The sequence below is a fragment of the Agathobaculum hominis genome, assembly GCF_014288055.1.
GTDB lineage: Bacteria > Bacillota > Clostridia > Oscillospirales > Butyricicoccaceae > Agathobaculum > Agathobaculum hominis.
Genome location: NZ_JACOPK010000001.1, coordinates 57,422 through 170,690, shown reverse-complemented (window position 1 = coordinate 170,690; position 113,269 = coordinate 57,422). Strand labels below are relative to the sequence as shown.

General features: G+C 60.6%; 107 protein-coding genes, 3 tRNA genes, 2 riboswitches and 1 other annotated feature (2 of these 113 cut by a window edge). Of the genes, 23 read left to right on the top strand and 87 right to left on the bottom strand.

The annotated features are described in order from the left end of the window. The 19 genes from H8S02_RS00810 to H8S02_RS00720 all read right to left on the bottom strand — a co-directional run. Nucleotides 1-292, bottom strand: partial view of an amidohydrolase gene (locus tag H8S02_RS00810; RefSeq protein WP_186968799.1) — the start only. The gene continues 881 nt to the left of window position 1, outside the view; the window shows 292 of its 1,173 coding nt (coding positions 1-292); the start codon lies at nt 290-292; its stop codon lies beyond the left edge, outside the window. 236 nt (nt 293-528) lie between these two features. Then, nucleotides 529-996, bottom strand: coding sequence for a S1 RNA-binding domain-containing protein (locus H8S02_RS00805; protein ID WP_118685360.1), 468 nt, complete (start codon nt 994-996; stop codon nt 529-531). Between the two features lie 63 nt (nt 997-1,059). Continuing rightward, nucleotides 1,060-1,344, bottom strand: a complete 285-nt coding sequence (locus H8S02_RS00800; RefSeq protein WP_118685361.1) for an FtsB family cell division protein — start codon at nt 1,342-1,344, stop codon at nt 1,060-1,062. Between the two features lie 4 nt (nt 1,345-1,348). Then, nucleotides 1,349-1,831, bottom strand: a complete 483-nt coding sequence (gene yabQ, locus H8S02_RS00795; RefSeq protein WP_186968798.1) for a spore cortex biosynthesis protein YabQ — start codon at nt 1,829-1,831, stop codon at nt 1,349-1,351. Further along, entirely contained in the window at nt 1,828-2,106 is a 279-nt protein-coding gene (yabP, locus tag H8S02_RS00790) for a sporulation protein YabP (RefSeq protein ID WP_118685363.1), read from the bottom strand. The genes yabQ and yabP overlap by 4 nt, the downstream gene beginning before the upstream one ends. A gap of 80 nt (nt 2,107-2,186) precedes the next feature. Then, nucleotides 2,187-2,429 carry an RNA-binding S4 domain-containing protein gene (locus H8S02_RS00785; protein WP_118685364.1) on the bottom strand — a complete coding sequence of 81 codons (243 nt, stop codon included), beginning with the start codon at nt 2,427-2,429 and terminating at the stop codon, nt 2,187-2,189. Then, nucleotides 2,426-2,704, bottom strand: a complete 279-nt coding sequence (locus H8S02_RS00780; RefSeq protein WP_186968797.1) for an HU family DNA-binding protein — start codon at nt 2,702-2,704, stop codon at nt 2,426-2,428. Before H8S02_RS00780 ends, H8S02_RS00785 begins: the two co-directional genes overlap by 4 nt. 20 nt (nt 2,705-2,724) lie before the next feature. After that, nucleotides 2,725-3,525 (bottom strand): nucleoside triphosphate pyrophosphohydrolase, encoded by an 801-nt coding sequence (gene mazG / locus H8S02_RS00775; RefSeq protein ID WP_118723247.1) that lies wholly within the window; start codon nt 3,523-3,525, stop codon nt 2,725-2,727. A 12-nt stretch (nt 3,526-3,537) separates the two neighbouring features. After that, nucleotides 3,538-5,160: a putative polysaccharide biosynthesis protein gene (locus H8S02_RS00770; RefSeq protein ID WP_279287257.1), complete on the bottom strand. Its 1,623-nt coding sequence runs from the start codon at nt 5,158-5,160 to the stop codon at nt 3,538-3,540. Nucleotides 5,161-5,228: 68 nt separating this feature from the next. Further along, nucleotides 5,229-5,621 carry a zinc ribbon domain-containing protein gene (locus H8S02_RS00765; RefSeq protein ID WP_118723249.1) on the bottom strand — a complete coding sequence of 131 codons (393 nt, stop codon included), beginning with the start codon at nt 5,619-5,621 and terminating at the stop codon, nt 5,229-5,231. Nucleotides 5,622-5,726: 105 nt separating this feature from the next. Then, entirely contained in the window at nt 5,727-6,650 is a 924-nt protein-coding gene (locus H8S02_RS00760; RefSeq protein WP_118723250.1) for a uridine kinase family protein, read from the bottom strand. A gap of 26 nt (nt 6,651-6,676) precedes the next feature. Further along, complete coding sequence (hemZ, locus tag H8S02_RS00755; RefSeq protein ID WP_186968795.1) at nt 6,677-8,140, bottom strand: coproporphyrinogen dehydrogenase HemZ; 1,464 nt, start codon at nt 8,138-8,140, stop codon at nt 6,677-6,679. Beyond that, entirely contained in the window at nt 8,137-8,769 is a 633-nt protein-coding gene (locus H8S02_RS00750; protein ID WP_186968794.1) for an MBL fold metallo-hydrolase, read from the bottom strand. Before H8S02_RS00750 ends, hemZ begins: the two co-directional genes overlap by 4 nt. Nucleotides 8,770-8,787: 18 nt before the next feature. Then, the gene (dtd, locus tag H8S02_RS00745; RefSeq protein WP_118685372.1) at nt 8,788-9,240 is read right to left on the bottom strand and encodes a D-aminoacyl-tRNA deacylase; all 453 of its coding nucleotides are present in this window, start codon (nt 9,238-9,240) and stop codon (nt 8,788-8,790) included. Between the two features lie 86 nt (nt 9,241-9,326). Then, entirely contained in the window at nt 9,327-11,510 is a 2,184-nt protein-coding gene (locus H8S02_RS00740) for a RelA/SpoT family protein (RefSeq protein ID WP_186968793.1), read from the bottom strand. Nucleotides 11,511-11,529: 19 nt separating this feature from the next. Next, a complete protein-coding gene (recJ, locus tag H8S02_RS00735) occupies nt 11,530-13,605 on the bottom strand; it encodes a single-stranded-DNA-specific exonuclease RecJ (protein ID WP_186968792.1) in 2,076 nt (691 codons plus the stop codon). 360 nt (nt 13,606-13,965) lie between these two features. Next, nucleotides 13,966-16,815 (bottom strand): excinuclease ABC subunit UvrA, encoded by a 2,850-nt coding sequence (gene uvrA, locus H8S02_RS00730; protein ID WP_186968791.1) that lies wholly within the window; start codon nt 16,813-16,815, stop codon nt 13,966-13,968. 21 nt (nt 16,816-16,836) lie between these two features. Then, nucleotides 16,837-18,792, bottom strand: coding sequence for an excinuclease ABC subunit UvrB (uvrB, locus tag H8S02_RS00725; protein WP_186968790.1), 1,956 nt, complete (start codon nt 18,790-18,792; stop codon nt 16,837-16,839). A gap of 24 nt (nt 18,793-18,816) precedes the next feature. Beyond that, complete coding sequence (locus tag H8S02_RS00720; protein ID WP_118723257.1) at nt 18,817-19,419, bottom strand: GNAT family N-acetyltransferase; 603 nt, start codon at nt 19,417-19,419, stop codon at nt 18,817-18,819. A gap of 334 nt (nt 19,420-19,753) precedes the next feature. Between H8S02_RS00720 and H8S02_RS00715 the strand changes: the two genes are divergently transcribed. From H8S02_RS00715 to H8S02_RS00700, 4 genes are all read left to right on the top strand, one after another. Beyond that, nucleotides 19,754-20,287 (top strand): DUF4364 family protein, encoded by a 534-nt coding sequence (locus H8S02_RS00715; protein WP_158577045.1) that lies wholly within the window; start codon nt 19,754-19,756, stop codon nt 20,285-20,287. Nucleotides 20,288-20,304: 17 nt separating this feature from the next. Beyond that, the gene (locus H8S02_RS00710) at nt 20,305-20,682 is read left to right on the top strand and encodes a CidA/LrgA family protein (RefSeq protein WP_186968789.1); all 378 of its coding nucleotides are present in this window, start codon (nt 20,305-20,307) and stop codon (nt 20,680-20,682) included. Continuing rightward, on the top strand, nt 20,675-21,364 hold the full coding sequence (locus H8S02_RS00705; RefSeq protein ID WP_186968788.1) for an LrgB family protein: 690 nt from the start codon (nt 20,675-20,677) through the stop codon (nt 21,362-21,364). Before H8S02_RS00710 ends, H8S02_RS00705 begins: the two co-directional genes overlap by 8 nt. A 568-nt stretch (nt 21,365-21,932) precedes the next feature. Next, complete coding sequence (locus H8S02_RS00700) at nt 21,933-22,829, top strand: 4Fe-4S dicluster domain-containing protein (RefSeq protein WP_186968787.1); 897 nt, start codon at nt 21,933-21,935, stop codon at nt 22,827-22,829. Nucleotides 22,830-23,093: 264 nt separating this feature from the next. Here H8S02_RS00700 and thiC read toward each other — a convergent pair whose 3' ends face one another. The 3 genes from thiC to H8S02_RS00685 form a co-directional block, all read right to left on the bottom strand. Then, entirely contained in the window at nt 23,094-24,416 is a 1,323-nt protein-coding gene (gene thiC, locus H8S02_RS00695) for a phosphomethylpyrimidine synthase ThiC (protein ID WP_186968786.1), read from the bottom strand. Between the two features lie 345 nt (nt 24,417-24,761). Next, nucleotides 24,762-25,952 carry a 2-iminoacetate synthase ThiH gene (gene thiH, locus H8S02_RS00690; protein WP_186968785.1) on the bottom strand — a complete coding sequence of 397 codons (1,191 nt, stop codon included), beginning with the start codon at nt 25,950-25,952 and terminating at the stop codon, nt 24,762-24,764. Nucleotides 25,953-26,164: 212 nt separating this feature from the next. After that, a complete protein-coding gene (locus tag H8S02_RS00685; protein WP_118723265.1) occupies nt 26,165-26,929 on the bottom strand; it encodes a thiazole synthase in 765 nt (254 codons plus the stop codon). Between the two features lie 241 nt (nt 26,930-27,170). Between H8S02_RS00685 and mscL the strand changes: the two genes are divergently transcribed. Continuing rightward, nucleotides 27,171-27,590, top strand: coding sequence for a large conductance mechanosensitive channel protein MscL (gene mscL, locus H8S02_RS00680; protein ID WP_186968784.1), 420 nt, complete (start codon nt 27,171-27,173; stop codon nt 27,588-27,590). A 38-nt stretch (nt 27,591-27,628) separates the two neighbouring features. Here mscL and thiF read toward each other — a convergent pair whose 3' ends face one another. From thiF to yajC, 11 genes are all read right to left on the bottom strand, one after another. Next, entirely contained in the window at nt 27,629-28,264 is a 636-nt protein-coding gene (gene thiF / locus H8S02_RS00675; RefSeq protein WP_186968783.1) for a sulfur carrier protein ThiS adenylyltransferase ThiF, read from the bottom strand. Between the two features lie 52 nt (nt 28,265-28,316). Then, complete coding sequence (thiS, locus tag H8S02_RS00670; RefSeq protein ID WP_207722035.1) at nt 28,317-28,511, bottom strand: sulfur carrier protein ThiS; 195 nt, start codon at nt 28,509-28,511, stop codon at nt 28,317-28,319. Between the two features lie 89 nt (nt 28,512-28,600). Beyond that, a riboswitch (TPP riboswitch) is annotated at nt 28,601-28,703 on the bottom strand. Between the two features lie 41 nt (nt 28,704-28,744). Further along, complete coding sequence (gene pdxR / locus H8S02_RS00665; protein WP_186968782.1) at nt 28,745-30,154, bottom strand: MocR-like pyridoxine biosynthesis transcription factor PdxR; 1,410 nt, start codon at nt 30,152-30,154, stop codon at nt 28,745-28,747. A 91-nt stretch (nt 30,155-30,245) separates the two neighbouring features. After that, nucleotides 30,246-31,196: an AEC family transporter gene (locus tag H8S02_RS00660; RefSeq protein ID WP_186968781.1), complete on the bottom strand. Its 951-nt coding sequence runs from the start codon at nt 31,194-31,196 to the stop codon at nt 30,246-30,248. Further along, the gene (locus tag H8S02_RS00655) at nt 31,189-31,653 is read right to left on the bottom strand and encodes a MarR family winged helix-turn-helix transcriptional regulator (protein WP_158577047.1); all 465 of its coding nucleotides are present in this window, start codon (nt 31,651-31,653) and stop codon (nt 31,189-31,191) included. Before H8S02_RS00655 ends, H8S02_RS00660 begins: the two co-directional genes overlap by 8 nt. Nucleotides 31,654-32,076: 423 nt before the next feature. Further along, nucleotides 32,077-32,607: a hypothetical protein gene (locus tag H8S02_RS00650; protein ID WP_186968780.1), complete on the bottom strand. Its 531-nt coding sequence runs from the start codon at nt 32,605-32,607 to the stop codon at nt 32,077-32,079. Between the two features lie 67 nt (nt 32,608-32,674). After that, nucleotides 32,675-33,166 carry an NAD(P)-binding domain-containing protein gene (locus tag H8S02_RS00645; RefSeq protein ID WP_186968779.1) on the bottom strand — a complete coding sequence of 164 codons (492 nt, stop codon included), beginning with the start codon at nt 33,164-33,166 and terminating at the stop codon, nt 32,675-32,677. A 99-nt stretch (nt 33,167-33,265) separates the two neighbouring features. Continuing rightward, entirely contained in the window at nt 33,266-34,645 is a 1,380-nt protein-coding gene (scfB, locus tag H8S02_RS00640) for a thioether cross-link-forming SCIFF peptide maturase (protein WP_186968778.1), read from the bottom strand. Nucleotides 34,646-34,717: 72 nt separating this feature from the next. Then, entirely contained in the window at nt 34,718-34,861 is a 144-nt protein-coding gene (gene scfA / locus H8S02_RS00635) for a six-cysteine ranthipeptide SCIFF (protein ID WP_078096990.1), read from the bottom strand. A 13-nt stretch (nt 34,862-34,874) separates the two neighbouring features. Then, entirely contained in the window at nt 34,875-35,288 is a 414-nt protein-coding gene (locus H8S02_RS00630) for a TIGR04086 family membrane protein (protein WP_186968777.1), read from the bottom strand. Between the two features lie 75 nt (nt 35,289-35,363). Beyond that, complete coding sequence (yajC, locus tag H8S02_RS00625) at nt 35,364-35,717, bottom strand: preprotein translocase subunit YajC (RefSeq protein WP_243023691.1); 354 nt, start codon at nt 35,715-35,717, stop codon at nt 35,364-35,366. A 167-nt stretch (nt 35,718-35,884) separates the two neighbouring features. Between yajC and selD the strand changes: the two genes are divergently transcribed. Next, on the top strand, nt 35,885-36,922 hold the full coding sequence (gene selD / locus H8S02_RS00620) for a selenide, water dikinase SelD (protein ID WP_186968776.1): 1,038 nt from the start codon (nt 35,885-35,887) through the stop codon (nt 36,920-36,922). A gap of 607 nt (nt 36,923-37,529) precedes the next feature. On the opposite strand, the gene H8S02_RS00615 is transcribed toward selD, so the two are convergent. The 8 genes from H8S02_RS00615 to yqeB all read right to left on the bottom strand — a co-directional run bounded on the left by H8S02_RS00615 (nt 37,530) and on the right by yqeB (nt 43,870). Next, nucleotides 37,530-38,006: a MogA/MoaB family molybdenum cofactor biosynthesis protein gene (locus tag H8S02_RS00615; RefSeq protein WP_186968775.1), complete on the bottom strand. Its 477-nt coding sequence runs from the start codon at nt 38,004-38,006 to the stop codon at nt 37,530-37,532. 5 nt (nt 38,007-38,011) lie between these two features. Beyond that, nucleotides 38,012-39,031 (bottom strand): molybdopterin-binding protein, encoded by a 1,020-nt coding sequence (locus tag H8S02_RS00610; protein WP_186968774.1) that lies wholly within the window; start codon nt 39,029-39,031, stop codon nt 38,012-38,014. Then, nucleotides 39,028-39,462: an MOSC domain-containing protein gene (locus H8S02_RS00605; RefSeq protein WP_186968773.1), complete on the bottom strand. Its 435-nt coding sequence runs from the start codon at nt 39,460-39,462 to the stop codon at nt 39,028-39,030. The genes H8S02_RS00610 and H8S02_RS00605 overlap by 4 nt, the downstream gene beginning before the upstream one ends. A gap of 19 nt (nt 39,463-39,481) precedes the next feature. Next, nucleotides 39,482-40,429, bottom strand: a complete 948-nt coding sequence (gene moaA / locus H8S02_RS00600; RefSeq protein ID WP_186968772.1) for a GTP 3',8-cyclase MoaA — start codon at nt 40,427-40,429, stop codon at nt 39,482-39,484. A gap of 7 nt (nt 40,430-40,436) precedes the next feature. Continuing rightward, complete coding sequence (locus H8S02_RS00595) at nt 40,437-41,468, bottom strand: sulfate/molybdate ABC transporter ATP-binding protein (protein WP_186968771.1); 1,032 nt, start codon at nt 41,466-41,468, stop codon at nt 40,437-40,439. Next, the gene (gene modB, locus H8S02_RS00590; RefSeq protein ID WP_186968770.1) at nt 41,465-42,133 is read right to left on the bottom strand and encodes a molybdate ABC transporter permease subunit; all 669 of its coding nucleotides are present in this window, start codon (nt 42,131-42,133) and stop codon (nt 41,465-41,467) included. Before modB ends, H8S02_RS00595 begins: the two co-directional genes overlap by 4 nt. Nucleotides 42,134-42,199: 66 nt before the next feature. Next, nucleotides 42,200-43,036, bottom strand: coding sequence for a molybdate ABC transporter substrate-binding protein (gene modA, locus H8S02_RS00585; protein WP_186968769.1), 837 nt, complete (start codon nt 43,034-43,036; stop codon nt 42,200-42,202). 42 nt (nt 43,037-43,078) lie between these two features. Continuing rightward, on the bottom strand, nt 43,079-43,870 hold the full coding sequence (gene yqeB / locus H8S02_RS00580; protein ID WP_186968768.1) for a selenium-dependent molybdenum cofactor biosynthesis protein YqeB: 792 nt from the start codon (nt 43,868-43,870) through the stop codon (nt 43,079-43,081). A 140-nt stretch (nt 43,871-44,010) separates the two neighbouring features. On the opposite strand from yqeB, the gene yqeC reads away from it, so the two are divergent. Further along, nucleotides 44,011-44,640 carry a selenium cofactor biosynthesis protein YqeC gene (gene yqeC, locus H8S02_RS00575; protein ID WP_186968767.1) on the top strand — a complete coding sequence of 210 codons (630 nt, stop codon included), beginning with the start codon at nt 44,011-44,013 and terminating at the stop codon, nt 44,638-44,640. A 142-nt stretch (nt 44,641-44,782) separates the two neighbouring features. Here the strand turns inward: yqeC and cysK are convergent, their stop codons facing one another. The 19 genes from cysK to H8S02_RS00480 all read right to left on the bottom strand — a co-directional run bounded on the left by cysK (nt 44,783) and on the right by H8S02_RS00480 (nt 62,921). After that, complete coding sequence (cysK, locus tag H8S02_RS00570; protein ID WP_118685404.1) at nt 44,783-45,715, bottom strand: cysteine synthase A; 933 nt, start codon at nt 45,713-45,715, stop codon at nt 44,783-44,785. Nucleotides 45,716-46,001: 286 nt separating this feature from the next. Next, complete coding sequence (gatB, locus tag H8S02_RS00565) at nt 46,002-47,426, bottom strand: Asp-tRNA(Asn)/Glu-tRNA(Gln) amidotransferase subunit GatB (RefSeq protein ID WP_186968766.1); 1,425 nt, start codon at nt 47,424-47,426, stop codon at nt 46,002-46,004. Nucleotides 47,427-47,441: 15 nt separating this feature from the next. Next, a complete protein-coding gene (gene gatA / locus H8S02_RS00560) occupies nt 47,442-48,911 on the bottom strand; it encodes an Asp-tRNA(Asn)/Glu-tRNA(Gln) amidotransferase subunit GatA (RefSeq protein ID WP_118723321.1) in 1,470 nt (489 codons plus the stop codon). A 16-nt stretch (nt 48,912-48,927) separates the two neighbouring features. Further along, the gene (gene gatC, locus H8S02_RS00555) at nt 48,928-49,215 is read right to left on the bottom strand and encodes an Asp-tRNA(Asn)/Glu-tRNA(Gln) amidotransferase subunit GatC (protein WP_118685407.1); all 288 of its coding nucleotides are present in this window, start codon (nt 49,213-49,215) and stop codon (nt 48,928-48,930) included. 49 nt (nt 49,216-49,264) lie between these two features. Continuing rightward, a complete protein-coding gene (gene ligA / locus H8S02_RS00550) occupies nt 49,265-51,268 on the bottom strand; it encodes an NAD-dependent DNA ligase LigA (RefSeq protein ID WP_186968765.1) in 2,004 nt (667 codons plus the stop codon). A gap of 96 nt (nt 51,269-51,364) precedes the next feature. Beyond that, nucleotides 51,365-52,036 (bottom strand): sporulation protein YunB, encoded by a 672-nt coding sequence (locus H8S02_RS00545; protein ID WP_186968764.1) that lies wholly within the window; start codon nt 52,034-52,036, stop codon nt 51,365-51,367. Nucleotides 52,037-52,162: 126 nt separating this feature from the next. After that, complete coding sequence (locus H8S02_RS00540; RefSeq protein WP_186968763.1) at nt 52,163-54,094, bottom strand: bifunctional 4-hydroxy-3-methylbut-2-enyl diphosphate reductase/30S ribosomal protein S1; 1,932 nt, start codon at nt 54,092-54,094, stop codon at nt 52,163-52,165. Then, nucleotides 54,091-54,678 carry a lysophospholipid acyltransferase family protein gene (locus tag H8S02_RS00535; protein WP_118723324.1) on the bottom strand — a complete coding sequence of 196 codons (588 nt, stop codon included), beginning with the start codon at nt 54,676-54,678 and terminating at the stop codon, nt 54,091-54,093. Before H8S02_RS00535 ends, H8S02_RS00540 begins: the two co-directional genes overlap by 4 nt. Next, the gene (cmk, locus tag H8S02_RS00530) at nt 54,675-55,355 is read right to left on the bottom strand and encodes a (d)CMP kinase (protein WP_186968762.1); all 681 of its coding nucleotides are present in this window, start codon (nt 55,353-55,355) and stop codon (nt 54,675-54,677) included. Before cmk ends, H8S02_RS00535 begins: the two co-directional genes overlap by 4 nt. After that, entirely contained in the window at nt 55,352-56,587 is a 1,236-nt protein-coding gene (locus H8S02_RS00525) for a BaiN/RdsA family NAD(P)/FAD-dependent oxidoreductase (protein WP_186968761.1), read from the bottom strand. The genes cmk and H8S02_RS00525 overlap by 4 nt, the downstream gene beginning before the upstream one ends. After that, nucleotides 56,584-57,453, bottom strand: coding sequence for a MurR/RpiR family transcriptional regulator (locus H8S02_RS00520; RefSeq protein ID WP_186968760.1), 870 nt, complete (start codon nt 57,451-57,453; stop codon nt 56,584-56,586). Before H8S02_RS00520 ends, H8S02_RS00525 begins: the two co-directional genes overlap by 4 nt. A gap of 96 nt (nt 57,454-57,549) precedes the next feature. Beyond that, complete coding sequence (locus H8S02_RS00515; RefSeq protein ID WP_186968759.1) at nt 57,550-58,275, bottom strand: pseudouridine synthase; 726 nt, start codon at nt 58,273-58,275, stop codon at nt 57,550-57,552. Between the two features lie 30 nt (nt 58,276-58,305). Then, nucleotides 58,306-59,385, bottom strand: coding sequence for a D-alanyl-D-alanine carboxypeptidase family protein (locus H8S02_RS00510; RefSeq protein WP_186968758.1), 1,080 nt, complete (start codon nt 59,383-59,385; stop codon nt 58,306-58,308). A 68-nt stretch (nt 59,386-59,453) separates the two neighbouring features. Next, nucleotides 59,454-59,894: a GerW family sporulation protein gene (gene ytfJ / locus H8S02_RS00505; protein ID WP_118685417.1), complete on the bottom strand. Its 441-nt coding sequence runs from the start codon at nt 59,892-59,894 to the stop codon at nt 59,454-59,456. A gap of 6 nt (nt 59,895-59,900) precedes the next feature. Continuing rightward, nucleotides 59,901-60,296: an MmcQ/YjbR family DNA-binding protein gene (locus H8S02_RS00500; RefSeq protein WP_186968757.1), complete on the bottom strand. Its 396-nt coding sequence runs from the start codon at nt 60,294-60,296 to the stop codon at nt 59,901-59,903. Between the two features lie 11 nt (nt 60,297-60,307). After that, a complete protein-coding gene (locus H8S02_RS00495; RefSeq protein WP_186968756.1) occupies nt 60,308-60,928 on the bottom strand; it encodes a DUF2953 domain-containing protein in 621 nt (206 codons plus the stop codon). 3 nt (nt 60,929-60,931) lie between these two features. Then, nucleotides 60,932-61,516: an SMC-Scp complex subunit ScpB gene (gene scpB / locus H8S02_RS00490; RefSeq protein ID WP_253095420.1), complete on the bottom strand. Its 585-nt coding sequence runs from the start codon at nt 61,514-61,516 to the stop codon at nt 60,932-60,934. Then, nucleotides 61,491-62,234 carry a segregation and condensation protein A gene (locus H8S02_RS00485; protein WP_207722034.1) on the bottom strand — a complete coding sequence of 248 codons (744 nt, stop codon included), beginning with the start codon at nt 62,232-62,234 and terminating at the stop codon, nt 61,491-61,493. Before H8S02_RS00485 ends, scpB begins: the two co-directional genes overlap by 26 nt. A gap of 12 nt (nt 62,235-62,246) precedes the next feature. Next, nucleotides 62,247-62,921, bottom strand: a complete 675-nt coding sequence (locus H8S02_RS00480) for a site-2 protease family protein (protein ID WP_186968753.1) — start codon at nt 62,919-62,921, stop codon at nt 62,247-62,249. Between the two features lie 344 nt (nt 62,922-63,265). Between H8S02_RS00480 and H8S02_RS00475 the strand changes: the two genes are divergently transcribed. The 3 genes from H8S02_RS00475 to H8S02_RS00465 all read left to right on the top strand — a co-directional run bounded on the left by H8S02_RS00475 (nt 63,266) and on the right by H8S02_RS00465 (nt 64,215). Continuing rightward, entirely contained in the window at nt 63,266-63,952 is a 687-nt protein-coding gene (locus H8S02_RS00475; protein WP_186968752.1) for a helix-turn-helix domain-containing protein, read from the top strand. A gap of 81 nt (nt 63,953-64,033) precedes the next feature. Further along, a tRNA-Thr gene (locus H8S02_RS00470) sits at nt 64,034-64,109 on the top strand. Nucleotides 64,110-64,130: 21 nt separating this feature from the next. Then, nucleotides 64,131-64,215 (top strand) — tRNA-Tyr (locus tag H8S02_RS00465). A 411-nt stretch (nt 64,216-64,626) separates the two neighbouring features. Here the strand turns inward: H8S02_RS00465 and H8S02_RS00460 are convergent. From H8S02_RS00460 to H8S02_RS00435, 6 genes are all read right to left on the bottom strand, one after another. Beyond that, the gene (locus H8S02_RS00460) at nt 64,627-65,937 is read right to left on the bottom strand and encodes an MATE family efflux transporter (protein WP_407926383.1); all 1,311 of its coding nucleotides are present in this window, start codon (nt 65,935-65,937) and stop codon (nt 64,627-64,629) included. Between the two features lie 73 nt (nt 65,938-66,010). Next, nucleotides 66,011-66,496, bottom strand: coding sequence for a DNA-deoxyinosine glycosylase (locus tag H8S02_RS00455; protein WP_186968751.1), 486 nt, complete (start codon nt 66,494-66,496; stop codon nt 66,011-66,013). 4 nt (nt 66,497-66,500) lie between these two features. Further along, on the bottom strand, nt 66,501-67,535 hold the full coding sequence (gene mutY / locus H8S02_RS00450) for an A/G-specific adenine glycosylase (RefSeq protein ID WP_186968970.1): 1,035 nt from the start codon (nt 67,533-67,535) through the stop codon (nt 66,501-66,503). Nucleotides 67,536-67,540: 5 nt separating this feature from the next. Next, on the bottom strand, nt 67,541-67,963 hold the full coding sequence (locus tag H8S02_RS00445) for a PaaI family thioesterase (RefSeq protein ID WP_186968750.1): 423 nt from the start codon (nt 67,961-67,963) through the stop codon (nt 67,541-67,543). A gap of 26 nt (nt 67,964-67,989) precedes the next feature. Next, nucleotides 67,990-68,787, bottom strand: coding sequence for a Cof-type HAD-IIB family hydrolase (locus tag H8S02_RS00440; RefSeq protein ID WP_186968749.1), 798 nt, complete (start codon nt 68,785-68,787; stop codon nt 67,990-67,992). After that, complete coding sequence (locus H8S02_RS00435; protein ID WP_330601912.1) at nt 68,784-69,497, bottom strand: YoaK family protein; 714 nt, start codon at nt 69,495-69,497, stop codon at nt 68,784-68,786. The genes H8S02_RS00440 and H8S02_RS00435 overlap by 4 nt, the downstream gene beginning before the upstream one ends. A gap of 168 nt (nt 69,498-69,665) precedes the next feature. Beyond that, nucleotides 69,666-69,768, top strand: a riboswitch (THF riboswitch). Between the two features lie 68 nt (nt 69,769-69,836). Between H8S02_RS00435 and H8S02_RS00430 the strand changes: the two genes are divergently transcribed. The 3 genes from H8S02_RS00430 (at nt 69,837) to H8S02_RS00420 (ending at nt 72,486) form a co-directional block, all read left to right on the top strand. Next, on the top strand, nt 69,837-70,430 hold the full coding sequence (locus H8S02_RS00430; RefSeq protein ID WP_186968748.1) for a folate family ECF transporter S component: 594 nt from the start codon (nt 69,837-69,839) through the stop codon (nt 70,428-70,430). Nucleotides 70,431-70,555: 125 nt separating this feature from the next. After that, nucleotides 70,556-70,855 carry a hypothetical protein gene (locus tag H8S02_RS00425; RefSeq protein WP_186968747.1) on the top strand — a complete coding sequence of 100 codons (300 nt, stop codon included), beginning with the start codon at nt 70,556-70,558 and terminating at the stop codon, nt 70,853-70,855. A gap of 8 nt (nt 70,856-70,863) precedes the next feature. Further along, complete coding sequence (locus tag H8S02_RS00420) at nt 70,864-72,486, top strand: mannitol dehydrogenase family protein (protein WP_186968746.1); 1,623 nt, start codon at nt 70,864-70,866, stop codon at nt 72,484-72,486. A 1,142-nt stretch (nt 72,487-73,628) separates the two neighbouring features. On the opposite strand, the gene H8S02_RS00415 is transcribed toward H8S02_RS00420, so the two are convergent. From H8S02_RS00415 to H8S02_RS00405, 3 genes are read right to left on the bottom strand one after another with little or no spacing between them, the layout of a single operon-like run. Continuing rightward, nucleotides 73,629-75,908, bottom strand: a complete 2,280-nt coding sequence (locus tag H8S02_RS00415) for a xanthine dehydrogenase family protein molybdopterin-binding subunit (RefSeq protein WP_186968745.1) — start codon at nt 75,906-75,908, stop codon at nt 73,629-73,631. Continuing rightward, on the bottom strand, nt 75,905-76,378 hold the full coding sequence (locus H8S02_RS00410) for a (2Fe-2S)-binding protein (protein WP_186968744.1): 474 nt from the start codon (nt 76,376-76,378) through the stop codon (nt 75,905-75,907). The genes H8S02_RS00415 and H8S02_RS00410 overlap by 4 nt, the downstream gene beginning before the upstream one ends. 12 nt (nt 76,379-76,390) lie before the next feature. Beyond that, the gene (locus H8S02_RS00405) at nt 76,391-77,161 is read right to left on the bottom strand and encodes an FAD binding domain-containing protein (protein WP_186968743.1); all 771 of its coding nucleotides are present in this window, start codon (nt 77,159-77,161) and stop codon (nt 76,391-76,393) included. Between the two features lie 135 nt (nt 77,162-77,296). Between H8S02_RS00405 and H8S02_RS00400 the strand changes: the two genes are divergently transcribed. Together H8S02_RS00400 and H8S02_RS00395 are read left to right on the top strand one after the other, a co-directional pair. Further along, nucleotides 77,297-77,638 (top strand): winged helix-turn-helix domain-containing protein, encoded by a 342-nt coding sequence (locus H8S02_RS00400; RefSeq protein WP_186968742.1) that lies wholly within the window; start codon nt 77,297-77,299, stop codon nt 77,636-77,638. Next, nucleotides 77,628-78,275, top strand: a complete 648-nt coding sequence (locus H8S02_RS00395) for a nucleotidyltransferase family protein (protein ID WP_243166344.1) — start codon at nt 77,628-77,630, stop codon at nt 78,273-78,275. Before H8S02_RS00400 ends, H8S02_RS00395 begins: the two co-directional genes overlap by 11 nt. A 738-nt stretch (nt 78,276-79,013) precedes the next feature. Here H8S02_RS00395 and H8S02_RS00390 read toward each other — a convergent pair. From H8S02_RS00390 to H8S02_RS00305, 18 genes are all read right to left on the bottom strand, one after another. Then, entirely contained in the window at nt 79,014-80,405 is a 1,392-nt protein-coding gene (locus H8S02_RS00390; RefSeq protein ID WP_186968741.1) for a uracil-xanthine permease family protein, read from the bottom strand. 288 nt (nt 80,406-80,693) lie between these two features. Next, nucleotides 80,694-80,779, bottom strand: a tRNA-Leu gene (locus tag H8S02_RS00385). A 57-nt stretch (nt 80,780-80,836) separates the two neighbouring features. Further along, a complete protein-coding gene (locus tag H8S02_RS00380; RefSeq protein ID WP_186968740.1) occupies nt 80,837-82,207 on the bottom strand; it encodes a sodium-dependent transporter in 1,371 nt (456 codons plus the stop codon). A gap of 22 nt (nt 82,208-82,229) precedes the next feature. Then, a complete protein-coding gene (gene tadA / locus H8S02_RS00375; protein ID WP_186968967.1) occupies nt 82,230-82,772 on the bottom strand; it encodes a tRNA adenosine(34) deaminase TadA in 543 nt (180 codons plus the stop codon). An 11-nt stretch (nt 82,773-82,783) separates the two neighbouring features. Next, entirely contained in the window at nt 82,784-83,845 is a 1,062-nt protein-coding gene (gene mreB, locus H8S02_RS00370) for a rod shape-determining protein (protein ID WP_118685438.1), read from the bottom strand. 110 nt (nt 83,846-83,955) lie between these two features. After that, on the bottom strand, nt 83,956-86,211 hold the full coding sequence (gene recD2, locus H8S02_RS00365; RefSeq protein WP_186968739.1) for an SF1B family DNA helicase RecD2: 2,256 nt from the start codon (nt 86,209-86,211) through the stop codon (nt 83,956-83,958). Nucleotides 86,212-86,236: 25 nt separating this feature from the next. Beyond that, the gene (locus tag H8S02_RS00360; protein ID WP_186968738.1) at nt 86,237-86,536 is read right to left on the bottom strand and encodes a hypothetical protein; all 300 of its coding nucleotides are present in this window, start codon (nt 86,534-86,536) and stop codon (nt 86,237-86,239) included. A gap of 185 nt (nt 86,537-86,721) precedes the next feature. After that, on the bottom strand, nt 86,722-86,979 hold the full coding sequence (locus tag H8S02_RS00355; RefSeq protein WP_186968737.1) for a hypothetical protein: 258 nt from the start codon (nt 86,977-86,979) through the stop codon (nt 86,722-86,724). A gap of 123 nt (nt 86,980-87,102) precedes the next feature. Beyond that, nucleotides 87,103-88,305 carry an elongation factor Tu gene (tuf, locus tag H8S02_RS00350; protein ID WP_118685444.1) on the bottom strand — a complete coding sequence of 401 codons (1,203 nt, stop codon included), beginning with the start codon at nt 88,303-88,305 and terminating at the stop codon, nt 87,103-87,105. Between the two features lie 92 nt (nt 88,306-88,397). Beyond that, the gene (gene fusA, locus H8S02_RS00345) at nt 88,398-90,503 is read right to left on the bottom strand and encodes an elongation factor G (protein ID WP_186968736.1); all 2,106 of its coding nucleotides are present in this window, start codon (nt 90,501-90,503) and stop codon (nt 88,398-88,400) included. A 39-nt stretch (nt 90,504-90,542) separates the two neighbouring features. Beyond that, nucleotides 90,543-91,013, bottom strand: a complete 471-nt coding sequence (gene rpsG, locus H8S02_RS00340; RefSeq protein ID WP_186968735.1) for a 30S ribosomal protein S7 — start codon at nt 91,011-91,013, stop codon at nt 90,543-90,545. 336 nt (nt 91,014-91,349) lie between these two features. Continuing rightward, complete coding sequence (gene rpsL / locus H8S02_RS00335) at nt 91,350-91,769, bottom strand: 30S ribosomal protein S12 (RefSeq protein WP_118685447.1); 420 nt, start codon at nt 91,767-91,769, stop codon at nt 91,350-91,352. Between the two features lie 60 nt (nt 91,770-91,829). Beyond that, nucleotides 91,830-92,075 (bottom strand): ribosomal L7Ae/L30e/S12e/Gadd45 family protein, encoded by a 246-nt coding sequence (locus H8S02_RS00330; protein ID WP_118685448.1) that lies wholly within the window; start codon nt 92,073-92,075, stop codon nt 91,830-91,832. Between the two features lie 273 nt (nt 92,076-92,348). Continuing rightward, on the bottom strand, nt 92,349-95,882 hold the full coding sequence (gene rpoC / locus H8S02_RS00325) for a DNA-directed RNA polymerase subunit beta' (protein WP_186968734.1): 3,534 nt from the start codon (nt 95,880-95,882) through the stop codon (nt 92,349-92,351). Nucleotides 95,883-95,936: 54 nt separating this feature from the next. After that, nucleotides 95,937-99,665 (bottom strand): DNA-directed RNA polymerase subunit beta, encoded by a 3,729-nt coding sequence (gene rpoB / locus H8S02_RS00320; RefSeq protein ID WP_186968733.1) that lies wholly within the window; start codon nt 99,663-99,665, stop codon nt 95,937-95,939. A gap of 921 nt (nt 99,666-100,586) precedes the next feature. Then, on the bottom strand, nt 100,587-101,309 hold the full coding sequence (locus tag H8S02_RS00315; RefSeq protein ID WP_186968732.1) for an amino acid ABC transporter ATP-binding protein: 723 nt from the start codon (nt 101,307-101,309) through the stop codon (nt 100,587-100,589). Further along, nucleotides 101,296-102,078: an amino acid ABC transporter permease gene (locus tag H8S02_RS00310; RefSeq protein WP_330601911.1), complete on the bottom strand. Its 783-nt coding sequence runs from the start codon at nt 102,076-102,078 to the stop codon at nt 101,296-101,298. The genes H8S02_RS00315 and H8S02_RS00310 overlap by 14 nt, the downstream gene beginning before the upstream one ends. Before the next feature lie 89 nt (nt 102,079-102,167). Beyond that, the gene (locus H8S02_RS00305; protein WP_186968731.1) at nt 102,168-102,974 is read right to left on the bottom strand and encodes a basic amino acid ABC transporter substrate-binding protein; all 807 of its coding nucleotides are present in this window, start codon (nt 102,972-102,974) and stop codon (nt 102,168-102,170) included. 882 nt (nt 102,975-103,856) lie between these two features. Here H8S02_RS00305 and H8S02_RS00300 point away from each other — a divergent pair. From H8S02_RS00300 to H8S02_RS00265, 8 genes are all read left to right on the top strand, one after another. Beyond that, nucleotides 103,857-104,708 (top strand): sulfide/dihydroorotate dehydrogenase-like FAD/NAD-binding protein, encoded by an 852-nt coding sequence (locus tag H8S02_RS00300; RefSeq protein WP_186968730.1) that lies wholly within the window; start codon nt 103,857-103,859, stop codon nt 104,706-104,708. 2 nt (nt 104,709-104,710) lie between these two features. After that, nucleotides 104,711-106,105: an NADPH-dependent glutamate synthase gene (gltA, locus tag H8S02_RS00295; RefSeq protein ID WP_186968729.1), complete on the top strand. Its 1,395-nt coding sequence runs from the start codon at nt 104,711-104,713 to the stop codon at nt 106,103-106,105. Nucleotides 106,106-106,863: 758 nt separating this feature from the next. After that, nucleotides 106,864-107,117, top strand: a binding site (T-box leader). Nucleotides 107,118-107,203: 86 nt separating this feature from the next. Beyond that, nucleotides 107,204-108,220, top strand: a complete 1,017-nt coding sequence (aroF, locus tag H8S02_RS00290; RefSeq protein ID WP_186968728.1) for a 3-deoxy-7-phosphoheptulonate synthase — start codon at nt 107,204-107,206, stop codon at nt 108,218-108,220. Between the two features lie 74 nt (nt 108,221-108,294). Next, entirely contained in the window at nt 108,295-109,338 is a 1,044-nt protein-coding gene (gene aroB, locus H8S02_RS00285; protein ID WP_186968727.1) for a 3-dehydroquinate synthase, read from the top strand. A gap of 12 nt (nt 109,339-109,350) precedes the next feature. Continuing rightward, on the top strand, nt 109,351-110,442 hold the full coding sequence (gene aroC, locus H8S02_RS00280; RefSeq protein ID WP_186968726.1) for a chorismate synthase: 1,092 nt from the start codon (nt 109,351-109,353) through the stop codon (nt 110,440-110,442). Further along, a complete protein-coding gene (gene pheA / locus H8S02_RS00275) occupies nt 110,435-111,559 on the top strand; it encodes a prephenate dehydratase (RefSeq protein WP_186968725.1) in 1,125 nt (374 codons plus the stop codon). The genes aroC and pheA overlap by 8 nt, the downstream gene beginning before the upstream one ends. A gap of 66 nt (nt 111,560-111,625) precedes the next feature. Beyond that, complete coding sequence (gene aroA, locus H8S02_RS00270) at nt 111,626-112,897, top strand: 3-phosphoshikimate 1-carboxyvinyltransferase (RefSeq protein ID WP_186968724.1); 1,272 nt, start codon at nt 111,626-111,628, stop codon at nt 112,895-112,897. Nucleotides 112,898-112,902: 5 nt separating this feature from the next. Then, nucleotides 112,903-113,269 carry the 5' end (the start) of a shikimate kinase gene (locus H8S02_RS00265; RefSeq protein ID WP_186968723.1) on the top strand. The gene runs 1,019 nt beyond the window's last position, so only the first 367 of its 1,386 coding nucleotides appear in the window; it begins with the start codon at nt 112,903-112,905; its stop codon lies off the right edge, out of view.

Below are 113,269 nucleotides of genomic sequence, written 5' to 3'. Positions count from 1 at the left end.
GGTTGACCGCGTCGATAGCGCGCATCTGCGGCGTGACGGGGTCGGTGTCCTCGTTGCCGTCCGCGCCCTCGAAGCCCAGACCGTCCTCATACAGACCGAGGTGGGAATGGATGTCGATGAGGCCGGGCGTCAGCACGCCGCCCTCGCCGTCGAGCACCTCGCTGCACGCCAGGGGCTCGCCCTCGCCGAGCGCGTCGATTTTTCCGTTTTTCAGCAGAATCCAGCCGAAGAACCGGCTGTTTTCGTCGTCCATTGTCAGAATGGTTACATTTTTGATCAGAATTTCTTTCATGAAAACCTCAGAATCGCTGTTGACAGATATGGTATTATATGGTATATTTATCATGGCAGCAGGGAAAGCTGCCATGCACCGTTCATATCTTTATCCCCACACTTCGGCGCCCCTTTTGGACAAGGGGCGCATTTTTTTGCGCCGGGACGGCTGTGGGTGCTCCGCGTCCGCTCATAAAAACAAAACCGAGGCAGTTCGTCCCCGGTTTTGAACCGGCCGCAAGCCGGTTTTACTGCTTATCTGCGGCGGCGCGAACCGTTCTTGCGGTCGGTCGCGTGACGCACGTCCGCCTGACGGCTTTCGCTGTCCGTCATGAACGCCTTGAGCTTATCCTCAAAGGTCATGGTAGAAGGATCCTTCGGCGCCTGCTGTGCACGGCCGCGCGGCGCGCCCTCGCGGCGCTGCTGGAAACGCGGCTGACGCGGCGCGAAACCGCGGTCCGAACGCTCATGCTGCTGACGCGGCTCCTGCGGCTGCGCCTTCTTGATGGAGAGGTTGATGCGGCCCTGCTGGTCAATGTTGATGATCTTGACCTTGACCTGCTGTCCCTCCTGCAGAAAATCCTTGATGTCGTTGACGAAGCTCGACGCCACCTCAGAGATGTGCACCATGCCCGACTTGTTCTCCGGCAGGGCTACAAATGCACCAAACTTGGTGATGCCGGTTACCTTGCCTTCTACGATCGCTCCCACTGTCAAATCCATATACGCTGTTTTTGCCTCCGTTTATTTTTAAGGGTAGCGCAGCTTTTTCGGCGCTGCCTTCACCTACCTGCTGGACGTGTCCACGAAAACACGCTCGCCCGGTTCCGCATAATTCAGTTTCGTGCGCGCAAGCTCGGAAATATCCTCGTCGGTCAGACCGTTCTGCAGCTGCTCGCGCAGGCTGTCATTGGCTTCCTCATAGGTCTGCACCTGAATGTTGAGGTCATCGAGCTCCTGCCGCTTCGCTTTGATCTGGGCCTTGAGGGTAAAGACCGTGCCAAGCGCATAGACAGCAAGCGCCAGCATGATCACCCGGATCAGAACCAGCCTTCCGTCACGTCTTGCCATTGTCTCACCTCTCCTGCCGCTGAACTGATTTGCTTTTTATTTTATACCTTTTTCGCGAAAAATGGAAGGGGGTTTTGCAAACTTTTTTGCGAATTTCGCGGATTTTTTCAGCGCTCGCCCACTGAAAGCACCACTGAATGCCCCTTCCGGCCCGGTGTGCGGCCGCACGCAGCGCAGCCGCTGCGCCGAGAAAGAGCGGCAGAGCCGCCGCGCTCAGGCAGCCCTGCCACAGCGCTCCCCCGGCGCACGCCCCGAGCAGCACGAACAGGCGCCACTGTCCGGCGGCGTTTACGATCGCGAACCGGAACGCGGCCGCGAGCATCAGCACGCAGAACAGCGCGTCGCATGCCGTCTCTCCCGCCCTTCCCGGGCAGAGCACGCGCCGCGCCGCGCGGAACACATCATAGCAGAGCCCTGCCCCCGCGCCGAACAGCACGCACTGCGCCAGCAGGATCAGCTGCTCGCGGTTGATATCCGCCGTCATCATGCGCCGAACAGGCGGCGCAGCACACCGCCGCGCGGCGGGACGGAGTCGTCATATTCGAGCAGCGAGATCTCGCCGCGCACGACCGTTTCCCCTGCATCCAGCTGTAATTTTTCCACGTGCAGCCCCTGTCCGCGCACGATCAGCATGCCCTTCCCCGTCTCGAGCAGCACCTGCTCCTCGTCAAAGCTCTGTACATCGCTGACTCCCGTCACGCGCAGCTTTTCGCGTTCCTCCAGCAGAATGCTGTGCATCTGCGCGCCGTCGTTCTCTGCCATCGAACCGACCCCTTTCCGCAAAGCAAAAACTCTCTTTACACAGCAGTTATATGCGTGAAAGAGAGTTTTCAGAACCGGTTTTACAGGATTTCGCGGTACATTCCGGCGGCATCCGCCTTGAGTGCGTGCTCCGCGATCTCGAGCACCTCGACCTTCATCGTGCGCTGACCGAAGGCGATCTCGATGATGTCACCCGTCTTGACCTGATAGGATGCCTTGGCGGATTTGCCGTTTACCGTGATGCGCGCCGCATCGCAGGCGTCGTTTGCCACCGTGCGTCGCTTGATGAGGCGCGAAACCTTGAGGTATTTGTCCAGTCTCATTTTGCGTTCACCTTGTCCTTGAGTGTGCGGCCTGCCTTGAACACCGGCAGCGTCGCCTGTTCGATCTCGATCACCTCGCCCGTGCGCGGATTGCGTCCGCTGCGCGTCGCGCGCACCTTGGTCTCGAACGAGCCGAAGCCGCTCAGCACGAGCCTGTCGCCCTGCATCATCAGGTCTCCGATCGCCGCAAACGCCGCGTCGATGACCTTTTCCGTGTCCTTTTTGGACATATCGGTCCGCTCTGCCACGAGCGAGACAAATTCATTTTTCTTCATCTTTATCTCCCGGATCTATGTTATTCTCTGTGTTCCTTCTTTTTCGCCTCGTCCCAGAGCGCGTCCATTTCCTCGAGCGTAAGCTCGGAAAGCTGTCTGCCCTGCGCCTTCGCCTGCTGCTCCATGTCCGCAAAGCGGCGCACGAACTTGTTGCAGGTCTTTTCCGCCGCACGCTCGGAATCCACCTTGACAAAGCGCGAGACGTTCGTCACCGCGAAGATGAGGTCGCCGATCTCCTCCTCGACATCGCCGTCGCCGCCAATCGCCGCGCGGACCTCGGCAAGCTCCTCCTCGACCTTGTCGAGCGCGCCGGAAACATCCGGCCAGTCAAAGCCGACCTTCGCGGCCTTTTTCTGGAGCTTCTGCGCACGGATGAGGCTCGGCAGGCTCTTGGATACGCTTTCGAGCGTCGAGGTGTCGGTCTCCTGCTTTTTTTCCTTTCGCTTGAGGTCGTCCCAGTTGGAAAGGATCTCGTCGGTCGAGCCGACCGTCACATCTCCGAAGATATGCGGATGACGGAAGATCAGCTTTTTGCAGATGCCGTCCGCCACATCATCCATGTCGAACACGCCCTTTTCCTTCTCCATCTGCGCATGGAACACGACCTGAAGCAGCACGTCGCCAAGCTCCTCCTTGAGGTGCTCGGTGTCCTCGTCGTCGATCGCCTCGCAGACCTCATAGGTCTCCTCGATGAAGTTCTGGCGGATGGAATGATGATCCTGCGCCCGATCCCACATGCAGCCGTCCGGCGCGCGCAGGATCTCCATGATGCGCAGCAGGTCGGCTACGCTGTACTTGTCTTTCTGTTCAAAATCAACCATTTTCGTGTTTCCTCACTTCAAATGTAAAATATCTGCAATTTTTGCGCCGTGCGGCAGCAACAGCACATCCGCCCGCTCGATGGCGCGGAGCGCGAGCAGCAGCACGCCGTAAACGAGCGCCGCCGCCGCGATGATCGCAAGAGTCGCGAGCTTGTCGAGTGCGCTGCCCGGAGCCAGACTCGCAAGGCGCACGAGCGTCTTTCCGATGACGACCACCGCGCCCATGCCGGCCGTCGCCGCCAGAGGACGCACGAGCGTCCGGCCGACCGGCGGCAGACCGTGCGACAGCCGCGCGATATGGAACAGGTTGAGCAGAGCGATCAGCCAGTAGCACAGCGCCGTGCTGATGGGCGCGCCCGCGATGGAAAAGCGCGGGTCTCCGATCATGAAATAGTCTCCGCACAGCTTGACCGCCGCGCCGAGACACATGGAGACGAGCGGCAGGTCGATACGGCTGTACGCCTGAAGCACCGCATTCGTCACCGCGACGAGCGCGACCGCCGGGACCGCAAAGCCGAGTATGCTCATCAGCTGACCGCCGAGCACCGTGCCCGAGGACAGAAAGATGCGCAGGATCGAGCCGCCGAGCAGGAAAAAGCCCGCCCCGGCCGGGAGCGTCAGCATGAGCGTCATGCGCAGCGTGGTCGAGAGCGTCCGATTCGCCCCGGTCTCATTGCCCGCCGCGCGGGCGCTCGCGATGGTCGGCAGGACGCTGACCGCGAGCGCGGTGATGAGCGTCTGCGGCAGATTGAAGAAGTTGATGACGCCGGTGTAGATGCCGTAGGTCTGCATCGCCTCGTCCGCCGCCATATGCACCGCCGGGCTTTGCAGGCGGCTCGAAATGAGCGCGACATCGATCAGGTCGGTAATGCTCATGACCGAGGACGAGATCGTGATCGGGATAGACAGGCTGAGCAGCGTTTTCGCAAGCGTCAGCGTCGGCCGAACGGCCGGGTCGAGCGCGCGCACCCTTGTCTCGCCGCGCGAGAGCGCCGCCTGCACGAGCATGTACGCCGCCGAGACGACCTCTCCGATAGTGACGCCGAGCACGGTCAGCGCCGCGACGACCGGATCGTCAAAGCCGCGCCCGACCGCCCAGCAGGCAAGTCCGAGGCCGATGAACAGCTTGCCGGCCGCCTCGATGACCTGCGAGACCGCCGTCGGCACCATGTTGGAGCGGCCCTGATAGTAGCCGCGGAACACCGAGAGGATCGCGACCATCAGCACGCTCGGCGCGATCGCCATGACCGCAAGGCGCGAGTCCTCGCTCTTGATCCATGCGGCGAACGTCCCTGCGCCGAAGAACAGCGCCAGCGAGCACAGCGCACCCACCGGCACGAAGATCCCGGCCGCCACGCGCACGATGCGGCGCACCTCGTGCTCCCGTCCCCGTGCGGTCGCCTCCGCCACCATTTTGGACAGCGCCGCCGGCAGACCGACGGTCGAGACCACGAGCATGGCGGTATAGATGCGGTACGCCGCCGAGAACATGCCGAACGCCGGGCTTTTTTCGCCGCCGATCAGATTTTGCAGCGGTATCTGGAAAAAAGCGCCGATGACCTTGACGACGAGACTTGCCGCCATCATGATAAAGGCGCCCTGCAGGAAACTCTGCCCCTTTGATTTTTTATGCAACGATGCACTCCCTTTCAAGCAAAGCAGGCGTGCGGACAGTGTTTCATATCCGCACGCCGTTCAGACGATTATAGCTCCGTGCCGCAGCCGGGACAGAAGGAGTCCTCGCGGCTGCAGGTTCTGCCGCAATTCGGGCAGATGCTGACCGAACGCATGGAAGCGAGCTGGTCGCGCAGCTCGGCAAGCTGCTCCTTCTTCGCGTCCACTTCCTCGAGCTTCGCGTCCATGTCCTCGCTCGTCACCTCATCGCCGCGGTGCAGCTCGTAGACCATGCGGCCGATGTCGCGGAACAGCACGTCGCACTCGGTATTGAGATCGAAAATGCGCAGATTGAGGCGCGTCGCCGCCGCCATCTCGCTCGCCTTCTTGCCCGCCGCGTCTGCTGCGCGGCCGACCGAACGGCCCGTCCGGGACGCCGTATCCTTCACTTTATCCAGAAAAGACTGTAACTTCGTGTCCATTCCTGTCACTCCTTCTGACGAGACTTCCGGCAGAGGTCTCCCCTGCCTGTTTCAAGCCGATTATATCCTATCTTCCGAAAAATTGCAATGTTTCCGCCTGTCTTTTTACCCGATAAATTCATGCAGCACACTGTCCTCGGGTATGCGCCCCTGCCATTCGATGGGCGTGATCGTGCCGAGGATATCGTCTATCGGCGCAAGTCCTGCGTGCTCGAGCGCGTCTCTGTGCTCGCGGAGCACGGACGTCAGACGCGGCATCAGGATATTGACCTCATACGGCAAAAAAGTATCGATCGTGAGGTTGGCCTGCCCGCGGTAGGGCGAGATATACAGCCGCTCGCCCCGGCGGACCGAGTTCCACTGCCGCAGCGTCGCCTCGACCGGCGAGGAGCGGAACAGGCTGTCGCGCATCGCGCGGCGCAGAAAGCGCAGCATGTACGGCTCCAGGCGCGGCCCCTTCGGCGGAACGAGCGCACTCGCGACCGAGAGATAGATGCTCGTCGCGCGGTTTGCAAGGTCTCCCATGATGACCGGGTTGAACGAGTGGATGCCCTCGATCATGATGACCTCATCCCGTCCGAGCCTGACCGTGCGGTCATGCGGGATAGAGGTGCGCGTTTCGAAGTCAAAGCGCGGCACCGAGACCTCTTCCCCGGCGACGAGCCGCGCAAGGTCGTCCGACAGCCGTGCAAGATCCATGCACTCCGGACTTTCGAGATCGGGTACCCCGTTCTCGTCATCCATCGGCTGCTCATAGTCGGCCGCCGTGCGGTAATAGTCATCCATCGAGAGCATGTTCGCGTGCACGCCGGCCAGCTCGACGATGCGTGCGATCCGGTCGTTCGTCGTGGTCTTGCCCGAGGACGAAGGGCCGTTGATGAGCACGATCGGACAGTGCTCGCGGTTGCGCACGATCTCGTCCGCCGCCATGTGTATCTGGCGGTGATAGTGCTCCTCGCAGTCGCGAATGAAGCCTGCCGCATCGGTTCTGGCGCGGCGGTTGATATATTTGACCGTGTATTCAGACATAACACGCCCTCCTTACACTGAAATCGTTATTTTTTCGAAAACAGCAGCTTTTTCTTGCCGTTTGCGAGCCGGTCGGCTGCGCGGATATATTCGAGCGGGTACTTTGGGTTGTTCGCGCGCTCGATCCAGCCGGTATCGCGGTCGACGCGCTTGGAAACGCCGCCTGCGCCGAGCGACAGGATGGTCTGCAGCTCCTCCATCATGGTCACATTGTAAAAGCATTCGGTGCCCGGTCTGCACCAACCGACGTTCTCGTAGCCGCCTGCCATGAATTTCTGGCGGTAGAGATAGTACGGGCCGTAGCCTGCCTGCGGCAGCGCATGATAGGCGTAGTCCAGCATGCGCGAGACCGTCTCGTGCTGTGCGGCGGCCGCCGCCTTGTCGGTGAGGTCCGCGCCGCGCTTGATGGCGAGGGTGTGGACCGTGATATTCTCCGGGGCGAGCCCGATGAGCGTGTCGATGGTATGCGCAAAGGTCTCGGGCGTGTCGCCGGTCAGTCCTGCGATGACGTCCATGTTGATCTCGCGGAAGCCGGCCTGCCGCGCCTCGTCGAAGGCGCGCAGCACATCGGCCGCCGCGTGCTTTCTGCCGATCGCCGCGAGCACGCTGTCCTCCATGGACTGCGGATTGATGCTGACGCGGCCGACGCCGGCGTTTTTCAGCACGCGCAGCTTTTCCGGCGTGATGGTGTCCGGGCGGCCGGCCTCGACCGTATATTCGCGCAGCGCCGACAGGTCGAAGCTGTCCGCGAGCGCAGCGGTCAGCCGTTCGAGCTGCTCCGCGGACAGCGTCGTCGGCGTACCGCCGCCGATGTAGATGCTCTGCACGCGCTTTCCGGCCTGCCGGACGAGCGCCGCCGTCTCGCGTATCTCACCGCACAGCGTTTCGAGATAAGGCTCGATAAGCGCGCCCGACTGCGCGGTCGTCGAGGAAACGAACGAACAGTAGTAGCAGCGCGACGGGCAGAACGGGATGCCGACATAGAGCGAAATATCGTCCGGGCCGATCTCCTGATCCAGCTCCATCGCGGTCGCGGCCGCGCGGATGGTGAGCGCGGTGCGCTCGGGCGAAACATGGAAGCTGCTGCGCAGGATCTCCGCCGCCTCGCCGCGTGTCTTTCCCCGCTCGACCAGACCGCGCGCGAGCTTTGCCGGGCGCACGCCGGTGAGGCTGCCCCAGACCGGCGGCTCCTCGAGAAACGGTACGACCGCGTCATAGATGGACGTCTTAACGGCTGTGCTGACGGCACGCTTGCGCGAAAGCTCATCCAGTCCCTCCGTCAGGACAGGAATGCTCCCTGCATGCGTCTCGCCGCCGATCGTCACGCGGGCGGCCGCGCACAGACAGCCGTCCTGCTCGGTGAGCGCGGATATGCAGATGTCGCCGTCCTGCTCGGTCTCGACGCGCGTCAGCGTCTCCGTCGGCAGCAGGTGCAGCAGCATCTCCTCCGCTGCGTGCTTCATCTCATGTCCTTCCAGTATGTATTTCATCGGCCTCTCGCCTGCAGCATATAAGGATTTGCCGCGCGCTCCTCGTCAAGGGTGGAGATCCCCTCGTGACCGGGCAGAACCTTGTAGTCTCCCTCGAGCTCGGAAAGGCGCTTCAGCGAGCGCAGCATGGCGGAAAAGTCGCCGCCCTCGAGATCGCAGCGGCCGCATTCATGACGGAACAGTGTGTCGCCGGTAAACAGGCAGTCGCCGATCTTAATGACCGACGAGCCGGGCGTGTGGCCGGGCGTGCTCATGTAGGTCGCAGTCAGGCCGCCGAAGGTGACGGCCGTGCCCTCCCCGGCCAGGATATCCGGCGTGTCCTGCACATAGCTGCGCGCGAGCGAGCGGAACTGCCCCATATTGTCGCGGCTGAGCAGCCAGGTGTCCGCCTCGGGGCAGACGAACTGCGCCCCGGTCGCCTCGAGCACATCGTGCACCGCGAGAATATGGTCAAAGTGCGCGTGCGTCAGCAGAACGTACCTGACCGTGAGCTTTTCCTCCGCGACTGCGTGCAGAATGGACTTCGCGTTGTCGCCCGGGTCGATGACCGCGGCCTCGCGCGTCGCTTCGTCATATACGATATAGCAATTCGTGCCGACAACGCCGACAGTGAGCTGCATTACTTTCATAGTGATGTGTTTCCTTTCTTATCTTCTCATGTCCTTCGTGTCCATCCAGAGCGTGACCGGGCCGTCGTTGAGCAGCTCGACCTTCATGTCCGCGCCGAACTCGCCGGTCTCGACCGGCAGACCGCTCTCGCGGCAGCGTGCGATGAACGCTTCATAGAGCGGAATGGCGGTCTCGGGACGCGCCGCGCCCGTAAAACTCGGGCGGTTGCCCTTGCGGCAGTCGCCGTAAAGCGTGAACTGCGAGACGATGAGCAGTCCGCCGCCCACATCCGCGAGCGAGCGGTTCATCTTGTCGTTCTCGTCCGTGAACACGCGCATCTTGACCGTCTTGTCGGCCAGATAGACCGCGTCGTCCTCGGTGTCGCCATCCGTGATGCCGAGCAGCACCAGAAAGCCCTGCCCGATTTTTCCGTGTACCACGCCGTCGATCGTGACCGAGGCATGGGAAACGCGCTGTACCAACGCTCTCATAAAGTATATTCTCCCGTCCTGTTTTATAATCAGTAAAATACCAAAACGCCACAGCCGCTTCGCCATGACGTTTCAGCATCGTAAAATCAGTTTGTGTCGACCGTTCTCGTCACGTCCACCACGCCCTTGACCGAGCGCAGGCGGCTGATGATGTTGTTGAGCTGGTGCACGCTCGTGACGTCCACCAGAACATTGATCACGCCGTAGCCGCCCTCCAGATCGCGCGCGGACATATCGCGCACGTTGATCTTGCCGGTCGCGAACACGAGCATGGCGTCGCTGAGAACGCCGATGCGGTTGCGCGTGGATATCTGAAGGCCGGTCGAAAAGCGGTTGCGGCTGTCGCTGCCCTCCGCGACGTCCTCATCCCACCAGGCGCGCACCCAGCGATCCGGGTCCTCCTTCATGTGGACGTTGACGCAGTCGCGGCGATGGATGGACACGCCGTAGCCGCGCGTGACGAAGCCGACGATCTCGTCGCCCGGGATCGGCGTGCAGCAGCGCGCGAACTTGACCAGACAGCTGTCGATGCCCTCGACGACCACGCCGTCCGAGGACTTGCCCGAACGCACCGGCTGCTGATCCTGCGGATGGGCCGCCCGTTCCGCCTGCTCGCGCTGACGGCGCAGCTTGCCGACATCGTCCTTGACCTTGTTGAGGATCTTCGTGACCGTGATGCCGCCGTAGCCGATGGCGGCGTACATCTCGTCCAGACTCGAGAACGAGAACTTGTTGAATACGTTGCGGCGGACTTCCTCGTTTTCGTAGAAGCCGTTGTACAGCAGGTTTGCGCGCAGCTCGCGGTCGAGCTCCTCTCTGCCGTTGACGATATTCTCCTCGCGGCATTCCTTCTTGAACCACTGCTTGATCTTGTTGCGCGCCTCGGTAGTCTTGACGATCTTCACCCAGTCGCGGCTCGGACCGTGCGCCTCCTTGGAGGTCAGGATCTCGACAATATCGCCGTTTTTCAGCTGGCTGTCGATCGGCGCGATGCGGCCGTTGACCTTGCAGCCGGTCATGCGGTTGCCGACGGCGGAGTGAATGGCGTAGGCCAGGTCGATCGGCGTCGCGCCGGCCGGCATGTTGACCACGTCGCCCTTCGGGGTGAATACGAATACCTCGTCCGCGAACAGGTCGACCTTGATGTTCTTGATGAAGTCCTCGGCCTCGGTGTCCTGCTGCGCCTCAAGCAGCTGACGGATCCATGCGAACGTCTCCTCGCCCGCCTTCTTATCCAGACCTTGCTTGTACTTCCAGTGCGCCGCAACGCCGTATTCCGCCATCTTGTGCATCTCGGCCGTGCGGATTTGGATCTCGAACGGGATGCCGGCGCGGCCGATGACGGTCGTGTGGAGCGACTGGTAGCCGTTCGGCTTCGGGGTGGAGATATAGTCCTTGAAGCGGCCCGGGATGGGCTTGTAGAGGTCGTGCACATAGCCGAGCACGTTATAGCAGTCCGCCACGGTATCCACGATGACGCGCACCGCGCAGATGTCGTAGATCTCGTTGATGGTCTTGTGCTGCGCGTACATCTTGCGGTAAATGGAGTAGATGTGCTTGACGCGCGCGGAAATGGTGTTGTTGATGTGCGCCTCCCTGAGTTTTTCGGAGATGCGCTGCTGAATGCCCTTGAGGAACTCCTCATGCTGCTCGCTCTGCGCCTTGAGGCCCTCGACGATCTCGTTGTAGCCGATGGGGTCGAGGATTTTGAGCGAAAGATCCTCAAGCTCCCACTTGATGCGGCTCATGCCGAGGCGGTGCGCGATCGGCGCGTAGATCTCCATGGTCTCGAGCGCCTTGTCGCGCTGCTTGCGCTCGGGCAGGAACTGGAATGTGCGCGCGTTATGCAGGCGGTCGGCGAGCTTGATGAGGATGACGCGGATATCCTTCGCCATCGCGAGGAACATCTTGCGCAGATCCTCGAACTGCTCCTGCTCCTTGGAGTAGCGCAGCATGCCCAGGCGCGTAACGCCGTCGACGAGCTCCGCGACCGGCGTGCCGAACTTGTTCTCGATCTCCTTGTAGCCGAATTCGGTGTCCTCGATGCAGTCATGCAGGAGTGCGGCGCAGATGGAATCGGTATCGAGACCCATCTCGACCACGATCTCCGCGACCGCGACCGGATGGATGATATACGGCTCGCCGTTGCGGCGCTTCTGCCCCTCATGGGCGGCGGCGGCGCACTCGTAGGCGGCGCGGATCTTCTTGATATTGGCCTGCGGGTTCTGTTTGCTCACCCGCTCGAGCAGGAATTCCAGTTTGTTTTGCATAGTTTGTTCCCCCATTCGCTCACCCCGCCATGCTTTGCAGTGTCCGCAGCACGACGGAGCCGGAAATATCCGCCTTACCCTCGTAAGGCTTGAGGCAGACGTTTATCATGCCCTCTTTGAAATGGTAGCTGATGAGGCCGGACTCGGAAAAGACGTCGAGCGAGACGAGGAGCTTGCCGATATTGATCTCGCGTCTGCTCTCCCAGGAAACGCGGCGCGAGAGCGCCCCGTCGGGCACGGAGAGCCGTCCGTCCTCCGCGCGGCAGACGATATGCCGCCAGACGGCGACAAGATCCTTGCGCTCGGGGAGCAGCCGCCGCGCCTCGAGCGCGGTCAGCGGACCGTCCTGCATCAGAATGTTGTAAAGATTGAGGATCAGCTGGTCGGCGCGGTGCTCACACTCGCTCAGCTGCACGTCGCAGATGACAAGCTGCACGCTGCGGCGGTTATGGTATTCGTTGATCTCGAGATGGAACGCCGCGTCCACCGTACTGCCCGGGACAAAGCCCAGTCCGCCGGCGCCCGTTCCGAACCAGATGGCGTTAAACCGCGTCCCGTCCTTGGAGAGAGACAGGCGCACATGGCGGTCGCTCGAAAGCGGCGTGATGTCCTCGACGATCAGGTCCTTCATGCAGAACACAGGCTCTGCGTTCTGCATTCCATACGGCTCGAGCATGGAAAGGCCCTCGATATTCTCGATGGTCAGCCATTCCTTCTCGACCATGCAGTCGATATGCAGCTGCGGAATGAGCTGCTGCCGGGTGACATGGGTCTCGGCATAGGCCTTGAGGCGCGCCTTGAGCGCGTCGATATTGCTCTCGTCGATCGTAAGGCCGGCTGCGAGCGCGTGGCCGCCGTAGCGGTCGAGCAGGTCGGAGCAGCTCGTCAAAGCGTCAAACAGGTTGAAGCTGCCGATCGAGCGGCCCGAGCCCTTGCCGATGCCGTCGCTGTCGATCGAGATGAGCACCACCGGACAGCCGTAGCGGTCGCACAGGCGCGAGCAGACGATGCCGATCACGCCCTGATGCCAGCCCTTTCCGGCGAGCACGATCATCTTGTCCCCGGCCGGATCGTATTCGCCCCGCAGCTGCGTGAGCGCCTGGTTCAGAATCTCGTTCTCCGTCGTCTGCCGCAGCTTGTTCTGCTCACACAGCTCGACGGCGAGCCGGATCGCGCGGTCCATGTCCTGCGTCAGAAACAGCTCGGCGGCGAGGTCCGCCTTGCCCATGCGCCCGGCGGCGTTGATGCGCGGCGCGAGCACGAAGCTGATGGTCGAGGCGGTCAGATGGCGCTCCGCCATGCCGGCCTCCGCGAGCAGGCGCTGCAGGCCGATGTTGCGCGTCCTTTCCATTCTTTGCAGGCCTTCCGCAACAAGAATGCGGTTTTCGCCCACGATGGGCATGACGTCCGCGACCGTGCCGAGCGCGACAAGGTCGGCGTAGCGGTCGAGCATCGCGTCCGTGTCTCCGTCGAGCGCGCAGATCAGCTTGAATGCCACACCCACGCCCGCGAGGCTGTCGAACGGGTAGGTGTCCCCGGCCTGCTTGCAGTCGATGACCGCTTCGGCCTCGGGCAGCTCGTCGTGGCACTCGTGATGGTCGGTGATGACGACCTTCATGCCGAGCTCGCGCGCGAGCGCGATCTCCTCGTTTGCGGTGATGCCCGAGTCCACGGTTATCATCAGGCGCGTGCCGCGTCGGTACAGCTCCTCCATCGCCTGCCGCGTCAGGCCGTAGCCCTCGCTCAGACGGTTCGGGATATAATATTCGCAGACTGCGCCCGCCGTGCGCAGGTAATCGACCAGCGTGCAGGTCGCGGTGATGCCATCGACGTCGTAGTCTCCGTAGACCACGATGCGCTCGCCGCGCTCGATCGCGCCGCGAATGACACCGACCGCCCGGTCCATGTCGTGCATGGCGAACGGGTCGTGCAGACCGCTGCGCGCACAGCTGAGAAACGCCCGTGCTGCGGCTGCGTTTTCGATGCCGCGGGCAGAAAGAACCGCCGCCGTGAGCGGCGCACAGTGCATTTCCTGCGCGAGGCGACGCACTCCGCCGGCATCCGGCTCAGCGATCATCCATCGTTTCGCTTTCATAGCTCTCCCTCTTTTGGTTTTTTTATTACAACTATTATACCAAAACGCCGGGATAATCTCAACATTTTTATGCACATAGTCGAAAACGGGTGATTTCTTCCGAAACCACCCGTGAGACTGTCGAAAAACTATCGTTTTTCCGACAATCTGTGTTTTGACTTCGCAAAACACGGACGTCCGAAAGTTCCCATACAGAAACTTTCTCCCTCTTAAAGTATGAAAACCGAGGTACACGCCCCCGGTTTTCATGCGTTTGCGCAGCAAACGCTTTTGAATGCGCGCTGCCGCGCGACTGCTGTTTTGGCGTGAAAACAGACTGACGGGTGATTTCTTCCGAAACCACCCGTAATTTTGTACATTTTATTCACTTTTCGCCTGCATTGCGGCCTTTGTTTTCGCGAGAACAGGGCCGAGATAGCGGCCGGTATACGATTTTTCGCACTGTGCGACCTCCTCGGGCGTGCCGCTCGCGACCAGTCTGCCGCCGCCGTCGCCGCCCTCAGGACCGAGGTCGAGGATATAATCCGCGACCTTGATGACGTCGAGGTTGTGCTCGATGACGACGACCGTGTTCCCCGCGTCCACGAGCTTTTGCAGCACATCCACAAGCCTGTGCACATCCGCGACGTGCAGACCGGTCGTCGGCTCGTCGAGGATATAGATGGTCCTGCCGGTCGAGCGCTTGGACAGCTCGGTCGCGAGCTTAGCGCGCTGCGCTTCGCCGCCCGAGAGCGTCGTGGAGGACTGACCGAGCTTGACGTAACCGAGGCCGACCTCGCGCATGGTCTCCAGCCGCCGCGCGATCTTCGGCACGTTCGCGAAGAACTCGCACGCCTCATCCACCGTCATATCCAGCACTTCATAGATATTTTTGCCCTTGTAGCGCACTTCGAGCGTCTCCTTGTTGTAGCGGCGGCCCTTGCAGACGTCGCAGGGGACATAGACGTCCGGCAGGAAGTGCATTTCGATCTTGAGCAGGCCGTCTCCCGAGCAGGCCTCGCAGCGGCCGCCCTTGACGTTGAAGGAAAAGCGGCTCGGGCCGTAGCCGCGCGCCTTCGCATCTGCCGTTTTGGCGAACAGATCGCGGATGTCGTTGAACACGCCCGTGTAGGTCGCCGGATTGGAGCGCGGCGTGCGGCCGATGGGCGACTGATCGATGTCGATGACCTTGTCGAGGTTTTCCAGTCCCTCGATGCCGTCGAACGCACCCGGGCGCGTTTTTGCGCCGTTCAGCTCGGCGGCGAGCTTCTTGTAGAGGATCTCGCCCACGAACGAGGACTTGCCTGAGCCGGAAACGCCGGTCACGCAGGTCAGCGTGCCGAGCGGAATGGTAAAGTCGGTGTGCTTGAGGTTGTTGACCGCGCAGCCCTTTACTTTGAGCTTTTTGCCGCTGCCCTTGCGGCGCACCTCGGGCACGGGGATGAATTTTCGGCCGGAGAGATACTGACCGGTGATGGAATCGCTCTTCAGCAGCTCGTCCACCGTGCCCTGAAATACGACCTCGCCGCCGTTGCGGCCCGCGCCCGGGCCAATGTCCACGATATGATCGGCCGCGAACATGGTGTCCTCGTCGTGCTCGACCACGATCAGCGTATTGCCGAGGTCGCGCAGACGCTTAAGGGTCGCGAGCAGCTTGTCGTTGTCGCGCTGATGCAGGCCGATGGACGGCTCGTCGAGGATATACAGCACGCCCACGAGCGACGAGCCGATCTGCGTGGCGAGGCGGATGCGCTGGCTCTCGCCGCCCGACAGCGTGCCGGACGAGCGCGAGAGCGTCAGATATTCCAGACCGACCGACCGAAGGAAGCCGAGGCGGTCCATGATCTCCTTGATGACGCGGTCGCCGATCTTGTGCTGCATCTCACTCAGCCGGAGCGTGTGCAGAAACTCCATCGCCTTGACGACCGATTTTTCCGCGAATTCCGCGATGTTGAGTCCGCCGAGCGTGACCGCGAGCACCTCGGGGCGCAGGCGGCGGCCATGGCAGGCCGGACACGGGCTTTCGCTCATGACCTCCTCGATCTCGCCGCGCGACCAGTCGCTGTTCGTCTCGCGGTAGCGGCGCTCGAGATTGGGGATGATGCCCTCGAACGGCTGACGCATCACGCCGCCCGAAATGCGGCTGACCGACAGCTCGAGCACCTCGTCTCCCGTGCCGTAGAGCAGCTCGTCGAGCGCCTGTCCGGACAGTTCCTCAATGGGCGTTTCGAGCGAAAAGCCGTGCTTTCTGCCGAGCGCAGTGTAGTACATATAGGAAATGCTGCCCGGCTCGGCGTTCGTCCAGCCGGTCGCGCGGATCGCGCCCTGCTTGATGGACAGTCTGCGGTTGGGGATGACGCGGTCGGGGTCCACGACCTTCTGAATGCCGAGGCCGGTGCAGACCGGGCACGCGCCGTAGGGATTGTTGAACGAGAACATGCGCGGCGTCAGCTCCTCAATGGAAATGCCGCAGTCATCGCAGGCGTAGTTCTGCGAAAAGCGCAGCTCATCGCCGCCGATGACATCCGCGATGAGCAGACCGCCCGACAGCGCGCACGCGGTCTCGACCGAGTCGGTGATGCGGCCGCGCGCGTCCGGACGGATGACAACGCGGTCGACGACGATCTCGATGCTGTGCTTTTTCGTCTTGGCGAGCTTGAATTCTTCGGAAAGGTCATGTACCTCGCCGTCCACGCGCACGCGGACATAGCCCTGCCTGCGGGCATCCTCGAATACCCTGCTGTGCTCGCCCTTCTTGCCGCGGATGACCGGCGCGAGCAGCTGCACGCGCGTCTTTTCCGGCAGCGCCATCAGCCGGTCGATGATCTGGTCGATGGTCTGCTGATGGATCTCTTTTCCGCATTTCGGGCAGTGCGGCGTGCCGATGCGCGCCCAGAGCAGACGCATATAGTCGTAGATCTCCGTGACCGTGCCGACGGTCGAGCGCGGGTTCTGCGAGGTGGTCTTCTGGTCGATGGAGATGGCCGGGGACAGGCCGTCGATATAGTCCACATCCGGCTTGTCCATCTGGCCGAGGAACTGCCGCGCATAGCTCGACAGCGACTCGACATAGCGGCGCTGACCCTCGGCGTAGATCGTATCGAACGCCAGAGACGACTTGCCCGAGCCGGACAGGCCGGTGAACACCACAAGCTCGTCGCGCGGAATTTCAATATCGATGTTTTTCAGATTGTGCTCACGGGCACCTTTTATTTTGATGATGTCTTTCATTCGTGTTTTCTGTACCTCGTTTTATTTTTCCTCCAGCGCCTTGATCTGGTCACGCAGCTGGGCGGCGATCTCGAATTCGAGCATCTTCGCCGCCTCCTTCATCTGACGGGTCAGACGGGCGATCTCCTGCTGCTTCTCGCCCTTCGTGCGCAGCTTTTTCTTGCTGCTCGTCGGCACGTTGGAGGTGATCTCGATCACGTCCTGCACCTTTTTGCGCACAGACCTGGGGGTAATGCCGTGTGCCTTATTAAACGCATCCTGCAATGCGCGGCGGCGCTCGGTCTCGTCCATCGCGCGCTTCATCGAGGGCGTGATGCTGTCGGCATACAGCACGACCATGCCGTGCTCGTTTCGCGCGGCGCGGCCGATGGTCTGGATGAGCGAGGTCTCCGAGCGCAGGAAGCCCTCCTTGTCCGCATCGAGGATGGCGACGAGCGACACCTCGGGGATATCCAGACCCTCGCGCAGCAGGTTGATGCCGACGAGAACGTCATACACGCCGAGGCGCAGGTCGCGCACGAGCTCCTGCCGCTCGATGGTCTTGACGTCGTGGTGCATATAGCGCACCTTGATGCCGGCGGTCTCCAGATAATCGGTCAGATCCTCCGCCATTTTCTTGGTGAGCGTCGTGACGAGCACCCGCTCGCCTCTGGCCGTTCTCGCGTTGATCTCTCCGATGAGGTCGTCGATCTGGCCGTCTACCGGTCGCACAACGACCTCCGGATCGAGCAGACCGGTCGGACGGATGACCTGCTCAACGACCTGACCCGAGCGCGAGAGCTCGTATTCGCCCGGCGTCGCGGAGACATAAACGATCTGGTTCAGCCGCTCGTTGAACTCATCGAAGTTCAGCGGACGGTTGTCATAGGCGCTCGGCAGGCGGAAGCCGTTTTCGACCAGACTTTCCTTGCGCGCGCGGTCGCCGTGATACATCGCGCGGACCTGCGGCAGGGTAACATGGCTCTCGTCCACGATCAGCAGAAAATCCTTCGGGAAGTAGTCGATGAGCGTGTAGGGCGAGGAGCCCGGCGCACGGCGCGACAGCACGCGCGAATAGTTCTCGATGCCCGAGCAGAAGCCGATCTCCTGAAGCATCTCGATGTCGTACCGGGTACGCTGCGCGATGCGCTGCGCCTCGATCAGCTTTCCGTTTTCCTCGAAGTATCTGACGCGCTGCTCCAGCTCCTCTTCAAGATCCTTGATGGCCTCCTCGAGCTTTTCCTTCGGCGTGACATAGTGGCTCGCCGGAAAAACTGCAATGTGACTGAGCTCACCGAGCGGAACGCCGGTCAGCGGATTGATGCGGCTGATGCGGTCGACCTCGTCGCCGAAGAACTCGACGCGCACCACATCCTCATCCGAGTATACCGGCCAGATCTCGACCGTGTCGCCGCGCACGCGGAAGCGGTTGCGCTCGAAAGCGATGTCGTTGCGCTCATACTGGATGTCGATCAGACGGCGGATGAGCGTGTCGCGGCTGAGCTCCATGCCCGGACGCAGCGAAATGACCATGCTCTTGTAGTCGATCGGGTCGCCGAGCGAATAGATGCACGACACCGAGGACACGATGATAACGTCGCGGCGCTCAGCGAGCGCGGAGGTCGCGGAATGGCGCAGGCGGTCGATCTCGTCGTTGATGGCGGAGTCCTTCTCGATATAGGTATCGGTCGAGGCGATGTACGCCTCCGGCTGATAGTAGTCATAGTAGGAGACGAAATACTCGACGGCGTTGTCCGGGAAGAACTCGCGCAGCTCGGTGCACAGCTGCGCGGCGAGCGTTTTATTGTGCGCGAGCACGAGCGTCGGGCGCTGTGTCTGCTCGATGATGTTGGCCATGGTGAAGGTCTTGCCCGAGCCGGTAACGCCCTTGAGCGTCTGCTCCTCCAGACCGTTGCGGATGCCTTCGACGAGCTTCGCGACCGCCTGCGGCTGATCGCCCGCCATCCTGTACGGGCTTACGATGTGAAATTCCGGCATTTGCCTGACCTCCCTCTGTTTCTCTTATACGTCGTGGATGCGCTGCATCGCCTGGCGGAGCGCACGGCTCACGAGCGGACTGTCCGAGATCTCCGGGAACGGCACGGTCGGCTCGGGCGCGCCGTCGTGCGGACGCAGACTCCTGCCCATCCAGAGCACGTCGCGCCACTGGCCGAACTTGTACATGCTCTCCTGATAGGCGCCCGAAATGACAAAGCCCATCGACTTGTGGAACTTCATCGAGCGCTCGTTGGGCGAGGTGATGCCGACATAGATATTATAGTAACCCTGCATCGCGAGCACCTCGAACAGCGCGGCGTAGATCGCGCCGGCGATGCCGTGGCGGTGCCAGTCCTGCGCGACATAGATCGAGGTCTCCACCGACCACTGGTATGCCGCGCGGGTGCGGTGCGGAGAAGCGTAGCCGTAGCCTGCGACCTCGCCGTCGATAATGCACACGAGCCACGGCAGCTTTTCGGTGAACGTGCGGATGCGGCGCGTAAACTCCTCGAGCGTCGGCGCATCGTATTCGCTCGACACGGTCGTCTGGATAACGTAGGGCGCGTAGATGGCGAGCATTTCGGCGGCGTCGTCTACGGTCGCGGGACGCAGAATGATTTCAGACATATGTTTTCCCTCTTTTCGCTTTTCTCCGTGCAGACGGATGGTTCCGTCGGTCTCTTATTCTTTTATTATATCCCCTGCGCCGCCGCTCTTCAACTGATTTCTGCGCATCCCCTGCCAAAAACCGCACATTTGTTCGTGTCATTTTTGTGCGCTTTTGCCCGTCGAAAACCGTACAAACTGTGCCTCGCCTCGTTGCAATTTTCCCCCTCGGGTAGTATACTTATAGTCACTAAGCAAATTTCCGGCAAGTGTATTTTTCCGCGCCGCGCGCCCTGTTTTCCTGTGTCGGCGCAGCACGCGGATGAGTGCAGGACCAAAGGAGGTATCCCGTATTATGATCCGTTACGGCTTTATCCATACCAAGGAGGACATCAAGTTTCTTGTGCTGTTCGCAATGGATCTTCTCCCCTTCCCCGTTACGTTCGAGACGGTGGTCGATCTGATTACATGGTGTGACGACGGCTTCGGCTATTTCGAGCTGAGCGAAGCGTTTTACGAGATGATCCCCACCGGCCACATCGACGAGAGCATCGAAAACGGCGCAAAGCTCTATGCCATCACCGACAAGGGCCGCGAGGCGACGCGCATCTTCGAGAAGCAGCTGCCCTATCCGGTGCGCGAGGCGGCGCAGCGTTCGGCGCTCCGCGTCGTGCGCCAGATCCGCCGCGACGCCGCGATCCATACTTCGGTCACCGAGCACGGCGAGCACGATCTCACCGTCCGCATGGAAATGGAGCAGGTGTTTGCCATCGAAATGGCGGTCGTCAGCCACGAACAGGCGACCATGCTCGAGCGCACCTTCAAAGCCAACGCCGAAGCGATCTACCAGAAGCTGCTCGGCGTTATGACGCAGGAATATCCCGATTAAAAGAAAGAAGCATCCCCGTGAAACACCTCAAACAACTCGCATTGCTGCTCGCGTGCTGCGTCGGCGGCAACCTGATCTCTGCGCTGCTGCACGGAGCCCTTCCCAGCAACGTGCTTGGCCTCACCCTGCTGCTTGTGCTGCTCATCTGCCGCGCGGTCAAGCTGCACCATGTGGAAGACACCGCCGATTTTCTGCTTCAGAACATGGCGTTTTTCTTTCTGCCGGCGTGCCTCGGCATTCTCGACATTTTCGCTGACATCAAGGGCGAGATCCTCGCCATTCTCGCGGTCTGCCTGCTCACGACGCTCTGCACCGCCGCCGCGACCGCTCTGACCGTGCATATCGTGCTCAAGCTCCAGCATCGTGAAAATGAGGAGGCGTTCGATCGTGACTGAAATTCTGACTTCCCCCCTGACATGGATGTTCCTGTCCATCTTCTGCTACGCCATCGGCGTGGCGATCCAGCAGAAAACCGGCTCACCGCTGTGCAATCCGCTGCTGATCGCGTCCGTTCTCGTCGGCGTTCTGCTCATCGTGAGCGGCACGACGTACCAGACCTATGAGGAATCCGGTCAGCTGATCTCGTTCTTCCTGACGCCGGCGACCGTTGCGCTCGCCATTCCGATCTACCGCAAGCTCGATGTGCTGCTGCACAATCTGCTGCCCATCCTGCTCGGCGCGTTCGTCGGCTCGTGTGTTTCCATCGGCAGCGTGCTGCTGTTCTGTCATCTGTTCGGACTGAGCGACTCGACCACGCGCTCGCTCATCCCGAAATCGGTCACGACCCCGATCGGCGTCGCGCTTGCGGATATGATGGGCGGCGTGACCTCGATCACCGCGATCGCCATTGTCATCACGGGCATTTTCGGCGCTATTCTGCTGCCGACGTTTCTCAAGTGCATCGGCGTGCGCAATCCGATGCAGATGGGACTGTCCATCGGCACGGCGGCGCATGCGGTCGGCACCTCGCGCGCGATCCAGCTCGGCGAGACCGAGGGCGCGATCAGCGGTCTTGCGATCGGCGTTGCCGGTCTGCTGACGGCGTTTATTGTTTCGGCGCTGTCGATGTTTATGTAAAATTGCCGCCGTCTGACGGCGGAGATGCCGGTGTTCACCGGCGGGAACAAGAGGGGACAGGACACCAGGTATGGTTTCCTGTCCCCTCTTGACTCCCCTTACCTTCCTTTGCGCTGACACATCGGAGATGTGCAGCGAAACGGGGGTTACGGGGGCTCGGTTCCGTGCGTCGGGCAAATTTTGGGACGCTTTCTGGCCCTGAGGTCAGCTTGCGTGATTTGCCGCGCATGACAGTGCGCGGCCAGACAGTGCAGGGCGTTTGTCTTGTGCTGCGAAAAGCTCCGCTTCGATCAAAATCGTGCTCTTGGAGCACCAGACGTCCCTGTGGGCCCCTCGCATTTAGACGCGCGACCGAAGGGAGTCGCGGCCTAAGGAAGATGAGGGGGAGTTAAGAGGGGGATAAGAAACCATTCGGTGTCTTATCCCCCTCTTGCCCCCGCCGCCGGGCGGCGGCATTTCCCCTCTGCTGAGGGAAAAGAGAGAAATTGCTTTTCCCTGTATCCTTTGATATAATGATATACAGAGGATAATCGCCGCTTTCCCGCGGCGCGACAAGGAGGATACATAAATGAGCATGAACGGCACGCTTCCGACCCCCGAGGACATCAAACGGGTCAAGGGACTCGGTTTCCTGCACGACAAAACCACGGCGGACTGCTTCAACGCTCGCGTCATCACGCGAAACGGCCGCCTTCAGCCGGACGAGATCCGCGCGATCGTAGACGCGGCGGAAAAATTCGGCAGCGGCGAGATCGCCATGACCACCCGCCTGACCATCGAGGTGCAGCGCATCCCGTTCGCCAATATCGAGCCGTTCTGCGCCTTCCTCGCGGAGCACGGTCTTGAGACCGGCGGCACCGGCCCGAAGGTCCGCCCCGTCGTCGCCTGCAAGGGCACGACCTGCCAGTACGGTCTGATCGACACGGTCGCGTTCTCGCGTACCATCCACGAGCGCTTCTACAAGGGCTGGCACGACGTCAGGCTGCCGCACAAGTTCAAGATCGCCGTCGGCGGCTGCCCGAACAACTGCGTCAAGCCCGATCTGAACGACCTCGGCGTCATCGGCCAGCGCGTGCCGTCGCACGACCTCTCCAAATGCCGCGGCTGCAAGGTCTGCCAGATCGAAAAGGCCTGCCCCATCGGCGCAAGCCGTCTGGGCGAGAGCAGACTCGACTGGAACGAGGAGATGTGCAACCACTGCGGACGCTGTGTCGGCAAGTGCCCGTTCGGCGTTGTCGGCGAGGAAAAGCGCGGCTACGCGGTCTATATCGGCGGCCGCTGGGGCAAGCGCACCGCACAGGGCCGTATGCTCGCGCACGTATTCACGAGCGAGGAGGAAGTGCTCGAGGTCATCGAGCGTGCCCTCACCCTGTTCCGCGACGAGGGCAACGCCGGTGAGCGTTTCTCGGATACAGTAAGCCGCCTCGGCTTCGAGAACGTCCAGAACCGTCTGCTCGGCAGATAAAACTACATAAATATGCAGCAAAACGGCACGCCAAAAGCGTGCCGTTTTCGTTTATCGATAAAGTCCATTTTCACGATACTGCTGCTGCCGCGCGGCAGCGCGCATTAAAATGCGTTTGCAGAGCAAACGAAAAAAACCGAGGACATGCGCCTCGGTTTTTTTACACTAAGAGGGAGAAAGCTTCCGCATGGGAACTTTCGGACGTCCGTGTTCTGCGAAGTCAGAACACAAGATTGTCGGAAAAACGAAGTTTTTCGACAGTCTTTAGCAGCTGCCCTTTTCCGAGCAGAACTCTACCTTTTTCCCTTCAAGGATCATATTCGTCGTGCGAACGGCGCACATCTTGCCGCACATCGAGCAGGTATGACGCTCGGTCGGCGGAACCTGTTCATAAAAGCGCTGCGCTTTTTCCGGGTCGAGCGCAAGCGCAAACTGCGCCGGCCAGTCCAGCTTGTGACGTGCCTCCGCCATCGCGTTGTCACGGTCGCGCGCGCCCGGCAGACCGAGGGCGATATCCGCCGCATGTGCTGCGATCTTGCTCGCGACGATGCCTTCGCGGACGTCATTCTCGTCCGGCAGGCGCAGGTGCTCGGCCGGAGTGACGTAGCACAGGAAGTTCGCGCCTGCCTGCGCCGCGATCGCACCGCCGATGGCCGAGGTGATATGGTCATAGCCGGGGGCGATGTCGGTGACGAGCGGCCCGAGCACGTAGAACGGCGCGCCGTGGCAGATGCGCTTTTCCATCTGCATATTCGCCGCGATCTCATTCATCGCCATATGGCCGGGGCCCTCGATCATGACCTGAACGTCCTTGTCCCACGCACGCTTCGCAAGGTTTCCGAGCTCGATCAGCTCACTGATCTGACCGGCGTCGGACGCATCGTCGATGCAGCCGGGACGGAGCGCGTCACCGAGCGAGATCGTGACGTCATAACGGCGCAGGATGTCGAGAACGTCGTCGTAATACTCGAAAAACGGGTTTTCATTGCCCGTCATCTGCATCCACGCGAACAGCAGCGAGCCGCCGCGCGAGACGATGTTCATTTTGCGTCCCTCACGCATGAAGGCCTCGACCGCACGTCGGTTTATGCCTGCGTGAATGGTCATGAAGTCCACGCCCTCCTGCGCGTGCGCCTCAACGACGCGGAGGAAGTCCTTCGCGGTGATCTCGAGCAGATCTTTTTCGAGATAGCCGATCGCGTCGTACATCGGCACGGTGCCGATCATGGCAGGCGACATATCGATGAGCTGTTTGCGGAACGTGTTGGTCTTGCCGTAGTTGGACAGGTCCATAATCGATTCCGCGCCCATGTCGATGGCCATGCGCACCTTGCGCAGCTCCATCTCATAGTCTTTGCAGTCGCCCGAAATGCCGAGATTGACGTTGATCTTGACGCGGGTGCCGTCGCCGACCGCTTCCGCGGACAGGCTTTTGTGGTTGATGTTCGCCGGAATCGCAATCGTACCCTTTGCGACTCGTTCCATGATGAACTCGACCGGGCGGTTCTCCTTGCGGGCGACCGTCTCGATCTCCGGCGTGACGATGCCGCGCTTCGCGGCATCCATCTGCGTTGCATAATTTCTCATGGTTACTGATGCTCCTTGAAGTGAAATTTATTGCTTCCGGAGCACGGCGTTTTCCGACGCATCGAGGCATGCGGTGCGCTCTGTCCTGATGCGTCCGCCGCACTTCGGCGGCAGGCCTTTAGCTTCCAAGGGGGACGCTGTCCCCCTTGGATACGCCCCCGGTTCCGGGGAAACCGGGGGCGATAACCCCCTCGCCCCTGCACGGCAGGAGCGGCCGCGCCGCCGCGGCGCGGGCAGCGGTATCAAAGTCCGGCAGAGCTGGACTTTGATAGGGAATTTTATGCGGCACACTGCTGTGCGCCTGTTCTGCCTGTTTCGCCGCAGGCGAAATGCGGCAGAAATGTGTTATACGTATAAGTAGTCGGCCATTACGGGCTGGAGACCGTGCTCGCAGATTGCGTTATAGACCTCGTCGACCGAGCGGCCGTCCGAAATCTCGAACTGCTCGTCACCCTTGTCCTCGCCCGAATGGCCGCCAATGCCGACATCGACACCTGCGGAAATCTTGGTCGCGGCGATGCCGATGATGTTGTCGCGGAAACCCGCGCGCTCGCGCGTCGAAATCGTGATGGAGGCGTAGGGCATGAAGATGCGGTACGCGCAGACGACCTGAAGCAGCTGCGGCTCGTGGACGTCCTTCGGGTTGATTTTGTCGTTATTGATGATCGGGCGCAGACGCGGACAGGAGAACGCGATCTCCGCGTGCGGGTACTTGCGCTGAAGCAGGTAGGCGTGCATTCCGGTCGCGAAGGCATCCTTGCGGAAGTCGGACAGACCGAGCAGCGCCGCGAAGCCGACGCCGCGCATGCCGCCCATGATGGCGCGCTCCTGCGCGTTCAGACGGTACGGGAAAATGCGCTTGTGGCCGCCGAGATGCAGGGTTTTGTACTTCTGGTCGTCATAGGTCTCCTGGAATACGGTGACGTAGTCCACGCCGCATTCATGCAGATAAGCGTACTCGTCCACGTTCAGCGGGTAGATCTCGATGCCGATGACGCGGAAATACTTGCGCGCCAGCTTGACCGCCTCGCCGATGTAGGACACCGGCGACATGGCGCGGCTCTCGCCGGTCAGCATCAGAATCTCCTGCAGGCCGGTCTCCGCGATGGCCTTGAGCTCCTGCTCGATCTCGTCCATGTCGAGTTTAGCGCGGCGGATCTTGTTATGGCAGTTGAAGCCGCAGTAAATGCAGTAGTTTTCGCAGTAATTTGCGATGTAGAGCGGCGTGAACATCTGCACCGAGTTTCCGAAATGCTTGCGCGTTTCCATCTGCGCACGCTGCGCCATCTGCTCGAGAAACGGCAGGGCCGCAGGCGACAGCAGCGCCGCGAAATCCTCGGGCGAGAGGACGTCCTTGCGGAGCGCCCGCAGAACGTCAGCCGCGGTATAGGCATCCGCGTCGTAGGCGTTCATGCGCGAGATGACCTCATCCTGAATTTCCGAGCCGATGTTGTCCATGCCCGGCTGATAGGCCATGTGGTCGGTTTCTGCGGTGATATATTTTGCGGAGATGATCTCCGTTTTTTCGTTTTCCATGACAAATACCCTTCTATTCTTCGCACAAAGTGCGCATTTGATTGAAAATTGCAGCGCAATTTTCATAAAAACGCGGGGCGTGTACCTGCGTTTTTATACAAGGAAGAAAATTTGTGTGCCGTGCAGCGACGCGCAAATTTTCTTGTTGGATATGTCCGGGCATCGCCCGGCATATCCTTCTTCGATTGAAAGCGTGGTTTCAATCGAGGATTTCAGTCCTGTAAAAATCCGGTCAGCGGAGACGAAGCGGACGCGGTTTCGCGTACACGGCCCAGACCGGCAAGGTAGGCCGCGCGGCCTGCCTCGATGGCCTTCTTGAACGCCTCAGCCATTGCCGGGATGTCGCCCGCGGTCGCGATGGCGGTGTTCGCCATGATGGCCGCCGCGCCCATCTCCATCGCCTCGCACGCCTGCGACGGACGGCCGATGCCGGCGTCAACGATGATCGGAAGATCGATCTCGTCGATGAGGATCTTGATGAAATCGCGCGTTGCGAGACCCTTGTTCGTGCCGATCGGAGCCGCGAGCGGCATGATGCAGGCCGCGCCCGCATTCACGAGATCGCGCGCCGCGTACAGATCGGGATACATATACGGCATGACGACAAAGCCCTCCTTCGCGAGGATCTCGGTCGCGCGGATGGTCTCCTGATTGTCCGGGAGCAGGTACTTGCTGTCGCGCATGATCTCGATCTTCACGAAATCGCCGCAGCCGCACTCGCGCGACAGACGGGCAATACGGACGGCCTCGTCCGCGGTGCGTGCGCCCGAGGTGTTCGGCAGCAGGGTCACGCCCTCAGGGATGTAGTCGAGGATGTTCGCCGTGCCGCCCTGATTGGCGCGGCGCAGCGCGAGCGTGATGATCTCCGCACCGGCGTTCTGCACCGCAGCGTTGATGAGGTCGAGCGAATATTTGCCCGAACCGAGGATGAAACGGCTGGTGAACTCGTGTCCGCCGAGAATAAGCTTGTCTGTCATAGTAAAAATCTCCTTTGTATCTTGACCCGGTGGGGGTAAGCGTGTAAACTATGCTTAAGGCAGCACCGCACAATTAAAGCCGCGGCGCTTTGCGGAAATTTAGTGTCCTGACTTTGTTGCGATTTCACGGTAATACATCAAGTATTACCGCAAAACCGCGCCTCGTCAGTACGCAAAATTTGCTCGCAAATCGCTCTTGTTCAATTATCCGGTATTGCCTTATAAAAAACGGGGTGAAAAAATGAAAAAGTTTCTCGAAGAATTCAAGGCCTTCGCGCTGCGCGGCAACGTGATGGACATGGCGATCGGTGTTATCATCGGCGGTGCGTTCACGACCATTGTGACTTCGCTGACCGAAAACCTCATCAACCCGATTCTCGGTCTCGCCGGCGGCACGGATCTGAGCGGTTTTGTGCTCAGTCTCGGCGGCATCGAGCTCCGCTACGGCGCATTTCTGACCTCGGTCATCAACTTCCTCATCATGGCGCTCGTGCTGTTCTGTCTGCTCAAGGCGGTCAACAAGCTGCTCTCCATCGGAAAAAAGCCCGAAGCGCCCGCCGCACCGACCACGAAAAAGTGCCCGTTCTGCTGCTCCGAAATCCCGATCGCAGCCGTCAAGTGCGCACACTGCGCCTCCGACCTGCCGAAGGACGAAACATAAAATCTTACTTACTCGACCGCCCTTCGGGGCGGTTTTTTCTATGCTTCCGTCTCGCCGATGAGCAGGCGCAGCACCATCGTGCCCTCGTGCGCCGAGCAGACCGCAACGCGCGGCGCCATCAGTCCGAGGCCGTCCGCCACGTCGCTCTTTCCGTCGCCGCACAGGTACAAATGGCCGAAGCGCTTTTCCGTGCGGATGAGGTTCGCGGAGCCGTAGCCTGCCATGCCGCTGCCCGAAACGAGCGGCTTGTCCGGCAGCTGCGTAAGAACGTTTTCGATCAGCATCGCCTTCTGGTCCGGCTTATCGAACGCTTCAACGATGACGTCGCACTCAGAAAACAGCCGCTTCACGTTCGCCGGGATCACGCGCTCAGTGTAGGTCTCGTAGTTCAGATACGGATTGATGGCCTCGAGCTGCTCGACGAGCGCAAGCGTTTTCGGCACGCCAAGATCCTTCATCGTGTAGTGCTGTCGGTTGAGGTTGGTGATGTCCACGACGTCGAAATCCACAAGGATCATATGTCCGATGCCGAGACGCGCGAGGAACACGGCGAGATTGGAACCGAGTCCGCCGAGTCCTGCGATACCGACGGTCGCGCCGTCGAGTTTTTTCTGTATCTCCGCGCCGTGTCTCTCCACGAGCGCGTCATGCAGCTGCTGCTGAGTCAAAATCATGTTTTATCTCCTGTTTCGTGCGCGAAAATAGGTGTTTTTGCTTTCGGCCGTATCAGCCGCCGCCCACGAAGCACACGACCTCGAGATGGTCTGCATCGGTCAGCTTTTCCTCCGCGAAGGCCGCCCGCGGTACGATGCTGCCGTTTTTCTCGACGGCAACGCGCTGCGGGTCGTGTCCCAGCTCGCGCAGCAGACCCAGCACCGTGCCGTCCTGCGGAAGCGAGCGCTCTTCTCCGTTTACCTTCATGATGATCCTTCCTTTCCATGGCGCTGCATATGTTTTTGCAGCAAAAAATGCCCCGGTCTACCATTGCGGTAAAACCGGGGCATTGAATTTCGATTGATGCGACAGCTTCCCTACGATGGTGCTAACCAACAGGTTCAAAAGGTTAGGCTCTCGCCCTCTCAGCCGCTCATCACGGCACCCTTGCTTGCACGTTCAGTATAGGACGCGCGGCGCGATTTGTCAAGAAAAATTTATCACATTTCCTTTGTCCATGCTCTCCGCAGACGCGCGGCCGCCTCGTCGATCTGCTCTCCTGTCATGCCGGCATAGCCGAGCACGAGCGTTGCGCGCGGCGGGCGCACAGGCGGCATATAGTATGCAGAAAGCGCATAAACGCGCACACCCGCGGTCTTCGCGCGCTCGACAAGTTCGCGTTCCAGCATACCGTTGCGCATATGGAGCAGCAGGTGCAGACCGGCCTCGGAGCGCGAGATCTCGTGCGGCAGCTCGGTAAATTCGCGGTCGATCGCCGCCATCAGCGCGTCGCGCCGCGCCTGATAGACCTTGCGGCTGCGGCTGATGTGGCGCTCGAAGCCGCCGGAGTGCATGAACGCCGCAAGCGTAAACTGATCGAAGCTCGAGACCGTCGCGGCGTACAGCGAAAAACGCTCGCGGTAGCGCGCCATGAGCGCATCCGGCAGCACGAGATAGCCGATGCGCAGGCCCGGCGCAAGGCTTTTCGAGAAGGTGTTGACGTAAATGACGCGGCCCTCGCGGTCGAGCTCGCGCAGCGCCGGGATCGGGCGCGAGGCATAGCGGAATTCGCTGTCGTAGTCGTCCTCAATGATGTAGCGTCCGGGCTTCCCCGCCGCCCAGCGCAGCAGCTCGAGACGGCGCGCGACCGGCATGACCGTGCCGAGCGGAAAATGATGGGAGGGCGTGAGATAGACGACCGAGGCGTCGCTTTCAGCGAGCACATCGGCGCGCAGGCCGCTCTTGTCGAGCGGGATCGGCCGCAGAGCGGCGCTGTTCTGCGTGACGATCTGCGCGAGCTTGCGGTAGCCCGGGTTCTCGACCGCATACACATGCCCGTGACCGAGCAGCTGAATGAGCAGGCCGATCAGATATTCCAGACCCGCGCCCACGACGATATTCTCCGGCGAGACCGCGATGCCGCGGAAATCATGCAGATAGTGCGCAATCTCCTGCCGCAGCTGAAGCACGCCGCGCGGATCGGTCGCCTCGAGCAGGCGCGCGGAATATTCGCTCAGCACGCGCCGCGAGAGATGCGCCCAGGTCGAGAACGGAAAGCAGCCGTTATCTACGATATTCGTCTTGAAATCGTAATCATACCGCTCGTTTCTCGGATATTTTCCCACGGTTCTGTGCACAGTTTCCGTATGAACGGACGGCGGCGGCGCGATCTGCTCCTGCACGAAATAGCCGCGTCTCGGCGCGGAAACGATGTAGCCCTCTGCGGCAAGCTGACCGTAGGCGGTCTCGACCGTGATCTGGCTGATGCGCAGGTTCGCCGCGAGCTGACGCTTGCTCGGCAGGCGCGTGCCGCCGGCGAGCGCTCCCGACATGATGTCCGCCCGTACCGCGCGGTAAAGCTGCTCGTAAAGCGGCACGCCGCTCTGCGCGTCCAGATGATATGTCAGCATGCTTTTTCCCCCTCTTTTCCTCCCCGGAGAACACAAAAACCCCTTTTCTCCGGCATTACTGTTCCCATGATACCAGAGAAAAGGGGCATTGTCAAATCAGCGCAAACGATCTCAGAATGAACAGCGTCAGCGTCAGCGTGACCGCGCTCAGCACGGTCGTCAGCACGATGATCGAGGACGAAAGCACATGGTCGCCGCCCATATTCTTCGCCATGACATACCCGGAAACCGTGCTCGGCGCGCCGCACAGGATAACGATGGCGACGAGCGCCTGCTCGCGGAAGCCCATGTGCACCGCGATCGGCAGGAAGATGACCGGCAGCAGGATGAGCTTGATGAAGGCGGCGGCGCAGGTCGGGCCGAGCTTTTTGATGGCCTTCGCGCCCTCGAACCCCGCGCCGATGCTCAACAGCGCCATCGGCGTCGCGCAGCCGCCGAGCATGCTCAGGAACTTGTCCGCCATCGGCGGAAAGTCGATCGACAGCAGCGAAAACGGCAGACCGGCGAGAATGCCGAGGATGATCGGGTTGGTGATGATGCCGCGCAGCGTGCGCCTGACAACGCCGTGATGGTCCGCCGTGCGCGCGTCCGGCGCAGTCACGGTCAGCACGAGCACCGAGAAGATGTTGTAGAGCGGCACGCTCGCCACGATCATCAGCGGCACAAGACCGGCATCTCCGTACAGATTCTGCACAAATGCAACGCCGAGGATGGCCTGCGAGCCGCGGAACGCGCCCTGTGTGAACGCGCCGACCATGCTCTTGTCGCGCAGAAAGAGCGCCGCGCCGGCCCAGATGGCGAAAAAGTAGAGCGCCGTTACGCCGGCACAGAAAAAGAAGAACTTCGGGTCGAACTGCTCGGTGATGCGCCCGGCGGCGATATCGCGGAACAGCAGGATGGGCAGCAGCACCTTGAACGACAGCTTGTCGATCTCCGCGAGCGTCTGTTTGCTGAAAAAGTTCCGGCCGCGCAGCAGCCGTCCGAGCAAGATGATCGCAAAGATCGGCACGGTCGCGTTCAGACAAAATATTAGATTATCCATTGTTTTCTCCTTCGGCAGCGGCTTCCTCACGGAGGAAGAAGTCCTGCAGTTTTTCAAGGCTCTGCGCCAGAACAGTGCTCTGCTCAGGCGAAAGCGTGTCCAGAATGGACGAGATCATGCGTTCGTGGAACGCGCGGTGATACTCGTAGACCGCCCGTCCGCGCGGGGTCAGCGTGACCTGCACGACGCGCCGGTCGCTGCGGCTGCGCGCGCGGCGCACAAGCCCCTTCCCCTCCAGCTTGTCACAGGCGACGGTCATCGTGGCGAGGGTAACGCCGAGCATATGCGCGATCTCGCTCATGCGCGCCGGCTCAGACAGACCGATCTTCTCGATGATGTGGATCTCCGTGATGGAGATCGCGCTCCCGAGTCCGGTCGTCATCGCACGCTCTTCAATTTTATTGATGCGCCCGAAGGCATCGACCAGAAAATCGTTGATCTGCTGTGCATCCGCCATTTTGCCGCCGCCCTTCATAGTTTTATATAAGGCAACACCGCACAATTAAAGCTGCGGCGCTTTGCGGAAATTTAGTGTCCTGACTTTGTTGCGATTTCACGGTAATACATCAAGTATTACCGCAAAACCGCGCCTCGTCAGTACGCAAAATTTACTCACAAATCGCTCTTGTTCAATTATGCGGTATTACCATAAGACTGTCGAAAAACTGTGTTTTTCCGGCAGTCCGTGTTCCGACTCCGCAGAAGTCAAGTCGTCCGAACGCATGAAAATCAAGGCGCCTTTCCCCGTTTTCCATACGTTTGCGCAGCAAGCGCTTTTGATTTTGCTGTCGCGCGACAGCATCGGCATCGCAAAGACAGACCGACATTTTATATGTCTAAATGTTAGCATATCTAAGTAAAAAATGCAACCATATTCGCGTTATCCGGCCAGTAAAATCGCAAGAAACACGCGCAGCAGCGCACTCAGCGCCGCTGAAGCGAGACACAGCGCAAACGGCGCGCGGCTTTTCGCCCACGGTGCGGCATTCTGCGTGCATTCCCACACGAGCGTGCAGGCGGCGAGCAGCGCCGACACGCTGATGACCGCCGGAAGCGCCTCCGCCGCAAGGACGGCCGCCCCCTCCCCCTGCGCGACCGCGACCGCGAGCGACAGCGCGAGCACAAAGCCCCGCGCGGCTGCGATGCCGGACAGCCAGAGCGCCGCAGGACGGAACAGCGCCGCCGCAGGCGGCAGCACGAGCCACAGCACCGCGCAGAGCACGCTCTTTCCGGCCTGTCCGGGCAGCTCGCGCAGCAACGCGGTCAGCTCGAGCGCGCAGTCTCCCTCCGCCGCATGCAGGCCGGTCAGGCCGCCTGCCGCCGCGCCGCACAGAAACATCGAGCACAGGAACACAAACGACGGCGTGCGCGCGAGGGCATCAAAAAAACCGGGAATATGCCTTTTGTTCATACGTCTCCCCCTTTCGGAAGCCATAGAACAGCATATTCCCGGTCTCGTTCTGTTAGAACGCTGCGGCTCAGCCCTCTTCGTTCAGCATCTCGCACATCGTGTCAACGATGTCGCGTGCGGGCTTGCACAGGAACGGACGCGCGAGCTTGCTCGCCTCGTAGGACGCGCTCAGTCTGCCGTCTTCATCTCGATGCAGAACAGCGGCCATCAGCTCGGTCGCGGCAACGATGCGCTCGCTGAGGTATGCCAGATCGACCTTGTCGCTGTCGCACACGGATACGACAACCCTTTTCTGCGAGCTGCTCGAGATCTTCGCGAGCTCGGTCGGCATTTCGCGTCGGGATGCGGTGACGAGCACGATCTCGCTCTTGATGACAGCGGAAAGCTCATCTTCGCAGACCGTTACGTCATAGCCCTCTGCGGCCTGAAGGGACGCCTCATTTTTTGCAGACAGAAACAGAAAGCGCGTCGGAATGATGTTCTTTTCCAGAATTGCACGGACGAGCGCGGTCAGATATTCACCTTCGCCGAGCACGGATACCAGAACATTCTGCGGCATAATATCATCTCCTTATCGAGAGTATTTTAAATACAAAAGACATTATAAGCACCGCCGACGCTTTTCGCAACGGATTTTACACATTCTTTTTGTAAATCGTTATTTTGCCTCTTCCGCACAAATTTTATCCATTGCTTTTAGATAAATTGCACACTCGAGACGCTTGCGCTCCATCTCGCAGCCGAGGTCATAGGAGTCGTTCATATCGTGGTTCATGTTGTAGTTCGCCGCGGAGCAGCCGCCGGAGCAGTAGAACTTCGCCCAGCACTTCTGGCACTTCGGACGGGAATAGATGTTCATGCCTGCGAATTTCTGCGCGATGTCCATGTCAAAGGACTGATCGAGCACGCTGCCCTGTCTGAACTCCTCCTTGCCGACGAACTGGTGGCAGGGATAAATGTCGCCGTCCGGCGTGACCGCAACGTACTCGTAACCGGCGCCGCAGCCGCGCAGACGCTTGACCACGCACGGGCCCTGATCGAGGTCGACCATGAAGTGGAAGAAGGTAAACGGCTTGCCTTCCTTTTTGCGCTCGAGCATGATGTCGGTCAGGCGGTCGTACTCTGCCTCGATCTTCGGCAGGTCGTCCTCGGTGAGGTCGTAGCCGCAGCCCGGATCAGCCGTTACCGGCTCGACGGACAGGCGGTCGAAGCCCGCGTCCGCAATGCTCAGCACGTCGTTGGCGAAATCCAGATTATGCGAGGTAAACGTGCCGCGTGCATAGTAGTCGAGGTTCGGGTCGCGCTCATCGACGAGCGCCTTGAACTTCGGAACGATGGTGTCATAGCTGCCGGTGCCTGCGACGGTCTTGCGGAACTCATCGTTGACCTCGCGGCGGCCGTCGAGCGACAGAACGCAGTTGTCCATGTTCTCGTTGATGTACCTGCGCTTGTCCTCGTCGAGCAGCAGGCCGTTGGTGGTGATGGTGAAGCGGAACTTCTTGCCGTGCTGCTCCTCGATGGAGCGCGCGTAATCGACCGTCTGGGTAACGGTGTCCCACGCCATGAGCGGCTCGCCGCCAAAGAAGTCCACCTCGATGTTGCGGCGCTTGCCCGAACGCGCGATAACGAAGTCGATCGCCTTCTTCGCGACCTCAGGCGGCATGATCTTGCGGCCCTGACCGAAGTCGCCGGTGGACGCAAAGCAGTATTTGCAGCGCAGATTGCAGTCGTGCGCGACGTGCAAGCAGAGCGCCTTGACCGGTGCGCCGACCGGAATATAGCGGCTGACGTCAATGTAGTCGTCCTCCGCGAAAAGCTGGCCTGCCTTTTTCAGCTCGTACAGCTCGCCGTATGCCTCGCGCACATCGTCCGCCGCATACTGCGGCAGCGCCTCGACAACGCTCTCCGGGCATTTCTCGGTCATGTTCTCGTCGATCAGACCGGAAACCGCATAGCTGATATCGTCGAGCAGATGGACTGCGCCGGAGTTGACGTCCAGGACAAAGTTCAGACCTTTTTTCTGGTAACGATGGATCATTTCTTGTTATTTCCTCCGATATACATAGCAAGGCGCGCCCAAGGCGCGCCCATGCTCATTTGAAATCTGCGATTACTTAGCGTGCTCGCACTTCTGGTTTGCCACGGTGCAAGAAGTCTTGCATGCGGACTGGCAGGAAGTCTGGCACTCGCCGCAGCCGCCGTGTGCTGCGGTCTGCTTCAGGGTTGCAGAGGTCAGGGTAGATACGTGCTTCATGGATGTTTCCCTCCTACTTTTTCAGATGACTGTGTTTGTTTTTTGTACGCATATAGATGCCGACAGCAGTGCCGAGCACCGAAGCCGCGACTGCACAGAGCAGACTGACGGCTGTGCGACCGAATCGGACGGGCTGCGACAGCGCGAGCGCGCAGACAGCCAGCAAAATCAGAAAAACCACCGGGCCGCCTGCGACTGCGATGGCGAGCCTGCCGTCGGGCAGACGCCGCGCCGCGAGAAACGAGGCGAGCATGCATCCGGCCACCAGACAGGCGAGCGATATCGTGGGGATCAGTTCCTCCCCGAGCGTCCCCTGATGGACCAGAACGGCGCACACCAGCATCAGAACGAGCGTGGCGAGCAGTCCGGCTGTCGCGCCGAAAAGAACCGGCCGAACCGGCGACGCGCCTTCATTGGTTTTCCTCATATGTCCCATCCTCCCGCCGAATATGGATATGGAAACCTATTCAGCAAGATACTCTTTTATGCCGCAGAGAAGCGCTTACTTCTTTGCGTCCTTTGCTTCCTTCGGAGCCTCAACGGTCTCGGTAGCCGGAGCTTCCTTGCCGCGGATCGCCCAGCGGTAGATCTTGAGCTTGGTGCGGTCGCTCGAGGACTCGATGACCAGCGTGTCGTCCTTGATGCTGACAACGCGGCCGATAAAGCCGCCGATAGTCGAGATCTCGTCGCCAACCGAAATGGAGTTGCGCATCTCGCGCTCCTGCTTGTCGCGCTTGCGCTGCGGACGGATCAGTACGAAATAGAAAACGACGATCAGTACGACCAGCGGAAGAAACTGTGCCAGGAGCGTACCGTAGTCGCCTGCTGCGGGCATTTTATCCAGTGCCATGAACATTGCAATTACACCTCCCTGTGTAATGTTATATAGATACTTCTATCATTATATCGGATAAAGCCGCAAAACACAAGAGTTTTTTGCACCGGGTACAAATTTATGCTATAATAAACGCAGATTTCATGCCGCTCATACAAAACAGCGCGGCCCGAAAGGACGTTTTTACCATGGAAACCGAAGTAAAGCTGACAAAGCTCGCCTCGTGCGCAGGCTGCGGCGCGAAGGTCGGCGCCGGCACGCTCGCGCGGCTGCTCGACGGCTTCAGGACGCATACCGACCCCCGCCTCATCGTCGGCTACGACAAGAGCGACGATGCGAGCGTTTATGTACTCGACGAAAATACCGCGCTCGTGCAGACGACCGACTTTTTCCCGCCCATCGTGGACGATCCGTTCCTTTTCGGCCAGATCGCGGCGGCGAACGCGCTGAGCGACGTATACGCCATGGGCGGCGAGCCGAAGCTCGCGCTTAATATCATGTGTCTCGCGCCCGGCATGGCGAAGGAGACCGTGCAGGATATTCTGCGCGGCGGCTACGACAAGGCCTATGAGGCCGGCGCGATCATCACGGGCGGCCACACCATTCAGGGCGCGGAGCCGCTCTACGGTCTCGCCGTGTCCGGCTTCGTGCATCCCAAAAAGGTGCTCACGAACAGCGGCGCGCAGCCGGGTGATGTGCTCCTGCTGACCAAGCCGCTCGGCGTCGGCATCATCACGACCGCCGCGAAGGCCGGTCTTGCCGAAAAGGCGCTGACCGAACGTATCTACCGCCAGATGGCTGCGCTCAACAGAGCCGCGCGCGACGTGATGGTAAAGTATCCGGTGCACAGCTGCACGGATGTGACCGGCTTCGCGCTGCTCGGCCACTCGTTCGAGATGTCGCAGGGCAGCGGCGTCACGGTGCATATTCAGACGGAAAACGTGCCGTTCCACAAGGAAGCGTGGGCGTTCGCCGACATGGGGCTTGTCCCGTCCGGCGCATACCGCAACCGGGATTACGCCGAAGCCGGCGTCAGGCTGACGCGCGAGATCGCGCGGCCGATGCAGGATATTCTGTATGACCCGCAGACGAGCGGCGGCCTGCTGATCGCGCTGCCGGAGAAGGATGCTGCGCAGTGCCTTGATGAGCTGCGGCAGAGTGTGCCGCAGGCGGCGGCGGTCGGATATGTTACTGAAAAAATGGATGCTGCCATTTATCTGGAATAACTAACGCCGCCTTCGGCGGCGGGGATTGCCGGTGTTCACCGGCGGGAATGCCGCCGTCTGGCGGCGGAGAAACGCCGTGCCCACGGCGGAGGGCAAAAGGGGACAGGACACCAAACATGGTTTCCTGTCCCCTCTTGACTCCCCTGACCTTCCTTTGCGCTGACACATCGGAGATGTGCAGCGAAACGGGGGGTACGGGGGCTCGGTTCCGGGCGTCTTTCAGCTTATATGCAGCTAAGCTGCCCTGAATTTCCCTTACGTGATCCGCCGCGCATAACAGTGCGCGGCCATCCGGTGCAGGGCGACGGCAGAACGCTGCGAAAAGCTCCGCTTCAATCAAGCGTTGACCCTTGGAGCACCAGACGTCACTGTGGACCCCTCGCATTTAGACGCGCGACCGAAGGGAGTCGCGTCCAAAGGAAAGGTTGGGGAGTCAAGAGGGGCAGGGAAACCTTGGTGTCCCTGCCCCTCTTGCCCCCGCCGCCGGGCGGCGGCAATGCACACGCCATGTCATGGCGAACATCCCCGTCCCGGGAGGGCCTTCCTCGCCTCCAGTGGCAGGCCGCTGTATCGGCGGAAGGTCTGCCCTCTGCTGACAGGAAAATTTTTATTCCTTTCCGCCGCGGAGAATGAAAATCCCGTGTTCCAGCGGCTCCAGCACCGCTTCCATGTTTTCGCACGCCCCCTTCGGACTGCCGGGCAGATTGACGATCAGACTCTTCCCCCGGATGCCGGCCGCCGCGCGCGACAGGCACGCCTTCGGCGTGATCCGCATGGACGCCGCCCTCATTGCCTCGGGAATACCCGGCGCGAGTCTGCCGCACACGGCGATCGTTGCCTCGGGCGTAACGTCGCGCTCGGCAAAGCCTGTGCCGCCTGTCGTGACGATCAGCGCGATGTTTTCCTCGTCGGCGGCGCGGATGAGCTCCTTTTCGATGCACCCGCGCTCATCGGGCACGAGCACGATCTCCCCCACCGTGTAGCCTGCGCGCTCGAGCAGCGCCTTGACCGCAGGGCCGCCTGCATCCTCCCGCTCGCCGCGGTACGAACGGTCGCTGACCGTGATGACCTTTGCTGTGATCACCGCACTCACCTCCCGAAGCCGCAGTGCGGATAGGTACAGCTTTCGCAGCCGAGACACAGTCCGCCCTCGCCGAATGCGACGAAATCGCGCTTTTCAAGCCGCACATCCGCTGCAATGCGCGGCAGGACCAGATCGAAGATCGTTGCTTTCGCGTACATTACGCAGCCGGGCAGTCCCATGACCGGACGGCCGTCGCCGTAATAGCCGAGCAGGAACATCGCGCCCGGCAGCACCGGCGCGCCGTAGGTCACGATGTCCGCGCCGCTCGCCTTGATCGCGCCCGGCGTCGAGTCGTCCGGATCGACGCTCATGCCGCCCGTGCACAGGACCATGTCCACCGGTCTGCGCTTCATCTGCTCGATGGCTGTGAGGACGTTCTCCTGTCCGTCCTCGACCAGTATGTGCTCGGTCATTCGAATACCGAAGGCGGCGAGCTTGCGCTCGACGACCGGCGTGAAACTGTCCGGGATTCGTCCCTTTGCGACCTCGCTGCCGGTCGTGATGACCGCCGCCGTGCGCCTGACAAACGGGCGCACCGACAGCAGCGGCGCGCTGCCTGCCGCCTGCTCAGCCTGCCGCAGCTTTTCCTCTCGGATGATGAGCGGAATGACGCGCGTCCCGGCGAGCTTGTCGCCCGGATGCACCGTACCGCCGCCGCGCCGCGTCGCGATCATCAGCTCGTCGATGCTGTTGACCGCGAAAAGCCGGGCGCTGTCCACGAGGAACACGCCCTCGATCGCGCTCTTCAGCTCGATTTTTCCTTCTTTTGTCTCGCTCCATGTCATGTTTTCCCGGCCGCACAGCGCCGCGAGACGCTCTGCCGCGTCGTTTTCGTGCACCATGCCCGGCTCCATCTCCCAGACGAACAGGTTTTCCTTGCCCATGGAGAGCAGCACCGGGATGTCCTCCTCAGTCACAACATGGCCCTTGCGGAAGCGCGGTCCCTTGCTCACGCCGGGAATGATCTGTGTCATGTCATGACAGAGTACATGGCCGACCGCGTCCTCGGTTCTGATACGTTTCATATGCTTTCCACCTCGATCTGATCGCCCGGGCGAATGACGCCCTCATTCAGCACAACCGCAAAAATGCCGTCGGTCGGCATGACGCACATGCCGGTCATGCGGCGTATCTCGCAGTCATTGTGGCACTCCTTGCCGATCTGCGTGACCTCGAGCCGCACCTCGCCCGCGCGCAGCACGGTCCCGACCGGCAGCGTCCGCAGGGTTATCCCCTCGGTGAGGATATTTTCCGCAAAGTCGCCTGCGGCGAGCGTCAGTCCTTCTTTTCTCATCCGGTCCACACTCTCGTTTGCGAGCAGACTCACCTGCCGGTGCCAGTCGCCCGCATGCGCGTCGCCCACGATGCCGTGATGCGGCCGCAGCGATATTTCCGCGACCGGATGCTTTTTTGTACCTTTTTTCTCACTGATACAGACCGAAACGACCTGTGCCATAGCTGTTTTCCTCCTGTTTCTATCCGCCGATGCGGTTCATGCCGCGCAGGCTGTCGCTCGTGCGGCCGTCCGTGATGTGATGCTCCTTCGGCTTGCCGCCGATGCCCTCCGCGATGGCGCAGACGAGCGCTTCGCCGTGCTTTCCGCGCAGCGGGATTTCGCGCGCGGAGTGCAGACACGGCTTGAGCATTCCGTCCGGGGTGATGCGGATGCGGTCGCAGTCCGCGCAGAAGCGGTGACTGAGCGGCCGGATGAGACCGACCGTGCCCTTCCAGCCCTCCGGACGCCACAGCTCCGCAACGCCGTCCGACGGCACGCGCTGCACTTTCGGCAGCACTTCAAGTACCCGTTCGGCCGGGATAAAGCGTTTTCTGTCCCAGTCTGCGCACTCTCCGATGGGCATAAGCTCGATAAAGCGCACATCGAATGTGCCGTCCCGTGCAAGCTCCGCGAGCGCCGGTATCTCGTCATCGTTCACCCCGCCCATCAGCACCGCGTTCAGCTTGATGCGCGTAAAACCGGCGCTTCGCGCTGCATCCAGACCGGCAAGCGTGTCGGAGAGCGAGCCGATGCGCGTGATTTTTCGGTATTTTTCAGGGTCGAGCGTGTCAAGGCTGATGTTCAGCCGGTCAAGACCGGCGCTTTTCAAACGCTCTGCGTACTCGGCCAGCCGTGCCCCGTTCGTCGTCATCGCAAGCTCGCGGATACCCTCGATGGCGCGCAGACGGCGCACCAGCTCGTCGATGCCGCGCCGCACGAGCGGCTCGCCGCCGGTCAGCCGCACCTTGCGCACGCCGAGCGACACCGCCGCGCAGACGATCTCCTCGATCTCCTCGAACGACAGCACTGCCTCGTGCGGCAGCTTGGGGACGCCCTCCGCGCCCATGCAGTACACGCAGCGGCAGCTGCACAGATCGGTCACGGAAAGGCGCAGATATTTAATTTTTCTTCCATACTGATCTGTCATTTTATCCTCACTCCGTCAGCGGCATAACGTCCTCCGGCGCGATATGCAGGGTGATCGTGTCGCCTGTATGCAGTGCTTCCGCTTTTTCGCTCTCCATGCGCAGCAGCGCCCCTCCCGGCGTTTTCAGCATATACACGACGGAAAACGGGTTCGGAATGACGCGCTCGACCGTACAGGTAATCGGGTTTTCCGTGCCGCTGAGGGTGAAATAATGCGCCCGGATACCGGCATATGCCGTATTTTCGCGCAGCGGCAGCGCAGTTTTGAGCGAAACGCCCCAGTCCGCACAGTAAAGCGTGCCGCCGGCACCGGCCTCGGCGCGCGAGATATTCTTGCAGCCCGAGATGCGTGCCGCGCCCACGGTCAGCGGTGCGCGGAACAGCCCCGCGACCGTTGTCTTCGGGTCGGATTTGCCCTCGTTCAGCACGCAGACCGTGTCGCACAGGCGATAGATCTCGTCGCGGCTGTGCGATACGAACAGCACGCCGCCCGGGAACGAACGCAGCGTATCGGCGAGCTCAAGCTCAATTTTCCACTTGATGTGCTCATCGAGCGCGGAAAACGGCTCGTCGAGCAGCAGGATTTCGGGTTTTCCGACCAGAATGCGGGCGAGCGCAGCGCGCTGCTGCTGACCGCCCGAAAGGTTCGCCGGGAGGCGCTGCGCCAGCTCCTCCAGCCCGAGCGTGCGCAGGATGCGCTGTGCGGCGGCCTTCCGCTCTGCGCGCGTACCCTCGCGCGTTCCGGCGCAGACATTCTTCTCGACCGTCATGTGCGGGAACAGGGCGTACTGCTGAAACAGGTAGCCGACGCCGCGCTGCTGCGGCGGCAGGTCGATATGCCGCTCGCTGTCGAACAGCGTGCGGCCGTTCAGCACGATCCTGCCCCGGTCCGGGCGCACGATACCGGCGATGCAGCGCAGCGTCATGCTCTTGCCGCAGCCGGACGCGCCGAGCAGCGCCATGGTCTCGTTTTCCGCCTCGAACGCCACGCGCAGGTGGAACGAGCCGAGTTTTTTCTCGATGTCGACCGAAATACTCATGCCGCCGCCCCCTTTCCGCGCTTTTCCAGCAGATTGACCGCGAGCAGCACAACCGCCGAGATCACGAGGTTGACCGCGACCCAGAAAAACGCCTGCCGGTCGTCGTTCGTGCGCCAGAGCTGATAGACCGTCGTGGAGATCGTCGCGGTGCGGCCGGGCGTGTAGCCTGCGATCATGCTCGTCGCGCCGTATTCGCCGAGCGCACGCGCGAACGCGAGCACGGTACCTGCAAGGATGCCCTGACGGCAGCACGGCATACGCACGCGCCAGAACACCCACGCATTCGAGCGGCCGAGCGTGCGGCCTGCATCCGCCAGATTTTCGTCAAAACTCTCGAACGCGCCGCGCGCCGTGCGGTACATCAGCGGAAAGATCACGACCGCCGTCGCGAAGATGGCGGAATACCAGGTCATGGTCAGCTTGACGCCCCAGTGCGCGAGCACCCATGCGCCGACCGCGCGGCGCGGGCCGAGCACGCGCAGCAGCAGATAGCCTACGACCGTGGGCGGCAGCACGAGCGGCAGCGTGAACACCGCATCGAGCACGCCCTTGACTGCGCGCGGCAGCCGCGCGACGTAATACGCCGCCGCGATTCCGGCAAAAAAGATGATGACGGTCGAGATGAGCGCGATGCGAACCGAGTTGTAAAGAGGATACCAGTCCATGAATTTTCTCCCTGTTTGCAAAAAGAGGGCGAGAAATCTCGTCTCTCGCCCCTCTATTGTATCAAATTACGCGAGCGGCGTAAAGCCTACGCTTTCAAATACCCTGCCTGCGTCCTCGCCGGTCAGGTAGTCGAGAAATGCCTTTGCCTCGTCCGGGTGTGCGCTGTTCCTGAGGACAGCCGCCGGATAGATGACCTGACCGCACATATCCGCCGTCGCCTCGTCGACGCTCTCAAGACCTGCGGAATAGGCATCGGTCGCGTAGATGATGCCGCAGTCTACTGCGCCCTCGCTGACCTGCGTGGTGACTTCCTTGACGTTCGAGCCGTAGGTGAGCACGCCTGCGTCCGTGAGCGACTGCTCGTCCAGACCGTAGTGCGCGAAGATCTTCCGGGTGTACTGGCCGACCGGAACATCGCTGTTGCCGATGGCGAGGAATACCTCACCGGCCCCCAGCTGGTCAGCGAGCTTGTCAAAGGACTCGATGCCCTTCGGGTTGCCCTCCGGAACAGCGAGCACGACCTTGTTCTCGAGCAGGTCGATGCGCGTGCCGTCCAGCAGCTCGTCCAGACCGTCCGGGTTCTTGTCCGCATCGTCCTTGAGGCTGCCGTCGAGCGCGTTCATCTGCTTAGGTGCGGCGGAAATAAAAACGTCGCAGTCCGCGCCCTCCCTGATCTGGCTGAGCAGGTCGCCGGAGGAGGCGAAGTTGAAGGTCAGGGAAACATTCGGGTCGACCGTCTTGTAGTCCTCTGCGATCTGGTTCAGCGTCTCGGTCATGGAGGCCGCCGCGAACACGGTCAGCTCGGTCGTCTGCGCAGACTGGGTGTCCTGTGCACCGTCCGCCGTCTGAGAAGCCTGACCGCAGCCGAAAAGCGTGGTCAGCAGCAGTGAACACGTGGTCATTTTAGCGAATATGGTTTTTAATTTCACGTATTTGTCTCCTGTTCAACGAATTACATGAGTGAAATGTAATATTGCTTCGAGCACACCGCCGCCGACCGCGATGGCCTTGTCCGAGGCCGTCGTGCAGTTGTCCGGGATGCCGCGCGGGTCAACGTCGCCGCATTTCATGCCCTCGAACACGACCGCGCCCTCCTGCATCAGACCGCGCAGACAGCCGTCGATGCTGCACAGCATCGGCTTTCCGTCAACGACCGCCGCGACGTCGCCTTTTTTGACCTGCGCGCCGATTTCGAGCTTCGGCTCGAACACACCTGCCGCCGGGGCGCGCAGCACACGCTCCGCCGCATAACCTGCGATCACGCCGGGCACGCCCGTGTTGGGCAGCGGCGAGCCTTCATACAGCACGCGGCCGAGTGTGTGGCCGCGCATTGTCTCGACCGCCGCATGGCAGTCCGCGCCTGCCGTGAAGCCCGGCCCGACCGCCACAACGACCGGCGCGTCCGTGATGCGCGTGCCCAGATTTTTCTTTGCCAGAATCGCGTCCACAAGGGCGTCCGGCTTCAGTTCACGCACGCAGTCTGCCTGCGGGTCCGCGAGCACCGCGACCCGTCCGCTCTCCGCGAGCGTTTTCGCTTCAGCGGCGTCCTTCGCGAGCACCGCCTCCACGCCCTCGACCGTCGCGGAGCCGTGGCGGATGGCCTCGGAAAAGCACACCGTCCGCCGGATGGACGTCGGCTGCGGCAGGTCGGTCATGACGATTTTTATGCCCGAGCGAAAAAGCCGGAGTGCGATTCCTGTTGCAATATCGCCCGCGCCGCGGATAACGACCAGCATTTTCATCTCTCCTTTTCGTTGTTGTTTCATAAATATAACGTAATGATTATAGAAGATGCGCGACGAAATGTCAAGCCGTTCTGGACTTTTTCCGTGAATTGCGCTATGATAGGTGCAGTAGAATGCCGGGAGGAAATATAATGCAACTGTATGAAAGGCTGGGCGTACCCTGCGGCGTGACGGCGGTCATCGGCTCGGGCGGCAAGACAACGCTGCTGCGGACACTGTCGCGCGAGCTGCCCGGCACGGTCATTCTGACCACCACAACGCATATCCTGCCATTTGAGGGCGTGCCGCTGCTGACCGCTCCCACCGAGGATGAGGTACGCGCCGCGCTCGCGCGCAGCCGCGTGCTCTGTCTCGGCACACCGGCCCCAGAGGGCAAGCTGACCGCCCCTTCCCTGCCGTTTTCCCTGCTCGAGCAGCTTGCGGACTATGTGCTCGTCGAGGCCGACGGCTCACGCCGTCTCCCCCTCAAGGCGCACGCGCCGCATGAGCCGGTCATCCCGAAGGAGGCAGGCTGCGTGCTTTGCGTCGTCGGCGCACGCGGCTTTGACCGCCCGATTCGCGAAGCCGTGCACCGCCCCGAGCAATTCTGTACCCTGACCGGCGCAAGGCTGGACGAGCCTGCCTCGCCTGCCCTTGCTGCCCGCGCACTCGCCGCAGAAGGATTCACGCAGACGATCGTGCTGACCGGCGCGGCAGAGAAGCAGCGCTCTGCATTTTCCGCCGCCGCGCAGCAATACGGTCTGCGCGTCATTTCCATATAGCAGAACGGCCGTCCCGAAGTCCGGAACGGTCGTTTTTTTCTGCATAAAAGACGAAGACCGGCTGTCAACTGGTAAACAGCCGGTCTTCCAAAGAGAAGTAATAAATAGCAGGATGCAAATTAAGAGAAAAGATAAGAGAGACTTACTCGGTAACGAGCGGCGTAGACAGGTAGCGGTCGCCGGTATCCGGGAGCAGCGCTACGATGGTCTTGCCTGCGTTTTCCGGGCGCTTGGCCAGCTCTGCCGCTGCCCACAGAGCCGCACCGGAGGAAATGCCGATGAACAGGCCTTCGCTGTGGGTGAACTTGCGCGCAGTTTCGAAGGCATCCTCGTTCTTTACACGGACGACCTCGTCGTAAACCTTGGTGTCGAGCACATCCGGAACGAAGCCTGCGCCGATGCCCTGAATCTTGTGCGGGCCGCCCTTGCCGGTGGACAGGACCGGAGAGGTATCCGGCTCAACGGCAACAACCTTGACGTCCGGGTTCTGGTCCTTGAGGTACTTGCCGGTGCCGGTGATGGTGCCGCCGGTACCGACGCCTGCAACAAAAATATCGACCTTGCCGTCGGTCTGCTTCCAGATTTCCGGGCCGGTGGTCGCATAGTGCGCGGCCGGGTTTGCCGGGTTGACGAACTGACCCGGGATAAAGCTGTTCGGGGTCTCCTTCGCAAGCTCATCTGCCTTCGCGATCGCGCCGGACATACCCTTTGCGCCCTCGGTCAGAACCAGCTCCGCGCCGTATGCCTTGAGCATATTGCGGCGCTCGATGGACATGGTCTCGGGCATGGTGAGGATGATACGGTAGCCGCGGGCCGCCGCGACAGCCGCCAGACCGATGCCGGTGTTGCCGGAGGTCGGCTCGATGATGGTAGCACCCGGCTTGAGTGCGCCGGAAGCCTCAGCCTCGTTGATCATGGCGTTTGCGATACGGTCCTTGACCGAGCCGGCTGGATTGAAGTATTCGAGTTTTGCAAGGATGGTAGCGTTGGCGCCGACCTTCTCTGCGAATTTTTCAGCTGCGTACAGCGGAGTGTTGCCGATCAGATCAGCAAAGCTCTTTTTAATATCAGACATGGGGTTTTACCGCCTTTCAGAAGTTCAGAAATAGTCAATTTATGCTTGGATCAGAGATGCAGTACCGAAAAATCAGTTTCGACATCGGCACATTCGCGAGAGTATCACAGCTTCATGCCGCCTTTCTATATCTCAGTATTCATAGGTGTTTTCTATGAATTGAGGATACACCTATTTCTCCTGTTTGTCAATAGGGATTTTAGAAAAAATTTAGGACTGTCGGAAAAACGAAGTTTTTCGACAGTCTAAAAAAGACCGCCTTTCGGCGGTCTTTTCTCATTAAAATTTACAGCTTTGCGAGCTCCGCTGCGATCAGCTTGTTGATGATCTGCGGATTGCCCTGACCCTTGGAGGCCTTCATGCACTGGCCTACGAGGAAGCCGGTGACGTTCTTGCCTGCCTTGAAGTCGGCAACAGCCTTCTCGTTCTTCGCGAGAACGTCCTGTACGATGGCGAGGATCGCGCCCTCGTCGGAAACCTGCTTGAGGCCCATGCGCTCAACGATCGCCTCTACGGTCTCGTCGTTCTCGAACATGGAGGGCAGAACCTTCTTGCCGGCGTTGCCGGAGATGGTGCCCGCCTCGATGAGCTTGACCAGAGCGACCAGCTTGTCGGCGGTCATCTTGGTGTCCTTGAGGCTGACAGCCTTGTCGTTCAGGTACTTGGAGATGTCGGACAGGATCCAGTTTGCAGCAGCCTTGGGCTTGACCTGCTTTGCCGCAGCGTCGAGCAGCTCGGCCTTCTCGAAGCTGTCCGAGATCAGACGCGCTTCCATCGCGGTCATGCCGTACTCGTTCAGATAACGCTCGTAACGGGTGATCGGCAGCTCCGGAACCTCGCTCTCGATCTGCTTCATCCACTCGTCGGAGATCTCGACGGCGATCAGATCCGGGTCCGGGAAGTAACGGTAGTCCTGCGCATCCTCCTTGGTACGCATGACGGTGTTCTTCAGCTTCACGTCGTCCCAGCGGCGGGTCTCCTGCTGGATTTCGCCGCCGTTCTCAACGACCTCGATCTGACGCGCGATTTCGTAGTCGATCGCACGGACTGCGCCGGAGAAGGTGTTGATGTTCTTCATCTCGACACGGGTGCCCAGCTCGGTGGTGCCCTCCGGACGGATGGAGACGTTGACGTCGCAGCGGATGGAGCCTTCCTCCATCTTGCAGTCGCAGATGTCGAGGTAGGACAGGGTGGTCTTGATCATTTCGAGGAATTCCTTCGCCTCGGCAGAGGAATGCAGGTCGGGACGGGTTACCATCTCGATCAGCGGCACGCCGCAGCGGTTGAAGTCGACGATGGTGCCGTCGATCTCGTCGTGCAGCAGCTTGCCTGCGTCCTCCTCGAAGTGGATGCGCTCGAGACGGCAGGAGTGCTTTACGCCGTCGACATAGAAGAATACCTCGCCGTTCTCGCAGATCGGCACATCAAACTGAGAAATCTGATATGCCTTGGGCAGGTCGGGGTAAAAATAGTTCTTGCGGTCCGCCTTGCAGAGCTGGTTGACCGTGCAGCCGGTCGCCTTGCCCATCTTGGCGGCATAGTGTACTACCTGCTTGTTGAGGACCGGCAGTGCGCCCGGCATACCGGTGCAGACCGGGCAGGTATGGGTGTTGATCGGTGCGCCGAAGCCCGTGGAGCACGAGCAGTAGATCTTGCTCTTGGTGGACAGCTCCGCGTGCACTTCCAGACCGATGACAGCTTCGTATTTCATGTTTGTCTTCCTCCCTTACAGTGCCGCGATGATGTTCTTGAGGCCGGAAGCCTGCTCGAAGGCCAGACCTGCGTTGAGCAGGGTCTGCTCGCCGAAGCGCGGGCCGATGAGCTGCATGCCGACCGGCATATGATTCTCGTCAAAGCCGCACGGCTGAACCAGACCCGGCAGACCGGCGATGTTGACGGAAACCGTGCAGATATCGCCTGCGTACATCTCGAGCGGATTGGTCGTTTTGGAGCCGATCTCGTAGGCGGTAGTCGGCGCGACCGGCGTCAGGATGACGTCGCACTTCTCGAATGCGTTTGCAAACTCCTCGCGGATCTTGCGCTGAGCGGCGCGCGCCTTCTTGTAGTAGGCGTCGTAGTAGCCGGAGGACAGCACATAGGTGCCGAGCATGATGCGGCGCTGTACCTCGGCGCCGAAGCCCTCGGAACGGCTCTTGGTATACAGCTCGGTGATGTCGTCGCCTGCGTTCGGGGTGCGGTAGCCGTACTTTACGCCGTCGAAACGGGCAAGGTTGGAGGAAGCCTCTGCGGACGAGAGGATGTAGTAGATCGGCAGTGCGTACTCAACGAGCGGCAGCGAGATCTCGAATACCTCAGCACCCATCGCCTTGTAGGCCTCGGCGGCTGCCATAACGTTCTTGCGGACCGCGTCAGAGATGCCCTCACCGAAATACTCCTTCGGCAGACCGATCTTCAGACCCTTGACGTCAGCATTCAGGTTTGCGCGCAGAGAGCCCTCGAACGGGGTCTTGACCGAGGTGGAGTCATGCAGCGGGTCGTGGCCGGTAACGGCGTCGAGCAGCATCGCAGCGTCCTCGATGGAGCGACCGAACGGGCCGATCTGGTCGAGGGAGGAGGCGAACGCGATCAGGCCGTAACGGGAAACCGCGCCGTAGGTCGGCTTGAGGCCGACAACGCCGCAGAAGGACGCCGGCTGACGGATGGAGCCGCCGGTATCCGAGCCGAGGGCGAGCGGTGCTTCGCCTGCCGCAACGACAGCGGCGGAACCGCCGGACGAGCCGCCCGGTACGCGATCAAGATTGTGCGGGTTATGAGTCGGGTGTGCAGCGGAGTTCTCGCAGGAAGAACCCATTGCGAACTCGTCCATGTTTGCCTTGCCGGTGATGACAGCGTCAGCAGCGGTCAGCTTCTCGATGACGGTCGCGTTGTACGGCGGCTTGAAGTTATAAAGCATCTTGGACGCGCAGGTGGTCAGCGTGCCCTTGGTACAGATATTGTCCTTGATGGCGATCGGGATACCGGCCAGAGCGGAAAGCGTATCGCCTGCTGCGCGCTTCTTGTCAACAGCTTCCGCCTGCTGAAGTGCTGCTTTCTCGGCTACGGTAACGTAGCCCTGAACCTTGTCCTCTACCGCCTTCGTGCGTGCAAAAACATCCTTTGCCAGCTCTACTGCGGAGATCTCCTTTTTGCCGAGCAGTTCGGACAGCTCGGACGCGGTTTTCTCATAAAGTGCCATTTGTTCTGTCCCCTCCTTACTCGACAACACGCGGAACTGCCACGCCGCCGCACTGGAAGTCCGGTGCGTTCGGCTCGATCAGCTTGTCCGGCGTGTATTCCTGAATGACCTCGTCCTCGTGGAACGCATTCTTGCGCTCGGTGTTGATGACATCGGTGATGTCGCCGAGATCAAGCTCTGCGAGCTTGTCTACCATTGCGACGATGCCCTGCATGTCGTCCGCCAGACGGTCAAAGATGCCGCCCGTCGAGTCCAGACGTGCCAGAGACGCGATGTGCTCAATTTCTTTTCTGGAAATTGCCATGTCTGTTTCCTCCTGTTTATCTGTAAAATCTTTTGGATGCGTTTATCGTTTATCGAACAGCCTCCGGCTGCTCGTTTTCGGTGAATATCTGCCGGAATTCCTCCTCGGTCAGAACCGGAATACCGAGCTCCGCCGCCTTTTGCAGCTTGCTGCCTGCGTTCTCGCCTGCGACAACATAGCTCGTCTTTTTCGAGACCGAGCCTGCGGCCTTGCCGCCGAGCGACTCGATGAGGTCGTTGATCTCCTTGCGCGTGTACAGCGTCAGACTGCCGGTCGCGACGATGGTCTTTCCGGCGAGCAGGTCGCTCTTCGCGGTCTTTTCGCCGACGAAGTTGACCCCGTGCGCACGCAGCTTTTCGATGAGCGTGTGCGACTGCGGCAGGGCGCGCCATGCGGCGATGCTCTCGGCGGTGGTCTGGCCGATATCGCGGATCTCGGTCATCTCCTCGACCGGCGCGGTCAGCAGCGCATCGAGCGAGCCAAAGTGGTCGCTGAGGATGCGGCCGGCCTTCTGGCCGACGTGGCGGATGCCGAACGCGAACAGCAGCCGCGACAGATCGCGTGTTTTGCTCGCTTCGATCGAGCGGACGAGGTTGTTCGCCCAGGTATCCACCTTTTTGCCGAGCGGCAAAAGCTGCTCGACCGTCAGGTCGTACAGATCGGCGGCGGACTTCACCAGTCCGGCATCGATGAGTTTTTGCAGGTTGCCCTCGCCGCAGCCGTCGATGTCCATCGCGTCGCGGGACGCGAAGTGCATCAGGTTGCGCAGCAGCTGCGCCGGGCAGGAAGCGCTCGTGCAGCGGATGGCAGCCTCGTCCTCGTCATCATAGACCGGTGCGCCGCAGACCGGGCAGAACTTCGGGAACTCATACGGCACGGAATCCAGCGGACGCCGATCCTTTTCCACGCCGATGATCTCCGGAATGATCTCACCCGCCTTGCGCACGGAAACGATGTCGCCCACGCGCGCGTCGAGCTGTCGGATGAAATCGCGGTTATGCAGCGTCGCGCGGGAGACCGACGTACCGGCGAGCCGCACCGGCTCGAGCACGGCGTTCGGCGTGAGCACGCCGGTTCGGCCGACCGTGATGACGATGTCCTTCAGGAGCGTCTGCTTGACCTCGGGGGGATACTTGTACGCCGCCGCCCATCGCGGAAATTTCGCGGTCGAGCCGAGCGTTTCACGCTGCGCGAAGGAATTGACCTTAACGACTGCGCCGTCGATGTCGAAATCCAGCTCGCCGCGCGTCTCGCCCATGTTCTCGATCTCGTGCTGTACGTCCTTCGGGTCGGTGTAGACCGGATAGCGCGGACTTGTCGGAAAGCCGAGGCTTTTCAGATAGTCGAGCGCCTGCACATGGCTCTCCATCGGCAGCTCGTCGCTGTTCTGGATGTTGAAGCAGAAGATCGAGAGCTTTCTTTCCCGCGTGATCCTGCTGTCCTTCTGGCGCAGAGAGCCTGCGGCCGCGTTGCGCGGATTGGCGAGCAGCGGCTTTTCGTGCAGCTCGAGCTCGGCGTTCAGCGCGTCGAACACGGACTTTTTCATATAGACCTCACCGCGCACGATGAGATGCGGCGGCGCGTTTTCCAGCTTTTTCGGAATGTCCTTGATGGTCCTGAGGTTTTTCGTGACGTCCTCACCGACCTGACCGTCGCCGCGCGTCGCGCCGCGCACGAACTCGCCGTCGACGTACTCGAGCGCGACCGAAAGGCCGTCGATCTTGTATTCGACAACGTACTCCGCGCTTCCGACCGTGTTTTCCACGCGCGTGTAGAACTCGCCGAGCTCGTCGAACGAGAACACATCCTGCAAGCTCTCGAGCGGATAGGCGTGCGTCACCTTGGCGAAGCGTCCGCTCGCCGTGCCGCCGACGCGCTGCGTCGGGGAATCTGCATCCGCCAGCTCGGGGTGCTCCTTCTCGAGCGCACGCAGCTCGCGCTGCATCATGTCGTACTCGTAATCCGAAATTTCGGGCGCGTCGTCGTTATAGTATTTTTCGTTATGATACCGCAGCTGCTCGCGCAGCACGGCGATCTGTTCACGTGCGTCCATAGTTAAACTCCTTTGGTGTGCAGAAAATTTCCACACAGATTTAGTATACCAAAGATTTACCCGTTTTTGAAGTCTTATTTTCGGATTTTTCGGATTTCATTCCGCCGAGCCGTCGCGCACCTCCCCGAGCAGGCCCTCGCCGGCCGAGCCGATGTAGGCATAGCGCTCGGGCACAGTGCCGACGATGACCGTATCCGTGACCGGAAAGGTCGAGACGATCTCACGGTCCTCGCCGCCGAAGGGCGTGAGGATGCGGAACCCGGCATGGAACTCGATCAGAATGCAGTGGCGCGTCTGGTTGATGCCGGCGGCGGAAAAGCTGCTGACGAATTCCGCCTCCATCTGCGTCAGCCCGGCCAGCCCGAAATGCAGGCTCGGCCCTCTGCCGGAGAAAAAGCGCGGCGCGAGCACCGAGCCGAGCGGCACCTCGATCACCGTCTGCTCGAACTCGTCGAGGCGGTCGTACAGACCGTTCACGAGCCGCGACTTGATGCGGCCGATGGCGACGACATCGGTGCGCAGCGCGGTGACATGGCGTTCACTGTCGTAGTCGAGCTGCACGAGCGACGCATAGCGCTCGGGATGGGCGTATACCTCGTCCTCCATCAGGCTGCCGATCTCCATCAGCGCGTTGTCCTCGCACTCGTTGATGGCGTATTCGAGGAAGATCCGGTGAAGATGCGCGGCAAAGAGAACGATACCGGCCGCCAGCGGCAGCGCGAGCAGCAGCGCCGCCCAGCGTTTTGCACGTTTTCTCCTGCGCCGCATCCTATCCCCTCCTCAGGAGAGCCTATGCGGCAGACGCAGCTTTATGCCGCCGCTCCCAAAGCAAAAAAGAAGCACCCGTACAGGTGTACAGGTGCCTCCTTGCATTTGCGGTTTGGGAAGAGAGGATTAGTCCTCGTAGTCCTCGCCGTCCTCGAGCAGAGCACGGATAGACAGGGAAACCTTCTTCTTCTCGTCGTTGATGTCGATGATCTTAGCCTCGACAACCTGGCCGACCTCGAGAGCGTCTTCCGGCTTAGCGATGCGGTGATCCGCGATCTGGGAGATGTGGATCAGGCCGTCAACGCCCGGTACGATCTCAGCGAATGCGCCGAACGGCATGAACTTGAGGATCTTAACCTCAGCAACAGAGCCGATGTCGTACTTGGACTTGAATACGTTCCACGGATTGTCCTCCTCGCGCTTGTAGCCGAGGGAGATCTTCTTGTTCTCCTTGTCCAGACCGATTACGAATACCTTGACCTTGTCGCCAACGGAAACGACCTCGGACGGGTGCTTGATGCGGCCCCAGGACAGCTCGGAGATGTGTACCATGCCGTCTACGCCGCCGATGTCTACAAATGCGCCGTAGGAGGTCAGGGACTTGACAACACCGTCGTACTCGTTGCCGATCTCGATGGTGTTCCAGATCTGCTCAGCAGCAGCCTTGCGAGCCTCCTGCTGGATCTGACGGATAGAACCAACAACGCGCTTGCGCTGACGGTTGATCTCGGTGATATAGAAGGACTGCTTGGTCTTTACCAGCGGGCTCATCGGCTGATCCTTCGGAACGCCGGTCTGAGAAGCCGGGATGAATACGCGAACGCCGTATGCAGTTGCAACGACACCGCCGCGGTTCTCCTCTACGATGGTGCCCTCAACAACGGTGTGCTCCTCGTATGCCTTCTCTACGGTCTCCCAGCCCTTGAGCTGGTCTACGCGCTTCTTGGACAGGGTAACAGTGCCCTCGCCGTCGTTTACGCGGACAACAACAGCCTCGATCTCGTCGCCAACGTGGATGTTAGCTGCGACATCGTAGTTCGGATCGTCGGACAGCTCGCTCAGCGGGATATACGCAGTGTGCTTAACGCCCAGATCGACCTGTACGTCGTTGTTGGAAATGCCTACAACGGTGCCGGTTACCTTTTCTCCATTATTTAAAGTCTTGAAGGACTCTTCCAGCATTGCTGCAAAGTCCTCGCCGTTTTCAATCTTGATTTCATCGCTCATCATGTTACTGACCTCCTTAATTATCCATGCCGGTGTAGAAGCTCCTGCTGTGATGCCAATATTTCCGGTCCGGAGAAGCTCCTGCGTAGTAAGCTCCGCGGCATCCTCGATATAAAGCACGTTGCGGCACAGCGAACGGCTGATCTCATAGAGCCGTTTCGTGTTAGAACTTTTTCTGTCGCCGATCACGATCATTTGATCGGACGCACCGGCAAGCAGACGAGCCTCCGACTGACGCTCATCCGTCGCTTTACATATTGTATCAAAAATTTTGAGGTTTGTACACCTTTTTTTTAGGATAGACACAGAAATATTCCAGATCGCCCGGTTTACCGTGGTCTGGGCAACAAGGGAGACCGGCCGCGACGCGGGCTCCAGTGCGTCCGCAAACGTCTGCGCTGCCTGTTCTCCGTCTATGACCACGCTCTCGCTGCACCAGCCGCGTATGCCCTCCACCTCGGGGTGGCCCTCCTTGCCGAGGATGAGGACGAGGCGTCCGTCCCTGCTCTCGCGGTCGACGATCCTGTGTATTTTCTGCACGAACGGACAGGTCGCGTCATAAATTTCGCAGTTTTTCTGCCGGAATGCGTCGTAGACCGACCGCGCCACGCCGTGCGCGCGGATGAGCACCCGCTCGCCGTCCGGGATCCCGTCCAGCGTCTGTGCGGTGTGCACGCCCATCTTTTCCAGACGCGCGATCTCGTGCATATTATGGATGATCTCGCCGTAGGCGTAGATCTCGCCGCCCTGCCTTGTCTGCTGCTCGGCCAGATCGACCGCGCGGCGCACGCCGAAGCAGAATCCGGCGGTTTTCGCTACCGTAACGCTCATACCTTCTCCTTCAGCGCGTAGATGCGGCGGAGAATGTCATCTGCGAGCGCACCGTACTCCTTCGTTTTCGGGTCGGGCGTGAACGCCTCGCCGATGACGACGGTCGCCCGGCACCGGAAGCCCTTGCCCTCGGTGATGTACATGGGCAGGATAGGCGCGCGGCTCTTGACCGCGAGCATGGCGGCTCCCTTCTTGGTCTCGCCCTCGGCCGCGCCGCGCGTGCCCTGCGGGAAGATGATGAGCTTCTGGCCGGCCTTCACGCTCGAAAGCGCGGTCTTGATCGCGGTGATGTCCGCGCCTTCGCGGTCGACCGGGAATGCGCCGAGCGCCGCGATCAGCCATGCGAACAGCTTATTGCCCTGGAACAGCTCCTTTTTCGCCATCAGGCGCAGCGGCGTCCTGTGACTGAGTGCGACCGCTGCGAACGGGGGGTCGGACAGCTGGATATGGTTCGGGCAGACGACACAGCCGCCCTCGGGGATGTTCTCGCGGCCGATGATGCGGTAGCCGAAGTAAATATGGAACGCAAGGGCTACGAACGGCACGACGAGCCACTGAAACCAGCGGTGATACTTGAATTTCATTTGTTCTCCTCCGTTTTTTCACGAATGATGCGCAGAACGGACGCGATGCTCTCCTCGAGGGTGAGCGCGCTCGTGTCGAGCAGCACGGCGTCCTCCGCCTGCCGCAGCGGCGCGATGGCGCGGTTCATGTCCTGACGGTCGCGCTCGTTGATGTCGTGCAGCACGCTCTCCATCGTGACCTGCTGTCCCTTCTCGGCAAGCTCCTTATAGCGGCGCTCCGCGCGCGACTCAGCCGATGCGGTGAGAAAGATCTTGACCGGCGCGTCGGGCAGGATGACCGTGCCGATGTCGCGGCCGTCCATCAGGATATTTCCGTTTTTCGCCATGTCGCGCTGGGTGTTCAGCAGAAATTCGCGCACCTCGGGTACGGCAGACACGCGGGAGGCATAATAGGCGATCTCCGGCGTGCGGATCTCGCTCGAAACGTCCTCGCCGTTCAGCAGCACATGCTGCGCGCCGTTTTCATAGGTGATGCCGACGCGGATGTCCGGCAGGACCGACCTGATGCCCTCGGTATCCTCGCCGGGAATGCCCCTGCGGCAGACCGCGAGACCGATGGTGCGGTACATCGCGCCCGTATCGACATAGACGTAGCCAAGCTGCGCCGCCGCGGCGCGCGCCACGGTGGATTTTCCGGCACCCGAAGGGCCGTCGATCGCAACAGAAACGTATTTCATGCTTGTTCCTCCTCCTGTGCGGCGGACAGACCGGCCAGACGGCCGGTAGACCACGCGATTTGCAGATTAAAGCCGCCGGTGTAGGCGTCGACGTCGAGCACCTCGCCCGCGAAGTACAGGCCGCTGCATTTTTTCGACTCCATAGTCTTGGGGCTGACCTCGCGCACGGACACGCCGCCCGTGGTGACGATGGCTTCGGCGATCGGCCGCTTGCCCGAGATCTCTACCGGAAAGCATTTGAGCACGCGCAGCAGCGAGGCGCGCTGCTTTTTCGTGATGGTGTTCACCTTTTCGCGCGGATCGATGCCGCTTTTTTCGATGACCGCCGGGATGAGCTTGCGCGGCAGCAGCTCGCCGAGCGCGTTGATGAAGTCGCTGTTCTTGTGCTTGTCGAAGTCGGCGAGCAGACGCCGGTCGAGCGTTTTCTCGTCGAGCGCCGGCTTGAGGTCGATCTCGACACGGTAGCTTTTGCTGCCGAAATGGCGCATATGTGCGCTCGCCGACAGCACGAGCGGACCGGAAAGGCCGAAATGCGTGAACAGCATCTCGCCGAAGTCTGTATAGATCTTTTTCTCGTTTTCAAAGACGGTCAGCTGCACGTTGCGCAGGCTGAGTCCCATGAGCGAGCGGCAGGTCTCGCCGCTCTCGACGAGCGGCACGAGCGACGGGTTCGCCGGGACAACGGTATGCCCTGCCTCGCGCGCGAAGCGGTAGCCGTCGCCGGTCGAGCCGGTCTGCGGATAGGACGCGCCGCCGGTCGCGACGATCACGCGATCCGCAGGATAGGTTTTCTTTCCGACGCGCACGCCGGTCACGCGGCCGTTCTCGATGATAACGTCCGATACCGTTCCGTGCACGATGGAAACGCCCGTGCGTTTAACCCAGAGAAAGAGTGCGTCGATGATGTCGGAAGCCCTGTCCGACACCGGGAACACACGGTTTCCGCGCTCGGTCTTGAGCGCGACGCCCTTTTCCTCAAAAAACGCCTTCACATCCGCCGGCGAAAACGCGCCGAGCGCGGAATAGAGAAAGCGCGGATTGACCGGCACATTGCGCAGCACCTCCTGCGCGTCGCAGTCGTTGCAGACGTTGCAGCGTCCCTTGCCGGTTATGAATAATTTTCGTCCGACCTTTTCATTGGTCTCGAACAGGGTGACGTTCGCGCCCTGCTCCGCGGCGGTTCCCGCCGCCATGAGTCCGGCCGCGCCGCCGCCGATGACAATGATGTTCAATTTATATCGTCCTCCGGCTTTTCGTATACGTCGTATTTCTCCCAGATGCTCTCGAGCTTGTTGAACGTGTGCTCGATCTCGTCGCGGCGGCTCATGCCGACGGCAACGATGAGCGCGTTGATGACCGAGAGCGGCGCCACGAGCGAGTCGACGAAGCTCGCCATGTCGCTGCGCGCGAGCAGCAGATGGTCTGCCACGCGGGCGAGCGGCGAGAGCTGACTGTCGGTCAGCGCGATGACCTTCGCGCCGCGGTCGCGCGCGTACTGCATCGCGCTCAGCGTGCGCTTGGAGTAGCGCGGGAACGAGATGCCGAACAGAACGTCGCCCGGGCCGACGCGCAGCACCTGCTCGAAGATCTCGCTGACGCTGTTTGTGTGCACGAGCGTGACATTATCGAACAGAAGATTGAAATAAAAGCCGAGGAAGTTCGCGAGCGCACTGGATGAGCGCACACCGAGTATGTAGATGCGGTGCGCCCCCGTGAGCGCGTCGACAGCGCCCTGAAAGGCGTCGCGGTCGATCTCGTCGAGCGTCTGTCGGATCATGTCGGTGTCCGCGTGCAGCACGGTGCGCAGCACGTCGCGGCCTCCCAGCCGGTCGCTCGAGACCTCCATGCGCTGCACCGAGGTCAGCTTGTTGCGGATCATCTCCTGAAGAGCGCGCTGAAGGTGGGGGTAGCCGTCATAGCCCAGCTCGGTCGCAAAGCGCACGACCGTGGACTCGCTCACGCCCACCGTTACGCCCAGACGGCTCGCCGTCATGAAGGCCGCCTTGTCGTAGTGCTCTAAAATATATCGCGCGATCTGCTTCTGCCCCTTGGAAAATCCGGGCAGCTCTGTCTGGATCTTGCTGATAAGGTCGTTCATTCCATCATCTCTCCTGCATCAATTCCTGCATTTTACTGTTACCATTGTAAGCCGTCCTGCATCAAAATGCAAGAGCAGCCTGAAAAAATTGCAGAATTATTCCTCGATGCCGGCGCAGAGATCCTGTAAGTACGCAAGCTCGTCCTGCGTCAGCTCGCGCCACGCGCCGCTCTTGAGCTTCGGGTCGAGCGGCATATTGCCGATGGCGACGCGCTTGAGGCGGCGAACCTCGAGTCCCGCCTTTTCACACATCCTGCGGATCTGGCGGTTGCGCCCCTCATGGATAGTCATGCGGATTTTGGCGCTGTCCTCGCCGCGCTCGAGCACGGTCACGCCGGCCGGCCGGATGGCGTAGCCGTCGAGCTCCATCGGCTCGGAAAGGCGCGGGATATTGTCCATATTGCCGCGCACGCGGACCTCATAGTGCTTTTCGACCTCGTGACGCGGATGGGTCAGGCCGTTGACCAGATCGCCGTCGTTGGTCAGCAGCAGCAGGCCCTCGGAGTTGTAGTCGAGGCGGCCGACCGGCACGACGCGCGCACCGCAGCCGCGCACGAGATCCGCGACCGTTTTGCGGCCGCGCTCATCCTTGAGCGTGGTGACATAGCCGCGCGGCTTGTACAGCATGAGGTAGCGCTTTTCCTCGCTTCCGCCGAGCGGACGGCCGTCCACCATGATCTTGTCGCGGCGCAGATCCGCCTTGTCGCCGACCGACGCCGTGCGGCCGTTCACGGTCACTCTGCCGTCCGTGATCCAGCGCTCCGCCTCGCGGCGCGAGCAAAGACCGGCCTGCGCCAGTAATTTCTGAAGTCTCTCTTCCATTTATGTTCTCCTTTATGTCAGTTATCCTTGTTATCCGGCAAGCCGCTGCCGCAGGCGGTCGAGAAGACCGCGCTTTTCCTGCGCGAGCAGCACCTCGCCGCCGTATTTCAGCCGATCCGAGGCGATGACAGCATCCCCGAGGCGGTACTCGACCGTTCCCGCCGCCGCAGCGCGCACCACCGGCGCGTAGCAGAATTTCTCGCCGTAGCGCACGCGGCGCAGCCTGTCCTGTTCGCCGGGGAGCAGGTATGCCGTGACCGTGCTCTCCGCGACAAGCTCCGCGCGGTCGGTCTCGCCGCCGAACACCTGCGTCTGCGCGAGCGTATCGCCCTTTTCGTGCAGCGTCACCTCGGAATAACGCGAAAAAGCGTCATCGAGCAGCGCGATATGGTCGTTCCAGTCGTCCGGGTCGTTCAGCGTCACCGCGATGACCGTCCGGCCGTTCCGCTCAGCTGCCGACACCAGACAGCGCCCGGCAGCGCGCGTGAATCCGGTCTTGACGCCGATCGCGTCCTCGTACAGACTGAGCAGACGGTTGTGGTTGACGAGCGTGCGGCCGGCGGCCGTGCAGGTCTTCGTCGACACGATGTCGCGGAACACCGGGTCGCGCAGCGCGGCGGCGGTGATCTTCGCAAGCTCGCGTGCGGTCGTGTAGTGGCCGTCCGACGGTAGTCCGCTCGGGTTTTCGAAGCGGGTGTCCGTCAGGCCGAGCTCGCGCGCCTTTGCATTCATCTTGTCCACAAACGCCCGCTCGCCGCCGCATTCTCCGGCCACGGCCGCCGCCGCATCGTTGCCCGAGGAGAGCAGCAGGCCGTAAAGCGTGTCGCGCAGCGTCAGCCTTTCGCCCTCTTCGAGGTACATCGACGAGCCTTCCACGGCCGCGTACTGCTTTTTCACCGTGTACACGCGGTCGAGGTCGCCCTCGCCGAGCGCGACGAGCGCGGTCATGATCTTTGTCGTGGACGCCATCGGCAGACGGCTGTCCGCATTTTCCGCGAACAGGGTCTCCCCCGTGTCCGCATCCATCGTGACCGCCGCCGCCGCACTGAGCGCCGCCGCGCGCGGCAGCAGCGCCGCGCAGACCCACAGCGCGAGCCACAGCTTTTTCATGCACACCACTCCCCTTGCAGAACAAAACCTACTCCATATAGAAGTAGGTTGTGCACGGGGCGGGCGGATTATTCCTCTCCGCCCTCCATGGGTGCGCTTTCGTCAGCCGGCGCCTTTTTCTTGCCCGAAAAGCCCTCGACGAAGCTCGATACCCTGTTGATCGCGCCCGGGATCATCTCGACCAGACGGTCGACCGTGCTGTCCGCCTGCGCGTTGATGCCGAGGATGGACGCGCTGCCGTCCTTCGTGATGATCAGGAAGCACACCGGGGACACGGTCACGCCCGCGCCGCCGCCGCCGCCGAACGCCATCGGTGCGCCCGCCTGCGCATGCTTGCTCGCGAAATCGCTGCCGCCTGCGCCGAAGCCGAACGACACCCTGGACACCGGGATGACGGTCGTGCCGTCCGCCGCCGTGATGGGGCTGCCGATGATGGTATTGACGTCCACCATTTCCTTGATCTTTGCCATGGTCTCGGTCATCAGATTGCCGATGGGATGCTCACTCATAGTCTCTCACCTTTCCTGTTCCTTGTCTGCCTTTCTGCCTCGCCGTCCGGGCGCGGTCGCCTCGAAGCTCAGCTCCAGCAGCATTTTTAATTTGTCGTCGGGTATACTGCCGTCGAGAGCGGCGGTAATCCAGTTTGCCTTGTTCATATGATACGCAGGGAAAAAACCGGGCTCCGCGCGAAGCGAGCCGATGAGCAGCGGATCGCATTTCAGATTGACGACCGCGTGCTTTTCCTGATCCGGCAGTCCAAGCCTGTCCCCTGTGACCTCCATAATAAGCGCGAACCATTTCCGGTTCCCCGGGTGGCGGAACACCTCGTTTTCCGGGTATCTCAGCCACGGAAAATCGTTTTCCGCATGATATTCCTCCATGATATACCGCCGCAGCTCTTCCCGGTTCATTCCTTCACTCCTTATTTGAACAGCTCATACAGCCGCCGGAGGGGCTTTCTGTGCCGGAATGCGATCCTGATGAAGGTGATCGGGCGGATGGCGCAGAACACCTCCGCCGCCCATTCCGTTTTGTCTTTTTCGAAATCCGGGTCCGCGCGCACATGAATGTCGCGCAGATCGAATGTGTTTTCCAGAAACGGCACGAGAATGCCGCAGAGCGCGGCGGTCTGTCCGAGCAGGATGCCGGTCTTCGCCGCGTCGCCCGTCGCGAGGACCAGCCGCACGCGCAGCCGCGTGATCTGAAGGCTGCCCGTCAGGTCGCCGAGGAAGTCCAGCACGATGTCTGCGATCTCCCCGAACGGCAGGCCGCCCTTCGCGAGGGAGAATCTGCCCCCGGCAGGTTCTTCTTCGCCTTTTTGCTCCGTTTCGTCCGCTTTCCTGTTCTTTTTACGTTTAAGATGGCGCGGACGCGGCCAAAGAGGCACGCGCACCGGGCCGTACACCGCGTCGAGCGTCATGTCGCCCGACACGCCGACAAATTCCAGCCGTGCGCGGATGTTCAGCAGCGCAAGCAGCGCCAGTGCAAGCAGGAGCACCACGCCCCCGAGCACGCACAGCAGTATGATAAGCACTCGTAGCATGGCCTACTCCTTTTCCGGCCGCAGCAGCGGCGAAGGGTCGGGCGGCGCCGGGTCGGTATCGAACTCGAGCTGCTCGTTCTCCGTGAGCGCGGGCAGAGCCGGCAGGTCATCCAGACTCTCGAGCGCGAACGCCTGCAGAAACCGCTCGGTCGTGCGGTAGAGGATGGGTCTGCCGGGGACCTCGAGCCGCCCGGCCTCCTCGATGAGCTGCTTTTCCGCAAGGCCCGCGAGCGTGCCGCCCGAGTCTACGCCGCGCAGCTGGTCGATGAACGCGCGCGTGACCGGCTGCCGGTAGGCAACGATGGTCAGCACCTCGAGCGCCGCCGGAGAGAGCGTCGCCGCTCTGCGCGACTCGGTAACGCGGCGCGCCGCCTCGGCGTACATCGGACGCGAGCAAAGCTGGAGCCTGTCCCCGATGCGCCGCAGCATCAGGCCACGGTTTTCAAGATCATAGAGTGTTTCGAGCGCTCCCGCCGCCGCAAGGATGTCCTCCCGCGGCGTTTCGAGCGCGGCGCACAGCCGGTCGAGCGGGACCGCGTCCCCTGCTGCAAACAGCACCGCCTCAAGCGTGCTCTCCAGTTGTGTCACGGGTCTCACTCCCCTTTTCGTCATTCAGCGTCAGTTCGATGTCCTCGCCCTCGCCGTGCAGGCGGATACGGTGCGTTCTGGAAAGCTCGAGCACCGCAAGAAAGGTCGCGACGATCTCCGAGCGGCTGCGTGCGCCGTCAAACAGCCGCGCTAACGGCAGACGCACGGCGTGCAGGAAGCGGCGCAGGATGGCGCGGACGCGCCCCTCGACCGGCACCGGCTCGCGCCCGACGATGCCGGAAAAGGCAGCCGCCGGAGGCGGAATGCGGCGCGAGACCCGGCGCAGCAGCCGGTTCGCGGCGCGGATGAGGTCGTTCGGCACGCCGTGCACCTCGCGCGGCGCGTCGCCGAGAGGTTCGGGCGCCTTCGTCAGCATATCCGCGCCCTCCTCGCCCTTTTCGCGGAAGAACGCCGTCGCCTGACGGAAGCGCTGATACTCGAGCAGCATATCCACAAGCTCGGCGCGCGGGTCGTCCTCCCCGGGCGTCTCCTCGCGCTGCGGCAGCAGCATGCGGCTCTTGATGTAGACGAGCTGCGCCGCCATCGCGATGAAGTCGCCCGCGACATCCATGTCCATCGTCTCCGCCTCGCGCAGCACCGCCATGTACTGCTCGAGGATCTCCGCGATCGGTATGTCGTAGATGCTGACCTTGTTTTTCGAGATCAGGTGCAGCAGCAGGTCGAGCGGCCCGTCAAAGCTGTCCAGATGAAATTCCATCGGCTTTTCCATTTACGGAATAAACAGACCCACGCAGCGCGCCGCCAGATGCAGCATCGCGTTCCCGGCGAGGCTCATAAGGCCATCGAGCCAGCCGAACCACAGCGCCGCGATGAACACCAGAAGGATGATATTCTGGTATCTCTGGAGGCGGAGCGACCACGAGAACGGCAGAAAGGCGTCCACGACGCGCGAGCCGTCGAGCGGATGGACCGGGATGAGGTTGAACACGCCGAGACCGACCGACATCGAGCCAACAATGGACAGGAACATCCCGAGCGTCTGCATAAAGACGCTGCTGCTGTTCATCCAGACCAGCAGATACAGGCAGTAGGCGATGAAGGCGGTGACGAAGTTCGAGAGCGGACCTGCGAGCGCGGTCAGCGCCATGCCCCAGCGGCGGTTTTTGAAGTTCGAGATATTGACCGGAACGGGCCGCGCCCAGCCGAAGCCGAACAGCAGCAGGCACACAAAGCCCATCGGGTCGATATGGGCAAGGGGCGACAGGGTGACGCGGCCGGCGTTGCGCGCCGTGCGGTCCCCGAGCAGGTAGGCCGCCGCGCCGTGCGCCGCCTCGTGCACCGAAAGACACAGCACGATCGCAGGCAGCGAAAGCGCGAGCGTGATGAATGCCGTGCGCAGATCTCCGCGCAGAATAGCTCGTAAAAGCAACTGTTTTTCCTCCATTTACGGCGAAAACGCCGTGTTCTGTCCGAATGCCGTCCGGCATAAGCGGGCGGCTGTATAATAGTACAGTATAAAGTATACCACGTTCCGCGCAGATTGTCACTCCTATCCCCCCGCCGCGGCGAAATTTTTGCAGAGCGAGCCGACCCTATATATAGTTGTCGCCGCGGCGCTCCGGCAACAAAATACAGGATTTTCGCATGAGAAATGGGGGGAAGCGTCGAAAGCCGTAGATTTTCGTCTTTTTCTGCACTTTACAAACGGTAATACAGCGGGTATAATATAAAAGTATAATAAGCGGCAGGTGTCTGCAAGCACCGCCTGCCACAGGGGTAAAAAAAGATATGGCCAGTGATTTTTCGCGCACCCTCGCTCTGCTGCGACGGGAAAAGAAAATAAGTCAGAGAACAGCCGCCGGAGACCTCGGTGTTTCCCAGGCGCTTCTCAGCCACTACGAGAACGGACTTCGCGAGCCGGGTCTCTCTTTTGTCGTGCGCGCAGCGGACTACTACGGCGTGTCCTGCGATTATCTGCTCGGGCGCTCGATGGCGCGCGACGGCTCGGCCGTCCCTGCCGAGCGCATGGATATTTCCGCCGGCTCCGAACAGGAAAAGAGCCAGATCCTGAACGCGGCAGCGCTGCTGCTCGAGCTTGCCGAAGCGACCGGCTCCGAACAGCTCCCGCACGAGATCGAGGCTTATCTCTCCATCGCGATCTACAAGGTCTACCGTTACCTGTATCTTGCCGATCCCGGCAGCATCGAGGCGGTATTCCGCGCCCCGCACGACTGCTTTGATTATCTTTGCGACGCGCGTGCCCGAGAACACGAGCTCCGTATCCGCACCGCCGCGCGCGGTGAAGCCGGCTACGGCATCACTGCCGAGGAGCTTCAGCGTTTCCCGCTCTCCCCCGCCGCGATCAGCGAGCGCTTCCCGTCCCTGTCGAGCGACCTTCTGACCGTGCTCCAGCAGGTCTCGGACTCCATCGAGGCGCTCGGAAAAAATTTTTCCCCGGAAAATAAAAAATCCTGAAAAAAAGTGTTGACAGATGCTCACCGATGTGATATTATAAACGAGTCGCTGAGGTGAGCAGCACAGACAAACCTGCGATACGCTGGTGTAGCTCAGTTGGTAGAGCAGCTGATTTGTAATCAGCAGGTCGGGGGTTCAAGTCCGTCCACCAGCTCCACCTTTTCAGCTAACTTAATACGGAAGGTTTCCCGAGTGGCCAAAGGGAACAGACTGTAAATCTGTCGTCTATGACTTCGGTGGTTCGAATCCACCACCTTCCACCATTTAAAAGCACTTCATTTTGAAGTGCTTTTTTCTTTTACTTGACAAAACCGCATCCCACGAAGTATAATACCAATATGAGAACGGCTTTCACTTGGTCGGTGTGGTCGTTCCCCGTGCAAGTTTAGAGCTTGAGGAAAACGCCGCTGCCTTTCAGGTGGCGGTTATTTTATTGTCGAAAAACTTCGTTTTTCCGACAATATGTGTTCTGACTTCGCAGAACACGAGTCGTCCGAAAGTTCCCATACGGAAACTTTCTCCCTCCAGAAGTATAAAAACCGAGGTACACGCCCCCGGTTTTTATGAAATTGCTCCGCAATTTCTATTTTATGCGCGCTGCCGCGCGTATGTGCTGATATTCTCAAACAGCCGCCCTTTCGGGCGGCTGTTTCTGTATCTGTATGCTTTTTCGCTTACATTTTCCGGTTTGCCACCACGCGCAGGCCCGGAGCGTATTTCAGCCATTTTCCGCTGATCAGGCGTGCAGCGAAGCAGATCGCGCGGCACATCCAGTCGCCCACCATGGCGATCCAGATGCCGATCGCGCCCATGCCGAAATGAACAGCGAGCAGGTAGCCGGCTGCAAGGCGGATGAGCACCATGGACGCAATAGAGCACAGCATCGGATATCGAACATCGTTCGCGGCGCGGAGAATGTTCGGCAGAGCGAACGACGCCGGCCAGAGCACGATCGCGCAGCCGTTATGAATGGTGATCAGGATAAAGCCGAGCGCGAGCGCTTCAGGCGACACGCTGTACACCTTGAGGATGAGCGGCGTGAGCGCGATGGTCGTGATACAGGTCAGAGCCGTGACCGCATAGGTGATCTTCATCAGCTTTTTCGCCATGAATCTGCACTGCGCCTCGTCTCCCGCGCCAATGCACTGTCCGATGACCGTGATGATGGCAAGGCTCATCGCCTGCCCCGGAATGACCGCCACGGCATCCAGATTGTTCGCCAGCGCATTCGCGGTGATCTGCGTCGTGCCGAACAGCGCGATCATGCTCACAACGAGCACGCGGCCAAGCTGAAACAGGCTGTTTTCCAGTCCGTTCGGCACGCCGATCTGTAAAATGCGTCCGATCAGTCCGCCGTCCGGGCGGAAGCGGCTGCCGCCGCGCAGGGAAACCGTGTGCTCAGGATTGAGCAGCAGGATCGTGATAACGACCGCCGCCGTGCCGCGCGAGATAACGGACGAGGTCGCTGCACCGGCAACGCCCCATTTCAAGCCGAAGATCATGATCGAGTTGCCGATCAGGTTGACGATGTTGATCAGACCGGCAATGAGCATGGACACGCGCGAGTTGCCCTGTGCGCGGAACAGCGCCGCGCCTGCGTTATAGATGGCGAGCACGGGATACGAGAACACGCTCACGGTCAGATAGGTCAGTGCGCTCTGCATGACGCTGTCCGAGATCGTGCCGAACAGCAGCCGCAGCAGCGGCTCACGGAACGCCATGATGAGCGCCGAAATCGCCAGTGAGATGACCGTTACGACCAGATACAGCTGTTTTGCTGCATCGCAGGCGCGCTTATTGTCTCGCGCACCGAGCAGCTGCGCTACCACGACCGCGCCGCCGGTCGCGAGCGCGGCGAAAATATTGATAATGAGCACGTTTATCATATCGACGAGCGAAACGCCCGACACCGCCGCCTCGCCGCACGAGGAGACCATGATGGTGTCGGCAAGACCGACCGTGATGGCGAGCACCTGCTCGAGCACAAGCGGCCAGATCAGTTTTTTAAGTGCAGAATTAGGGAACAGCTGCTTTTCCGTAGCAAATACGCCTTCTTTCTTATAGAATCACACGGTATGCCTCGACGAGCCGCTCAAACGTCCACGCGGCGTTCGCCGGACTGGTCGAGGGCAGCACCGTGATCGGTACATGGGTTTTGGGTTCGATGAGCTTTCTGTAGAGCTCACCCGACTTGCCGCCGGTAGCGAAGATACGCTCGATTTTGCTCTCGCGAAGCAGGCGGCCGATGTCGTTCGGCTCAGCGTTTCTGATCGAGGTATCCGACGCGCCTGCGATGTCGCATTTCGCGACAGTGTCCCAGAGCGCGATGTGGTGCCTGCGGCACATCGCCTGTTTTTCCTCGATGGTTTCGGGCGTCTCCTCGCCCAGCACCGCCGCGAGCACCGGCCAGAAGCGGTTGCGCGGATGGCCGTAGAAAAAGTGCGCCTCGCGCGATTTCGGGCTCGGCAGCGAACCGAGCAGCAGCACGCGCGACTCCGCATCGTAAAGCGGCGGAATGTCGTGCACGATGGTTTCCAACTTCATTTTGTCACTCCTCCAGAACGGACAGGAACGCCCGGAACGCGCTCGGCAGCGCATAGCTCTCGCGAAGCGCCTGCGGCGTGACGAAGGTCAGTCCCTCCGGCTTTTCCGCGAGCGTCACCTCAAAGCCGCTCATGTGCCACTCAACGTGCGTGAAAACATGCTTCGCGCCGCGCAGGGAGAGCAGCTTTTCGACCTGCCATCCGCGTGCGCTGAGCCGCGCGCGAAGCTCGTTCGCGCCGGTCTTTCCCTCGAGCGAGGGCAGCTCCCACAGGCCTGCGAGCAGACCGGTCTTCGGGCGGCGGCGGATGCCGACCTCCTCCCCGCACCGCACGAGCAGCACGGTTCGCTCCTCGATGCGGCGCGCCCTTTTCGCGGCGCGTACCGGCAGGATTTCCGCATGACCGTGATGATACCCAAGGCACAGATGCTGCACCGGGCAGCTGCCGCAGCGCGGTGCGCCGTTTGGCAGGCAGACAGTCGCGCCGAGCTCCATCAAGGACTGGTTAAAGTCACCGGGACGGTCCTCCGGCGTGATCTCTGAAAAATGACCGGTCGTTCGTTTTTTCTGTTTTGCGTCCGTAATCGGCATAAAATCGTCGTTCAGCCGTGCTGCAACGCGCAGAACGTTGCCGTCTACCGCCGGGACGCGCAGACCGAAGCCGATGGACGCGACCGCTCCTGCGGTATATTCTCCGACGCCCGGCAGCGCCAGAAGCGCCTCATAATCCGCCGGGAGCGTGCCGCCGTACCGTTCGCAGACCAGCTGCGCGGCCCGGTGCAGATTGCGCGCGCGGCTGTAATAGCCGAGCCCCTCCCACAGCTTGAGCACCTGCGCCTCATCCGCCGCGGCGAGCGCACGAACATCCGGAAACGCCTGCATCCACCGCTCGTAATAGCCGCGCACGGCCTCGACGCGCGTCTGCTGGAGCATGATCTCGCTCACCCAGACGCGGTAGGGCGCCGCCTCGCGCCGCCACGGCAGGTCTCGATGTCCCTCGTCGTACCACTGGAGCAGCGGCTCGACGATCGCCTTCGTCACGCCGCTCAATGCTTCATATCGTCCAACGTCTGACCCGTGTAGAACATGGTAAACGTCGCGTCCGCGATGTGCTTGCCCTCGTCGTCGTGCACCTCGACCATGAACACAGAGGTCTTTCTGCCGCGCTTGCGCTCATACGCAACAGCGGTCAGCCTGTGACCGGCGCGGCCGGGACGGTAGTAGTTGATGGTGCTGTCGAGCGTGACCGCGACCGTGCCCTGCGAGGCCGCCGCCGAGCCGGCCGCAATGTCGCAGAGCGTGAAGATCGTGCCGCCGTGCGCCATGCCGAGCGGATTGAGCAGCTCATCGGTCAGCTCGACCTCGACCGTCGCGCCGCCGTCCTTGTCGAGCGTGATAACGTGCATATTCATCAGCTTGTTCAGACCGTTCGCGTTCTGACGCAGCTTGAGGATTTCTGCTATCTCCATAATGATCTCCTTCTTTCTTTCCTGATTTACAGATCAAAAACCGCACGGATCGTTCGGCATACGCCGTCCTCGTCATTCGACGGACAGCGGTATTTCGCGAGTGCGGCGAGCTGCTCGTGCGCGTTCGCCATGGCATAGGACTCGCCCGCCGTGCGCAGCAGCTCGATGTCGTTGAGGTAATCGCCGAAGGCCATGCAGTCCGCCGTCGTGATGCCGAGCGTGCCGCACAGCTCCTCGAGCGCCCCGCCCTTGCTCACGCCGGTCCGCATGAGGTCGACCCAGTCCGTGCCCGAGAGTGCGAGCTGCGCCCGTCCGGCAAAGTCGGCAAACGCCGGCATGAGCACCTGCTCGGCGCGTCCGGCGCAGCACAGCGCGACCTTGCAGATCGGCTCGCGCGAGGCGAATTCCGCAAGATCGGGCACCTCGGTGCAGCGCGCACAGTACATATTGAAATTCCGCACCGCCTCAACAGATGAATTTTTCTCGTAAAATGCACCGCTCCGGGCGGAAATGACCGTATAGGCCCCAGGCAGCGTGCGCACCCGCTCGATGGCATCGAGCACAACGTCCCGCGGCATGGCGGAAAAGCCGACGCACTCCGCGCCGTCGCAGATCATCGCGCCGTTCTCGCTGATATACATAAGCTCGTCCGCGATCTCACCGAACTGCTCGTAGAGCGTGTAAAACTGGCGGCCCGAGGCCGGAGCGAAGCGCACGCCGCGCTCATGCAGCGCGCGCACGAGCGGAAACAGTCCCTCAGGCAGCTGCTTGCGGCTGTCGAGCAGCGTTCCGTCCATGTCTGCGGCGATCAGTCTGATGCTCATGCTCTTCCTCCCGAAATTTCTTCCTCCAGCTCCTCGCGCTCCTCCTCGATGAACATGATGAGGAACACGGCCGCGAGCGGCACGAGCGTCAGCAGCAGCGCCTTCTCCCCGACTGCATTCGTCACCAGCGCGCCGATCGCGCCGCCGAGGATGAAAACAAGGATGATCGAATAGTAATTCTTCATTTTTCTCGCGGCGCCGCGGTCTCCCGTCTGCCGCCAGATGACAAGCTGCTCGGTTCCCGAACGCAGATTGCCCGTGCACATGGTGGTCGCGAAGGCGCTGCCGCGCACCTTGCGGAAGGTCTCGACCTGCATGGCGCAGACGAACGAGATGATGATGTTGACCATGGCGTTCGCGGACTGCGGCAGCAGGGCGGCGATCGTCACGAGCACCATTTCGCCCAGAACGACGATCTGACGCCAGTGGATGTTGATGTTGCGGTTCTGACGCGACTTGAAGCGGCGCTTGACGAGCTCGGCGGACAGCACGCCGAACGCAAACGCCACGATCGGCAGCAGATAGCGCAGCGCCTTTTCCCAATCGCCCTCGGCGAGATGTGCGCCGAGCAGCACGATATTTCCCGTTTCGGCGTTCGCGAACACGCCGCCGCGGCAAAGATAGGTATAGGCATCAAAAAAACCGCCTGCGAGCGCAAGAAGCAGCCCCAGAACGAGCGACTCGGACATCTGTCCCTTTACTTTTTTCACGGTCTTTCCCTCCGTTTTTCCTGAGGACAGTGCCGCACGGTGAACGCGGTATCGTCCTATGAAACCATTATAGCATATCCGCGAATGAATTGCACAAAATCGCCGCACAAATATTGTACAATTTTCCCTTGACAAGCGGCGTTTTCATGATACAATTAGAACAGAAAAAGCAGAGTAGACTGCAATGCGTTAAGTGCCGCTGAGACGGGGAGTTGTTCAGCGGACGAAAGGGACCGAGTCCCCTGCGGTATTGCAGCCGCATCCCGCTGCTGCAACTGTTTAGGCATCTCCTAAATCGCTGTGGCAACAGATGAATTTATTATGGAGGTGTCTTTTTCTATGTCCAAAAAACAGAATATCTTCGTCCGCTCGCTGCATGAGCTGAAGAGCACGCGCTGCATCGCCGTGACCGCCTTGCTCATCGCCATCAACATCACGCTCGACCTGCTCGGCCTGACCATCAAGCTGCCGCCCAATCTGCGCATCGGCTTCGGCTTTCTGTGCAACGCAGCCATCGGCATGCTGTTCGGCCCGGTCGTCGGCATGATGGCCGGCGTGTGCACGGATGTGCTCGGCTATTTCGCCGGCAACCTGTCCATGGGCGCGTACTTTCCCGGCTACACGCTGACCGCAGTGGTCGGCGGCCTGATCTGGGGTCTGTGGCTGTATCCGCGCAAGATCACCGTCTGGCGCGCCATCGGCGCAAAGGCCTGCATCAACGTGTTCTGCAACATCTGCCTGAACACGCTCTGGCTGACCATTACCGGCGGCAAGGCGATGAGCCTGCTGCTCGTCACGCGCGTGCCGAAAAACCTCATTCTCCTCCCGCTCGAGATCGTACTCGTCTACGTCGTCATGCGCCTCGTCTGCCGCATCTACAGTGCCCTGCCGGGCACGGCCGCCGAGACCGCCGCGTCCGACTCCGCGCAGTAAGCACGCCAGACTCATATGAATTTTCAGCCGTCCGCTCCCCGGGCGGCTTTTATCTTGCCGAAAAGCTCACGCTTTTCCGGCAGATGTGTTCTGACTGCGCAGAACACAGACGTCCGAAAGTTCCTGTGCAGAAACTTTCTCCCTCTCAATGTAAAGAAACCGAGGCGCATGTCCCCGGTTTCTTTGCGTTTGCACAGCAAACGCTTTTTCATGCGCGCTGCCGCGCGACAGTCACTGTATTTACTGCGGCGGCTTTCTTTTGCGCTATTTTCCTTTTGTTCTGTGATTTTGACGAAATTGTTCTATGCAAGCGCCCGTTTTTTTGGTATACTATATACGATAGGAGACGAACGGCGCGACTGACCGCCTTTTCGCCTGAAAAAGACGCTTTTCCGCTCGCTGCTCCGTTCACTGAAAGGATGTGACCGCTTTTATGAAACTGACAAAAGAGAGTATCAAACATAACGCGTCCTGGAAGGGTTACCGCCTGCCGCAGTACGACATTGACGCCGTGCGCGAGGCTACGCACAAGGCCCCGACCTGGCTGCATTTCGGTGCAGGCAACCTGTTCCGCGCTTTTCCTGCGGTTCTGGCGCAGCGCCTGCTCACCGCAGGCCTGACCGATACCGGCATCATCTGCTGCGACGGCTACGATGAGGAGCTGATCGACCGCTGCTACCGCGCCTGCGACCATCTGTCGCTGTCCGTGACCCTGTATTCCAACGGCACCATCAACAAGGAGATCGTCGCTTCCGTCACCGAGAGCCTCAAGCTCAGCGAGGACGGCGCCCGCCTCAAGGAAGTCTTCACCGCTCCCTCCCTCCAGATGGTCACCTTTACCATCACCGAGAAGGGCTACGCCATCCAGAACGATGCGCACGACTTCCTGCCCGACTACAAGGCCGACATGGAGAGCGGCCCGGACGCCTGCCATTCGTTCTTCGGCAAGCTCGCGTCCCTGTGCCTCTCGCGCGTCCGCGCAGGTCTCGCTCCGCTCGCGCTCGTGTCTCTCGACAACTGCTCGGATAACGGCGTTCGTCTCGAGCGCGCCATGCGCTACATGACCCAGGCCTGGATGCAGCACGGCTTTATCACCGAGGACGAGTATTTCGCCCTCATCAAGAAGAACACCTACCCGCTCTCCATGATCGACAAGATCACGCCGCATCCGGACGAGCGCATCGCCAAGGCGCTCACCGACGACGGTGTTGAGGGTGCGCAGCCGTTCGTTACCGAAAAGGGCTCGGTCGGCGCGATCTACGTCAACTCGGAAAATCCGCACTACCTGCTCATCGAGAACGCCTTCCCGAACGGCCATCCGCCGCTCGAGCAGTGCGGCGTTATCATCACGCGCCGCGACATCGTCGAGAAGTCCGCGCAGATGAAGGTCGCGACCTGCATGAACCCGATGGACACCGCGCTCGGCATTTTCGGCTGCATGCTCGGCTACACGCAGGTCAGCGCAGAGATGAAGGACAAGGAGCTTGTCAACCTGATCACCCGTCTGAGCGAGAACGAGGCAATGCCGATGGTCGCAGACCCGGGCGTTATCGACCCCGAGGCATTCCTGCACGAGGTTCTGGGCGAGCGTTACCCGAACCCCTTCCTTCAGGATTCTCCGCAGCGCACCGCGACCGACACCTCCCGCAAGATCGCGCCGCGCTTCGGCACCACGCTGTACGCTTACTATAACTCCATGCTTCCGGCACACCGTGCGACCAAGCTGGTCTATATCCCGCTCGTGCTGGCAGGCTGGCTGCGTTATCTGGTCGGCGTTGATGACCGCGGCGACGCATTCGAGCTCAGCCCGGACCCGAACATCGAGCATGTCCGCAGCCTGATGGGCAACCCCAAGCTCGGTGACGAGTGCCCGGAGGCACAGCTGTATCCGCTGCTCGCGAACCGCTATTATTTCGGCGTCAACCTGTTCGAGATCGGCGTCGGCGAGACCGTTGTCCGCATGTTCAACGAGCTTAACCGCGGTCCGCGCGCAATCCGCGAGACCCTCAAGAAATACTGCGGCGAGGAAAAGGCCGAAGAGTGGATCTTCGACTGATCTTCATCCCGAAAAGCAAAGCACCGGCTCTCGCCGGTGCTTTTTTCGTTTTATTGTCAGCAGACGCAAAATCTTCCGCCGATACAGCGGGGTACCGCTGAAGGCGACTTTACGCCCTCGGAGGGCGTGGTCATTGGCCGCCTTCGGCGGCCGGGGGAGCCGGTGTTCACCGGCGGGAATGCCGCCGTCTGGCGGCGGAGACAAAAGGGGACAGGACACCAAGTATGGTTTCCTGTCCCCTCTTGACTCCCCTCACCTTCCTTTGCGCTGACACATCGGAGATGTGCAGCGAAACAGGGGTACGGGGGCTCGGTTCCGTGCGTCGGGCAGATTTTGGGACGCTGTTATGTCCTGAATTTACTTTGTGTAAACCGCCGCGCATAACAGTGCGCGGCCATCCTGTGCAGGGCGACAGCGTTCTGCTGCGAAAAGCTCCGCTTCGATCAAGGATGTGCCCTTGGAGCACCAGACGCCCCTGTGGGCCCCTCGCTTTTAGACGCGCGACCGAAGGGAGTCGCGTCCAAAGGAAAGGTCGGGGAGTCAAGAGGGGCAGGGAAACCTTGGTGTCCCTGCCCCTTTTGCCCCCGCCGCCGGGCGGCGGCCTTCCCCACGCCATGTCATGGCGAACATCCCCCGTCCCGGGAGGGCCTCTCTCGCCTGCGGCGGCAAGCCGCCGTATCGGCGGAAGGTCAACCGTCAGCCGACGGTTAAAAAGCAACGGCTTGCTTCCGCAGAAAAGCAAAAACCTCCCGGTTCCCCGGGAGGTTCTCAATATCTATGTGAGCAACAGAATATCAGTTTTCGGGGCTGCGCTTAGCGTGCAGTACGCTTGCCGCGCTGCAGCGTCTTAGCGCATACGCGCTCGCCCTCCAGCTCCATCATACGTGCGCTTACCAGACCATTAAAAAAGCCCTTCATCATGATTATTCTCTCCTTTGCATCTTGTATTCCTATTTCTCGTGAGTCCTTTTCTTGAACTCTGGTATTATAATACACGATTCTTCACAGGAATACAAGAGTCGGATTTTATGAATATCTCACAATCGCAGCGTTGTATTTTTGTGCATATTGACCATTACAGCCTCGCACATTGCATAAACAACAGCTTTTCATTCTATCCACCCTGCACAAAGGCAGGCAGATTACTCCATCACGACCATTTCGGGCGTGATCGGCAGCTCGCAGAAGCGCTTTCCGGTCGCGTTGTACACAGCATCCGCAATCGCCGGGAGCGGCGTGTTGATGACGACCTCACCGATCGACTTCGCGCCGAACGGGCCGGCATCTTCATAGCTGCAATCGAACTCGACGCGGATGCGTCCCACATCGACGCGCGTCGGGATTTTGTACTGGAGGAAGGAATTTTCCGCGAGGACGCCCTTTTCGTCATAGGTGACGTTCTCGGTCAGCGCCATGCCGATGCCCTGGAGCAGACCGCCCTCCGCCTGCACGCGCGTCAGATTGGGGTTGATGGGCGTGCCGCAGTCCACGCAGGCCGCATAGTCGACGACCGAGATCTCGCCGGTCTCCTTGTCGAGCTCGATCTCGGCCGCGCCGACCATGTACGGCGGAGGCGAAATTTCGGAGGTATGCGAAACCGTCGCTTCGAGCGCGGTGTTATTGTTATTCTGGGTCGAGGCGCCGATCTCCTCGAGGGTCACGCTGCGTCCCTCCTGCTCGCCGGTCTCCACGCGCACGCGCGCGCCGTCAAACGAAACCTCCTCGGCCTTTACGCCCATCATCTCCGCACCGAACGCCTTGATCTTATCGCGCAGCTCGAGCGCACACTTCTCGGTCGCCTTGCCGGTGACGTAGATCGTGCTCGACGCATAGGAGCCGGAGTCATACGGCGAGGAATCGGTATCCGCGCCGAGCGTGATGACCTTGTCGAGCGGACACTCGAGCACCTCGGCCGCGATCTGCGCGAGCGTGGTGTCGCAGCCGGTTCCCATATCCGCCGCCGCGATGCGCAGCGTATAGAAACCGAAATCGTTGAGCTGGAGCGAGGCCGAGCCGACGTCCATGCTTGTGATGCCCGAGCCCTGCATCGCCATGCCCATGCCGACCGCGCGCACCTTGCCGTTGCCCATGTCGCGGCAGGGATACTTATTGTCCCAGTCGATCATCTCGCGCACGCGCGCAAGACATCTGTCGAGCGTGCAGCTCGTGTTGACCTGACCATAATAGGCCGGCATGACGTCGCCTTCCCTGACGATGTTCTTTTCGCGCAGCTCGAACGGGTCCATGCCGAGTCTGGCGGCAAGCTCATTTACCGCGCTCTCGACCGCGAACAGGCCCTGCGTCGCGCCGTAGCCGCGGTACGCGCCCGCAGACATGATGTTCGTATACACAACGTCGCTCGTGAAGCGGAACGCCTCGGCCCTGCCGTAGAGCGGAATGGACTTATGACCGGACAGGCCGACCGTTGTCGGGCCGTGCTCGCCGTAAGCGCCTGTATTGGACAGCGTATAGAGGTCGATGCCGCGCACGATACCGTCCTTCGTTGCGCCGAGACGGACGTGCATCTGCATCTCATGGCGCGGCGAGGATGCGGTCTGGCTCTCGACACGGCTGAAAATGATCTTGGAGGGCTTTTTCGTCATCCACGTGACGAACGCCGGATAGACTGCGCTGACCGCGGTCTGCTTCGCGCCGAAGCCGCCGCCGATGCGCGGCTTGGAGACGCGGATCATGCTCTTCGGGATGTGCAGCGCGTTGGCGATGATGCGGCGCGTATGGAACACGATCTGGGTCGAGCTGAGCACGTTCAGGCGGCCGTAGGCGTCGATGCTGCAATAGGTGCGGAAGGTCTCCATCATGGCCTGTTGGCAGGCGCGGGTATGGTAAACGCGGTCGATCACGATGTCGCTCGTGCGGAGCACCTCGTCGATGTCGCCGCTGCCGCACTGGTCGTGCGCGCACAGATTGCGCTTATTATCCGCGCCCACCGGCGCAAGGCTCTCCCAGTTGTCCTCGGGGTGCACGAGGATGGGGTTGTCCTTGGCTTTGGTGAAGTCGAAAAGCGGCTCGAGCACCTTGTATTTGACCTTGATCAGCCGCATCGCCTTGTCCACGCACTTCTCGTCCTCGCCTGCGACGATCGCAACGACGTCGCCGACAAAGCGGACATGGCGGTCGATGACCAGACGGTCATACGGACTCGGCTCGGGATAGGTCTGGCCTGCCTGCGTGTAGCGGCGGCCGTCCTGCGGCACGTCCTCCCAGGTGAAGATGCGCTCCATGCCGGGCACCTTCATCGCCGCAGCGGTGCTGATGCTCTCGACGATGGCGTTCGCGTGGGGCGAGCGCAGCAGCTTGACGCACAGGCAGCCCTCAGGGATCACGTCATCCATGTACACCGGCTGACCGGTGACGAGCTGCATCGCGTCCTTTTTGCGCAGCGGTTTGTTTACGACCTTCATGCCTTGCCCTCCTCCTTCTGCTTTTTCCATGCGAGGAACGCGAGAATGCCGCGCAGCTGACCCTCGTAGCCGGTGCAGCGGCACAGATTGCCTGCAAGGTATTCCTTGATCTCCTCCTCGGTCGGGTATTCCTTCTCGCGGAACAGCGCGAGCGCGTTCATGATGAAGCCGGGGTTGCAGAAGCCGCACTGCTCCGCGCCCTGGTCCGCGATAAACGCGCCGAATTCGGCCGCCTCGTCCTGAAGGCCCTCGAGCGTGGTGACGCTGTGACCGCTCGCGCGCGCCGCGAGCATCGAGCAGGACAGGATGGGTTTCTCGTCCATGAATACCGTGCACAGGCCGCAGTTTGCGGTCTCGCAGCCGCGCTTGACGCTCTTGCAGCCGTGCGCGCGGACAAAATCGATGAGCAGCGTATCCGCCGAAACGTCATCGACGATCTTTTTTCCGTTTAAGTTTATTGTGATAAGCATAATCTTTCCTCTTTATTCCGCCGTGTTTTCGAGTGCTTCCGCCGCGCGGCGGACAAGCGTGCCGACGAGCTTTCTGCGATACGCCGCGCTGCCGCGCATATTCGAGCCGAGCACCGCCTCGCGCTGTACCTGTTCGGCCATCTGCTCCGCCGAACCCGCCTCCGGGGTGAAGATCATGGCACGCGCCGGGCGCGAGCCGATGACAAAGCGGCAGCCGTCCCCCTCGCGCACGGACGCGCAGGTAAGCGTCGGCAGGTCGGTCCTGGTCGGGCGGACCGAGCGGTAGTCAAAGCGCGCGCCCGCCTTTTTCGGCACGATGACGCGCACGAGCACATCGCGGTCCTTTTTGCGCTCCGCGTACTCGCAAAGCGGCACAATGCCGCCCTTGTACAGCTCGACCGATGCATCGAGCGCCAGAAACATGGTCAGCACATCGGAAAAGCCGAAGCGGCTGTAAAGACTGCCGCCGAGCGTCGCGAGATTGCGCAGCTGCACGCCGACAATATGGCGGACGCTCTCGCGCATCGCTCCGTTCGTGTACGCCGCAAGGCCCTCGTGGGTCTCGAGCGTGCGCAGCGTCGCCATCGCGCCGATGCGGAACTCGGTTTCCGTCTCCTCGACAGCATCCAGACCGAGGCCGGACAGGTCGATCGCCGTGCCGACGTTCAGCGTTTCCATCTTGAGCCAGATCATGCCGCCGATGATGCGGTTCGACTTCTTCTGGTTCAGCTCATACGCTTCCTCGAGCGACTGAACCTTTTTGTATTCCCGTATCGTGATCATTTGTTTTTTCCTCTCTATGTTCCGGAGAGATTTCTCCAAATCTATCTTTACATCTTTTATTTTACCATACTTTTTGCTATAATAGCGTTATCGTTATCAATTTACAACGAGTTTTTTTGTGCGGAGGTGGTAATTATGCGTCCGGTCATCCGGGTCTATCTGTACGACGAGAACGGCGAGCGCTTTTTCGGTGAGGGTCCGCTGCGGCTGCTGCACGCAGTCGAAGAGACCGGCTCGCTGCGCAGCGCGGCGCAGTCGATGGAAATGGCATACACCAAGGCGCTGCATCTGCTGCGGCGCGCCGAGAAGGTACTCGGCTTCGCGTTTACGCGCCGAACGATCGGCGGACGCGGCGGCGGCGGCAGCGTGCTGACCGATGAAGCAAAGGAGTTCATGCAGCGCTATGAAAGCTACCGGGATGAATGCGTGCACGCGGACAAGGAGCGCTTCGCGCGGTATTTCGCCGATGAAAAATGAAGCAGTCGGCGCGGTCATCATGGCCTCCGGCCTTGCGCGGCGGTTCGGGTCGAACAAGCTGCTCGCGGACTTCGGCGGCGAGCCGATGCTGTGCCGCGCACTGGCAGCAACGGCCGGCATCGCGCCGCGTCTGGTCGTAACGCGCTCGGAGGAGGTTCACAGGCTGTGCACAGCTCTGGGCGTTCCCGCGCTGCTGCACGCCCTGCCCCACCGCAGCGACACCGTGCGGCTCGGGCTGTCCGCCCTGCTGCTCGGGCAGCCGGCGCTGTGCGGCTGTCTGTTTGTGCCGGGTGATCAGCCGCTGCTGCGGCGCAGCACCGTAGACGGGATGTGCGCTGCGTTTGCGTGCTCGCAGGAAAAAGAACGGGACATTTTCCGGCTGTGTGCACCGGAGAATGGCTCTCCGGTCACGGTCGGCAGTCCCGTCCTGTTCGGACGCGGGTATTTTGACGCGCTGCTGCACCTTCCCGAAGGGAAAGGCGGCGGCGCTGTGCTGCGGCAGCACACGGAATGCGTGCGGCTGTTTGCTGCCGGGCATCCGGCGGAGCTTGAGGACGCCGACACGCCGGAGGCGCTGCAAAACCTGCTGGCGCAGGAAACAGCCCTGAAAAAGGTTTTACCTGAAGCAGGAGATTGACCTTCCGCCGTTCCGGCGGCTTGCCGCCGCAGGTGAATCTTTTTTTACCCTCTGCTGAGGGTATACCTTCCGCCGTTCCGGCGGCCTGCCGCCGCAGGCGAGGCAGGCCCTCCCGGGACGAGGGGTGTTCGCCATGACATGGCGTGTGCATTGGCCGCCGCCCGGCGGCGGGGGCAAAAGGGGCAGGGACACCAAGGTTTCCCTGCCCCTCTTGACTCCCCAACCTTTCCTTAGGACGCGACTCCCTTCGGTCGCGCGTCTAAAAGCGAAGGGCCCACAGGGGCGTTTGGTGCTCCAAGGGCACGCTCTTGATCGAAGCGAAGCTTTTCGCAGCAGAAAGCAAACGCCCTGCACAGAATGGCCGCGCACTGTTATGCGCGGCGGTTGACGCAAGGAAAATTCAGGGCAGCTCAGCCACATATAAGCTGAAAAACGCACGGAACCGAGCCCCCGTAACCCCCGTTTCGCTGCACATCTCCGATGTGTCAGCGCAAAGGAAGGTCTGGGGAGTCAAGAGGGGACAGGAAACCATACTTGGTGTCCTGTCCCCTTTTGCCCCTGCCGGTGGGCACCGGCGTCTCCGCCGCCAGACGGCGGCATTCCCGCCGGTGAACACCGGCTCCCCCGGCCGCCGAAGGCGGCCACTGTGCACGCTCACTTTGAGCGTAAACCTCGCCTCCAGCGGCGCACCGCTGTATCGGCGGAAGGTATACCGTCAGCTGACGGTAAAAAGAATCTTTATTTATCCTTCGGCAGAAGGATGTTCAGAATGATCGCTACGAACGCTGCCGGAACAATACCGGAACCGCCGAAGATCAGCTGGATCGCCTGCGGGGCCTGCGCCAGAATGGACATATTCGCGCCCATGCCGTAGCCGACGCCGAGAGCGACCGAAACGATCGTCAGATTGCGCGGCGTCATTTCCTCCTTGGTGATCAGCTGGATACCGCTGATGACGATGGACGAGAACATCATGACCGCTGCGCCGCCGAGCACCGACTGCGGCATGATGGAAACGATCGCGCCGAGCTTCGGAATCAGGCCGCAGAGAATGAGGAAGATCGCGCCGATGGACAGCGCACCGCGGTTGACGACCTTGGTCATGGTGACAAGGCCGACGTTCTGGCTGAACGAGGTGTTCGGAAGAACGCCGAACAGCGCCGCAAACGAGGAACCCAGACCGTCGCAGCTGACGCCGCCGGACAGCTCCCTGTCGGTCGCCTCGCGGCCCATGCCGCCCTCCATAACGCCCGAAATATCGCCCACCGTCTCAACAGCGGTAACGATGAACATAACGAGGACCGGCAGGATCGCACGCAGATCAAAGACCGGCTTTACCGGGATGAGCTTGGGTACCGAGAACCAGCCCGCCTGTGCGACCTTGTCCCAGTTCAGCACCCACGCCTTGGTGAACTCCACGCCGTCCGCGTCAACTGCGGTCGTCGGGAGCACGAAGCCCATGATGATAGCCGCGATGTAGCCGGCGATAATGCCGACAAAGATCGCAGACGAGCCGAGGAAGCCCGAGCAGCCGTGCTTGACCACGAGGATCACCACGAGTACGAAAAGTGCGAGCAGCAGATTTTCCATCGAGCCGAAGTCCTTCGCGGAGTTGCCGCCGCCGAAGGAATTGATGCCGACCGAGATCAGCGACAGGCCGATGCTCAGAACGACCGTGCCGGTGACGACCGCCGGGAAAAACCGGCGCAGCGGCTTGAGGAAGAAGCCGAGCACGGTTTCAAACAGACCGCCGAGAATGGACGCGCCCATGATCGCGCCGTAGGCGATCACGCCGCCGCCCATCGTCGCCGCAACGCTGTTGAACACGCCGATAAAGCCCGAGCTCGTGCCCATGATGATCGGAACCTTGCCGCCGATCGGGCCAATGGCGAACAGCTGAACGAGCGTTACCACGCCCGCAACAAACATCGCGTTCTGAAGGACGCTGACCTGGAGATCCGCGAACTCGCCGCCTGCAATGCCGCACGCGCCCATGATGATGAGCAGCGGCGTGAGGTTGCCGACGAACATGGCGAAAACGTGCTGGAGTCCGAGCGGAATGGCTCGTGCCAGCGGCATTTTGGCGTAGAAATCGTGCGCCGCATCCATAGAAATAGTTTTATTCTGCATACCCACACTCCTTAAATTATTTCTCTTGCTGCGACGTTCCCCCTGCCGCAGCGGCGGAACGCCATGATATGCAAATAAATTATAGCAAAAAGTTAACAATCTGTAAATGCGCCGAGCGCCATCTGACGAATTTTGTGCATTCAGCACAGATTTTCGCCCTTTAAGCGCGGAAAACGGGACATCGCGCCCTCTGGTCTCCCGCTCTATGCTTCCCTTTATATAACAAAAGGCAGACCTTGCGGTCTGCCCAGTCTGTTGATAAAGTTTAGTTTCGCGACAGTCTTTTACTGGTGCCGGCGGGGGGACTCGAACCCCCAAGGTGTTTCCACCGGTTGATTTTGAGTCAACTGCGTGTACCATTTCGCCACGCCGGCATTATTATGGGTGCATCGATAATTATACCGTACTGCACCCATTTTTTCAAGTATTATTTACGCAAAAAACTTATCCCTGATGCCGAGCACAAAGATGACGAGCACGATGAGCGGCAGGATATAGCTCACATAGAAGCGAATGCCGTCGCGCACCTTGATGCCGCCGCCGTCGTTCGCCTCGTTCTGGAAATTCTTCCATCCCCAGCCATAGCGCGAGGTGCAGAACAGCAGATAGACGAGCGAGCCAAGCGGAAGCCACAGATTGGAAACCAGAAAATCCTCAAGATCGAGAACGTTCGAGCCCGGGCCGAACGGCTGAAAGCCGCTCCAGACATTGAAGCCGAGAACGCACGGCAGGGACAGCAGGATCATCAGAACGATGTTGATCGCCGCGGTCTTTTTGCGGCTCCAGCCGGTCAGATCCATGCAGCAGGACATGATGTTCTCGAAAACAGCGAGCACGGTAGAGAATGCCGCGAACGCCATGAATACAAAGAACAGACTGCCCCACAGACGGCCGCCAGCCATGTGGTTGAAGATGTTGGGCAGGGTGACGAAGATGAGGTTCGGACCGCTGTCCGGGGATACGTTGAACGCGAAGCACGCCGGGAAGATGATCAGACCGGCGGTGAAGGCGACAAAGGTGTCGAGCACAGCGACGTTGACCGCCTCTCCCATGAGCGCGCGTCCCTTGCCGATATAGCTGCCGAAGATCGCCATCGCGCCGATGCCGAGCGACAGGGTGAAGAACGCCTGATTCATCGCGCCCACGACCACGTTCGCCACGCCGGTCTCCGCCATGCGGCCGAAGTCCGGGATGAGGTAAAAGCGCAGACCCTCGCCCGAGCCCGGGGTGCGGATGCTGTTGACGGCGAGCACGACCATGATGGCGAGCAGCGCGATCATCATGACCTTGGTCACGCGCTCCAGACCGCCCTGAAGGCCGAACGAGTTAATGAGGAAGCCGATGACGACGACCGCGATCATGCAGCCCGCCATGACGCCCGGCCGGGACAGCATTTCACCGAACACCGCGCCGACCTGCTCGGTCGTTGCTCCGACAAATCTGCCCGCTGCGGTCAGATAGAAATAGTGCAGCATCCAGCCGCAGACCGTCGTGTAGAACATCATCAGCAGATAGTTGCCGATCATCGCCAGATAACCGTGGATATGCCACCTGCTGCCCGGCTTTTCCAGCACCTGATAGGCGCGTACCGGGCTTTTCTGGCTGGCGCGGCCGACCGCGAACTCCATCGTCATGATCGGCAGACCGAGGATGAGCAGGAAGATCACATAGAACAGAACGAAGGCGCCGCCGCCGTACTGTCCGACCATCCACGGGAACTTCCATACGTTGCCGACGCCGATGGCGCAGCCTGCGCTGAGCAGAATAAAGCCCAGACGCGAACCGAGTCTTTCTCTTTGCATTTGTTTTTAACCCCACTTATTACTACTTTTCTCTTTCACAGAACGCATCCTGCTGCGCTTCTCCGCTTTCCGCCGCAGCTTCCTCGCTCTTCTGTGCTTTTCTGATGAGTTTGCGCTTCTTTCGAAGCTCCCGGAAGAACGTGCGCAGCTCGTCCGCACACTGCTCCTCCATAACGCCGGAAACGAGCTCCGGCTGATGATTGTACGGCAGCGAAAACAGATTGATCATCGAGCCGCACGAGCCGGCCTTCGGGTCGAATGCGCCGAAATAGACCGTTTTGATGCGGGCGTTGATGATCGCCCCGGCGCACATCGGACACGGCTCGAGCGTGACATACAGGTCGCACCGGTGCAGCCGCCAGCCGCCGAGCTTTTTGCAGGCCTTCTCGATGGCCTCGATCTCCGCGTGATGCAGCGCGTTTTTCTTTGTCTCGCGGCGGTTACGGCCGCGTCCGACGATCTTTCCGTCGCAGACAACGACCGCACCGACCGGGACCTCGCCCTCCTCCGCCGCCCTGTGCGCGAGCTTCAGCGCCGCCTTCATGTATTTTTCCTGTTCGGTCATCACGCCTGCCGTTACCGCATCTGTCTCTTGCGCGACAGATTGATCGTGCCGTCCTGCATGCTCGCGAGGTTCTCGAGACAGTTGCCCGTGCCGTAGGCGACGCACGAGACCGCCTCGTCCGCGACGCGCGTCGGGATGCCGGTCTTGGAGGCAACGAGCTTGTCGAAGCCCCAGATGAGCGAGCCGCCGCCGGTCATGACGATGCCGTTGGAGGAGATGTCGCCCGTCAGCTCGGGAGGCGTGCGCTCGAGCACGCTGTGAATGGCCTCGACGATAGCGGAGGAGACCTCCTCGAGCGCCTCGAGGATCTCGGACGAGCTGAGCGTGAACGTGCGCGGCAGGCCGGTCATCAGACAGCGGCCCTTGACCTCCATGATCTCCTCCTCGGTGCGCGGATAGACGCAGCCGATGGTCTTTTTGACCTGCTCCGCCGTACGCTCACCGATGAGCGCGTTGTGCTTGCGGCGCACATATTTGATGATCGCCTCGTCGAACTTGTCGCCCGCGATCTTGATCGAGGTGGACTCGACGATGCCGCCGAGCGAGATGACCGCGATGTCGGTCGTGCCGCCGCCGATGTCAGCGACCAGATTGCCGTTCGGCCTGCTGATGTCGAGACCCGCGCCGATGGCCGCCGCGACCGGCTCCTCGATGAGGAACACGCGCTTCGCACCGGCCTGCGTGCCGGCGTCGATGACCGCACGCTCCTCGACCTCGGTGATGATCGAGGGCACGCAGATGACGACGTTCGGCTTGAACAGGCGGAAGCCCTGTACCTTGCGGATGAACTCCTTGATCATCAGCTCGGTCATCTCGTAGTCCGAAATGACGCCCTCGCGCAGCGGACGGATGGCGATGATGTTGTCCGGCGTGCGGCCGAGGGTCTCCTGCGCCTCCGTGCCGACCGCTACGAGCTTTCCCGTCACCTTGTTCACTGCGACGACGGACGGCTCGTTGAGCACGATGCCCTTGCCCTTCACATAAACGAGAACGGTCGCCGTGCCGAGATCAATGCCGATGTCGCTCGAAAAAAGAGAGAAGTTTCTCTTAAAAATATCAAGAAAAGAAGCCATGTTGCGTTTTTCATCCTTTTCATTATAAGCAGTACCTTTATTATACTCTATCCGGAACGTTTCTGGCAAGTCCTGGCGGTAAATTGTAGCCGTTTCGACTTTTTTCGTGCTCAGAGCAGCGCGATCTCCGGGGCGTCGGCCGCGCGTTCGCCACGCAGTCTTGCCTTGAGAGCGCTGTACCGGCGGCCCTTCTGATTGTTCGCGACCATGTGGGAGACCGTCTCCGTGCTGCCCACGATGACGAGCAGCTGCTTCGCGCGCGTAATGCCGGTATAGAGGATATTTCTGGTGAGAAGGCGGCGCGGCAGGCCGTCGGACAGGGCGAAAACGACCGCGTCGAACTCACTGCCCTGCGATTTATGTACCGTGACCGCGTAGGCAAGCTCAAGCTCGCTCAGCATATCGAACGTGTAGGTCGCAAGGCGGTCATCGAAGCGCACGATCAGGCATTCCTGCTGCGGATAGATGCGCTCGAGCTCGCCCACGTCGCCGTTGAACACGCCCGTGCCGGTCTCGTCGCCGCCCTCGCGCTCCCAGACGATGTCGTAGTTGTTGCGCACCTGCATGACGCGGTCGCCCTCGCGGAAGATTATGTCGCCGAAGCGCTTTTCGCGCCTGTTCTCGCTTGGCGGATTGAGCGTCTCCTGCAAACGGCGGTTGAGCGCAGCCGTGCCGCTGCCCTGCCGTCTGGCCGGGGACAGCACCTGAATCTGCGACGGCGAAAAGCCGTAGTGCGCCGGGAGGCGCTGTGAGCAGAGCTGTGCGACGGTCTCGATGACCGAGGCCGCGTCGCCGCGCTTCATGAAGAAAAAGTCGCCGTCCGCGCCTGACGGCGTGGGCATATGACCCTCGTTGACCGCGTGCGCATTCATGACGATGTCGGATTTCTGCGCCTGGCGGAAGATCTCGGTCAGCTGGATGGTCGGAACGCGCTGCGAGGCGATGATGTCGCGCAGGAAATTGCCCGGCCCGACCGGCGGCAGCTGGTCGGCGTCTCCGACGAGCACGAGCCGTGCGCCGTGCGGCAGCGCCTCGATGAGCGCCTGCATCAGCCGGATGTCGACCATGGACACCTCGTCCAGAATGACCGCGTCGCACTCGAGCGGATTGGTGACGGTGCGCGCGTAGACCGTGCGCCCGCCGGGCGCGAACCCGGCCTCGAGCAGGCGGTGGATGGTCTTTGCCTCCATGCCGGTGAGGTCGGACAGGCGCTTGGCCGCGCGTCCGGTCGGCGCGGCGAGCAGCGTATTCAGGCTGAGCGCCTCAAACACGCGCAGGATGCCGCTGACCGTGGTAGTCTTGCCGGTGCCCGGACCGCCGGTCAGAATGACAAGACCGTTCCGCGCCGCCGCCGCGATGGCCTGCTTCTGCTTTTCCGAATACGGGAACTCGCTGTCATCGAACAGGCCGTGCAGCAGACTGTCTACGTCGAAATCATACTCGTAATTGCGCTCAGACATATCGCTCAGCATATGTGCGAGATAAGCCTCCGCGTCGTGCATATCGCGCAGATAGACCGCGTCGCGGCCTGCGATCTCCTCACGGACGAGGATGCCCTTGTCGGCGAGGCGCAGGATGCCGGCGAGGATGCGGTCCTCATCGAACACGACGTCCTCGTCGCTCAGCAGGCGGATGACGGCGGTCGTCAGCTTGTCGAGCGGAATAAAGGTGTGGCCGTTTCCGAGGTTGAAGGTCAGCGTATAGACGATGCCTGCGTCCGTTCGGTCGTCGGACAGCATGGACAGGCCGAGCTCGATCGCCAGACCGTCCGCAAGACGGAAATCGACGTCATAATACGGGTCGCACAGCAGGTACGGGTTCTCCTTCAGGCTTTCGATGGCGCTGTCGTGAAACCGCTTGTACAGCAGCGCCGTGATCTCGATGGGGAGACCATGCTCGCTGAGGAAATCCATCAGCTCGCGCATCGCGCTCTGCTCGACATACTGCCGCGCGATCTCTTTGGCGCGGCGCGAGGTGATGCCCTTGATCTCGGTCAGCCGTTCCGGCTCGTTCAGCATCACATCGAAGGTATCCTCGCCGAATTTTTCGGCGATGCGTGCACCAAGGCGCGGCCCGATGCCGCGAATCAGGCCGGAGGACAGATAATCCGCGATGCCGCGGACGGTAGTCGGCAGGCGGCGTTCAAAGCGTTCGGCCGAAAACTGCTCGCCGTAGGACGGATGCATGACCCAGCATCCGACCATGGTCAGCTCCTCGCCCAGACCGATGCCCGGAAAAGTACCGGTAGCAGTGATCTCCGCACCCTCCTGCGACAAAAGGCGCAGCACGGCGTAACCGTTTTCCTCATTGCTGAAAACGATCTGCTCGACCGTGCCGCGCAGCTCTACATATTCTTTTTCGTCCACAAAGCACCGTCCTCTCCTGCTTTTTCTATTCCAGATACATGATATCCTGCCGCACCGCGAGAAATTTGGCGATATTCTGCCCCTGACCGCTGCCAAGCTCGATAAACGTGATGGCAGCGCCGGGCAGATACTGCCGCCGGACGCGGCAGGCCGCGCGGATGAGCTGTTCGCTCGCCGGATCGCAGCCGTCGCCGTACAGCGTCAGCTCCGCCGAGCCGTGCTGCCGGAGCATATGTGCGCAGATTCGCTCATAAACTACGTGCAGCACCGTGTAAAATCCTACCGCCGCGAAAACAGCAAGCAGACTTTGCCAGAAAACCGACATGCTATCCCCTCCTGCACTCAGCCTATGCTGCGGGAGTGTGCTGTGTGCGCCGGGGACTGCGCATAATTTCATAGTATATAGTGTAGCACAAAACCGGCCTGATGTAAACAATTCGACAGAAAAAGCGGCCGCAGACAAGAAACAAGCCACAGACTGTGGATAAATCTGCGGCTTGCCGGCGGAAGTTATGTTTCGTGCTCTCTGCACCATGCTGTGAGATTCTCGCTGTCGGTCCCGCACATCGGATGCGCGCGGCCGCAATCGCGCTCGTGCGGCGGCACGGCGATGCCCTCGGGCAGATCTCCCGTCTCGGACAGACGACGGCTGTCCGACGGAAGGTCTACGTCTCCCCTTGCGGCGACAGAAGGCTTGCTGCGCTCCATCCACTGAAACGACTTGCGCGCCGCCTCGAAGCGGTTCACGTTCTCGTCATACGGCATCATTGTTCATCACTCCTTCCCGGACAGCTTGCCCGAAAAAAAGGAGATTATGCAGACAGACGTAAAAAGGCTCCCATGCCGAAGCATGGGAGCCTTGTCAGCAGTAAAGTAATGCTAAAGCTTAAATTAAGCGTTGATAGCAGTTACAACGCCGGAACCTACGGTGCGGCCACCCTCACGGATAGCGAAACGCAGGCCTTCCTCGATAGCGATCGGGGTGATCAGCTCAACGTCCATCTCAACGTTGTCGCCCGGCATGCACATCTCAGTGCCTTCCGGCAGAGTGATAACGCCAGTAACGTCGGTGGTACGGAAGTAGAACTGCGGACGGTAGTTGTTGAAGAACGGAGTATGACGGCCGCCCTCTTCCTTCTTCAGAACGTAAACCTGACCGTGGAACTTGGTGTGCGGGTGGATAGAACCCGGCTTAGCCAGAACCTGGCCACGCTCAACCTCGTTCTTCTGGATACCACGGAGCAGAGCGCCGATGTTGTCGCCTGCTTCAGCGTAGTCGAGCAGCTTGCGGAACATCTCGATGCCGGTAACGACGGTCTTGCGCGGAGCGTCCATCAGACCAACGATCTCAACTTCCTCGCCCATCTTCAGCTGGCCACGCTCTACACGGCCGGTAGCAACGGTACCACGACCGGTGATGGAGAATACGTCCTCGACCGGCATGATGAACGGCTTGTCAGCAGCACGATCCGGGGTCGGGATATAGGAGTCAACAGCGTCCATCAGCTCGCGGATGCAAGCGTACTCCGGAGCGTTCGGATCGGTGGAATCAGAGGTCAGAACGTTCAGAGCGGAACCACGGATAACCGGTACGTCGTCGCCCGGGAAGTCGTAAGAGCTCAGCAGCTCACGGATCTCCATCTCAACGAGATCGAGCAGCTCCGGATCGTCAACCTGGTCAGCCTTGTTCATGAATACAACGATATACGGTACGCCTACCTGACGGGACAGCAGGATGTGCTCGCGGGTCTGCGGCATCGGGCCGTCAGCTGCGGATACAACCAGGATAGCGCCGTCCATCTGAGCAGCACCGGTGATCATGTTCTTGACGTAGTCAGCATGGCCCGGGCAGTCAACGTGAGCGTAGTGACGCTTAGCGGTGTGGTACTCAACGTGAGCGGTGTTGATGGTAATGCCGCGCTCCTTCTCCTCCGGTGCCTTGTCGATGGAGTCGTATGCCTGATACTCAGCATCGCCCTCGAGAGCCAGAACCTTGGTGATTGCAGCGGTCAGAGTGGTCTTGCCGTGGTCAACGTGGCCGATAGTGCCGATGTTAACGTGCGGCAGAGAACGGTCAAATTTTTCCTTTGCCATTGTGGATTTCCTCCTCGTAAAATGAAATCTAAGTCACGATAAACTTATTCTACTTCAAATTGCATGAAAATGCAATAGGCAGAGCAGATATTTTAGTCGTTGTTTTTGGTGCGCGAGTCGATGATCTTCTCCTGAATGCTCTTCGGCACTTCAGTGTAGTGGCTCGGCTGCATGGTGTACTGGCCACGGCCCTGCGTACGGGAACGCAGAGTAGTAGCGTAACCAAACATCTCGCTCAGCGGTACAGCAGCGGAGATCGCCTGTACGCCGCCGCGCGGCTCCATGCCCTGGATCTGGCCGCGGCGGGAGTTCAGGTCGCCGATAACGTCGCCCATGTACTCTTCCGGAACCAGAACGTCTACCTGCATGATCGGCTCCATCAGAACCGGGTCAGCCTTCTTCATCGCTTCCTTGAACGCCATAGAACCGGCGATCTTGAACGCCATCTCAGAAGAGTCGACTTCGTGGTAAGAACCATCATACAGAGTAACCTTGACGTCAACTACCGGGTAGCCTGCGAGGATACCAGCCTGCATAGCGCCCTGGATACCCTGGTTAACCGGCTCGATATATTCCTTCGGGATCGCACCGCCGACGATCTTGTTGATGAACTCGTAGCCCTTGCCGGACTCGTTCGGCTCAACGATGATCTTAACGTGGCCGTACTGACCCTTACCACCGGACTGACGAGCGTACTTCTGGTCGACGTCAGCGGAGCGGCGGATGGTCTCCTTGTAAGCAACCTGAGGAGAACCTACGTTAGCCTCTACCTTAAACTCGCGCAGCAGACGGTCAACGATGATCTCCAGATGAAGCTCGCCCATGCCAGCGATGATGGTCTGGCCGGTCTCTTCATCGGTGTAGGTCTTGAAGGTCGGGTCCTCTTCAGCCAGCTTGGCGAGAGCGATACCCATCTTTTCCTGACCAGCCTTGGTCTTCGGCTCGATCGCGACACGGATAACCGGGTCCGGGAACTCCATAGACTCGAGGATGATCGGGTGCTTCTCATCACAGAGCGTGTCGCCCGTGGTGGTGTTCTTGAAGCCGATGCCTGCAGCGATATCGCCGGAGTATACGCAGTCGATATCCTGACGATGGTTTGCATGCATCTGAAGAATACGGCCCAGACGCTCGCGGGTGTCCTTGGTCGCATTGAGGACAGAGGAACCAGCAGTTACGGTACCGGAGTATACACGGAAGAACGTCAGACGGCCAACGAACGGGTCGGTAGCGATCTTGAACGCCAGTGCAGAGAACGGAGCCTCGTCGGAAGACGGACGGGAGTCCTCTTCGTCGGTCTGCGGGTTAATGCCCTTGATGTCCGGGATGTCGGTCGGAGCCGGCATGTACTCGATAACAGCATCGAGCAGGGGCTGAACGCCCTTGTTGCGGTAAGCGGTGCCGCAGAGGACCGGAACGATCTCGTTTGCGATACAGCCCTTGCGGATCGCAGCCTTGACTTCCTTAATGGTCAGCTCTTCGCCCTCGAGGTACTTCATCATGAGGTCCTCGTCGAGCTCAGCAACGTGCTCCCACAGCTCATCATGATACTGCTGAGCCTTCTCCATCATGTCAGCCGGGATATCCTCGTCGCGGATGTCCTTGCCGAGGTCATCATAGTAAACCTCTGCACGCATGGTGATGAGGTCAACGATGCCCTTGAAGGTGTCCTCGGAGCCGATCGGCAGCTGTACCGGAACGGCGTTGCACTTCAGACGATCCTTCATCATGTTAACTACGTTGTAGAAGTCCGCGCCCATGATGTCCATCTTGTTGACGAACGCCATACGCGGAACCTTGTACTTGTCAGCCTGATGCCAAACGGTCTCAGACTGCGGCTCTACGCCGCCCTTTGCGCAGAATACGGTTACGGAACCGTCCAGAACGCGCAGGGAGCGCTCTACCTCTACGGTAAAGTCAACGTGGCCCGGGGTGTCGATGATGTTGATACGATGCTCCGGGAACTGATGAGTAGAACCGGACCAGTGGCAGGTGGTAGCTGCGGAGGTGATGGTGATACCACGCTCCTGCTCCTGCTCCATCCAGTCCATGGTAGCGGTACCGTCATGGGTATCGCCGATCTTATGGTTTACACCGGTGTAATAAAGAATACGCTCGGTGGTAGTGGTCTTACCGGCGTCGATGTGCGCCATGATGCCGATATTTCTGGTTCTTTCCAGGGAATATTCTCTAGGCATATTGCTCTCCTTTCAAAGCGTTATGCGGAAACCGACAGATTAGTAACGGTAGTGAGCGAAAGCCTTGTTCGCCTCTGCCATCTTGTGGGTATCCTCACGCTTCTTAACAGCACCGCCCAGATTGTTGCAGGCATCCATGATCTCGCCAGCCAGACGCTCACGCATGGTCTTCTCAGAACGAGCGCGAGAGTACTTGGTGATCCAGCGAAGGCCCAGGGTCTGACGACGCTCCGGACGAACTTCCATCGGGACCTGATAGGTGGCGCCGCCTACACGGCGAGCCTTAACTTCGAGCGACGGCATGATGTTCTCCATCGCCTCGGTGAATACTTCCAGCGGTTCACGTCCGGTCTTCTCACGGACAATATCGAAAGCACCGTAAACAACCTTCTGCGAAACGCCCTTCTTGCCGTCGAGCATGATAGAGTTTACCAGCTTGGTGACGAGCTTGGAATTATAAAGCGGATCGGGCAGAACGTCTCTCTTGGGGACATTACCTCTTCTTGGCACTTTACTTCCCTCCTTCAAAAATATTTGATTTCATAGGTACTTCGACAGGCGTATCCTGTCGTAGCAATGCCTGTCCGAGGTAACCACCCGACTATAAATCGGATAATAAAACGCCTCAGACAAAGCAAGAAAATGTGCTTTGCTCTGAAATAACTTTCTCGCAAAACCTTTGTGGGTTTGTTGTGACTCTGTTCACAGCCGCCGCTTCGCATTTCGAAGCAAACGAGCTGTGCAGCAGTAATCAAGCATGGTGGTGTGAGACAAGGCGCGGACGACTGCCGCGTACAAAGGTACGCAAAGGAGTCCGCAACGCAGTATCACGCCATCAGGCGCAGATTACTTGCCTGCCTTCGGGCGCTTAGCACCGTACTTGGAACGAGCCTGGCGACGGTTTGCAACGCCCTGGGTATCCAGAGTGCCGCGGATGATGTGGTAACGGACACCAGGAAGGTCCTTTACACGGCCGCCGCGAACCATAACTACAGAGTGCTCCTGCAGGTTGTGGCCTTCACCGGGGATGTAAGCGGAAACTTCCATCTGGTTGGTCAGCTTTACACGAGCTACCTTACGAAGCGCAGAGTTCGGCTTCTTCGGAGTCATGGTCTTAACCGTAGTGCAGACACCGCGCTTCTGCGGAGCGGACAGGTCGGTGGCCTTCTTCTTCTGAGAATTGTAGCCTACCTGGAGTGCCGGCGCCGTAGACTTGGTGACGACTGCCTCACGACCCTTACGGACGAGTTGGTTAAAAGTTGGCATTTTATTTCCTCCTTCTTTCAAAAGTATATATGAAAAAGCGTTTTCGCTTTCTCAGCAGTTTTATTCGGCGAGCACGGAGACGACGGACGCACCGACGTCGATGCCGACGGCATCGCCCAGCTCAGCCATGGTCGTGATCTCGACCATCTGAACATGATTCTCGGTGCACAGTTCGTAGATCGGACCCGTGACGCGCTTTTCCGCGTCGAGCGCGACATAGACCATAGCGGCTTTGCCGTCCTTGATGGCCTTTTTCGTCTGCTTGACACCGATGACCTTGTGCGCCGAATGAAGTTCTGAAAGCATGTTTTTCCCTCCTATACGGCATACTCCAATAGTATACTGTCCCGCCCCCCTAAAGTCAAGCATTTTTTCAAACTTTTTTCCTGCCGTTTTGACTTTTTCCCTTTCCGTGCATTTCTCTCTGTTTTTGACCGGAAAACAGGTGAAATTAGACAAACGAGACGCGCACCTTACATTGTTCCCATTCTTTTCCCTTTTATACAATTAAATCTCTGCCACGCAAAAGGAGCACCCCTTTCGGAGTGCTCCTTGTAAAAGCGTTTCGCTCTTTACCTATTAGTCAAGGTTAACGTTCTGCTCGTAGTGACCGTTGCAGTAATCGGAAACGCCCGAGCCTGCCGGGATCAGCTTGCCGATAATAACGTTCTCCTTCAGGCCCATCATCGGGTCGATCTTGCCCTTGATCGCCGCATCGGTCAGCACGCGGGTGGTCTCCTGGAAGGAAGCCGCGGACAGCCACGAATCGGTTGCAAGGGATGCCTTGGTGATACCCATGAGAGTCGGCTCTGCAACTGCCAGACGCAGACCCTCTTCGCCGGCGTCGATACGCGCCTGTACGGCGTTGTTGTAGTCCTCGAACTCGAGCCAGTCCATAACCGAGCCCGGCAGAACCTCTGCATCGCCTGCGTCCTCGACGCGGACCTTGCGCATCATCTGGCGAACGATAACCTCGATATGCTTATCGTTGATATCTACGCCCTGCTGACGGTAAACCTTCTGAACTTCCTTGATCTCGTAGTCGTGAACGGCGCGGGGATCAAGAATGCGGAGGATGTCATGCGGATTGAGCGAGCCCTCGTTGAGCTGGAAGCCCTTCGGGATCTCCTGGCCGTCGGTTACGCGGATGCCGGAAGAGGAAGCGAGCTGGTAGGAACGCATATCGCCGGTCTTCGGATCGACAACGTTGACGGTCTTGACGGTGGTGCGCTTGGACTCCTCGATGGAGACCATGCCGCCGATCTCTGCGAGGGTAGCGGCCTTCTTCGGGCGGCGTGCCTCGAACAGCTCCTCGACTCGCGGAAGACCCTGCGTAATATCCGAACCTGCGACGCCGCCGGTATGGAAGGTACGCATGGTAAGCTGGGTGCCCGGCTCGCCGATGGACTGCGCTGCGATAATGCCGACAGCCTCGCCCTTGCCGACCGGAGTGCCCATTGCCAGGTTGATGCCGTAGCAGTGGCTGCAAACGCCCTTGCGTGCGCGGCACTCGAGTACGGAGCGGATCTGCACGCGGGTGATGCCTGCCTCGATGACCTTGTCGGCATCGTGCTCGTTCATCATCTTGCTCTTCGGAATGATGACTACGCCGGTCTCCGGGTCGCAGATGTCGTCGACCGGATAACGGCCGAGCAGACGCTCACGCAGCGGCTCGATGATCTGGTTGCCTTCCTTGATGTCCTCGACCCAGATGCCCTTGGTCGCGCCGCAGTCGTCCTCGCGGATGATGACATCCTGCGAAACGTCTACCAGACGGCGGGTCAGGTAACCGGAGTCTGCGGTACGAAGCGCGGTATCGGCCATGCCCTTTCGAGCGCCGCGGGCCGCGATGAAGTATTCGAGGGCGGTCAGGCCTTCACGGAAGTTGGACTTGATCGGGATCTCGATGGTCTTACCGGAGGCGGATGCCATCAGGCCTCGCATACCTGCCAGCTGACGGATCTGGTTGATCGAGCCTCGCGCACCGGAGTCCGCCATCATGTGGATCGGGTTGTAGCGCTGTGCCTTCATGTTGTCCTGCAGCTTTGCGGTAACCTTCTTGGTGGTCTCCTCCCACTCAGCTACGGTCAGACGGTAGCGCTCCTGATCGGTGATAAAGCCGCGCTTGTACTTGCGGTCGATCTGAGCGACCTTCTTCTCGGAGACATGGATCATCTCGTCCTTGCCCTCCGGCACGAGCATATCTGCAACGGCTACGGTCAGAGCGCCCTTGGTGGAGTACTTGTAGCCCATTGCCTTGATCGAGTCAAGCACCTCGGCGGTGATGTGGAAGCCGTGAACGCGGATGCACTTGTCGATGATCTTGCCGAGCTCCTTCTTGCCGCAGGTGAACATGATCTCGAGATCGAACTTCTTAGACGGGTCCGAGCGGTCTACGAAGCCGAGGTCCTGCGGAATGCGCTCGTTGAAGATCAGGCGGCCCGGAGTAGCGTCTACGATCGCAGACTCCATCTTGCCGTTGATCTCCTTGGTCAGACGGACCTTGATCGGCGCGTGGATGCCGACAACGCCCTCGTTGTAAGCCATCAGAGCCTCGTCGACGTTGCGGAATACCTTGCCGGCGCCCGGCTCGGTGTCGCGGTCGATGGTCAGATAGTAGGAGCCGAGGACCATATCCTGCGACGGGATGGTAACCGGCTTGCCGTCCTGCGGCTTGAGCAGGTTGTTCGCGGACAGCATCAGCAGACGGGCCTCAGCCTGTGCCTCAGCGGACAGCGGAACGTGAACTGCCATCTGGTCGCCGTCGAAGTCGGCGTTGAACGCGGTACATACCAGCGGATGCAGACGGATGGCGCGGCCCTCGACGAGGACCGGCTCGAACGCCTGAATGCCCAGACGGTGCAGCGTCGGCGCACGGTTCAGCATGACCGGGTGCCCCTTGATGATGTCCTCGAGCACGTCCCATACCTCGGGCTTTGCGCGCTCGACCATCTTCTTGGCGGACTTGATGTTGGATGCGGTGCCGTCCTCGACCAGCTTCTTCATGACGAAGGGCTTGAACAGCTCGAGAGCCATTTCCTTCGGCAGACCGCACTGGTAGATCTTGAGGTCCGGACCGACGACGATAACCGAACGGCCGGAGTAGTCGACGCGCTTGCCGAGCAGGTTCTGACGGAAGCGGCCCTGCTTGCCCTTGAGCATGTCGGACAGGCTCTTGAGTGCGCGGTTGTTCGGACCGGTGACCGGGCGGCCGCGGCGGCCGTTGTCGATCAGAGCGTCAACAGCCTCCTGCAGCATGCGCTTCTCGTTGCGGACGATGATGTCCGGCGCGCCCAGCTCGAGCAGTCGCTTGAGACGGTTGTTGCGGTTGATGACGCGGCGGTACAGATCGTTCAGGTCGGAGGTCGCGAAGCGGCCGCCGTCCAGCTGTACCATCGGTCGGATCTCCGGCGGGATGACCGGGACAACGTCCATGATCATCCATTCCGGACGGTTATGAGACAGGCGGAACGACTCGACGACCTCGAGGCGCTTGATGATGCGCAGGCGCTTCTGGCCGGAGGCCTCGCGCAGCTCTGCGGTCAGCTCCTTGGACAGCTCATCGAGATCCAGCTCCGCGAGCAGCTCCTTGATGGACTCCGCACCCATGCCGGCGCGGAAATCGTCCTCGTACTTTTCGCGCATGTCGCGGTACTCAGCCTCGGTGAGGATCTGCTTCTTCATGAGCGGCGTATCGCCCGGATCGATAACGATATAGTTGGCGAAGTACAGGACCTTCTCGAGGATGCGCGGGCTGATGTCGAGGATCAGACCCATGCGGGACGGAATGCCCTTGAAGTACCAGATGTGCGATACCGGCGCTGCCAGCTCGATGTGGCCCATGCGCTCGCGGCGGACCTTGGCCTTGGTGACCTCAACGCCGCACTTGTCGCAGATCTTGCCCTTGAAGCGGACCTTCTTGTACTTGCCGCAGTGGCACTCCCAGTCCTTGGTAGGGCCAAAGATACGCTCGCAGAACAGGCCGTCGCGTTCCGGCTTGAGCGTGCGGTAGTTGATGGTTTCGGGCTTTTTAACTTCACCGTAGGACCATTCGCGGATCAGGTCAGGGGACGCCAGACCGATCTTGATGGCGTTAAACGTATGATATCCCATATATTATTAAGATGCTCCTTCCCTATTCACAGATGATTTTCGGTCTTATGCGGCTTATTCGCCCAGATCGTCGAAATCATCTCCGGCATCGTCTCCGTCTTCGGCGGGGTTATCCAGTGCAAAGAGATCGGTGTCGCCGTCCTCGGCGTCGTTGATGCCGAAGCCGGCTGCGGTGAACTCATCGTCCGCGCCCGAAACAGCCTGCTCCATCGGACGAACGTATTCGGTCTCGTCCTCGTCGTCCTCGCTCAGCTCGATGACCTCCATGTTCTCGTCGAGAACCTGAATGTCCAGACACAGCGCCTGCAGCTCCTTGGTGAGTACCTTGAAGGACTCCGGAACGCCCGGCTGCGGTACGTTGTGACCCTTAACGATCGCCTCGTAGGTCTTGACACGGCCGGTGATATCGTCCGACTTTACGGTCAGGATCTCCTGCAGGGTGTAGGCTGCGCCGTATGCCTCGAGGGCCCAGACTTCCATCTCGCCGAAGCGCTGGCCGCCGAACTGCGCCTTGCCGCCCAGAGGCTGCTGGGTAACGAGCGAGTACGGGCCGGTGGAACGGGCATGGATCTTATCGTCGACCAGATGATGCAGCTTGAGGTAGTACATGTAGCCGACGGTTACGCGGTTGTCGAACTTGTCGCCGGTGCGGCCGTCATAGACGACGCTCTTGCCGTCCTCGTCAACGCCGGCAGCGACCAGGGTCTCCTTGATGTCCTCGAGCGTTGCGCCGTCGAATACCGGCGTCTCGACCTTCCAGCCGAGCTTCTTCGCCGCGAAGCCGAGGTGTACCTCGAGCACCTGACCGATGTTCATTCGGGACGGTACGCCCAGCGGGTTCAGAACGATGTCGAGCGGACGACCGTCCTCGAGGAACGGCATGTCCTCCTGCGGCAGGATGCGCGAAACGACACCCTTGTTGCCGTGGCGGCCCGCCATCTTATCGCCGACAGAGATCTTGCGCTTCTGAGCGATGTAGACGCGAACGACCATGTTGACGCCGGGAGACAGCTCGTCGCCGTTCTCGCGGGTAAATACCTTGACGTCTACGACGATGCCTGCCTCGCCGTGCGGCGCACGCAGGGAGGTGTCGCGGACCTCGCGCGCCTTCTCGCCGAAGATCGCGCGGAGCAGACGCTCCTCAGCGGTCAGCTCGGTCTCACCCTTCGGGGTGACCTTGCCGACCAGGATATCGCCGGCGTGCACCTCGGCGCCGACGCGGATGATGCCGCGCTCGTCAAGGTTGCGCAGCGCATCCTCACCGACGTTCGGGATGTCGCGGGTGATCTCCTCGGGTCCGAGCTTGGTATCACGGGACTCGGACTCGTACTCCTCGATATGGATCGAGGTATATACGTCATCGCGGACCAGACGCTCGTTGAGCAGAACTGCGTCCTCGTAGTTGTAGCCTTCCCAGGTCATGAAGCCGATGAGCGCGTTCTTGCCGAGCGCGATCTCGCCCTGATCGGTAGACGGACCGTCCGCCAGTACGTCGCCCTTCTTCACGCGCTCGCCCAGATCGACGATCGGACGCATGTTGATACAGGTGGACTGGTTGGAACGGAGGAACTTGGTCAGGTGGTAGCTCTTGTCGGTGCCGTTGTCGTAGTGGACATTGACCTCGCGTGCGGTGACGCGGGTAACGACGCCGTCGCCCTCTGCCAGCGGGATGGTGCCGGAGTCGACTGCCGCCTTGTACTCCATGCCGGTAGCAACGATCGGAGCCTCGGTCTTGAGCAGCGGGACCGCCTGACGCTGCATGTTCGCGCCCATCAGTGCGCGGTTTGCGTCGTCGTGGTCGAGGAACGGGATGAACGCGGTAGCGACCGAGATCATCATGCGCGGAGAAACGTCCATCAGGTCGACGTCCTTGCGGTCTACCTCGACGAATTCCTCGCGCAGACGGCAGGTAACGCGGTCGTTGACGAGGTCGTTGTTCTCGTCCATCGGCTCGGTCGCCTGGCAGACGATGAACTCGTCCTCGACGTCTGCGGTCATGTAGCGGACCTCGTCGGTAACGTGGCAGCGGATCTCGCCGGTCGCCTCGTCCTTGATGTGCTCGATGACGCGGTACGGCGCCTCGATGAAGCCGAAGTCGTTGATGCGCGCGTAGGTCGCGAGGTAAGAGATCAGGCCGATGTTAGGACCTTCAGGGGTCTCGATCGGGCACAGACGGCCGTAGTGAGAGTAGTGTACGTCTCGAACCTCGAAGGATGCACGGTCACGGGACAGACCGCCGGGGCCGAGGGCCGACATGCGGCGCTTGTGCGTCAGCTCTGCCAGCGGGTTGTTCTGGTCCATAAACTGCGAGAGCGGAGAGGAACCGAAGAATTCCTTGATCGCGGCAGTTACCGGACGGATATTGATCAGGCTCTGCGGCGTTACCACGTCGAGATCCTGGATGGTCATGCGCTCGCGGATGACGCGCTCCATGCGGGAGAAGCCGATGCGGACCTGGTTCTGGAGCAGCTCGCCTACGCAGCGCAGACGGCGGTTGCCCAGATGGTCGATGTCGTCTACCGTGCCGATGCCGTGGCTCAGGTTAAGCAGGTAGCAGATGGAGGCGAGCATATCGTCGACGATGATGGTCTTCGGGATGAGGTCATAGTGACGGGCCTTGAACGCCTTCTTGAGCTCCTCGCCCTGTACGCCGGAGTCGATGATCTCCTTGAGGACGGTGAAGCGGACCTTCTCCTTGATGCCGAGCTCTTCAGCGGTCATGCCGAGGTAGTCCTTGAAGTCGTCAACGAATACCATGCCGTTGCCGAATACCTTGACCGGGTTGCCGTCGGCGGACTCAACGATAACGTTGTTGATGCCGCGGGCGGAGATCTCGGTCGCCTTCTCGCGGGTCAGCATGGTGTCAGCCTCAGCGACGACCTCGCCGGTCATCGGGTCGGTGACGGTCTCGAGCAGCTTGTGGCCGGTGATGCGGCGCGCGATGTCGAGCTTCTTGTTGTACTTGTAGCGGCCGACTGCGGAAATGTCGTAGCGGCGCATATCGAAGAACATCATGTCCATGAGGGAGGTCGCCGACTCGACAGAGGGCGGCTCGCCCGGACGCATCTTCTTGTAGATCTCGATGAGGGCCTCGTCCGCGCTGTGCGCCGGGTCCTTGTCGAGGGTCGCGAGAAGGAGCGGATCCTCGCCGAACAGCTCCTTGATCTCCGCGTCGGTCTTTACGCCGATGGCACGGATGAAGGAGGTGATCGGAATCTTGCGGTTCTTGTCGATGCGGACATAGAAAATGTCGTTTGCATCGGTCTCGTACTCGAGCCATGCGCCGCGGTACGGGATAACGGTGGTGGAGAGCAGGACCTTATCGGTCTTGTCGAGCTCCTTGCCGTAGTATACGCCGGGAGAACGGACCAGCTGAGATACGATTGCGCGCTCTGCGCCGTTGATGATGAAGGTCGCGGAGTCGGTCATCTTCGGGAAGTCGCCCATGAAGATCTCCTGCTCCTTGATCTCGCCCGTCTCCTTGTTGCGCAGACGCATACGGACCTTGAGCGGCGTTGCATATGTTGCATCGCGTGCCTTGCACTCTTCGATACTGTACTTCGGCTCTTCATCCATCGTGTAGTCGAGGAAGGAAAGCTCCAGATTACCGGTGTAGTCCGTAATGGAAGCGGCGTCGGCAAAAACCTCACGCAGTCCCTCTGCGAGGAACCACTCGTAGGACTTCTTCTGCACCTCGATCAGATTCGGCATCTCCAGAATCTCTTCGATGCGTGCAAAGCTCTTTCGTGTGGTCTTGCCGTGCTGTACGTCTTTCACCTTCATGTGCTTTGATCACTCCGTTTCTTTCGGCATAGTTGGTGTTGATACGCCCGGCGGCGTTGTAAAAACTTCATTCGTTTGTCTTGCTTTTTTCAGCAGACAGTGCTAACATATCTTTAGGCATGCGAAGTGCCCTTCGATTTTTAGCAGCAAATTATTATATCATGTTTTGCGGTGCTTCGTCAAGTAATTATTGCACAAAAAGGCAGAGGTTTTACCCTCTGCCTTTGTTTTTTGCTCTAAAAAGAGCAGAAAGCCCTTTCTCTTTTTACCGTCAGCAGACGGCAGACCTTCCGCCGATCCAGCGGCTCGCCGCTGGAGGCGGCTTTACGCTCGATGTGAGCGTGCACATTGGCCGCCTTCGGCGGCCCGGGAGAGCCGGTGTTCACCGGCGGGAACAAAAGGGGACAGGACACCAAACATGGTTTCCTGTCCCCTCTTGACTCCCCTTACCTTCCTTTGCGCTGACACATCGGAGATGTGCAGCGAAACGGGAGTTACGGGGGCTCGGTTCCGTGCGTCGGGCAGATTTCAGGACGCTGTTATGCCCTGAATTTCCCTTGCGTAGTTCGCCGCGCATAACAGTGCGCGGCCAGACGGTGCAGGGCGGCGGCGGAACGCTGCGAAAAGCTCCGCTTCGATCAAGCGTTGACCCTTGGAGCACCAGACGTCCCTGTGGGCCCCTCGCTTTTAGACGCGCGACCGAAGGGAGTCGCGTCCAAAGGAAGGTTTGGGGGAGTCAAGAGGGGGCAAGGGAACCATACGGTGCCCTTGCCCCCTTTTGTCTCCGCCGCCAGACGGCGGCAATGCCCGGCTTGCCCATCGGCAGCCATTCCCACCTCCAGCGGCGAGCCGCTGTATCGGCGGAAGGTCTGCCCTCTGCTTCGGGTGAAGCAGAAAAAGCTTCGCCTGCGGCGGCAGTTTTTAGAGGACCTTCGACAGAAAGTCCTTAAGTCTCGCGTTCTGCGGATTTGCAAAGAACTGATGCGGCTCGTTCTGCTCAACGATATTGCCGCCGTCCATAAACAGCACCCGCGTCGCAACCTCGCGCGCAAAGCCCATCTCATGTGTGACAACGACCATGGTCATGCCGTCGTCGGCAAGCTCCTTCATGATCTCCAGTACCTCGCCGACCATTTCCGGGTCGAGTGCCGAGGTCGGCTCGTCAAACAGCATGACATCCGGGTTCATCGCGAGCGCGCGCGCAATGGCGATTCGCTGCTGCTGACCGCCGGAAAGCTGCGCCGGATAGCTGTCCGCCTTGTCAGGCAGACCGACGCGCGCAAGCAGCTCGAGCGCACGCTTGTCCGCCTCCTCGTCGCTCATGATCTTGAGCTTGACCGGAGCGAGCTTGATGTTTTCCTTGACCGTCAGATGCGGGAACAGGTTGAACTGCTGGAACACCATGCCCATGCGGCGGCGCACCAGATTGATGTCGGTCTGCTTCGAGGTGATGTTCTGGCCCTCAAAGATGATCTCGCCGCTCGTTGGCTCCTCGAGCAGGTTCAGACAGCGCAGGAAAGTAGACTTGCCCGAGCCGGACGGACCGATGACAACGACCTTTTCGCCCTTCTCGATATGCTCGTTGACGCCCTTGAGAACCTCATGGTCGCCATACGCCTTGTGCAGATTTTTAACGTCGATCACTTTCGCGCAGCCTCCTCTCGAAAATACCAAGCAGCTTGGTCATGATGATTACACCGAGCAGGTAGATCACCGCAAGACTGATGTACGGCACATACGGCTGATAGGTGGTGGAAACGATGTTCTGCGCCTGCTTGGTCACGTCGCGCAGCGCGATGACCGACACGAGCGAGGTGTCCTTGAACAGGGTGATCATCTCGTTGCCGAGCGCCGGAAGGATGTTCTTGATCGCCTGCGGAATGATGATGAGCCACATGGTCTGGCCGTAGTTCAGGCCGAGCGAGCGGCCGGCCTCCATCTGGCCTGCGCCGACCGACATCAGACCGCCTCGCACGATCTCCGCGACGTAAGCGCCCGAGTTGATGCCGAGGGTGACGATGCCGCAGACCATGCGCGCCGTGTCGTCCTTCGGGACCATGATGACGAAGCCCATGATCAGCAGCTGAACCATCATAGGCGTGCCGCGGATGATGGTCAGATACAGCTTGCAGACGGCGTTGAGAATATTCAGGATGATGCTGCCCTTGCCCGCGCGGCGGGAGTCGTGGGCGGTGCGGATGACCGCGATCACCATACCGATGATAACGCCGAGGATGAGCGCGCCGATCGTGACCGCAAAGGTGATCTTCAGGCCGTTGGCGAACCACTTCCATCGGTCGGCGGCGATAAAGGTCTGATAGAGCTGATACATCAGCGTGCGCAGTCCGCTCGGCAGATCATAGATCCACGCCGGAACCGTCTGAAGCCACTGATCCATAGTAAGACCGTTCACAGTTTGTCCTCCTTTTTCTTTCTTATCTTTTTATGATTGCAGAAAGAGGGGCGGCAAAAACCGTCCCTCTTCCCTTTTAATCCTATCGCTTACTGTGCGTCAGCGTTGATGTACTTGTCAACGATAGACTGCAGAGTGCCGTCCTCGCCCAGCTCCTTCAGCGCGCCGTTTACCTTGTCGAGCAGCTCGGTGTTGCCCTTCTTGATAGCGATCGCGTAATCCTCATCTGCGTAAGCAGTGTCAAGGATCTTGAGGCCGCTGTTTGCAGCGACATAGTTCTTAGCCGGCTCCTGGTCGATAACGACGCAGTCGATCTGGCCGTTCACCAGAGCAGCGACAGCGAGCGGACCGTTGTTGAACTGCTTAACGTGCTCCTGGCCGTAGTCGCCGGTGCAGTAGGTATCACCGGTGGTGCCGGTCTGAACGCCGATGTTCTTGCCCTCGAGGTCGTCCGGGGACTGGATGTCAGAGCCTTCCGGAACGATGATGACCTGTACGCCCTTTGCGTAGGAGTCAGAGAAATCAACGCTCTCCTGACGCTCCGGGGTAACGGTCATGCCGGCGAGTGCAACGTCGATGGTGTCGCTCTGGAGAGCCGGGATCAGGGAGTCAAACTCCATGTCGGTGATCTCGACCTTCATGCCGAGCTTGTCAGCGATAGCAGCCGCGATGTCAGCGTCGATGCCCTGAACGCTGCCGTCGTCGCCTACAAACTCGTACGGCGGGAAGGTCGCGTTGGTGCCCATGCGCAGGGTGCCGCCGTCGGTGGCAGCAGCAGCGGTATTGTCCTTTGCTGCGCTGTCGTCAGCAGTAGTGTTCGATGCAGCGGAACCGCAGCCGGTCAGCATAGCGCCTGCCAGTGCCATGGTCAGCATTGCAGCAGTAAACTTCTTCATTGGTTTTTCCTCCTAATATTTACGGCCCGCGCTATTTCCGTGCGGCCGTTCTTTCAGACAAGATTTATTATACAGCCGTATGATTAATAATGCAACCTAAATTTCAGCGAAAAAAGGCTCCTCCGAGGTGGTTTTTTTGTCAGATAAAGCGAGAAACGCCATTGCCGCCAGAATGGCTGCCGTCTTTTTTCACTTTTCCTCTCAGCAGAGGGTATGCCTTTCCGCCGTTCCGGCGGCCTGCCGCCGCAGGCGAGAGAGGCCCTCCCGGGACGGGGGATGTTCGCCATGACATGGCGTGTGCATTGCCGCCGCCCGGCGGCGGGGGCAAAAGGGGCAGGGACACCAAGGTTTCCCCGCCCCTCTTGACTCCCCAACCTTTCCTTAGGACGCGACTCCCTTCGGTCGCGCGTCTAAAAGCGAGGGGCCCACAGGGGCGTTTGGTGCTCCAAGATACACCGCTTGATCGAAGCAGAGCTTTTCGCAGCGGAAAGCAAACGCCCTGCACTGTCTGGCCGCGCACTGTTATGCGCGGCGGTTGACGCAAGGAAAATTCAGGGCAGCTCAGCCAAATATAAGCTGAAAAACGCACGGAACCGAGCTCCCGTTTCTCCCGTTTCGCCGCGCGACCAAAGGGAGTCGCGGCGCAAAGGAGGGTTTGGGGGAGTCAAGAGGGGGCAAGGGAACCATATGGTGCCCTTGCCCCCTTTTGCCCCGGCCGGTGGTCACCGGCATCTCCGCCGCCAGACGGCGGCATATCAGCAGGTGCGCCAACCGAGAGGTTGGTTTTTCCTCGAAAAATGTTGCATTTTCCCTTGCGCTGTGCACACAACATACAGTATAATAGAATAGTTCGATGCGACAATCGAAGGAGGTTCTTTAAGAGTGTATCAGATTTTGAAAAAGCAAACGCTGAACGTGAACACCAAGCTGATGGTCATCCACGCGCCGCACGTTGCGCGCAAGGCCGAGCCGGGTCAGTTCATCATCCTGCGTGTCAGCGCAGAGGGCGAGCGAATTCCGCTCACCATCGCGGATTTTGACCGCGAAAACGGCACGATCACCATCATCTTCCAGGAGGTCGGCGCGACCACGCAGGCGCTCGGCGCGCTGAACGAGGGCGACTGCCTGCACGACTTCGTCGGCCCTCTCGGCAAGGAGAGCGAGTTCGACGGCTTCAAAAAGGTTGCTGTCGTCGGCGGCGGTCTGGGCTGCGCGATCGCGTATCCGCAGGCTAAGAAGCTGCATGAAATGGGCGTCGAGGTCGACCTCATCGCCGGTTTCCGCTCCAAGGACATCATCATCCTCGAGGACGAGATGAAGAACGCCTGCACCAATCTGCACATCGTCACCGACGACGGCTCGAACGGCCGCAAGGCGCTGGTCACGCAGGTGCTCAAGGAGCTGATCGATGCGGGCAACCAGTACGATGCCGTCATCGCCATCGGCCCGATGATCATGATGAAGTTCGTCTGCGAGACCACCCGTCCCTACGGCATCAAGACCATCGTTTCCATGAACACCATCATGGTCGACGGCACCGGCATGTGCGGCGGCTGCCGTCTGACCGTCGGCGGCGAGACCAAGTTCGCGTGCGTTGACGGCCCGGATTTCGACGGCCACCTCGTCGATTTCGACAGTGCAATGCGCCGCGGCGCCATGTACAAGGCACAGGAAAAGGCTGCTGTCGCGCGCCGCGAGGAGCACTGCAACCTGTACAAGATGGAGGTCAAGTAATCATGCCGAATATGAATCCGAAAAAGTGCCCGATGCCCGAGCAGGCGCCGGACGTCCGCAATAAAAATTTCGATGAGGTAACGCTCGGCTACACCGCTGAAATGGCGGTCGAGGAGGCGCAGCGCTGCCTGAACTGCAAGAACAAGCCCTGCATGACCGGCTGTCCGGTACAGGTCAAGATTCCGGAGTTCATCGCGCTGGTCGCTGAGGGCAAGTTCCTCGAAGCGGCTGCCAAGATCAAGGAAACCTCCGCGCTGCCCGCTGTCTGCGGCCGTGTCTGCCCGCAGGAGAGCCAGTGCGAGTGCCACTGCGTGCGCGGCATCAAGGGCGAGGCTGTGGCCATCGGCCGCCTGGAGCGCTTTGTAGCCGACTACGCGCGCGAAAACAGCACCGAAAAGCCTGTAAAACCCGCGTCCAACGGCCACAGGGTCGCGATCGTTGGTGCAGGCCCGGCCGGTCTGACCTGCGCCGGCGACCTCGCGCGCATGGGCTACGAGGTAACTGTATTTGAGGCGCTGCACACCGCCGGCGGCGTTCTCATGTACGGCATTCCGGAGTTCCGTCTCCCGAAGGCCATCGTGCAGAAGGAGATCGACACGCTGAAGGACCTCGGCGTTGAATTTGTGCTGAACTTCGTTGTCGGCCGCTCCGAGACCATCGATGAGCTGTTCGGCGACGGTTTTGAAGCGATTTTCGTCGGTTCCGGCGCCGGTCTGCCGACCTTTATCGGCGTGCCGGGCGAGAACGCGAATGGCGTTTACTCGGCGAACGAGTACCTGACCCGCATCAATCTGATGAAGGCGTACAAGGAAAATTCCGACACCCCGATCTACCACGCGAAGAAGGTCGCGGTCGTCGGCGGCGGCAACGTAGCCATGGACGCTGCCCGCTGCGCAAAGCGCATGGGTGCTGACGAGGTTTACATCGTGTACCGCCGTTCCGAGAAGGAGCTTCCGGCTCGTCTCGAGGAGATCCACCACGCGAAGGAAGAGGGCGTTGTGTTCAAGTTCCTGACCGCGCCGCTCGAGGTGCTGTCTGACGAGAACTTCAACGTCACCGGCCTCAAGTGCCAGCAGATGGAGCTGGGCGAGCCGGACGCCTCCGGCCGCCGCCGTCCGATCCCGGTCGAGGGCAGCGAGTTTGTGATCGATCTGGACTGCGTTATCGCGGCGATCGGCACCAGCCCGAACCCGCTGATCCGCCATACCACCCCGGGCCTCGAGACCAACCGCAAGGGCTGCATCGTGGCTGATGACGAGCACGGCATCACCTCCAAGGACGGTGTTTTTGCCGGCGGCGACGCCGTTACCGGCGCGGCTACCGTCATCCTCGCCATGGGCGCAGGCAAGAGAGCCGCTGCCGCGATGGATGAGTACATCAAGAATAAGAACAAGTGATCCTTGTGTCCAAAGGTCCTGCCGCAAGGCAGGGCCTTTTCTTTTTACCCTCAGCAGAGGCCGTATCCCACGGCCGAGGGGGTGCCGGTGCCCACCGGCAAGGGAATTGCCGCCGTCTGGCGGCGGAGACAAAAGGGGGCAAGGGCACCGTATGGTTCCCTTGCCCCCTCTTGACTCCCCCAAACCCTCCTTAGGACGCGACTCCCTTCGGTCGCGCGTCTAAATGCGAGGGCCCACAGTGACGTCTGGTGCTCCAAGGGGCAACGCTTGATCGAAGCGGAGTTTTTCGCAGCGACGGGGTGAACGCCCTGCAGAGAATGGCCGCGCACTGTTATGCGCGGCGGATAACGCAAAGTGAATTCAGGGCATAACAGCGTCCCATAAGCTGCCCGACGCACGGAACCGAGCCCCCCGTAACCCCCGTTTCGCTGCACATCTCCGATGTGTCAGCGCAAAGGAAGGTAAGGGGAGTCAAGAGGGGACAGGAAACCATACGGTGTCCTGTCCCCTTTTGTTCCCGCCGGTGAACACCGGCAATTCCCCCGCCGTGGGCACGGCGTCTCCGCCGCCGAAGGCGGCTATTGTGCACGCTCACCTTGAGCGTAAAGTCGCCTCCAGCGGCGCGCCGCTGTATCGGCGGAAGGTTTACCGTCTGCCGACGGTAAAAAGGCAACGAGCTCCGCTCAGGTTTTTACAAAAAATCATCCACAGGGCATTGACAACCTCTGACGTTCGTATTATAATGTACTCAAATATTGCACAAAGCGATGAAAGAGGAAAGTAATCGTCCCAGGTGCGGCTTACAGGGAGTGTCCGTCATGACTGGAAACGGATGCAGACGCCGGCACGATGAAGTTCCCTCTTGAGCTGCCGCGCTGAAAGAATTCCGAGTAGGCGCAGACGGGTTTCCTCCGTTACAGGGATAGGATATATTCTGTATCTGAAAAGTGCGGCGCAGAACGTGCGCCGAATGTGGGTGGTACCGCGGAACTGTTTGTCTTTCGTCCCTCTTTGTGGATGAAGGGCTTTTTTTATACCCTTTTCCGCCGGACAAACAGCATTCTCACCACCTACTGACACAAAAAGGAGACAGACAAAATGATCATTATCATGAAGCAGGGCACGACCCACGAGCACGTTGACGAGCTTTCCCGCCACATCGAGCGCTGGAACGTAAAGGCGAACCCGATCTACGGCGAGGGCACCATCGTTATCGGTCTGGTCGGTGATACCGGCGCGGTCGACAAGGACGCGCTCATGCTCGACCCGCAGGTCGAGAACATCATCAAGGTTCAGGAGCCGTTCAAGCTCGCAAACCGCAAGTTCCATCCGGACAACTCTGTCGTCGAGATTGCCCCGGGCGTTGCCGTCGGCGGCAAAAAGCTCGTCGTCATGGCAGGCCCGTGCTCGGTCGAGAGCGAGGAACAGATCATCGACGTCGCCAAGCACGTGCAGGCCGACGGCGCGGCCGTTCTCCGCGGCGGCGCATGGAAGCCGCGCTCTTCCCCGTACTCCTTCCAGGGTCTGAAGGCTGAGGGTCTGGAGCTGCTGCACAAGGCGCACGAGGCTACCGGCCTGCCGGTCGTCACCGAGATCACCAACCCGGCTCACATCGACATTTTCATGGACAAGTGCGACTGCTTCCAGGTCGGCGCGCGCAATATGCAGAACTTCGAGCTGCTCAAGGAGCTCGGCCAGACGCGCAAGCCCATCCTGCTCAAGCGCGGCTTCGCCAACACCATGGAGGAGTTCCTCATGAGCGCCGAGTACATCATGGCCGGCGGCAACGAGAACGTCATCCTCTGTGAGCGCGGCATCCGCACCTATGAGAAGTACACCCGCAACACCCTCGATATTTCCGCCGTTCCGGTGCTCAAGCGCATGAGTCATCTTCCGGTCATCGTCGACCCGTCCCACGCAGGCGGCATCTACTGGATGGTCGAGCCGCTGGCCAAGGCTGCTGTCGCAGCAGGCGCGGACGGTCTGATGATCGAGGTGCATAACGACCCGGCGCACGCGCTCTCCGACGGCGCGCAGTCGCTTACCTACGATTCGTTCCATCACACGATGAACGCGCTCCGCGCAGTCGCTGCTGCGGTAGACCGCGAAATCTAACCGGCAAGAAAGGGGCCAGGAAACCATGGGTATCCCGGCCCCCCTCTTAAAAATATTCCTAAGGAGCTGTCACCATGTCTGAACTGCTGACTCTGAAGGGCACGAACGGCGTGTCCGAAATCCATATCGAAAGCGGACTGCTCGCCCGCGCGGCGTCCGTTATCGGCGAGACTTTTTCTCCGAGCCGCATCCACATCGTCTCGGACTCGACCGTCGCGCCGCTCTACCTCGAACAGCTCGAGCAGCAGTTCACGCTGCCCGTGACGCACACCGTCATCCCGGCCGGCGAGGAGCACAAGCGTCTCTCGACCGTCGAGGGCATCTATCACGACCTGCTCGCGAACGGCATGACGCGCAAGGATCTCATCATCGCGCTCGGCGGCGGCGTCGTCGGCGACATCACCGGCTTCGCGGCGGCGACCTTCCTGCGCGGCGTCTCGCTGTGCCAGATCCCGACCACCCTGCTCGCGCAGGTCGACTCCTCGGTCGGCGGCAAGACCGGCGTGGATATGCCCGAGGGCAAAAACCTCGTCGGCGCATTCTATCAGCCCCGTCTCGTGCTCATCGACCCGGCGGTTCTCGCCACCCTGCCCGATCAGACCTTTGCCGACGGCATGGCCGAGGTCGTCAAGTACGGCTACATCTCCAACAGGGAGATCCTCGATATGGTGTCCGCGCCCGACTACAAAAAGAACATCGAGCGCATCATCTGCGAATGCGTCAGGATCAAGCGCGACGTCGTCACCATCGACGAACACGACACCGGTCTGCGCATGATCCTGAATTTCGGCCACACCATCGGCCACGCCGCAGAAAAGCTCGGAAATTATGTCGACCTCACGCACGGTCAGGCCGTCGCGGTCGGCATGGTAGCGGCGATGCGCCTGTCCGCCATGCTCGGCAACGAGGATCTGTCCGAGCGCCTCATCGGCATCCTCGAGCATATCGGTCTGCCGACCGAGCTGAAGTACGGCCGCGAGGACATTTACCGCTCGCTGCTGTCCGACAAGAAAAAATTCGGCGCGACGGTCAACTTCATCCTCGTCCGTGAGCCGGGCCGCGCAGAGATCACCCCGATCGGCGCAGAAAAGCTGCACGAGTACGTTCTGAAACTGTAAGGAGGGCGAAACATGGGTTCCACCTGGGGAAACGCAATCAAAATATCCATTTTCGGCGAGTCGCACGGCGCCGGCATCGGCGTGGTCATCGACGGTTTTCCGTCCGGCGTTATGTATGACGAAGCGTTCGTGCTGCGCGAGATGGAGCGCCGCGCACCGGGCCGCAACAGGCAGTCCACCGCGCGGAAGGAAGCCGACAGGCCGGAGATCCAGTCCGGCATCTATAACGGAAAGACCACCGGCACGCCCATCTGCGCCGTCATCCGCAACACCAACCAGCGCTCGGGCGACTACGCCGAGCTGGCCGCGCAGCCCCGTCCGGGCCATGCGGACTATACGGGCATGCTGCGCTACAAGTCCTGCAACGACCCGCGCGGCGGCGGCCATTTCTCCGGCCGTCTGACTGCCCCGCTCGTGTTCGCCGGCGCACTGTGCAAGCTGTGGCTGCGCGAGCAGGGCGTGACCGTCGGCTCGCACATCCAGTCCATTGCGCAGATCCAGGATATGCCGTTCGACGACGTTGAGGTGACTGGCGCACAGCTCGACGCGCTGCGCGAGCAGGAATACCCGGTCATCAACCCCCGTGCGCTCGACGCCATGCTCGCGGCCATCGAGGACGCGCGCGAGGAGCAGGATTCGGTCGGCGGCGTCATCGAATGCGCGGCCGTCGGCCTGCCGGCAGGCATCGGCAGCCCGATGCTCGACAGCGTGGAGAGCCGTCTGGCCTCCATCCTGTTCGGCGTTCCGGCGGTCAAGGGCGTGGAGTTCGGCGCAGGCTTCGCCTTCGCGGCGCTGCGCGGCTCGCATGCCAACGACCCGTTCTATGAGGAGAACGGCGCGGTAAAGACCGAGACCAACAACAACGGCGGCGTGCTCGGCGGCATCACGAGCGGCATGCCGCTCATCGTCCGCGCCTGCATCAAGCCCACCCCGTCCATCGGCATGGCGCAGGACACGCTCAACCTCCGCACCGGCAAGGTCGAGCCGCTGTCCATCCACGGCCGCCACGACCCCTGCATCGTCACGCGCGCCGCGCCGGTCATCGAGGCCGCGTGCGCGGTCGCTCTGGCGGATCTTCTGAGGGAGGCGAACGGCTATGCGTGAGCTTGCTTCCATCCGCAAGGACATCAACTCGGTCGACTCCGCTATCCGCGAGCTGTTCCTGCTGCGCATGTCGCTCGCCCACGAAGTCGCAGAGACCAAGGCGCAGTCGGACGACAAGATCTACAAGCCCGATCGCGAGGCCGAGATCATTGAACAGCGCTCCGCCGGCATGGAGGAGGAGGTCCGTCTCAAGTACATCGCCCTGCTCCAGAGCATGATCCGCGCGAGCCGCGAGTATCAGTACAGCAAGATCCTGCGTCTGAACCCGGAAAAGTTCCCGTTCCACCCGTCGAGCGAGATGCTGAAGCCGAAAACCGTGTTCTATCAGGGCGTCCCGGGCGCATATCAGGAGCTTGCCGCCCGCGCGCTCTTCCCCGAGTGCGAGCCGGTCAACGTCCCGACCTGGGAGGAGGTCTTCCAGTCGGTGCGCGACGGCAAAGCGGATGTCGGCGTCGTTCCGGTCGAAAATACAACCGCCGGCACGGTCAGCGCGGTCTATGACCTGCTGCTCGACTACGACCTGTCCATCAACCGCTCGTACATCAAAAAGATCTCCCACTGTCTCGCGGCCGTTCCGGGCGCGACCATGGCGGACATCCGGAGCGTCTGCTCGCATCCCCATGCCCTGCCGCAGTGCTCCGCCTTCATTTCCGCGCACGGCTTCACCGCCATCGAGGCCGCGAACACGGCTATCGCTGCGCAGAACGTGCGCGACCAGGGCGACGTGAGCCTTGCGGCCATCTGCTCGCGCGAGGCCGCCGAGCGGTACGGGCTGTCCATCCTCGCCGAGGGCATCAACGACATGAAGCACAACGAGACGCGCTTCATCGCGGTCAGCCGCACGCCCACCTGCCTGCCCGAGGACAACCGCATCGAGATCGCGTTCCATATTCCGAACGCCGCGGGCACGCTGATAACCGTGCTGGACATCATCGCGCATTACGGCATCGACATGACCGAGATCCACTCCCGTCCGCTCAAGGACAGCCCGTGGTGCTATGTATTCTACGTCGACTTCACCGGCAACATCAGCGACCACGCCGTGCGCAGCCTGCTCTATCAGCTCCACGAGGAGCTTCCCTATATCAAGGTTCTCGGCAGCTACAAGGTCGACTGAAGCTGAGGCTGTCTTCCGATATCCGCCGTTTTTCACCCGTTATCCGACAAGAAGGAGTATACTTCCATGCAAATCAATCCCTGCGCGCCGCTGCGCGGTGAGATCACCGTGCCGGGCGATAAATCCATCTCTCACCGCGCCGTCATGCTCGGCGCTCTGGCCAGCGGCACCACCCATATCACAGGCTTTCTGATGGGCGAGGACTGCCTGTCCACCATCGACTGCTTCCGCAAAATGGGCGTTTCCATCGATGTTTCCGACAAGGAGGTCGTCGTAGAGGGCGTCGGCCTGCACGGCCTGACCGCGCCGAAGAGCGAGCTGTACACCGGCAATTCCGGCACGACTACCCGTCTGCTGAGCGGCATTCTCGCCGGTCAGAGCTTCACCTCGACCATGAACGGCGACGCCTCCATCCAGAAGCGCCCGATGGGCCGCGTGATGAAGCCGCTGCGCGAGATGGGCGCGTCCATCGAGGGCAGGGACGACAACTTCTGTCCGCTGACCATGCACCCGAGCGAGCTGCACGGCATCGAGTACCGTCTCCCCGTCGCGTCTGCCCAGCTCAAGAGCGCCATCCTGCTAGCCGGTCTGTATGCCGAGGGTCAGACGACCGTCATCGAGCCGGCGCCCTCCCGCGACCATACCGAGCGCATGTTCCGCGCGCTGGGCGTCGAGATCGAGACGAACGGCAACGTTATCACCCTCGAGCCGCCCGAGGATCTGCACGCAGTCGACATCGCCGTTCCGGCGGATATCTCCTCTGCGGCGTTCTTCCTCGTCGCCGGCGCCATCGTGCCGGGCAGCGAGCTGACCATCCGGAACGTCGGCGTCAATCCGACGCGCACGGGCATTCTGGATGTGCTGCGCAGCATGGGCGCGGACATCACCGAGTCGAACTTCCGCGACGACGCGGAGCCGGTCTGCGACCTGACCGTCCGGCACAGCCGTCTGCACGGCACCGAGATCGGCGGCGCGATCATTCCGCGTCTGATCGACGAGCTGCCGGTCATTGCAGTCGCGGCGGCCTTCGCCGAGGGCGAGACCGTCATCCGCGATGCGCAGGAGCTCAAGGTCAAGGAATCCAACCGCATTGCCGCGATGGTCGCAGAGCTGACCAAGGCAGGCGTTGACGTCGAGGAGACCGACGACGGCATGATCGTCCGCGGCGGCGCAAAGCCGCACGGCGCAGCCTTCGAGACCTACAAGGACCACCGCATCGCGATGAGCCTTGCAGTTCTGGGACTTGCCGCCGAGGGCGCGAGCCGCATCGACGAGCCTGAGGTCGTCGCCATCTCCTACCCCGACTTCTTCGCCACGCTCGAAAAGCTGGGAGGCTGATGAAAATGCTGCTTTCCATGGAGGAATTCCGGGCATTCCAGCCGAAAAAGCCGACCTACGCGCTGTTCGGCTGGCCGCTCGGCCATACGATGAGTCCCGAGCTGCACGCGCAGCTGTTCGAGGCATCCGGACAGGACGCGGCGTATATCGGCGTCGCGGTTCCGCCCGATGATCTTGCCGAAGCGTTCGACCTCGCAAAGGCGAAGCTGCGCGGCATCAACTGTACCATTCCGCACAAAAAGGCTGTCATCGAGCTGCTCGACGGGGTGGATACCGCCGCGCGCGACCTGCACTCGGTCAACACGGTCGCCTTCCGCGACGGAAAGGCCATCGGCTACAATACCGACATCCTCGGCTTTTCCGAGTCGCTCG

What these genes read in the sequence shown, in the direction of transcription:
- H8S02_RS00485 (WP_207722034.1), bottom strand. Translation starts at nt 62,234, where the DNA reads ATGGAATTTCATCTGGACAGCTTTGACGGGCCGCTCGACCTGCTGCTG.
- cysK (WP_118685404.1), bottom strand. Translation starts at nt 45,715, where the DNA reads ATGTCTGATATTAAAAAGAGCTTTGCTGATCTGATCGGCAACACTCCG.
- H8S02_RS00410 (WP_186968744.1), bottom strand. Translation starts at nt 76,378, where the DNA reads ATGCTTATCACAATAAACTTAAACGGAAAAAAGATCGTCGATGACGTT.
- recJ (WP_186968792.1), bottom strand. Translation starts at nt 13,605, where the DNA reads ATGAAAGCGAAACGATGGATGATCGCTGAGCCGGATGCCGGCGGAGTG.
- selD (WP_186968776.1), top strand. Translation starts at nt 35,885, where the DNA reads ATGGAAACCGAAGTAAAGCTGACAAAGCTCGCCTCGTGCGCAGGCTGC.
- yqeB (WP_186968768.1), bottom strand. Translation starts at nt 43,870, where the DNA reads ATGCTGGTCGTTATCCGCGGCGCGGGCGATATTGCAACAGGAATCGCA.
- H8S02_RS00515 (WP_186968759.1), bottom strand. Translation starts at nt 58,275, where the DNA reads ATGGAAGAGAGACTTCAGAAATTACTGGCGCAGGCCGGTCTTTGCTCG.
- yabQ (WP_186968798.1), bottom strand. Translation starts at nt 1,831, where the DNA reads ATGATGACGGCGGATATCAACCGCGAGCAGCTGATCCTGCTGGCGCAG.
- H8S02_RS00685 (WP_118723265.1), bottom strand. Translation starts at nt 26,929, where the DNA reads ATGACAGACAAGCTTATTCTCGGCGGACACGAGTTCACCAGCCGTTTC.
- yqeC (WP_186968767.1), top strand. Translation starts at nt 44,011, where the DNA reads ATGCAACTGTATGAAAGGCTGGGCGTACCCTGCGGCGTGACGGCGGTC.
- pheA (WP_186968725.1), top strand. Translation starts at nt 110,435, where the DNA reads ATGCGTGAGCTTGCTTCCATCCGCAAGGACATCAACTCGGTCGACTCC.
- H8S02_RS00700 (WP_186968787.1), top strand. Translation starts at nt 21,933, where the DNA reads ATGAGCATGAACGGCACGCTTCCGACCCCCGAGGACATCAAACGGGTC.
- H8S02_RS00805 (WP_118685360.1), bottom strand. Translation starts at nt 996, where the DNA reads ATGGATTTGACAGTGGGAGCGATCGTAGAAGGCAAGGTAACCGGCATC.
- H8S02_RS00760 (WP_118723250.1), bottom strand. Translation starts at nt 6,650, where the DNA reads ATGTCTGAATACACGGTCAAATATATCAACCGCCGCGCCAGAACCGAT.
- H8S02_RS00360 (WP_186968738.1), bottom strand. Translation starts at nt 86,536, where the DNA reads ATGTCGGTTTTCTGGCAAAGTCTGCTTGCTGTTTTCGCGGCGGTAGGA.
- rpoB (WP_186968733.1), bottom strand. Translation starts at nt 99,665, where the DNA reads ATGAAGGTGAAAGACGTACAGCACGGCAAGACCACACGAAAGAGCTTT.
- ytfJ (WP_118685417.1), bottom strand. Translation starts at nt 59,894, where the DNA reads ATGAGTGAGCATCCCATCGGCAATCTGATGACCGAGACCATGGCAAAG.
- H8S02_RS00595 (WP_186968771.1), bottom strand. Translation starts at nt 41,468, where the DNA reads ATGAGTATTTCGGTCGACATCGAGAAAAAACTCGGCTCGTTCCACCTG.
- H8S02_RS00785 (WP_118685364.1), bottom strand. Translation starts at nt 2,429, where the DNA reads ATGAGACTGGACAAATACCTCAAGGTTTCGCGCCTCATCAAGCGACGC.
- thiF (WP_186968783.1), bottom strand. Translation starts at nt 28,264, where the DNA reads ATGATTTTGACTCAGCAGCAGCTGCATGACGCGCTCGTGGAGAGACAC.
- tadA (WP_186968967.1), bottom strand. Translation starts at nt 82,772, where the DNA reads ATGACCGAACAGGAAAAATACATGAAGGCGGCGCTGAAGCTCGCGCAC.
- H8S02_RS00455 (WP_186968751.1), bottom strand. Translation starts at nt 66,496, where the DNA reads ATGAAGTTGGAAACCATCGTGCACGACATTCCGCCGCTTTACGATGCG.
- H8S02_RS00305 (WP_186968731.1), bottom strand. Translation starts at nt 102,974, where the DNA reads ATGAAGAAGTTTACTGCTGCAATGCTGACCATGGCACTGGCAGGCGCT.
- H8S02_RS00545 (WP_186968764.1), bottom strand. Translation starts at nt 52,036, where the DNA reads ATGCGGCGCAGGAGAAAACGTGCAAAACGCTGGGCGGCGCTGCTGCTC.
- H8S02_RS00765 (WP_118723249.1), bottom strand. Translation starts at nt 5,621, where the DNA reads ATGGACACGAAGTTACAGTCTTTTCTGGATAAAGTGAAGGATACGGCG.
- H8S02_RS00500 (WP_186968757.1), bottom strand. Translation starts at nt 60,296, where the DNA reads ATGAACCGGGAAGAGCTGCGGCGGTATATCATGGAGGAATATCATGCG.
- aroB (WP_186968727.1), top strand. Translation starts at nt 108,295, where the DNA reads ATGTCTGAACTGCTGACTCTGAAGGGCACGAACGGCGTGTCCGAAATC.
- gatB (WP_186968766.1), bottom strand. Translation starts at nt 47,426, where the DNA reads ATGAAATACGAAGCTGTCATCGGTCTGGAAGTGCACGCGGAGCTGTCC.
- H8S02_RS00750 (WP_186968794.1), bottom strand. Translation starts at nt 8,769, where the DNA reads ATGAAAGTAATGCAGCTCACTGTCGGCGTTGTCGGCACGAATTGCTAT.
- H8S02_RS00380 (WP_186968740.1), bottom strand. Translation starts at nt 82,207, where the DNA reads ATGCAAAGAGAAAGACTCGGTTCGCGTCTGGGCTTTATTCTGCTCAGC.
- H8S02_RS00715 (WP_158577045.1), top strand. Translation starts at nt 19,754, where the DNA reads ATGATCCGTTACGGCTTTATCCATACCAAGGAGGACATCAAGTTTCTT.
- H8S02_RS00510 (WP_186968758.1), bottom strand. Translation starts at nt 59,385, where the DNA reads ATGAAAAAGCTGTGGCTCGCGCTGTGGGTCTGCGCGGCGCTGCTGCCG.
- cmk (WP_186968762.1), bottom strand. Translation starts at nt 55,355, where the DNA reads ATGAAATACGTTTCTGTTGCGATCGACGGCCCTTCGGGTGCCGGAAAA.
- H8S02_RS00780 (WP_186968797.1), bottom strand. Translation starts at nt 2,704, where the DNA reads ATGAAGAAAAATGAATTTGTCTCGCTCGTGGCAGAGCGGACCGATATG.
- H8S02_RS00655 (WP_158577047.1), bottom strand. Translation starts at nt 31,653, where the DNA reads ATGGCGGATGCACAGCAGATCAACGATTTTCTGGTCGATGCCTTCGGG.
- dtd (WP_118685372.1), bottom strand. Translation starts at nt 9,240, where the DNA reads ATGAGAGCGTTGGTACAGCGCGTTTCCCATGCCTCGGTCACGATCGAC.
- H8S02_RS00400 (WP_186968742.1), top strand. Translation starts at nt 77,297, where the DNA reads ATGCGTCCGGTCATCCGGGTCTATCTGTACGACGAGAACGGCGAGCGC.
- aroA (WP_186968724.1), top strand. Translation starts at nt 111,626, where the DNA reads ATGCAAATCAATCCCTGCGCGCCGCTGCGCGGTGAGATCACCGTGCCG.
- H8S02_RS00740 (WP_186968793.1), bottom strand. Translation starts at nt 11,510, where the DNA reads ATGCAAAACAAACTGGAATTCCTGCTCGAGCGGGTGAGCAAACAGAAC.
- H8S02_RS00645 (WP_186968779.1), bottom strand. Translation starts at nt 33,166, where the DNA reads ATGCCGCAGAATGTTCTGGTATCCGTGCTCGGCGAAGGTGAATATCTG.
- H8S02_RS00495 (WP_186968756.1), bottom strand. Translation starts at nt 60,928, where the DNA reads ATGCTACGAGTGCTTATCATACTGCTGTGCGTGCTCGGGGGCGTGGTG.
- mazG (WP_118723247.1), bottom strand. Translation starts at nt 3,525, where the DNA reads ATGGTTGATTTTGAACAGAAAGACAAGTACAGCGTAGCCGACCTGCTG.
- thiH (WP_186968785.1), bottom strand. Translation starts at nt 25,952, where the DNA reads ATGGAAAACGAAAAAACGGAGATCATCTCCGCAAAATATATCACCGCA.
- fusA (WP_186968736.1), bottom strand. Translation starts at nt 90,503, where the DNA reads ATGCCTAGAGAATATTCCCTGGAAAGAACCAGAAATATCGGCATCATG.
- scfA (WP_078096990.1), bottom strand. Translation starts at nt 34,861, where the DNA reads ATGAAGCACGTATCTACCCTGACCTCTGCAACCCTGAAGCAGACCGCA.
- gatC (WP_118685407.1), bottom strand. Translation starts at nt 49,215, where the DNA reads ATGGCAATTTCCAGAAAAGAAATTGAGCACATCGCGTCTCTGGCACGT.
- yajC (WP_243023691.1), bottom strand. Translation starts at nt 35,717, where the DNA reads ATGTTCATGGCACTGGATAAAATGCCCGCAGCAGGCGACTACGGTACG.
- H8S02_RS00650 (WP_186968780.1), bottom strand. Translation starts at nt 32,607, where the DNA reads ATGAACAAAAGGCATATTCCCGGTTTTTTTGATGCCCTCGCGCGCACG.
- H8S02_RS00720 (WP_118723257.1), bottom strand. Translation starts at nt 19,419, where the DNA reads ATGTCTGAAATCATTCTGCGTCCCGCGACCGTAGACGACGCCGCCGAA.
- H8S02_RS00390 (WP_186968741.1), bottom strand. Translation starts at nt 80,405, where the DNA reads ATGCAGAATAAAACTATTTCTATGGATGCGGCGCACGATTTCTACGCC.
- modB (WP_186968770.1), bottom strand. Translation starts at nt 42,133, where the DNA reads ATGGACTGGTATCCTCTTTACAACTCGGTTCGCATCGCGCTCATCTCG.
- thiS (WP_207722035.1), bottom strand. Translation starts at nt 28,511, where the DNA reads ATGAAGGTAAACGGAGAAGAGCGCTCGCTTCCGCAGGACGGCACGGTG.
- thiC (WP_186968786.1), bottom strand. Translation starts at nt 24,416, where the DNA reads ATGAGAAATTATGCAACGCAGATGGATGCCGCGAAGCGCGGCATCGTC.
- H8S02_RS00415 (WP_186968745.1), bottom strand. Translation starts at nt 75,908, where the DNA reads ATGAAGGTCGTAAACAAACCGCTGCGCAAAAAGGACGCGATGCAGCTC.
- hemZ (WP_186968795.1), bottom strand. Translation starts at nt 8,140, where the DNA reads ATGAAATACATACTGGAAGGACATGAGATGAAGCACGCAGCGGAGGAG.
- ligA (WP_186968765.1), bottom strand. Translation starts at nt 51,268, where the DNA reads ATGGACGCACGTGAACAGATCGCCGTGCTGCGCGAGCAGCTGCGGTAT.
- uvrB (WP_186968790.1), bottom strand. Translation starts at nt 18,792, where the DNA reads ATGCCGGAATTTCACATCGTAAGCCCGTACAGGATGGCGGGCGATCAG.
- H8S02_RS00480 (WP_186968753.1), bottom strand. Translation starts at nt 62,921, where the DNA reads ATGGAGGAAAAACAGTTGCTTTTACGAGCTATTCTGCGCGGAGATCTG.
- aroC (WP_186968726.1), top strand. Translation starts at nt 109,351, where the DNA reads ATGGGTTCCACCTGGGGAAACGCAATCAAAATATCCATTTTCGGCGAG.
- H8S02_RS00355 (WP_186968737.1), bottom strand. Translation starts at nt 86,979, where the DNA reads ATGATGCCGTATGACGAGAACGTGAACCGCTTCGAGGCGGCGCGCAAG.
- H8S02_RS00605 (WP_186968773.1), bottom strand. Translation starts at nt 39,462, where the DNA reads ATGGCACAGGTCGTTTCGGTCTGTATCAGTGAGAAAAAAGGTACAAAA.
- H8S02_RS00630 (WP_186968777.1), bottom strand. Translation starts at nt 35,288, where the DNA reads ATGAGGAAAACCAATGAAGGCGCGTCGCCGGTTCGGCCGGTTCTTTTC.
- yabP (WP_118685363.1), bottom strand. Translation starts at nt 2,106, where the DNA reads ATGGCAGAGAACGACGGCGCGCAGATGCACAGCATTCTGCTGGAGGAA.
- pdxR (WP_186968782.1), bottom strand. Translation starts at nt 30,154, where the DNA reads ATGCTGACATATCATCTGGACGCGCAGAGCGGCGTGCCGCTTTACGAG.
- H8S02_RS00540 (WP_186968763.1), bottom strand. Translation starts at nt 54,094, where the DNA reads ATGAGCGTTACGGTAGCGAAAACCGCCGGATTCTGCTTCGGCGTGCGC.
- mscL (WP_186968784.1), top strand. Translation starts at nt 27,171, where the DNA reads ATGAAAAAGTTTCTCGAAGAATTCAAGGCCTTCGCGCTGCGCGGCAAC.
- gatA (WP_118723321.1), bottom strand. Translation starts at nt 48,911, where the DNA reads ATGGCACTTTATGAGAAAACCGCGTCCGAGCTGTCCGAACTGCTCGGC.
- mreB (WP_118685438.1), bottom strand. Translation starts at nt 83,845, where the DNA reads ATGGCTTCTTTTCTTGATATTTTTAAGAGAAACTTCTCTCTTTTTTCG.
- modA (WP_186968769.1), bottom strand. Translation starts at nt 43,036, where the DNA reads ATGACCACGTGTTCACTGCTGCTGACCACGCTTTTCGGCTGCGGTCAG.
- H8S02_RS00475 (WP_186968752.1), top strand. Translation starts at nt 63,266, where the DNA reads ATGGCCAGTGATTTTTCGCGCACCCTCGCTCTGCTGCGACGGGAAAAG.
- H8S02_RS00330 (WP_118685448.1), bottom strand. Translation starts at nt 92,075, where the DNA reads ATGCTTTCAGAACTTCATTCGGCGCACAAGGTCATCGGTGTCAAGCAG.
- rpsL (WP_118685447.1), bottom strand. Translation starts at nt 91,769, where the DNA reads ATGCCAACTTTTAACCAACTCGTCCGTAAGGGTCGTGAGGCAGTCGTC.
- uvrA (WP_186968791.1), bottom strand. Translation starts at nt 16,815, where the DNA reads ATGAAAGACATCATCAAAATAAAAGGTGCCCGTGAGCACAATCTGAAA.
- scfB (WP_186968778.1), bottom strand. Translation starts at nt 34,645, where the DNA reads ATGATCCATCGTTACCAGAAAAAAGGTCTGAACTTTGTCCTGGACGTC.
- H8S02_RS00395 (WP_243166344.1), top strand. Translation starts at nt 77,628, where the DNA reads ATGAAAAATGAAGCAGTCGGCGCGGTCATCATGGCCTCCGGCCTTGCG.
- H8S02_RS00535 (WP_118723324.1), bottom strand. Translation starts at nt 54,678, where the DNA reads ATGAAATTCAAGTATCACCGCTGGTTTCAGTGGCTCGTCGTGCCGTTC.
- H8S02_RS00800 (WP_118685361.1), bottom strand. Translation starts at nt 1,344, where the DNA reads ATGGCAAGACGTGACGGAAGGCTGGTTCTGATCCGGGTGATCATGCTG.
- aroF (WP_186968728.1), top strand. Translation starts at nt 107,204, where the DNA reads ATGATCATTATCATGAAGCAGGGCACGACCCACGAGCACGTTGACGAG.
- tuf (WP_118685444.1), bottom strand. Translation starts at nt 88,305, where the DNA reads ATGGCAAAGGAAAAATTTGACCGTTCTCTGCCGCACGTTAACATCGGC.
- H8S02_RS00660 (WP_186968781.1), bottom strand. Translation starts at nt 31,196, where the DNA reads ATGGATAATCTAATATTTTGTCTGAACGCGACCGTGCCGATCTTTGCG.
- gltA (WP_186968729.1), top strand. Translation starts at nt 104,711, where the DNA reads ATGCCGAATATGAATCCGAAAAAGTGCCCGATGCCCGAGCAGGCGCCG.
- H8S02_RS00440 (WP_186968749.1), bottom strand. Translation starts at nt 68,787, where the DNA reads ATGAGCATCAGACTGATCGCCGCAGACATGGACGGAACGCTGCTCGAC.
- H8S02_RS00520 (WP_186968760.1), bottom strand. Translation starts at nt 57,453, where the DNA reads ATGAACGACCTTATCAGCAAGATCCAGACAGAGCTGCCCGGATTTTCC.
- H8S02_RS00610 (WP_186968774.1), bottom strand. Translation starts at nt 39,031, where the DNA reads ATGAAACGTATCAGAACCGAGGACGCGGTCGGCCATGTACTCTGTCAT.
- H8S02_RS00405 (WP_186968743.1), bottom strand. Translation starts at nt 77,161, where the DNA reads ATGATCACGATACGGGAATACAAAAAGGTTCAGTCGCTCGAGGAAGCG.
- H8S02_RS00420 (WP_186968746.1), top strand. Translation starts at nt 70,864, where the DNA reads ATGAAACTGACAAAAGAGAGTATCAAACATAACGCGTCCTGGAAGGGT.
- H8S02_RS00445 (WP_186968750.1), bottom strand. Translation starts at nt 67,963, where the DNA reads ATGGAGATAGCAGAAATCCTCAAGCTGCGTCAGAACGCGAACGGTCTG.
- moaA (WP_186968772.1), bottom strand. Translation starts at nt 40,429, where the DNA reads ATGACAGATCAGTATGGAAGAAAAATTAAATATCTGCGCCTTTCCGTG.
- rpoC (WP_186968734.1), bottom strand. Translation starts at nt 95,882, where the DNA reads ATGGGATATCATACGTTTAACGCCATCAAGATCGGTCTGGCGTCCCCT.
- H8S02_RS00430 (WP_186968748.1), top strand. Translation starts at nt 69,837, where the DNA reads ATGTCCAAAAAACAGAATATCTTCGTCCGCTCGCTGCATGAGCTGAAG.